This is a genomic window from Rhodopila sp. (assembly GCF_035548235.1).
In the GTDB taxonomy this organism is placed as follows: domain Bacteria; phylum Pseudomonadota; class Alphaproteobacteria; order Acetobacterales; family Acetobacteraceae; genus Rhodopila.
Map to the genome: position 1 here is coordinate 1 of NZ_DASZTJ010000288.1, position 98,517 is coordinate 98,517.

83 protein-coding genes and 5 pseudogenes are annotated in these 98,517 nt (G+C 64.0%); 39 read left to right on the forward strand and 49 right to left on the reverse strand.

The genetic code is table 11. The features are described 5' to 3' along the window. From zwf to VHB27_RS23240, 8 genes and pseudogenes are all read right to left on the reverse strand, one after another. Window positions 1-1,426: glucose-6-phosphate dehydrogenase (zwf, locus tag VHB27_RS23210; RefSeq protein ID WP_325605091.1), on the reverse strand; the 1,426-nt coding region annotated here is incomplete at its 3' end. A 124-nt stretch (window positions 1,427-1,550) separates the two neighbouring features. Continuing rightward, a complete protein-coding gene (locus VHB27_RS23215; RefSeq protein ID WP_325605093.1) occupies window positions 1,551-2,729 on the reverse strand; it encodes a vWA domain-containing protein in 1,179 nt (392 codons plus the stop codon). Beyond that, window positions 2,729-3,574: an AAA family ATPase gene (locus tag VHB27_RS23220; protein ID WP_325605095.1), complete on the reverse strand. Its 846-nt coding sequence runs from the start codon at window positions 3,572-3,574 to the stop codon at window positions 2,729-2,731. Before VHB27_RS23220 ends, VHB27_RS23215 begins: the two co-directional genes overlap by 1 nt. Before the next feature lie 101 nt (window positions 3,575-3,675). Continuing rightward, on the reverse strand, window positions 3,676-4,959 hold the full coding sequence (hisD, locus tag VHB27_RS23225; protein ID WP_325605097.1) for a histidinol dehydrogenase: 1,284 nt from the start codon (window positions 4,957-4,959) through the stop codon (window positions 3,676-3,678). Between the two features lie 147 nt (window positions 4,960-5,106). Continuing rightward, window positions 5,107-6,054 (reverse strand): DMT family transporter, encoded by a 948-nt coding sequence (locus tag VHB27_RS23230; protein WP_325605099.1) that lies wholly within the window; start codon window positions 6,052-6,054, stop codon window positions 5,107-5,109. A 155-nt stretch (window positions 6,055-6,209) separates the two neighbouring features. Then, on the reverse strand, window positions 6,210-6,368 hold the full coding sequence (locus VHB27_RS23235) for a GMC oxidoreductase (RefSeq protein ID WP_325605101.1): 159 nt from the start codon (window positions 6,366-6,368) through the stop codon (window positions 6,210-6,212). Between the two features lie 152 nt (window positions 6,369-6,520). Next, window positions 6,521-6,775 (reverse strand): annotated as a pseudogene (locus tag VHB27_RS24825) (GMC oxidoreductase); the annotation flags it as partial. Between the two features lie 111 nt (window positions 6,776-6,886). Beyond that, window positions 6,887-7,876 (reverse strand): GMC family oxidoreductase, encoded by a 990-nt coding sequence (locus tag VHB27_RS23240; RefSeq protein ID WP_325605103.1) that lies wholly within the window; start codon window positions 7,874-7,876, stop codon window positions 6,887-6,889. 24 nt (window positions 7,877-7,900) lie between these two features. Between VHB27_RS23240 and VHB27_RS23245 the strand changes: the two genes are divergently transcribed. The 5 genes from VHB27_RS23245 (at window position 7,901) to VHB27_RS23265 (ending at window position 12,387) form a co-directional block, all read left to right on the forward strand. After that, window positions 7,901-8,329 (forward strand): hypothetical protein, encoded by a 429-nt coding sequence (locus VHB27_RS23245; RefSeq protein WP_325605105.1) that lies wholly within the window; start codon window positions 7,901-7,903, stop codon window positions 8,327-8,329. 29 nt (window positions 8,330-8,358) lie between these two features. Beyond that, entirely contained in the window at window positions 8,359-8,880 is a 522-nt protein-coding gene (locus VHB27_RS23250) for a hypothetical protein (RefSeq protein ID WP_325605107.1), read from the forward strand. 209 nt (window positions 8,881-9,089) lie between these two features. Continuing rightward, entirely contained in the window at window positions 9,090-10,367 is a 1,278-nt protein-coding gene (locus tag VHB27_RS23255; protein ID WP_325605109.1) for an FHA domain-containing protein, read from the forward strand. 95 nt (window positions 10,368-10,462) lie between these two features. Continuing rightward, window positions 10,463-11,470: an aldo/keto reductase gene (locus VHB27_RS23260; RefSeq protein WP_325605111.1), complete on the forward strand. Its 1,008-nt coding sequence runs from the start codon at window positions 10,463-10,465 to the stop codon at window positions 11,468-11,470. Further along, window positions 11,470-12,387: a hypothetical protein gene (locus tag VHB27_RS23265; RefSeq protein ID WP_325605113.1), complete on the forward strand. Its 918-nt coding sequence runs from the start codon at window positions 11,470-11,472 to the stop codon at window positions 12,385-12,387. The genes VHB27_RS23260 and VHB27_RS23265 overlap by 1 nt, the downstream gene beginning before the upstream one ends. Window positions 12,388-12,395: 8 nt before the next feature. Here VHB27_RS23265 and VHB27_RS23270 read toward each other — a convergent pair whose 3' ends face one another. Continuing rightward, window positions 12,396-13,058 (reverse strand): protein tyrosine phosphatase, encoded by a 663-nt coding sequence (locus VHB27_RS23270; RefSeq protein WP_325605249.1) that lies wholly within the window; start codon window positions 13,056-13,058, stop codon window positions 12,396-12,398. Window positions 13,059-13,209: 151 nt separating this feature from the next. On the opposite strand from VHB27_RS23270, the gene VHB27_RS23275 reads away from it, so the two are divergent. Next, on the forward strand, window positions 13,210-13,686 hold the full coding sequence (locus VHB27_RS23275) for a TauD/TfdA dioxygenase family protein (RefSeq protein ID WP_325605115.1): 477 nt from the start codon (window positions 13,210-13,212) through the stop codon (window positions 13,684-13,686). A 350-nt stretch (window positions 13,687-14,036) separates the two neighbouring features. Here VHB27_RS23275 and VHB27_RS23280 read toward each other — a convergent pair whose 3' ends face one another. Next, a complete protein-coding gene (locus VHB27_RS23280) occupies window positions 14,037-14,978 on the reverse strand; it encodes a serine/threonine dehydratase (RefSeq protein ID WP_325605117.1) in 942 nt (313 codons plus the stop codon). Window positions 14,979-15,070: 92 nt separating this feature from the next. Here VHB27_RS23280 and VHB27_RS23285 point away from each other — a divergent pair, with 92 nt between their 5' ends. The 5 genes and pseudogenes from VHB27_RS23285 (at window position 15,071) to ptsP (ending at window position 19,245) form a co-directional block, all read left to right on the forward strand. After that, window positions 15,071-15,508, forward strand: a complete 438-nt coding sequence (locus tag VHB27_RS23285; protein ID WP_325605119.1) for an HPr kinase/phosphorylase — start codon at window positions 15,071-15,073, stop codon at window positions 15,506-15,508. Then, window positions 15,505-16,503: an RNase adapter RapZ gene (rapZ, locus tag VHB27_RS23290; RefSeq protein ID WP_325605121.1), complete on the forward strand. Its 999-nt coding sequence runs from the start codon at window positions 15,505-15,507 to the stop codon at window positions 16,501-16,503. Before VHB27_RS23285 ends, rapZ begins: the two co-directional genes overlap by 4 nt. Before the next feature lie 82 nt (window positions 16,504-16,585). Further along, window positions 16,586-16,975 (forward strand): annotated as a pseudogene (locus tag VHB27_RS23295) (PTS sugar transporter subunit IIA); the annotation flags it as partial. 124 nt (window positions 16,976-17,099) lie between these two features. Further along, window positions 17,100-17,396 (forward strand): HPr family phosphocarrier protein, encoded by a 297-nt coding sequence (locus VHB27_RS23300; protein ID WP_325605123.1) that lies wholly within the window; start codon window positions 17,100-17,102, stop codon window positions 17,394-17,396. Continuing rightward, window positions 17,383-19,245: a phosphoenolpyruvate--protein phosphotransferase gene (gene ptsP / locus VHB27_RS23305; RefSeq protein ID WP_325605125.1), complete on the forward strand. Its 1,863-nt coding sequence runs from the start codon at window positions 17,383-17,385 to the stop codon at window positions 19,243-19,245. The genes VHB27_RS23300 and ptsP overlap by 14 nt, the downstream gene beginning before the upstream one ends. A 7-nt stretch (window positions 19,246-19,252) precedes the next feature. Here ptsP and mtnA read toward each other — a convergent pair whose 3' ends face one another. Genes mtnA through VHB27_RS23320 form a run of 3 tightly spaced genes read right to left on the reverse strand, consistent with a single transcriptional unit; the run spans window position 19,253 to window position 21,248 of the window. Further along, window positions 19,253-20,341 carry an S-methyl-5-thioribose-1-phosphate isomerase gene (mtnA, locus tag VHB27_RS23310; RefSeq protein WP_325605127.1) on the reverse strand — a complete coding sequence of 363 codons (1,089 nt, stop codon included), beginning with the start codon at window positions 20,339-20,341 and terminating at the stop codon, window positions 19,253-19,255. Then, on the reverse strand, window positions 20,338-20,832 hold the full coding sequence (locus tag VHB27_RS23315; protein WP_325605130.1) for a UPF0262 family protein: 495 nt from the start codon (window positions 20,830-20,832) through the stop codon (window positions 20,338-20,340). Before VHB27_RS23315 ends, mtnA begins: the two co-directional genes overlap by 4 nt. Further along, window positions 20,829-21,248: a DUF983 domain-containing protein gene (locus tag VHB27_RS23320; protein WP_325605132.1), complete on the reverse strand. Its 420-nt coding sequence runs from the start codon at window positions 21,246-21,248 to the stop codon at window positions 20,829-20,831. Before VHB27_RS23320 ends, VHB27_RS23315 begins: the two co-directional genes overlap by 4 nt. A gap of 273 nt (window positions 21,249-21,521) precedes the next feature. Between VHB27_RS23320 and VHB27_RS23325 the strand changes: the two genes are divergently transcribed. Together VHB27_RS23325 and VHB27_RS24830 are read left to right on the forward strand one after the other, a co-directional pair. Next, window positions 21,522-21,671: a hypothetical protein gene (locus tag VHB27_RS23325; RefSeq protein WP_325605134.1), complete on the forward strand. Its 150-nt coding sequence runs from the start codon at window positions 21,522-21,524 to the stop codon at window positions 21,669-21,671. A 101-nt stretch (window positions 21,672-21,772) separates the two neighbouring features. Beyond that, window positions 21,773-22,111: pseudogene (locus VHB27_RS24830) on the forward strand (aspartate/glutamate racemase family protein); the annotation flags it as partial. A gap of 68 nt (window positions 22,112-22,179) precedes the next feature. Here VHB27_RS24830 and typA read toward each other — a convergent pair. The 5 genes from typA to VHB27_RS23350 form a co-directional block, all read right to left on the reverse strand. Then, a complete protein-coding gene (gene typA, locus VHB27_RS23330; RefSeq protein WP_325605136.1) occupies window positions 22,180-24,012 on the reverse strand; it encodes a translational GTPase TypA in 1,833 nt (610 codons plus the stop codon). Between the two features lie 153 nt (window positions 24,013-24,165). Then, window positions 24,166-24,876, reverse strand: a complete 711-nt coding sequence (locus VHB27_RS23335) for a pirin family protein (RefSeq protein WP_325605138.1) — start codon at window positions 24,874-24,876, stop codon at window positions 24,166-24,168. Then, a complete protein-coding gene (locus VHB27_RS23340) occupies window positions 24,833-25,078 on the reverse strand; it encodes a pirin family protein (protein ID WP_325605140.1) in 246 nt (81 codons plus the stop codon). The genes VHB27_RS23335 and VHB27_RS23340 overlap by 44 nt, the downstream gene beginning before the upstream one ends. Window positions 25,079-25,292: 214 nt before the next feature. Then, on the reverse strand, window positions 25,293-26,276 hold the full coding sequence (locus VHB27_RS23345; RefSeq protein ID WP_325605142.1) for an N-carbamoyl-D-amino-acid hydrolase: 984 nt from the start codon (window positions 26,274-26,276) through the stop codon (window positions 25,293-25,295). A gap of 24 nt (window positions 26,277-26,300) precedes the next feature. Next, window positions 26,301-26,474 carry a hypothetical protein gene (locus tag VHB27_RS23350; protein WP_325605144.1) on the reverse strand — a complete coding sequence of 58 codons (174 nt, stop codon included), beginning with the start codon at window positions 26,472-26,474 and terminating at the stop codon, window positions 26,301-26,303. A 193-nt stretch (window positions 26,475-26,667) separates the two neighbouring features. On the opposite strand from VHB27_RS23350, the gene VHB27_RS23355 reads away from it, so the two are divergent. The 3 genes from VHB27_RS23355 (at window position 26,668) to VHB27_RS23365 (ending at window position 30,296) form a co-directional block, all read left to right on the forward strand. Beyond that, window positions 26,668-28,170 carry an MmgE/PrpD family protein gene (locus VHB27_RS23355; RefSeq protein ID WP_325605146.1) on the forward strand — a complete coding sequence of 501 codons (1,503 nt, stop codon included), beginning with the start codon at window positions 26,668-26,670 and terminating at the stop codon, window positions 28,168-28,170. A gap of 13 nt (window positions 28,171-28,183) precedes the next feature. After that, complete coding sequence (gene prpC / locus VHB27_RS23360; RefSeq protein ID WP_325605148.1) at window positions 28,184-29,338, forward strand: bifunctional 2-methylcitrate synthase/citrate synthase; 1,155 nt, start codon at window positions 28,184-28,186, stop codon at window positions 29,336-29,338. A gap of 526 nt (window positions 29,339-29,864) precedes the next feature. Then, complete coding sequence (locus tag VHB27_RS23365) at window positions 29,865-30,296, forward strand: histone H1-like repetitive region-containing protein (protein WP_325605150.1); 432 nt, start codon at window positions 29,865-29,867, stop codon at window positions 30,294-30,296. Between the two features lie 292 nt (window positions 30,297-30,588). On the opposite strand, the gene VHB27_RS23370 is transcribed toward VHB27_RS23365, so the two are convergent. Continuing rightward, complete coding sequence (locus VHB27_RS23370; protein WP_325605152.1) at window positions 30,589-31,653, reverse strand: ketopantoate reductase family protein; 1,065 nt, start codon at window positions 31,651-31,653, stop codon at window positions 30,589-30,591. A gap of 102 nt (window positions 31,654-31,755) precedes the next feature. Here VHB27_RS23370 and VHB27_RS23375 point away from each other — a divergent pair, with 102 nt between their 5' ends. Continuing rightward, window positions 31,756-35,295, forward strand: a complete 3,540-nt coding sequence (locus VHB27_RS23375; protein WP_325605155.1) for an ABC transporter ATP-binding protein — start codon at window positions 31,756-31,758, stop codon at window positions 35,293-35,295. A gap of 81 nt (window positions 35,296-35,376) precedes the next feature. Here the strand turns inward: VHB27_RS23375 and VHB27_RS23380 are convergent, their stop codons facing one another. The 5 genes from VHB27_RS23380 to VHB27_RS23400 all read right to left on the reverse strand — a co-directional run bounded on the left by VHB27_RS23380 (window position 35,377) and on the right by VHB27_RS23400 (window position 39,434). Next, window positions 35,377-36,231 carry a cytochrome c oxidase subunit 3 gene (locus tag VHB27_RS23380; protein WP_325605250.1) on the reverse strand — a complete coding sequence of 285 codons (855 nt, stop codon included), beginning with the start codon at window positions 36,229-36,231 and terminating at the stop codon, window positions 35,377-35,379. A 122-nt stretch (window positions 36,232-36,353) separates the two neighbouring features. Next, a complete protein-coding gene (gene dksA, locus VHB27_RS23385) occupies window positions 36,354-36,767 on the reverse strand; it encodes an RNA polymerase-binding protein DksA (RefSeq protein WP_325605251.1) in 414 nt (137 codons plus the stop codon). 235 nt (window positions 36,768-37,002) lie between these two features. After that, window positions 37,003-38,097 carry a redox-regulated ATPase YchF gene (gene ychF / locus VHB27_RS23390; protein WP_325605157.1) on the reverse strand — a complete coding sequence of 365 codons (1,095 nt, stop codon included), beginning with the start codon at window positions 38,095-38,097 and terminating at the stop codon, window positions 37,003-37,005. Window positions 38,098-38,178: 81 nt separating this feature from the next. Further along, the gene (gene pth, locus VHB27_RS23395; protein ID WP_325605159.1) at window positions 38,179-38,778 is read right to left on the reverse strand and encodes an aminoacyl-tRNA hydrolase; all 600 of its coding nucleotides are present in this window, start codon (window positions 38,776-38,778) and stop codon (window positions 38,179-38,181) included. Window positions 38,779-38,792: 14 nt separating this feature from the next. Next, on the reverse strand, window positions 38,793-39,434 hold the full coding sequence (locus tag VHB27_RS23400; RefSeq protein ID WP_325605161.1) for a 50S ribosomal protein L25/general stress protein Ctc: 642 nt from the start codon (window positions 39,432-39,434) through the stop codon (window positions 38,793-38,795). A 233-nt stretch (window positions 39,435-39,667) separates the two neighbouring features. On the opposite strand from VHB27_RS23400, the gene VHB27_RS23405 reads away from it, so the two are divergent. Next, window positions 39,668-40,225 (forward strand): hypothetical protein, encoded by a 558-nt coding sequence (locus VHB27_RS23405; RefSeq protein ID WP_325605163.1) that lies wholly within the window; start codon window positions 39,668-39,670, stop codon window positions 40,223-40,225. Window positions 40,226-40,234: 9 nt separating this feature from the next. On the opposite strand, the gene VHB27_RS23410 is transcribed toward VHB27_RS23405, so the two are convergent. The 3 genes from VHB27_RS23410 to VHB27_RS23420 are packed head-to-tail and all read right to left on the reverse strand — an operon-like array spanning window position 40,235 to window position 43,882. Next, entirely contained in the window at window positions 40,235-40,795 is a 561-nt protein-coding gene (locus VHB27_RS23410; RefSeq protein ID WP_325605165.1) for a PqiC family protein, read from the reverse strand. Between the two features lies 1 nt (window position 40,796). Next, the gene (locus VHB27_RS23415) at window positions 40,797-42,539 is read right to left on the reverse strand and encodes an intermembrane transport protein PqiB (protein ID WP_325605167.1); all 1,743 of its coding nucleotides are present in this window, start codon (window positions 42,537-42,539) and stop codon (window positions 40,797-40,799) included. Next, window positions 42,536-43,882: a paraquat-inducible protein A gene (locus tag VHB27_RS23420; RefSeq protein WP_325605169.1), complete on the reverse strand. Its 1,347-nt coding sequence runs from the start codon at window positions 43,880-43,882 to the stop codon at window positions 42,536-42,538. Before VHB27_RS23420 ends, VHB27_RS23415 begins: the two co-directional genes overlap by 4 nt. 132 nt (window positions 43,883-44,014) lie before the next feature. Here VHB27_RS23420 and VHB27_RS23425 point away from each other — a divergent pair, with 132 nt between their 5' ends. Then, window positions 44,015-45,268, forward strand: coding sequence for an ABC transporter substrate-binding protein (locus VHB27_RS23425; RefSeq protein WP_325605171.1), 1,254 nt, complete (start codon window positions 44,015-44,017; stop codon window positions 45,266-45,268). Window positions 45,269-45,415: 147 nt separating this feature from the next. On the opposite strand, the pseudogene hemC reads toward VHB27_RS23425, so the two are convergent. From hemC to VHB27_RS23440, 3 genes and pseudogenes are all read right to left on the reverse strand, one after another. After that, a pseudogene (gene hemC / locus VHB27_RS23430) lies at window positions 45,416-46,315 on the reverse strand (hydroxymethylbilane synthase); the annotation flags it as partial. A gap of 42 nt (window positions 46,316-46,357) precedes the next feature. After that, on the reverse strand, window positions 46,358-46,909 hold the full coding sequence (locus tag VHB27_RS23435; RefSeq protein ID WP_325605173.1) for a cob(I)yrinic acid a,c-diamide adenosyltransferase: 552 nt from the start codon (window positions 46,907-46,909) through the stop codon (window positions 46,358-46,360). Window positions 46,910-46,927: 18 nt separating this feature from the next. Beyond that, window positions 46,928-49,561, reverse strand: coding sequence for a M16 family metallopeptidase (locus VHB27_RS23440; protein WP_325605254.1), 2,634 nt, complete (start codon window positions 49,559-49,561; stop codon window positions 46,928-46,930). Between the two features lie 128 nt (window positions 49,562-49,689). Here VHB27_RS23440 and VHB27_RS23445 point away from each other — a divergent pair, with 128 nt between their 5' ends. The 5 genes from VHB27_RS23445 to rutD all read left to right on the forward strand — a co-directional run bounded on the left by VHB27_RS23445 (window position 49,690) and on the right by rutD (window position 53,531). Further along, complete coding sequence (locus VHB27_RS23445; RefSeq protein WP_325605175.1) at window positions 49,690-50,469, forward strand: transporter substrate-binding domain-containing protein; 780 nt, start codon at window positions 49,690-49,692, stop codon at window positions 50,467-50,469. A 74-nt stretch (window positions 50,470-50,543) separates the two neighbouring features. Then, window positions 50,544-51,623, forward strand: coding sequence for a pyrimidine utilization protein A (gene rutA, locus VHB27_RS23450; protein ID WP_325605177.1), 1,080 nt, complete (start codon window positions 50,544-50,546; stop codon window positions 51,621-51,623). Then, window positions 51,620-52,369: a pyrimidine utilization protein B gene (gene rutB, locus VHB27_RS23455; RefSeq protein WP_325605179.1), complete on the forward strand. Its 750-nt coding sequence runs from the start codon at window positions 51,620-51,622 to the stop codon at window positions 52,367-52,369. Before rutA ends, rutB begins: the two co-directional genes overlap by 4 nt. Window positions 52,370-52,372: 3 nt before the next feature. Then, window positions 52,373-52,762 carry a pyrimidine utilization protein C gene (rutC, locus tag VHB27_RS23460; protein ID WP_325605181.1) on the forward strand — a complete coding sequence of 130 codons (390 nt, stop codon included), beginning with the start codon at window positions 52,373-52,375 and terminating at the stop codon, window positions 52,760-52,762. A gap of 1 nt (window position 52,763) precedes the next feature. Beyond that, window positions 52,764-53,531, forward strand: coding sequence for a pyrimidine utilization protein D (rutD, locus tag VHB27_RS23465; protein WP_325605183.1), 768 nt, complete (start codon window positions 52,764-52,766; stop codon window positions 53,529-53,531). Window positions 53,532-53,586: 55 nt separating this feature from the next. Here the strand turns inward: rutD and VHB27_RS23470 are convergent, their stop codons facing one another. The 4 genes from VHB27_RS23470 to VHB27_RS23485 form a co-directional block, all read right to left on the reverse strand. Next, window positions 53,587-55,176: a SpoVR family protein gene (locus VHB27_RS23470; protein ID WP_325605185.1), complete on the reverse strand. Its 1,590-nt coding sequence runs from the start codon at window positions 55,174-55,176 to the stop codon at window positions 53,587-53,589. Next, window positions 55,173-56,477 (reverse strand): YeaH/YhbH family protein, encoded by a 1,305-nt coding sequence (locus VHB27_RS23475; RefSeq protein WP_325605187.1) that lies wholly within the window; start codon window positions 56,475-56,477, stop codon window positions 55,173-55,175. Before VHB27_RS23475 ends, VHB27_RS23470 begins: the two co-directional genes overlap by 4 nt. A gap of 81 nt (window positions 56,478-56,558) precedes the next feature. Continuing rightward, window positions 56,559-58,505, reverse strand: coding sequence for a PrkA family serine protein kinase (locus tag VHB27_RS23480; protein ID WP_325605189.1), 1,947 nt, complete (start codon window positions 58,503-58,505; stop codon window positions 56,559-56,561). Beyond that, entirely contained in the window at window positions 58,505-59,086 is a 582-nt protein-coding gene (locus tag VHB27_RS23485; RefSeq protein ID WP_325605191.1) for a hypothetical protein, read from the reverse strand. Before VHB27_RS23485 ends, VHB27_RS23480 begins: the two co-directional genes overlap by 1 nt. Window positions 59,087-59,333: 247 nt before the next feature. On the opposite strand from VHB27_RS23485, the gene folP reads away from it, so the two are divergent. The 3 genes from folP to thiD all read left to right on the forward strand — a co-directional run bounded on the left by folP (window position 59,334) and on the right by thiD (window position 62,513). Beyond that, on the forward strand, window positions 59,334-60,221 hold the full coding sequence (folP, locus tag VHB27_RS23490; protein WP_325605193.1) for a dihydropteroate synthase: 888 nt from the start codon (window positions 59,334-59,336) through the stop codon (window positions 60,219-60,221). A 70-nt stretch (window positions 60,222-60,291) separates the two neighbouring features. After that, on the forward strand, window positions 60,292-61,689 hold the full coding sequence (glmM, locus tag VHB27_RS23495) for a phosphoglucosamine mutase (protein ID WP_325605195.1): 1,398 nt from the start codon (window positions 60,292-60,294) through the stop codon (window positions 61,687-61,689). After that, window positions 61,686-62,513: a bifunctional hydroxymethylpyrimidine kinase/phosphomethylpyrimidine kinase gene (gene thiD / locus VHB27_RS23500; RefSeq protein WP_325605198.1), complete on the forward strand. Its 828-nt coding sequence runs from the start codon at window positions 61,686-61,688 to the stop codon at window positions 62,511-62,513. Before glmM ends, thiD begins: the two co-directional genes overlap by 4 nt. Before the next feature lie 99 nt (window positions 62,514-62,612). On the opposite strand, the gene ligA is transcribed toward thiD, so the two are convergent. The 5 genes from ligA to VHB27_RS23525 form a co-directional block, all read right to left on the reverse strand. After that, window positions 62,613-64,682: an NAD-dependent DNA ligase LigA gene (ligA, locus tag VHB27_RS23505; RefSeq protein ID WP_325605200.1), complete on the reverse strand. Its 2,070-nt coding sequence runs from the start codon at window positions 64,680-64,682 to the stop codon at window positions 62,613-62,615. Window positions 64,683-64,748: 66 nt separating this feature from the next. After that, on the reverse strand, window positions 64,749-66,461 hold the full coding sequence (recN, locus tag VHB27_RS23510) for a DNA repair protein RecN (protein ID WP_325605202.1): 1,713 nt from the start codon (window positions 66,459-66,461) through the stop codon (window positions 64,749-64,751). A 57-nt stretch (window positions 66,462-66,518) separates the two neighbouring features. Next, entirely contained in the window at window positions 66,519-67,355 is an 837-nt protein-coding gene (locus tag VHB27_RS23515) for an outer membrane protein assembly factor BamD (RefSeq protein WP_325605204.1), read from the reverse strand. A 66-nt stretch (window positions 67,356-67,421) separates the two neighbouring features. Beyond that, window positions 67,422-68,402 (reverse strand): UDP-3-O-acyl-N-acetylglucosamine deacetylase, encoded by a 981-nt coding sequence (lpxC, locus tag VHB27_RS23520; protein ID WP_325605255.1) that lies wholly within the window; start codon window positions 68,400-68,402, stop codon window positions 67,422-67,424. Window positions 68,403-68,563: 161 nt separating this feature from the next. Continuing rightward, window positions 68,564-69,595, reverse strand: a complete 1,032-nt coding sequence (locus VHB27_RS23525; protein WP_325605206.1) for an LLM class flavin-dependent oxidoreductase — start codon at window positions 69,593-69,595, stop codon at window positions 68,564-68,566. A gap of 243 nt (window positions 69,596-69,838) precedes the next feature. On the opposite strand from VHB27_RS23525, the gene VHB27_RS23530 reads away from it, so the two are divergent. Both VHB27_RS23530 and VHB27_RS23535 read left to right on the forward strand, forming a co-directional pair. Next, complete coding sequence (locus tag VHB27_RS23530) at window positions 69,839-70,942, forward strand: efflux RND transporter periplasmic adaptor subunit (protein WP_325605208.1); 1,104 nt, start codon at window positions 69,839-69,841, stop codon at window positions 70,940-70,942. 19 nt (window positions 70,943-70,961) lie between these two features. Then, window positions 70,962-74,090: an efflux RND transporter permease subunit gene (locus tag VHB27_RS23535; protein ID WP_325605210.1), complete on the forward strand. Its 3,129-nt coding sequence runs from the start codon at window positions 70,962-70,964 to the stop codon at window positions 74,088-74,090. A gap of 31 nt (window positions 74,091-74,121) precedes the next feature. Here VHB27_RS23535 and VHB27_RS23540 read toward each other — a convergent pair whose 3' ends face one another. Both VHB27_RS23540 and VHB27_RS23545 read right to left on the reverse strand, forming a co-directional pair. Beyond that, entirely contained in the window at window positions 74,122-74,835 is a 714-nt protein-coding gene (locus VHB27_RS23540) for a 2OG-Fe dioxygenase family protein (protein WP_325605212.1), read from the reverse strand. Further along, window positions 74,810-77,281, reverse strand: a complete 2,472-nt coding sequence (locus VHB27_RS23545) for a mechanosensitive ion channel domain-containing protein (RefSeq protein ID WP_325605214.1) — start codon at window positions 77,279-77,281, stop codon at window positions 74,810-74,812. Before VHB27_RS23545 ends, VHB27_RS23540 begins: the two co-directional genes overlap by 26 nt. 111 nt (window positions 77,282-77,392) lie before the next feature. On the opposite strand from VHB27_RS23545, the gene VHB27_RS23550 reads away from it, so the two are divergent. From VHB27_RS23550 to VHB27_RS23565, 4 genes are all read left to right on the forward strand, one after another. Beyond that, window positions 77,393-77,584 (forward strand): twin transmembrane helix small protein, encoded by a 192-nt coding sequence (locus VHB27_RS23550; RefSeq protein WP_325605217.1) that lies wholly within the window; start codon window positions 77,393-77,395, stop codon window positions 77,582-77,584. A gap of 156 nt (window positions 77,585-77,740) precedes the next feature. After that, the gene (locus VHB27_RS23555; RefSeq protein WP_325605218.1) at window positions 77,741-78,490 is read left to right on the forward strand and encodes an electron transfer flavoprotein subunit beta/FixA family protein; all 750 of its coding nucleotides are present in this window, start codon (window positions 77,741-77,743) and stop codon (window positions 78,488-78,490) included. Between the two features lie 2 nt (window positions 78,491-78,492). Then, window positions 78,493-79,428, forward strand: coding sequence for an FAD-binding protein (locus VHB27_RS23560; protein WP_325605220.1), 936 nt, complete (start codon window positions 78,493-78,495; stop codon window positions 79,426-79,428). 2 nt (window positions 79,429-79,430) lie between these two features. Further along, window positions 79,431-80,348: a 3-hydroxybutyryl-CoA dehydrogenase gene (locus tag VHB27_RS23565; RefSeq protein WP_325605222.1), complete on the forward strand. Its 918-nt coding sequence runs from the start codon at window positions 79,431-79,433 to the stop codon at window positions 80,346-80,348. A 58-nt stretch (window positions 80,349-80,406) separates the two neighbouring features. Here the strand turns inward: VHB27_RS23565 and VHB27_RS23570 are convergent, their stop codons facing one another. The 3 genes from VHB27_RS23570 to VHB27_RS23580 form a co-directional block, all read right to left on the reverse strand. After that, window positions 80,407-81,672: an ABC transporter substrate-binding protein gene (locus VHB27_RS23570; protein WP_325605223.1), complete on the reverse strand. Its 1,266-nt coding sequence runs from the start codon at window positions 81,670-81,672 to the stop codon at window positions 80,407-80,409. Between the two features lie 68 nt (window positions 81,673-81,740). After that, window positions 81,741-82,838, reverse strand: a complete 1,098-nt coding sequence (locus tag VHB27_RS23575; RefSeq protein ID WP_325605225.1) for a TauD/TfdA family dioxygenase — start codon at window positions 82,836-82,838, stop codon at window positions 81,741-81,743. A 134-nt stretch (window positions 82,839-82,972) separates the two neighbouring features. Further along, entirely contained in the window at window positions 82,973-83,470 is a 498-nt protein-coding gene (locus VHB27_RS23580; protein ID WP_325605227.1) for a cupin domain-containing protein, read from the reverse strand. A gap of 236 nt (window positions 83,471-83,706) precedes the next feature. Here VHB27_RS23580 and VHB27_RS23585 point away from each other — a divergent pair, with 236 nt between their 5' ends. Continuing rightward, entirely contained in the window at window positions 83,707-84,507 is an 801-nt protein-coding gene (locus tag VHB27_RS23585) for a crotonase/enoyl-CoA hydratase family protein (RefSeq protein ID WP_325605229.1), read from the forward strand. Window positions 84,508-84,557: 50 nt separating this feature from the next. Here VHB27_RS23585 and VHB27_RS23590 read toward each other — a convergent pair whose 3' ends face one another. Both VHB27_RS23590 and VHB27_RS23595 read right to left on the reverse strand, forming a co-directional pair. Beyond that, window positions 84,558-85,526: an aldo/keto reductase gene (locus VHB27_RS23590; RefSeq protein ID WP_325605231.1), complete on the reverse strand. Its 969-nt coding sequence runs from the start codon at window positions 85,524-85,526 to the stop codon at window positions 84,558-84,560. A 45-nt stretch (window positions 85,527-85,571) separates the two neighbouring features. Next, window positions 85,572-86,549, reverse strand: coding sequence for a ketopantoate reductase family protein (locus VHB27_RS23595; RefSeq protein ID WP_325605233.1), 978 nt, complete (start codon window positions 86,547-86,549; stop codon window positions 85,572-85,574). Window positions 86,550-86,650: 101 nt separating this feature from the next. Between VHB27_RS23595 and VHB27_RS23600 the strand changes: the two genes are divergently transcribed. Further along, window positions 86,651-87,001 (forward strand): RidA family protein, encoded by a 351-nt coding sequence (locus VHB27_RS23600; RefSeq protein WP_325605235.1) that lies wholly within the window; start codon window positions 86,651-86,653, stop codon window positions 86,999-87,001. 41 nt (window positions 87,002-87,042) lie between these two features. Here the strand turns inward: VHB27_RS23600 and treS are convergent, their stop codons facing one another. From treS to thiE, 3 genes are all read right to left on the reverse strand, one after another. Continuing rightward, complete coding sequence (treS, locus tag VHB27_RS23605; protein ID WP_325605238.1) at window positions 87,043-90,342, reverse strand: maltose alpha-D-glucosyltransferase; 3,300 nt, start codon at window positions 90,340-90,342, stop codon at window positions 87,043-87,045. Continuing rightward, the gene (locus VHB27_RS23610) at window positions 90,339-93,185 is read right to left on the reverse strand and encodes an alpha-1,4-glucan--maltose-1-phosphate maltosyltransferase (RefSeq protein ID WP_325605240.1); all 2,847 of its coding nucleotides are present in this window, start codon (window positions 93,183-93,185) and stop codon (window positions 90,339-90,341) included. The genes treS and VHB27_RS23610 overlap by 4 nt, the downstream gene beginning before the upstream one ends. A 134-nt stretch (window positions 93,186-93,319) precedes the next feature. Then, complete coding sequence (gene thiE, locus VHB27_RS23615; protein ID WP_325605242.1) at window positions 93,320-93,973, reverse strand: thiamine phosphate synthase; 654 nt, start codon at window positions 93,971-93,973, stop codon at window positions 93,320-93,322. A 210-nt stretch (window positions 93,974-94,183) separates the two neighbouring features. On the opposite strand from thiE, the gene VHB27_RS23620 reads away from it, so the two are divergent. The 4 genes and pseudogenes from VHB27_RS23620 to VHB27_RS23635 all read left to right on the forward strand — a co-directional run. Continuing rightward, the gene (locus tag VHB27_RS23620) at window positions 94,184-94,669 is read left to right on the forward strand and encodes a methylated-DNA--[protein]-cysteine S-methyltransferase (protein ID WP_325605244.1); all 486 of its coding nucleotides are present in this window, start codon (window positions 94,184-94,186) and stop codon (window positions 94,667-94,669) included. Next, window positions 94,666-95,637 carry a quinone oxidoreductase family protein gene (locus tag VHB27_RS23625; protein ID WP_325605245.1) on the forward strand — a complete coding sequence of 324 codons (972 nt, stop codon included), beginning with the start codon at window positions 94,666-94,668 and terminating at the stop codon, window positions 95,635-95,637. The genes VHB27_RS23620 and VHB27_RS23625 overlap by 4 nt, the downstream gene beginning before the upstream one ends. 192 nt (window positions 95,638-95,829) lie before the next feature. Further along, the gene (locus VHB27_RS23630; protein WP_325605247.1) at window positions 95,830-97,212 is read left to right on the forward strand and encodes a S41 family peptidase; all 1,383 of its coding nucleotides are present in this window, start codon (window positions 95,830-95,832) and stop codon (window positions 97,210-97,212) included. 661 nt (window positions 97,213-97,873) lie between these two features. Further along, a pseudogene (locus VHB27_RS23635) lies at window positions 97,874-98,517 on the forward strand (hypothetical protein); the annotation flags it as partial.

Genomic DNA, 98,517 nt, shown 5'->3' on the forward strand with positions numbered 1-98,517 from the left:
TCGCCGCTGTCGGTCCCCAACTGCCTGCGGGGTAGGATTTTGGTCGGTCCGGATGCGTTGACCATGCCTCTAATATCGGCTCAATCCAGGTCCAGGCCGCCTCGACTTCATCCCGTCTCATGAACAGCGTGGGGTTTCCGCGCACCGTATCCATTAACAGACGTTCGTACGCGTCGGGAAACCGTTTACCGAATGTCGTCTCAAATCGGATGTCCAAGCCTGTCGGCGATAGCCGTAACCCTCCAGGGCCGGGGTCCTTAGTCATCATCTCCAGTCGCATTCCCTCTTCGGGCTGCAGACGGATAATCAGGGAATTGGGACGCCACTCCGCCGCCTCAGCCGGGAAGATCGAAAACGGCGGTGCTCGGAACTGGATCACGATTTCCGACACCTTAGAGGGCAATCGCTTGCCGGTGCGCAGATAGAAGGGCACGCCGGACCAGCGCCAAGTCCGCACCTCGGCCTTCAGTGCGACGAAGCTTTCCGTATGCGACGACTCGTCCGCGCCAAGATCCGTCAGGTAACCGGGTACCGGCTTCCCGTCGATCGCGCCCTGGATGTATTGCCCGCGGACCGTATGGGTGGCGACCTCGTGCGGCTCCAGCGGTCTCAACGCCCGCAGCACCTTCAGTTTCTCATCGCGTACCCGATCGGCGTCCAGCGACACGGGCGGATCCATGGCAATCAGGCATAGTAGCTGCAACATGTGGTTCTGCACCATGTCGCGCAACGCGCCGGAGCGGTCGTAGTAGCCCCCGCGCCCTTCTAAACCGACCGTCTCCGCCACCGTGATCTGCACATGGTCGATTACGTCGGCGGTCCACAGCCGCTCAAAGATCGTGTTGGCGAAACGGAGGGCCATCAGGTTCTGCACCGTCTCCTTGCCGAGGTAATGATCGATGCGGAATGTCTGCGCCTCGGTGAATACGAGTCCGACGCCCTCGACGATGGCATGCGCCGAGGCGAGGTCGTGGCCGATCGGCTTTTCCAGCACTACCCGGGAGTCCTCAGTAACAAACCCGTTCTTCGCCAGTGCAGCGCAGATCGGCCCATACAGGTCCGGCGAGGTCGCCAGATAGAACACGCGCACTCGTGTGGGGTCGAGCATCTCACGGAATCGACTCCAATCGGCATCCACGGCGGTCGCGTCGATCGTCACATAGTGGAGCAGTCTGAGGAATCGGGATACCATGTCCTGCTCCCAGTCCTCGGCGGGTACGTGCTTTTCCAAGGCCTCCGACGCCTTGTGGCGGAAAACATCGTCGGAGAGATGGGACCGTGCCGCCCCGATCACCCGGGATTCCGCCGGCATCTGGCCGTCACGAAACCGATAATAGAGCGCGGGTAGGAGCTTTCGCAGCGTCAAATCGCCTGTGGCGCCGAAAACGATGCAATCGAAGACGGCAACGGGAATGATCTTCGGCATGCGGTCTCCTAATTGGCCACTCATCTGCGCGTATAGCAAAGCCGACACCTCGACTGCGCGCAACAGGGGAGTCGCTGAAGATGTCCCTACCGGACGCCCTGAAAGAGGCCTGCCTAACCTAAACCTATCGGCTCAGTTGCCGCGTCATATCGTCGATTCCGTTCATCGTCAGCGGGAACATCCGCCCTCCCATGAGGTCGTTAATCATACTGATCGAGCGGACATGTCCCCAACTGTTCTTTGGCGTCGGATTCAGCCAGGCAGCGCTGCGGTATTGGGCCAGCATCCGGTCCAGCCACACGACACCTGCCTCGTCGTTGAAATGTTCGACCGAACCGCCCTGCATGGTGATTTCATACGGACTCACGGCCCCGTCGCCGACAATGATCAGCTTGTAGTCGGGGCCATAGGTCCGCAGTACCTGCCAGGTTGGGATCACTTCCTCATGCCGGCGGCGATTGTTCTTCCACACCCGCTCGTAGGGAAAGTTGTGAAAGTAATAGTATTCCAGATGCTTGAACTCGCTGCGCGCAGCGGAAAACAATTCCTCGATCAGCTTGACGTGATCGTCCATCGAGCCGCCGATATCCAGAAACAGCAGCACCTTCACTGTGTTATGCCGTTCTGCCACCATCTTGAGGTCCAGCGTCCCGGCATTTCGCGCGGTCGAAAAGATCGTATCGGGAAGATCGAGCTCTGTCGCGGCACCCTGGCGTGCGAAACGGCGCAAGCGGCGCAGTGCGAGCTTCATCCCGCGTGTGCCCAATTCGACGGTATCGTCGAGATCCTTGTAGTCGCGCCGATCCCATACCTTCACCGCACGCCGGTGACGTGATTCATCCTGGTCGATCCGGACGCCTTCCGGATTGTAGCCATAGGCGCCGAACGGCGACGTGCCGGCTGTGCCAATCCATTTCGGACCACCCTGGTGACGTCTCTTCTGTTCGGCCAGCAACTCTTTCAGTCGCTGCATGATGGCGTCGAAGCCGTCCAGCGCTTCAATTTTCGCCCTTTCCTCCGGCGTTAGCGTCTTTTCCGCCAACCTGCGTAACCATTCCTCCGGCAAGTCGTCGACCTCCACCCCATCCGGCGATTCCAGTCCCTTGAAGCATTGGGCGAATACGCGATCGAATCGGTCCAGATGCCGCTCATCCTTCACCAGGGTCGCGCGCGCGAGATAGTAGAAGTCGTCGATGCTGTATTCCACCACCCCGGACTTCATCGCCGCGGCTAGGGTTAGCCACTCGGTGATGGAGGTCGGCAGACCTGCGCTGCGCAGCGAGAGGATCAGGTGCGAAAACATTATCCGCTCCGTCGTGCCAGGAAGGCGAGGCGTTCGAATAGATGCACGTCCTGCTCGTTCTTCAGTAGCGCGCCGTGCAGCGGCGGTATCACCACCTGTTTTTCGTTGCTGCGCAGGACGTCCGGCGACAGCTCCTCCACCATCAGCAGCTTCAGCCAGTCCAGCAGTTCCGATGTCGCGGGCTTCTTTTTCAGGCCAGGAACGTCCCGGACCTGGAAAAAGACATTCAGCGCTTCCCGCGCCAGATCCTTGCGGATGTCCGGGTAATGCGCCTGGACGATCCGCTCCATCGTCTTCCAGTCGGGAAAGCGAATGTAATGAAAGAAGCAGCGACGCAGGAAGGCGTCGGGCAGTTCCTTTTCGTTGTTGGAGGTGATGATCACCACCGGACGGTGCTTCGCCTGAATTGTCTTGCGAGTCTCGTAGACGTAGAACTGCATGCGATCGAGCTCGAGCAGCAAATCGTTCGGGAACTCGATATCCGCCTTGTCGATCTCGTCGATCAGCACCACCACGGGCTGGTCGGCCTCGAACGCCTCCCATAGCTTGCCGCGGACGATGTAGTTGCCGATGTCATGCACCCTGGGATCGCCGAGCTGACCGTCGCGCAGGCGGGAGACAGCATCATATTCATAAAGGCCCTGCTGCGCCTTGGTGGTGGACTTGATGTGCCACTCGATTAGCGGACGGCCCAGCGATGCCGCAACCTCTTGCGCCAGGACGGTCTTCCCAGTGCCCGGCTCGCCTTTCACTAGCAGCGGACGCTGCAGGGTAACGGCGGCATTGACGGCCACTTCCAAGTCACGGGACGCAATGTAGTTCTCGGTGCTCTTGAAGTCGGCCACGGTCCGGGGTGTCCCTTTGTGTATCGGGCGCGAGTTTCGAGGGATTAGACCCATTCGGCAAGCAGGGTTGTGCGTTGCGGTATCCGGGAGCATCCCACCGGCTAAGCATTCTTGCTGCCGTAGCGGCGCACCCGCAGATCGGCCTGTTCCTTGTGACCGGCGAAATTCTCGATCGCGCACAGGCGCGAACAATATTCGCCGATCGTCGCGGTCGCTTCCGGGCTGACCTCCTGATACGTGCAGGTTTTCAGGAACTTGCCGACCCAGAGGCCGCCGGTATACCGCGCCGCCTTCTTGGTCGGCAGGGTGTGGTTGGTGCCGATAACCTTGTCGCCATAAGCGACGTTGGTTTCCTTCCCCAGGAAAAGCGCACCATAATTGCGCATCCGTTCCAGGAACCACCGTGGTTGCCGGGTCAGCACCTGGACATGTTCGCTGGCGATCCGGTCTGCTTCCGACAGCAGCTCGTCATCCGTGTCGCACAGGATCACCTGGCCATGATCCTGCCATGCGATGCTGGCGATATCGGCGGTCGGCAGGACCGCAAGCTGTCGCTCGATCTCCTCTTGGATACCCTCGGCGATCTTTCGGGATGTGGTCAGGAGCACGGCCGGCGAAGTCGGTCCATGCTCCGCCTGTCCCACGAGGTCGGTCGCACACATCTCCACGTCAGCGGTGTCGTCGGCGATGATCAGGGTCTCCGTCGGGCCCGCCAGCAGATCGATGCCGACCCGGCCGAAGAGTTGCTGCTTGGCTTCCGCGACGAAGGCATTGCCCGGACCGACCAGCATGTCGACGGCCGGGATCGTTGCCGTCCCCAGCCCCATCGCCGCGACCGCCTGGACCCCGCCGAGGACATAAATTTCGTCCGCCCCGCCCAGCGCCATGGCGGCAATGGTAGCCGCGGGCGGCACGCCGTTCAGTGGCGGCGTGCATGCCGCGACCCGCGGCACGCCGGCAACCTTCGCCGTCAACACGGACATGTGCGCGCTGGCCACCATCGGGTACCGACCACCGGGCACATAGCAGCCGACGCTCGCGACGGGAATGTTCTTGTGCCCGAGGCGGATTCCAGGAAGCGTCTCGACCTCGATATCCTTCAGGGCAGCTTTCTGCGCCTCGGCGAAGCGGCGGATCTGTGTCTGGGCGAACTTAATATCCTCGATCACCTGAGCAGGCAGCGTGGCCATCAGCGACTGGATCTCCTGCGGCCGCAGCCGGAAGGAGGGCGGCTCCCATTTGTCGAATTTGGCGGATAGTTCGCGAACAGCCACGTCGCCGCGCGCTCCGACATCGCTCAGGATGGTCTCGACGGTCTGGCGCACCTTGCGGTCGGCCTCGGTCTTCTCGGCTTCGGTCGCACCGTGTTTCAGAATGCAGATCATGCTCATCCCCTGTTTGATCAGGCCGATAGGCGGCGCTCTGGATTTTCGCAAGCGCCCGTTAGGTCCGCTGCGTTTGCGCTCCCCGTAACGCTAGCGCGATCGCCCCTAGCTGCAATCAGAGTCGCGATTACGGGGGTGGCAAGGTGCTCAGGCCGGTTTCGCCGCCGACGTTGCGACCGCGCTACGTTGGATCGGACCCGTCGTCCGCAGGACGACGAACGCCGCGCCCAGCATCAGGGTCATGCCCAGGGCATTGCCCCAATGGAGCTTCTCCTCGAACCATAGGCAGCCGACGATCACCGCAATCACCGGCGACACGAATGCGTAGGTACCCGGCCTGCTGGGACCCCAGTCACGCACCAGCATGAAATACATCGTCGTGGACAGCAACGCGCCCGGACCCAGCAGGTAGAGCCAGGCGAGGAAGGCCGGCCATCCCCAGGCGAAATGCAGTGACCGCACCGCGCCCGGTTCGACGGCCACCGGCGCCACCAGCAGGATCAGCCCGCCGATCAGGTCCGTCAGCCCGGCAAGCTGTACCGGGTCCAGCGTCCTCATGATCGGTCGGGTCATCACCGAACCGGAGCAATAGCACAGGCATCCGATCGTGACTCCAGCCGCGCCGATGACCTCCCACAGATTCAGCGTGCCGGCGATGGTGGCCGGACCGAACAGGATCAGCACCCCCGCTACGCCCATGCCCAGGGCGCCGAGTTGGCGGCGATTGAAACGCTCCTGACCCGTCGCGACCGAGAATCCCAGCAAGGCGATCGGCGTAAGTGCCGAACTGATCACCGCGGCTAACCCCGCCGTAATGGTTTTAAGCCCGTAAAGCTGGATAACCTGGTTCAGCGTGATCAGTAGGACGGAGATAAAGGTGACGCGCGGCCACAGTCTCGATGGTGGGACCACACGTTCGCCCAGGGCGCGACGAATCAGCAGGATGATCGCACCGGCGAGGCTCCAGCGCAGGCCAGCGAAGATGCCGGGCGACACCGTAGCGATGCCGATCTTCATCGCTAGCCATGTGGTGCCCCAGACGAAGCAGATGAAGACGAACATCACACGCTGCGCAACGGTCTTGTTGATGGGCATGAATGCTACCGACGCGCCTCTCGAATCGGTACGGACCGTAACCCGTGCGAAGCGATTTTAGCTAAGTCGATCCATCATGGCGCATATGCAGCGAATCCAGGCGAATGGCGCCCGTTCCGCCGCCCCTCGCATCGCACCCGCATCCATCGTTGTCCTCAGGCAGGGATGCCCGCGGCCGGTTCCAGCGTCGGACGGCCCTGAATCATGTCCGACGCCTTCTCGGCGATCATCATTGTCGAGCTGTAGGTATTCGCCGACGGCATGGTCGGTATGAGGGAAACGTCGACCACCTGCAGCCCATGCAGCCCATGCACGCGCAACTGATCGTCAACGACGGACGTCTTGTCGCTTTCCGGACCCCATCCGCACCATGCCGGTCAGGTGATAGGCAGTGGAGCCGTATTGGCGGGCATAGGCCAGCCATTCGTCGTCTTTCTTCACGTCGGGCCCCCGGCAATCTGTCGCCATCGAAATAAGGTGCCAGCGCGTGCGTATGCAGCAGTTTGCGCGCAAGATGCATCCCCTTAACCAGCACGTGTTGGTCGAACGGATCCTTCAGGTAGTTCGGCTGAATGATTGGATGCTCGAACGGATCGGTCGAGCGCGCTCGGGCCGGGGTAGTCGTCGAGCAGTCCGACGAAGCCCTGCTTGTAGCTGGCCGGGCTGAACACGCCTTACAGGTCCGGCTAGCGCATCGTGTCCTCGGTCTTCCAGAACCAATGCACGATACTGGGGCTGACCGACATGATGTTGGGTTTGCGCCTCACCCAGAGCACCATTTGGGCAGCTAGTCTCACACCCTTCGACATTTCGTTGATCGTCCTGACGTTCTTCACTCGCGCGACGATTCGGGTCGAGCAGTGGTCGCGGAAGTTCTCGCCCACACCGGCAGATCGGCGATCGTCTCCACATCTAGCTGTTGCAGCGGGACCGTTGGACCGATATCGGACATTTGCAGCAGCTTCGCTGTGTTGGCCGAACCGCAGGAGACGATGACCTCTTTCCGTGCGAAGACGTCCCGCACTGTGGCGCGGTCGCTCACATAACGTACGCCCCTCGCGCGCTTGCCCTCGAACAGGTTGCGGGCGGCGCGGGCGTCGGCGAGAATGTTCGGCCGGCCGGAGGCCTGGGCGGGATGCAGGAACACCCGTGCAGCGGAGTGGCGGTAGCCGCCGTTGATTGCGCGCTGCGAATAACCGACGTCCGCCTGATCGTCGCCGCTGTTGTAGTCGGGGTTGCGCGGGATACCCAACTCCTGCAGGCCCGCAATGAACACTTCGTTCACCGGATGGATCCAATCGTTGCTAGTCACCGGCAGGCTGCCGCCATGGCCACGGATACGCTTGTCCGCGACGCCGATCCGCCGCTCCCCGCGCTTGAAATAGGGCAGGATGTCGACATAGCCCCAGCCGCGGTTACCTCGCTGCGCCCAACTGTCGAAATTCTCCCGCTGGCCGTGATTGTAGATCATGCCGTTGATAGAGTTCGATCCGCCCAATGTACGGTCTTGCGCGGTAGGGATGCGGTGGCTGTTGATGCCTTCGCCCGGTTCAGTCTGAAACTGCCAGGTGCAGGCGGGATTGAAGAGCATCCTAATGACGCTGGTCGGAACGTTGATGAACGGATGCCGGTCCGGCGGCCCGCATTCCACGACGCAGGCAGTCACGTCCGGATCCTCGGTCAGGCAGGCGCACAGCACCGAACCGGCCGCGCCACTACCCACGATCACGAAATCGAACGTATCCCCGTCCGTTGCCGTCACTTTCCCAACCGGCTGTTTACCCGCCGGACACTTCCATTTTATGTTGACGTGACGACGCAATCCAAGCCACCGAAAGGACTGTGCATGGAGTATGTTTGTGACGCACCGCACAATCGCACTTGGTTCCGCCTCGTAACCGAAGGCGAGGCGGCAACGGAATCGCTGGAGATGCGCCACGCGGTCGAAAAACACTACCGGCGAGAGCGGGAGCGGGCTGCCGACAGCTTCCATCCCGCAACGACGGTATTCATTGAACAGGACATCGGCAAGGAAGACCACATCAAGCGGGCGATGCCCCTGTTCCTGACATTGCGGGACGAGGAAGGAAACGCTCTCGCCACCGCCATGCTGCCGCCGCGGGGCCGGAGCAGCCAGGATCTCGGCGGGGGTTGCATCATCGTCGGACCCGGCAATGCCGATCCTTATCCAGAGCATGCCGACGCCATCGCCGCCCTGGCGGATCATTTCGGCATGCCGCTGGATCGCGCCAACTGCTATCCGTATCGTCGCTAATTTCCGTCTTGTTCGAAGGAGGCTACATCATGGCCATCACATTGGAAAAATTCGCTGCCGACTGCCACAACGCATTGAAGTCGCATCCTGGCACGCCAGGCCGCGAGAAGGTCCGGGACCTTGTGCAGCAGGTCCTGGCCGACCCGGACTTCGTCGCGACCTACATCCCGGAAGGCACGCCCGAGCGCCACATCCTGTATGAGGATTCCGAGCTTGGCTTCACCATCCTCGCGCACGGTTATGTGGGACCGAAAGGCAGCAACCCGCATGACCACGGTCCATCCTGGGCGATCTACGGTCAGGCCTCGGGCGAGACAATCATGACAGATTGGGAATGCCTCGCGCGCCCCACCGAGAGCGCCCCCGGCAAGGCCGGTTTCATTCGTAATTACGTGATGAAGCCGGGCGATGCTTATCTGTATGATGTCGGCATCCTGCATTCCCCTGAACGAAAGGACGATACGCGCCTGTTGCGGATCGAGGGGATCAACATGGCCAAGATTCGGCGGTTCCCCTATGAAGCCGTGCAGCCGCAGCAGGCGGCGGAATAGTCTGCCCGACAGGTGCCGACCGTTGGTCCCGCGGTCGGCGGCCGCGATGCCGCACCGGGTGGGCGGGAGCGGAACGCGTGCTTTGGCCTGCTCCGCAAGCTGGCGCTGGGCATGGGATATAGCACGGACCTCGGGCGAAGCACCCAGCCATCTGCCAGATACTGTTCAAATGCGGCCCAACAGCACAGACACAGGACGCTGTCTGAGCGATGCATAAGCTCGATGTCCTGCGCCTGATCCTGGGCTATCAGGACGCTTGGTTCGTGCAATTTCCTCAGCTATCGCGTCGTGCCGAGTGGCACATGCTCAACCATCTCGCCACCAAGGGACGGAACGGCGCACCGGCGGGGGAGCTCTATGGGCTTGTGAAGCAGGTTTTCTTGCTCGACGATGCAACGGTGAAGGAGCGGCTGACCTCGATCAGTCAGATGGCCCTCTGCCATCTCGATCCGCCCGGCCAAGTGTTTGCCCGTACCGTCGTCACACCCACACAGGAATTCCTCGGCCGGTTCGATGCGCATCTGGCCGATTTCGCTCAAAGGCTGGCGGATATCGCCGGCGTTCCCTCGATTGCCAGGGTCGGCGAACCATCGGCACAGTGGCGCAGCCAGGTGCTTCGTCCGCTGGAAATCTACAACGACTGCTGGCTGTCCGCGACCGACGCCATCTTTAATCAAACGGGCCTCTCTCCCGCTCGGCGCAGCGATGCCCGGCGACACCTGATTTCATCCTCGCATTGGAACCTGATCCACACGGCGTTCCGCTGGCATCATGAGGCTGCGCCGGAGCCGACGCCCATCCTCGCCGATCGTCTGGCCGCGCGGTTGTTGGAGCTGACCGGTCAGACGGTGCAAACAACCAAGGACCATATCGGCTACCTGATCGAACTGGGGCTGTTCCAGCGCGTACGCGGGCGCGCTCTGCACGTGATGCCGTCCGAACTGGCTCTGCACTATATCGGATGGGCGCTTCAGCAGACAGGCGCGGCGCTGCCGCCGTTGCTGGCCACGCTCGCTGTGGGAGCGACGACGCTCGGACCGGCAGTCATGGGGTCGAACGAATTCCCGTTCGCTGACGGTGTCGAGGACGAAACCGAGCGGACATTAAACCTCAAGCAGGAGGGGTTGCGGCACGTGCTCGAGATCGTTTCGCCCCCGTCTCTCGCTCAGCGTTTTGAAATCCACCCGCCCGCGACGGTTGGCCGCATGCCACCCAGCGAAGTCCTGTTGAGCCGGTCGGACGTATCCCGCGCGCATTGCCGCATCGAACAGGCGGGCCCCTGGTTGTTGCTGTCGGACCTGAATTCGACCAATGGCACCTTCGTCAACGATCGACGGATTGATGCCCCCATGCGCCTCAACCCCGGCGATCGTCTTCGCATCGGGTCGTTCATTCTAAGATATGATATGGAAACGTTTTCCGAGGACCAGACGCAGCGCGGTTCGGTGAACGACAAGACGGCGATCCGACCATCCGCTTGTGAATAAGAGCGGAAGCTCGGCGATTTAATCCGTGGTCTCGGACCAGAAGTGGTTGCCCTTCGGGCGACTGCCGGCCACTCTCACCTGCGGAGGAGACAACCATGCCCGACTTCGCAAAGCGTTTGCTCGGCCGCACCAAGCTGCAGGTGACAACGCTCGGCCTGGGCACCGCCACCATGGGTGGCAGCCGGATTCCGATCACCCAGCAATCGGGTCAGGCGATCGTAACAGCAGCATGGGAGGCGGGAGTCCGCTACGTCGACACCGCCCCGTTCTATGGCTTCGGCGCAGCTGAACGGCGTGTGGGCGACGCGCTGCGCGACAAGGACCGCGACGCTTGGGTTCTGTCCACAAAGGTCGGGCGCCTGCTGCGTCCCAGGACGGACAATGCGCCATCGCCCGACGGGCGCCTGTCGCCGCTGCCGTTCAAAGTGGTCTACGACTACACCTATGACGGCCTCATGCGTTCGATCGAAGATAGCTACCAGCGCCTTGGCCTTGCCCGTATCGACATATTGTATGTGCATGATATCGGCGTCTATCAGCACGGCAAGGAACTCAACGCGCACTATTTCGCGCAATTGAGGGACAGCGGCTACAAGGCGCTCGATGAATTGCGGCGTACCGGCGTCGTCAGCGCCATCGGCCTGGGTGTGAACGAGACAGCGATCCTGATGGACGCGCTGAAGATCGGCGACTGGGACGCGTTCCTTCTTGCTGGCCGCTACACGCTGCTGGAACAGGCGCCGCTGGACGACCTGATCCCGGAGTGCCAGCGGCGGCAGACGTCGCTGGTGGTTGGTGGCCCGCTCAATTCGGGAATCCTCGCCGGCCGGGACACCTGGAATTATGCGAAGGCGCCGCCCAAGATCGTCGATCGGGTGCGCAAGCTGCAAACGGTATGCGACGCCCACAAAGTGCCGCTCGCGGCGGCGGCGCTGCAGTTCCCGCTGGCCCATTCGGTCGTCGCCTGCGTCATACCCGGCCCGAGATCCGCCGAGGAGTTCAACGCCAACCTGCCTCTATTCACGATGAAGATACCGCCATCCCTCTGGTCGGACCTGCGCGCGCAGAACCTGCTGCATCCTGCGGCACCGGTGCCCACCTGATGCCAATCCTGCAGACCGATCCATGGCGGGTGCAGTTCTTCAAGGACGTCCTTTGTCCGGGTGACGTGACCATCCCGACCAAAGATTGGGAGGCGTGGACTCTGTTGCCGCGCCATCGTTGGATTTACGACAAGCTGGCCGTTGCTCTGTCGCAAGGACTGGATGCCGCCCCGCATGGCGTGCCGCCACCGCGCTATCCGGTTTTCTCTAAGCCGATGATCAATCTGCGCAGCATGGGCGCCGGCAGCATGCCGATCCCGGATGAGGCGACCTATCGCGCCAATCTGCAGCCCGGATACTTCTGGGCGACACTGCTGACTGGCGCGCATGTCAGCACCGATGCCGCGGTGGTGAACGGCGAGGTCCGGTGGTGGCGGCATGCGACAGGCGCCACCGCGCCGGGGGGGACGTTCGATTACTGGCACGTCCACGCGGAACCCAGGCCAGAGATCGAGGCATGGTGCGGCGCCTGGTCGCGCAAGCATCTCAACGGCTATAGCGGAATGGCGAATTTCGAAACCATCGGCGGTCGCATCATCGAGGCGCATCTACGCTTCGCCGACCAATGGCCGGATCTATATGGCGAAGGATGGGTCCACGCCCTCGTCCGACTCTATACGGAAGGGCAATGGGTCTTCGACGACGCGCAGCGGGCGGATGGCTACAGCGTCGTACTGTTCGCGCCGCACGGCCCCGCCTATCGCCATCCGCCAGCCGAAACCATCGCGCAAGCCCTGGCGGTTCCAGGCGTCAGCAGCGTCCAGATCTCGTTTCATGAGGATCGGGATCCGTCACACCATTCCATGCCGCCCGGCGGGTTCCGGTTGGCAATCGTGAATGCGGCGTCGCTGGACGGGGGATGCGCGGCGCGCGAGATCTTATACCGGCAGATGGTCCCTGCGGCCCGATTCCGCTAGGCATGACGCTACTCATGCGCCAGCACCCAATCGTTGACGAAGCTCGCCAGGCCGTTGGCACGGAAATTGCGTCCTAGCGCGGCTTCGTCATAGTCCTCTCGTACCCAGTCCAGGAAGGATTTCCGCCCCTCACCCTCGCGCTGGTAGTGCAGGAAGAACGCATCCAGGATGCCGGTACGGGCGTGGCGGATATGGCCAAAGCGCCAGGAAAGTTGCCGCAACGCGTCGGCCGCGGAACCACCCTCGAACAGCACCATCAGGCCGGATGCCAGGCCGGCGCGGTCGGCGCCCGATTTGCAGTGCATCATCGCCGGGGCGCGCATGCCGGTGTAGATTTCGTGCAGGCGCAAGATTCGGTCCCGTTGCGGCGCGCCTCGGCTTTCGAATGCCATGTCGTAGAAGTCGAGGCCAAGGTCATGCGCCGTCTCCCGCGACAGCGAGTCGGAGCCATTCAGCGTACGGCCACGTAGGTTGATCAGCGTGCGTAGCCCGAGCGAGCGGGTCATTCGCCGCAGCCGTCCCGGGGTCGGATGGTTACAACGGTAGATCTTGCCCGGTACGACGGGCGACAGGTTGCTCCACACGAGGCGGAACACCGCGTGATCAATGAAGAGCGAGTCGATCCAGGCGACAAACCGGCCGCGTGGGGTCGTCAGGTCGCCGTCAAAAATTGAATCCATGCCGTGGTCGAACAAATCCCAGACTGGCGGCATATGGTCACGACGCGATGCACGATGCAAATCCTTCCCTACGCATGGGAAGACTGGTGTGGAATTTGCTGGCCGGTCCGCCGATCGAAATCGCATCGCCGGGGAACGTCGCATGACCGCCAGCACCTCTGCCCAGATGACATGCATTCCGCTGGATGGCCCATTCGAGGCGGAAATCCGCGCCATCGACCTAGCGGTGCCGATGGAGGCGGAAACCTTCGACGCGATCCGCCACGCCTTCCATCAGCATGCCGTCCTGCTGTTCCGCGACCAGGACCTAACTCCCGCCCAGCATATCGCCTTCAGCCGCCGGTTCGGTGCGCTGGAGGAGCACGTCCAGATCCAGTTCCCACTGCCGGGCCATCCGGAGGTCTTCATCGTCAGCAATAAATCCGCCGACAACAAACCGGTCGGCGCGACCAATTGCGAGCTATGCTGGCGCTCGGACCATTCCTATCACGCGCTACCGAACCTCGGGTCACTGTTTCATGCGCGGGAGGTGCCGGAGGTCGGGGGCGAAACGCTGTTGCCGACATGTACACGGCCTATGAAATCCTGCTCGCCGTGCATGATTTTCGCCGCCTGGTGACGGTGCAGTTTCCCCACCGGCTGCCATTCATCAGCGACGATTCCTTTGCACGCGTCCCGGCGGTCGCGCATCCATCCGGTGACGCACCGACGGTCGCTGTTCCTGGGCGACGAGGTGATCACGCACACAGTGCGGAACGGCTAGGTGGGAAGCCGCGAGGAGATCGTCGAACTACTTGGACTGGGCAACGAAGGATTACTTCGTCTACCGCCACAGACAGCGGGTCGGCGATCTGGTGTTCTGGGACAATCTGCACGGCACACCGCGTGGACAATTATGACGAGGGCGTTCTTCCGCGCCTGATGCATCGGACTACATTGTTGGGCGGAGTCCCCCTTCTGATGGATCGTTCAGGCCGCGATTTTCGCCGGATCGGCGTTGGCGCCACACAAGACGATTCCGATCCGCGCGCCCTCCGGTGGCAACCAGGCGCCGGAGAGCAGGGCGGCGATGGCCGTCGCGCCGCCCGGTTCCGCGATCAGGCGGAAACGATCCCATAGGAAGGTTTGCGCCTCCCGGATTGCCTCGTCCTTCACCAGTATTGCCTCGGAAACGAACCGGCGGGCGATCTCGAACATCAGCGATCCGCAGCGGCGCGCGCCCAGGCTGTCGGCCGCCACGCCAGCGACCGCAACATCCACCGGCTCGCCGGCGCGCAGGGCAGCGTGAAGGGTCGGGCAGGTTTCCGGCTCGACGCTGACAATCGCCGCGGCGCCGGCATACCAGGCCGCGACGCCGCCGATCAGACCGCCACCGCCGGTGGCAACCAGGATATGCGTGAGATCGGGCGCCTGGCTTTCCAGTTCGCGCCCCAGCGAACCTTGGCCCGACAGCACCTCGGCTTGGTCATAAGCGTGGACGTTCAATGCGCCCGTCTGGCGTTGACGCTCCTCGCAGGCCAGCACCGCCTCAGCATAGGTTTCGCCGACCCGAACCACGCGTGCGCCATAACCCGCGATGCGATCCACTTTGGCTGGCGGCGTCGTGGTAGGGACGAAAATCTCCGCCGCGACACCCAACGCCCGAGCGGCGTATGCCACGGCCGCGCCATGATTGCCACCCGAGGCTGCAGCGACACCGGCGGCCGGGATGCGCGCCGATAGCAAACGGTTGAAGGCGCCGCGGGGCTTAAAGCTGCCGGCGCACTGCAGCAACTCCAGCTTCAGCGCCACGGGATGAGGGGTTGGAAACTCGCTTTCAGAGGCGAAAAGCACCGGCGTTCGCCGCACATATGGATGTATGCGAGCTGCGGCGGCGGCAATGCTTTGGCGATCCATGATTTCAGTTGTCATAGTGGTACGCTCTCACGACTGACGCTTCGTCACAAGCCGCTCCGCTTTTTGCCGCTTTCCTTTTTCTGCCGGTCGGCTCAAATTGCGAACCCATGCACAGCCCCCGGCGCCTGCATGGAAGCTGCGTTGCAAGGAATGGTAATGCCGTTCTCCTCATTGGTCCGCCGGGCTCTGGCAAATCCGATCTCGCGCTGCGCTTACTGGCGCGCGGATTTGACCTCATTGCCGACGATCAGGTCGATATCGCCGAGGACGGCACGGCCTCATGCCCCGCGCCTATCGCTGGCCTCTTGGAGGTTCGCGGTCTCGGCATCCTTCGCCTGCCGCATCATCCCCGAGCACCGCTTGTCTTGATCATCGATCTTGCCCAACGCCCCGACCGGTTGCCAACGCCACGGCGCGACCTAGAACTGGACCTGCCGGTAGTCGACCTAGACGCCTTCGCCGCGTCTGCTGTGGACAAAGTGCTGCTGGCCCTGGACTGCACCCTAGGTCGAGTCACGCAGGTTGCCGGAGCCTTCGCGGCATGAGCGAGGCCCCACGCCTGTCGGTAGTGATCGTCACCGGCTTGTCGGGCGCCGGCAAAGCCTCGGTCTTGCGAGCGCTGGAGGACGTCGGGTACGAGGCCGTGGACAACCTGCCTCTGCCGATGCTCGAGGAGACGGTGGCACGGGGCGACCGTCGCCTGGCCGTTGGAATCGACGCCCGCACGCGCGGCTTTGTCGCGGAGGAGGCGCTGGCAACGATCACCCGCCTGCGTGAGAACCCGACGCTGAACGTCCATTTGGTCTATGTCTGGGCCGACGAGACCACGCTGCTGCGCCGCTACACGGAATCCCGCCGCCGGCATCCACTGGCGCCACAGGGACGGGTGGCGGACGGCGTCACGGCCGAAATCGCGCTGACCAGCGGATTGCGAGGCCAGGCGGACCTGCTGATCGACACGTCCCAATTGCCAGTCGCCCAACTCCGCCGACTGGTCGAACGGCATTTCGGCAATGGCACCGAAAACGCAGAAGGGCGGATGATCGTGTCGCTGATGTCTTTCGCCTTTCCGAAGGGCCTTCCCCAGGAAGCGGATCTGGTATTCGATGCTCGCTTTTTGCGGAACCCGTACTACGATCCCATATTAAGGCCTTTGACAGGGATGCAGCCAGAGGTTGGGGCATATGTGGAGGCCGACCCCGACTTCCAAAAATTTTTCACGAGACTCGCAGATTTGGTTGACTTTGTCTTGCCTCGTTTCGTGCAAGAGGGCAAAAAATACGCCACAATCACGATTGGTTGTACCGGTGGTCAGCATCGATCAGTTTTTTTGATTGAAAAACTCGCGACTTATCTCCTAGTACGGACATCTGCCGAGCAGGCAGGGTCCGTACAGCAATCTCCTTGGCGGGTCTACGTCACCCATCGGGAGTTGGCGCGAGATGGCAAGGCGGAGACATTTCTGATGGATCGCCCGGTTGCGCGTCGCGACGATTCAGATTTAGACAAAGGCGCGCAAGCCTTCTCGGTTCGGGCGTAGGAGGCCTGATACAACAGATGGTCATATCGCGTATGCGCGAACTCAAATGTTCGCGGTCCTGCTGGGAAAACTCGGTAAACGCATGATCGGCATGGTCCTGGTCACGCATGGTCGTCTGGCCGAAGAGCTTCGGTCGGCGATGGAACACGTGGTTGGCGCGCAACGGAACGTCGGGACGGTTTGCATCGGACCGGAGGACGACGTTGACGGCTGTCGTGCCGAGATCGAGGAATGCATTAGACGATGCGACACAGGCGACGGCGTCGTCCTGTTGACCGACATGTTCGGCGGCACCCCGTGCAACCTAGCAATCTCGATGATGGAGCGTAAGGGCGTCGAGGTAATCGCCGGCGTCAACTTGCCCATGCTGGTGAAACTGGCCAAGGTCCGATCCAAACAGCCCCTGGCTGATGCTGTCAGTTGTGCCGAGGACGCCGGTCGGAAATATATAGCCGCTGCGTCCCACGTTTTGCACGGCTGCAAACCCAACGGTGGGTGCACGGTAACTGAGGCTGAGTCCGCCGAAACCCACTCCTTCGCAAGCGGCGCCAAGAATGGTTCGTGCGCGTCAGCGGCAAACGGCACGGAGTTGGGCCATGAGCAGCGCAGCGGGTGAACAGCCCATCCTGACGCGCACCGTGACGATCTGTAACAAGCGGGGCCTCCACGCCCGCGCTGCGGCGCGCTTCGTCACCCTAGCCGAACGATTCGGCGCCTCGGTCGATGTGCTTAAAGATGGACAGATCATCTCCGCCCGCTCCATCATGGGTCTCATGATGCTAGGCGCCGGCCGCGGTTCAGAAATAGAATTGCGGGCCGAAGGCTGGGACGCCAAGGAGGCGCTAGACGCCCTGGCAGCCCTGGTCGAGGCCGGCTTCGATGAACAAGAATAACCCGCCGCCACCTCAGCACAAGCGACTGGCCCGCACCGCCCTCACTGCCCCTAACGTACGTGCCGAACGTCTGTTCAGCGGCATCGCTGTTTCTGCCGGGATCGCTATCGGCCCGGTGTTTGGCACGACCGAACCGGACGCCGTTATCACACGCCACAAAATCCTCGCCTCCGACATCTCCGCCGAGGGAGCGCGGCTTGAAGCCGCGATCATCCAATCCCGCAAGCAACTCGGCAAACTGCGTGCTCGGTTGACGGTATTGCCAGAAGAAAGCCAGGCGGAAATCGCCCCGTTGATCGACGCCTATACCCAGATGCTGAGATCCTCCCGACTGGTGCGCGGGGCCCGCCGTCGGATCGAGGAAACGCTGCTGTCCGCTGAGTCCGCCGTGATTACCGAATCCGAGACAATCGCCAATGCTGTACTGGCGCAGGTGGGACCGGACCTGCCCGCTGAGGACCGAGCCGGTCTGCGACGACGTGCCGATGAGGTGACGGAGATCGCGCGGCGTCTTGTGCGGAACCTGACGCGAGCTCCGTTCCGTAGCTTCGCTGACCTGCCAGAAGGTGCCATTCTGGTAGCCGAAAGTCTCCGCCCGGCGGACGCGGCGCTGTTGGACCCCGCGCGGCTCGCCGGTGTTGTGACCGAGGAGGGCGGCGCCGACGGCCACACTGCGGTGATGCTGCGCGCGCTGGGCGTGCCCGCCGTGCTAGGCGCCGTCGGGCTGGCGCACGCGATGAAGCCGGGCGACACGGCGGTAGTCGATGGCGGAACTGGACGCGTCGTGCTGAACCCGAGTCCCACCGCGTTGGCTGAAGCCAAGCGTGCGGTGGCCGCTTTCGCCCGGGAACGCCAGCGCTACGCACGACTGCGCCGCCTGCCCGCGCAAACGGCGGATGGGGAGGCGATCGAGTTGCAGGCCAATCTGGAGCTACCTGTCGAACTGCCGCTGATCGTCCAGTCAGGTGCTATTGGGATTGGTCTGCTACGAACTGAATTCCTGTTCATGAACCGTGAAACCATTCCGGATGAAGCGGTCCAGACGGAGACTTATCGCGCGATCGTCGAGACGATGCACGGCGATCCGGTGACTATCCGTGTCCTGGATTGGGGTGGAGAAAAAGAGATCGAGGCGCTGACAATCGCCGGCGTGGTCCCGGAACTCGTCGATACCAATCCGGCGCTCGGTCTGCGCGGAATCCGGCTATTGCTTCGACGATCGGAACTTTTAGAGACCCAGTTTGCCGCTATCCTACACGCTTCAGCCTTTGGGCCGGTGCGCGTCCTTCTGCCCATGGTCACTACGGTCGCCGAGGTCCGGTCCGCGCGAGAAATTTACGAGCGGGTTGCCCGCCGGTTGCGACGCCGTGGCGACCGGCTACCGGAAAAGTTGCCACCGCTGGGCATCATGATCGAAACCCCAGGCGCTGCCCTTTCAGCCGATGCGTTGGCGCTGGAGACGGATTTCTTCGCCATCGGCACCAATGACCTGACCTCCTATACTTTGGCGGTCGACCGGTCGGAAACAGATGTCGCCGAGCTTTATGACCCGGTTCATCCGGCCGTTTTGCGCCTTGTGCAATTCGCCACCGAAGCAGCGTTGCGGCTGCGCATGCCAGTGTCGATCTGCGGCGAACTGGCCGCTGAACCGCGCCTGACGCCGCTGCTGCTTGGGCTCGGCGTCCGCTCCCTCAGCATGAATGCCTCGGCGGTCCCTAAGGTGAAGCAGGCGATCCGATCGGCCAAGATTGACGACTGCATTCGTTTCGCACGCCGGATCATGGAACAGGGCCAGGCGGAGCGCATTCGCGAGTTACTACTGGATGGGATCGACTCGGAAGACCGGTAAAGTACGTCTATTCCCGCTCTGGAAACAGTTTCAGCAACCCGGTTTCTGTCGCCGGGCAGCGGCCGCGTTCGGTGATCAGACCTGTCAGTAGTCGGGCTGGTGTGACGTCGAAAGCGGGGTTGGCGGCTGCGCTGCCCTCGGCGGCGATCCGCATCGTGGCGATTGAACCGTCCGCCAAGCGACCCGTCATTTCTGTCACTTCGGTTTCGGACCTTTCCTCGATCGGGATTTCTGCGACACCGTCCGCCACGTTCCAATCGATGGTCGAGGACGGGGCGGCGATCCAGAACGGCACGTTGTTGTCCTGCGCCGCTAGGGCCTTCAAGTATGTGCCGATCTTATTGGCGGCGTCACCGCTCCGAGTCACGCGGTCGGCGCCGACAATGGCCAAGTCTACCCGCCCATGCTGCATCAGGTGTCCGCCCGCGTTGTCAACCACCACGGTGTGCGGCACGCCGTGCTTGCCTAGTTCCCACGCCGTCAACGCAGCGCCCTGGTTGCGTGGCCGCGTCTCATCCACCCAGACATGTAGGTCGATTCCGGCATTGTAGGCCGTGTAGATCGGCGCCAGTGCAGTACCCCAGTCGACGGTCGCCAGCCATCCCGCGTTGCAGTGCGTCAGCACATTGACAGTCCGCCCGGGCTTGGCAAACGCTTCGATCAGTGGCAGGCCATGGCGACCAATTGCCTCATTCTGCTTGACGTCTTCCTCGGCGATCAGCATCGCTTCGGTGTACGCGACGGCGACCCGTTCCGGCTTCGGCGTGTTGCGTAGCCGGGTCAACATACGGTCCAATGCCCATTTCAGGTTCACCGCCGTCGGTCGCGTGGCGTTCAGCAACGCGACATCACGCTCCATTGCTTCGGTCGAGACATCGGCCCGTAGCGCCAGGCACAGGCCGTAGGCGGCGACCGCACCGATCAGCGGCGCACCTCGCGCCTGCATGGCCTTGATTGCGTATGCCGCCTCGTCGCGAGTGGTCATACGGAGAACCTGCAACGACCAGGGAAGCTTCGTCTGATCTATGATATGGACCGACCACCCGTCGTCCGGGTTCAGCCAGACGCTGCGATATGCGACGCCATCTATTTTCATCGTGCGGAAACTCGTTGCGCCAATACGCAAACCAGAGTGAACAAGCGGCGGGCCGTGTCGAAATCGATGTCGATTTTTCCAGCCAACCGTTGCGCCATTAGTTCGGCGCCTTCGTTATGCAGACCTCGGCGGCCCATGTCGATTGCCTGAATTTTCGCTTCACGCCCCTCCTGCACAGCCAGGATGTGGCTGTCCACCAGCATATGGTAGTCCTTTACCAGTCGCCTGAATGGTCCCAGTGCCAGGCCGATCGCCGTTACCCGTGTTCCCCCGGCATCGCGGATGTCGAAAATCAGCCGCCCTTCCACGATGGAAAGATGCAGCGCATATGGGCCGGCCTTCGCCATGCCGATCAGAGGGACGAAATGATTCGTCGCGGCGAGGTCGGCGACCGCCTGCTCCCGATCCGCCTCGATGTACGGGGACAAAGTCGGCAGGTCGCCTTCGAGTACGACACGGTCCAGACGAGCGGTCAGGACGGCAGTTGTCATCGCTCGTTTGGATCGCTCTTGAGCATGTTCAGTGTCAGCATCAACCCAACGGTGCCGCCTTTGATCGGCTGGATCAGACCCAAAGCGAGGATCACTGTCAGCGGCAGGAAGATGAGCGACATCAGCCAGAGAGGCGGCTCACCCATCCGATCAACGATGATCATCGGCGGCACGATGATGTGGCCGACGATGAAGATGGTGAAATAGGGCGGCGCATCGTCGGCCCGCGCCAGACCGAGCGGCGCGGTGCAGTTCGGACATTTGTCGATGACCTTGAGGAAGCGCCGGAACATGCGGGTTTGGCCACAGCCAGGGCAGCGCCCCTTCAGGCCACGGCCGATTGCGGTCAGCATCGGCGGATTAGACCAGGTATCCGTTATGGCCGTCCGATCCGGCGGCCAGCGCATGGTGGGCATAATTAATCCTTCCGGCCGCGCAGCACGTCCAAGCGCGAAGACGCGCCACTCCGAATAGCAAGGCACATTACGCTTCGCGGCGGTGCAATACCATATCGGCCATATGGAATAGACAGAGGCCTGCCATGCATCCCCCCAAGGCAAAGTCCTTCAAGCATGATAAGGGCGCTTCCGCCCATCATTCTTTGGATGCTTGCTTGGCAGGCTGATTCAGATCTGCAGCGTTTCCGCCTACGGTCATCACGCTCTACAATCGAGGAGGCAGAGAACGCCATGTCACGCATCATGATGGTCAACCCCAATTCATCGCAGGCCTGTTCCGATGGAAGCTCGACAGCGCTAGAGCCGCTGCGGTTCCCCGGTAGTCCGGCGCTGGACGTGGTGACGCTACAGGAAGGCCCACCGGTCGCCGTCGTTACCTGATACGACTGGTATCGAGTCGTCGAACCGATATGCCGCCTCGTCGAGCGTACTGAGGCCGCTGCCTATGTCTTTGCCTGCGCCCCGGACCCCGGCATCTAGGTATACCTACCGCCACCGAGAAACCCGTCTTCAGCACCTTCCGCTGCGCTGTCGCCTCCGCCATCGTTCACACCGAGCGCTTCGGGGTCATCGCAATGGTGGACTCGTCGATCGCGCGGCACTGGCAGGCGTTGCGGGCCGTAGGCCTAGAAGGACGCTGGCGGCCGGGTTCCGTTGAACCTGCCGATGGAGACGCTCCTCGACCCCGACGCCGCGCGCTGATCGCGGCGGGGCGGGAGTTGAAGGCGCGCCGCGCGGAACGTCTGATCCTGGGATGCACAGGCATGGCCCACTACCTGGCCATTGTGCGTCAGGAGCTCGGGGTTTTGGCGATCAAACCAACCCTTGCCACCGGTAGCGTCGCTGTTGGGGTAGTCATCAACGGCAGGTCGCAGGATGAAGCAGCGGCTCAGGTCACCGCTTCAGCGCCTACCCGACGCTCGAATCGCCTACGCTCGTGCGGATCGAGGTACCGCTTGCGCAGCCGCACAGCCGTCGGGGTTACCTCCACCAGTTCGTCATCCTCGACATAGGCGATCGCCTGTTCCAACGACATCTTGCGTGGCGGGATCAGCAGCATCGCATCGTCCTTGCCAGCAGCACGGATGTTGGTCAGCTTCTTTTCCTTGATCGGGTTCACTTCCAGATCCGACTCCCGCGAATGCTCGCCCAGGATCATACCCTGATAGACCTTTTCGCCGGGGCTGACGAACATCGTGCCACGCTCCTGAATATAATATAGTGCGTAATGCACTGTCTCGCCCGGCTCGGTGGAGATTAAGGAGCCGTTGCGCCGCCCTTCGATCGCGCCTTTCCAGGGGCCATAACCGGCGAACAGCCGATTCATGATCCCGGTGCCGCGCGTGTCAGTTAGGAATTCGCCATGGTACCCGATCAGGCCCCGCGACGGGATCATGAAGGTCAACCGCACCTTGCCGCCGCCTGACGGACGCATGTCCTGCATTTCGCCCTTGCGGCGGCTGAGCTTTTCAACCACTACGCCAGAATAAGGCTCGTCGACGTCGATCAACACCTCTTCCATCGGCTCTTCGCGCTCGTTCGTTGTCTCGTTCCGGCGTGTCAGCACGCGGGGGCGGCCGATCGACAGCTCGAACCCTTCGCGGCGCATCGTCTCGATCAGCACGCCGAGTTGAAGTTCGCCGCGGCCGGCGACCTCGAAGGCATCAGTTTCGTTGGAATCGGAGACGCGGATCGCTATATTACCCTCAGCCTCCCGGAATAGGCGCTCTCGGATCTGGCGGGAGGTGACCTTCTTACCTTCGCGGCCGGCGAGGGGCGAATCGTTGACCCGGAAGGTCATCGCCAACGTCGGCGGATCGACCGGGATGGCAGTCAGAGGGGCGGTGAGTTCCGGCGCGCCGATCGTGTCCGGTATGGTGCCGTCCGATAAGCCGGCGACGGCGATAATGTCACCGGCTACGACTTCTTCGACCGGCACACGCTCCAACCCACGGAACGACAGTAGCTTGGTTAGGCGGCCAGTTTCAACTGGCGTACCATCGGTGCGAATCACCTTTACCGGCATGTTGAGCCGCGCCACGCCCTGTTCAACGCGTCCAGTCAGGACACGACCCAGGAAATTATCATATTCCAGTATACTAGCGACCATCGCAAACGGTGCGTCAGCCTTCACGTTTGGGGCAGGCACGTGCTTCAGGATCAGGTCGAACAGCGGCGATAGATCCTTGCGAGGCCCGTCTAGCGAGTCGTCTGCCCAGCCGTTGCGACCCGAAGCGAACAGCATCGGGAAATCGAGCTGCGAGTCGTCCGCGCCCAACGCCGCGAATAGATCGAAGACTTCCTCATGCACCTCGTTCGGACGGGCATCCTGACGGTCGACCTTGTTGACCACGACGATTGGACGCAGCCCGCGCGCTAAGGCCTTGCCGACCACGAACTTGGTCTGCGGCAACGGTCCCTCGGCGGCATCGACCAGCACGATCGCGCCGTCCACCATGTTCAGGATACGCTCCACCTCGCCGCCGAAATCGGCGTGGCCAGGGGTATCGACGATGTTGATACGGGTGTCGTCCCACACGACCGAAGTGCATTTGGCTAGGATCGTGATCCCACGCTCCTTTTCCAGGTCGTTGCGGTCCAACGCACGTTCGGCCACCTGCTGGTGTTCCCGGAATGCGCCGGATTGCGACAACAACTTGTCCACGAGTGTGGTTTTGCCGTGGTCGACATGGGCAATGATGGCGACGTTGCGAATCTGCATGACAGCCTAATGTTGAGCGATCGAGCGATGATGCGGCGCACACATAGGCGGGAGACGTCCGGACTGCGAGGGAAAATGTGCTTCAGACGCACGGTTCTGCCATGCTTTGCCAAAGATTCACGGCTTTTCCTAGGCCAATCCGACCCGCTCAACCTATTTGGGCAGTGGGATGAACTCGGTTTCGTCTACGACCTGGCCGAACCGGTTAGCTTTCCAGTCCGCCTTAGCCGCCTCGATCCGGTCCAGCCGTGATGACACAAAATTCCACCAGATATGCCGCGGCCCCTCCAACGGATCGCCGCCCAGGACGATTAGATGGCTGCGGGCCAGCGCACGGACGGTGATCCGGTCGTCTGGCCGGAACAGCAACAGGCGGGCGGGATCGAAAACGTCGCCCGCGATGTCGATGCGCCCATCCAGCACGTAGATGGCCCGTTCGGCGACCTCATGCGGCAGCGGGATCGATTGGCCAGTCTCAAGCCTAATATCGAGGTATAGGGTCTCCGACTGCGCCTGCACCGGGGAGCGGGCGCCAAACGCCACGCCGACCAGGACGCGCGCCTCCACGCCGACATCGGTTACCGTCGGCAGCGTGTCGGCCGGATAGTGGATGAAGGCGGGGTCGGCCTCCTCCTTGTCCAACGGCAGTGCGACCCAGTTCTGCAACGCCAGCATTCGCCGTTCGATGTTCCGAGTGTCGGCCTCGCTGCGTTCCGAATGCGCGATGCCTTTGCCTGCGGTCATCCAGTTGATAGCGCCCGGCAGGATTGGCTGACGGGATCCGAGCGTGTCGCGATGGAAGATCGCGCCCTCCAGCATATTAGGTAACGGTGGCCAGTCCGATATGCGGGTGCGGCCGGACATCCAACCCCTTGCCTGGCGCGAGAACGGCGGGACCCATCTGATCGAGAAAGATGAACGGTCCCACCATCCGTCGCCGTGCCGATGGTAGTGCCCGGCGTACCTGGAAGCCACCCAGGTCTTTGACGGCAGGCTCGACGACGAGGTCGACATAGGCGGATGGATGCGATCCGCCATCGGGATAGACGTCAGAGAGGATACTCATGCGCTGCTCCAATGCCGGGCACACTATACAGCAGGTTCAGGCCGAGCGGATAATCCCCCGGCAGGAGCGGGAGTTCGGATCGATCACGTCCGCAGATGCGCGCGGCCAATCCCGTCGAATCAGGCGAAAGCACTTCATGAGGGTGAGAGGGTCCGTGCTCCTGTTTCGGCGCCTATGCGCTTTTGCCGACCGCGGAGCGCTGGGGCTAGCCTCCCTACGCCCCCCACACCCTCGGCGTCACAGCGCCGATTTGTCCGGTGATTCGTTGATACGCCTCCGGCCGGCGGTGTCTCTCAAACGCGAAGATCGTCGTGCGACCAAGCTCGCACATGCTTAGATTGCACTCTGCGGTGATCAGTTCGTCCTCCCAGCTTGCCGCCATCGCGATGATCTCCCCCTGCGGGTTGACGATGATGGAATGACCGAACAACTCGTTGCCGTCTTCTTTGCCAGCCTTCGCCGCCGCCACCGCGAAGGTCGCGTTCTGATAGCACCCCGCCTGAATCGAAAGATGCGAGTGGAAGACGCGCAGGTGATGCGCCTCGAACCCCGTCGCCTCCATGTTCAGGCTCGGCGTGTTGTAGCCCAGCGCGACAAGCTCGACAGATTGCAGCCCCAGGACGCGCCAGGCCTCGGGCCAGCGGCGATCGTTGCAGATCATCATACCCACGTTAACCCCATCCAGCCCACCCATCGGCGCGCGGATCACCGGGAAGCCGAGATTGCCAACCTCGAAGTAGCGCTTCTCCAGGTGCTGGACCTTCCGGCCTGGCGCGTATTCGGCATGGCCGGGCAGATGAACTTTCCGATACCTGAGGACGATGTCGCCTGATGGTCCGACCAGAATTGCGGTGTTGAACCGGCGTTTGCGAACCCGGCCCGTCTCGTCGGCTTCGTGCGTGATCTCGGCGTAGCCTAGATGGAAGCCGATACCGTAACGCTTCGCCGCGTCGAACAGTGGCGCGGTTTCGTTCGAGGGCATCTCCGTCTCGAACCAGATATCCGCTTCGGTGATGTCGTCATGGTAGTGACGGGGGAAGAACGTGGTCAGGGCCAACTCGGGGAACACCACGAACTCGACCCCGCGTCGATGTGCTCGCTCGATCAGCCGCACCATGCGGTCCACCGCAACCGATCGAGGCTCCGCCTTCTGGATCGGCCCGAGTTGGGCGGCGGCGACGGTGATGATGCGGGTCATTCGGATGCTCCTGAAGCTGTGGGGTCACAGCATCGCATAGTCGCCTGCGCGATTCACCCCGTGACGACGCATGGATGCCGGTGCCGCGCCGGCCGCCGGCTCCGGGCGCATTCCCAAGCTGTCGATTTCATTTGAAAGTAGGAAGAGGCATGCCCCGGGGCGGCCCATTTGACGATCCACCACCTGGATAGCGGCCATGGCGTCCTCTCCATGGTTCCCTCCTCGTGACGATTTCGCTATGCAGCACAAGCATCGCACGATTGCGAGCTGCCACAAAAAGTGGGTCCTAGGTTCGAGATGCTGCGCATGTGCTTGCCGTTCTGTCCGCACGACCTTACGAAGCTGCGCCAGAGCCGGGGCGCGCGGCTGTACCTGATTGGAGGGAATCCCAATGATTCTACACGACGTCAAAGTCAGTCCGTCGAAGGCAAACTTGAAACGAGAGGACCAACTTGCCTGGAAGATCGCCGGTGTCGCGGCCGACAAAGTCGCGGTCCCCAGGGACGTGCAAGCGATGATCATCAATCGCGTCATCGACAACGCCTCGGTGGCGATCGCGGCGATCAACCGCCGACCGGTGACCTCGGCGCGCGACATGGCCCTGGCGCGCCCGCACAAGGGCGGCGCGACTGTGTTCGGCGCGCCGCCCAGCAAGCGCGTTACGCCGGAATGGGCCGCCTGGGCGAACGGGACGGCGGTGCGAGAACTGGACATGCACGACACGTTCCTCGCCGCCGACTACTCGCATCCCGGCGACAACATTCCACCGATCCTCGCGGTCGCGCAGACGACCGGGAAGTCTGGACGCGATCTGATCCGCGGCCTGGCGACGGGCTATGAGATCCAGATCAACCTGGTGCGCGCGATCTGCCTGCACCAGTGGAAGATCGACCATATCGCGCATCTATGCCCCGCACAGGCCGCCGGCATCGGCACACTGCTGGGGCTGAAGCAGGACGTCATCTATCAGGCAGTGCAGCAGGCGGTACACGTCAGCTTCACCACCCGCCAGTCGCGCAAGGGCGAGATCAGCTCCTGGAAAGCCTATGCGCCGGCGCATAGCGGCAAGCTCGCGGTTGAAGCGGTCGATCGCGTCATGCGCGGCGAAGGTGCGCCGAGCCCGATCTATGAAGGTGAGGACAGCGTGATCGCGTGGATGCTGCATGGCGGTCCAGAGGGCCACTACCAGGTGCCGCTGCCCGCACCCGGCGAAGCAAAGCGGGCGATCATGGACAGCTACACCAAGGAACACAGTGCCGAATACCAGTCGCAGGCACTGATCGACCTGGCGTTCAAGATGCGTGAAAAGATCGACGACTTCGATGCGATCGAGAAAATCGTGATTCACACCAGCCATCACACGCACTACGTGATCGGCACGGGCGCCAATGATCCGCAGAAGATGGACCCGAAGGCTAGCCGCGAAACGCTGGACCACTCGATCATGTACATCTTCGCCGTCGCGCTGCAGGATGGCACCTGGCATCACGTCGACAGCTACACACCGAAGCGCGCCGCGCGCGCGGACACTGTACGGCTGTGGCACAAGATCGAAACAGTAGAAGACCCCGAGTGGACGCGCCGCTATCGCGCAACTGACCCGAACGAACTGTCCTTCGGCGGGCACGTCGAGATCTTCCTGCGTGACGGCACCAAGCTGGAGGATGAACTCGCCGTCGCCAATGCCCACCCGCTGGGGGCGAGGCCGTTCGGACGGGACGATTACATTCGGAAGTTCCAAATTCTGACCGACGGCATCATCAGCGCGCGCGAATCGAACCGTTTCCTGGAAGCAGCACAGAATTTGGCGAAGCTGCCGGCAGGCGAGTTACACCAGCTCAACGTGACATTGCCGAACGGCACGCTGGAAGTCGGGAAGCCAGGTATTCTTTAAGGAGAATCCGATCATGAGCGAGAGCACGACCCTACCCAACCGCGCCAAAAAGGGCGTAGGCCTTTCGGGAGTCACCGCCGGCAACACCGCGCTTTGCACGGTCGGCCGCTCCGGCAACGATCTTCACTATCGTGGCTACGACATCCTCGATGTCGCCGATACCTGTGAGTTCGAGGAAATTGCGTATCTGCTGGTCCATGGCACGTTACCGACCCGCGCAGAGCTAAACGGCTATAAAGCGAAGCTGAAGGCGCTGCGGGGCCTCCCGGCTTCCGTGAAGGCAGCGCTGGAGGCCTTGCCGGCCGCCTCGCATCCGATGGATGTGATGCGCACCGGCGTTTCCGCGCTGGGCTGTGTGCTACCCGAGAAGGAGGACCAGAATCCGCCTGGCGCCAGGGACATCGCCGATAGGTTGATGGCTTGCCTCGGCTCCATGCTACTCTACTGGTTCCACTACGCGCATAATGGCAAGCGGATCGACGTAGAGACCGATGACGACTCCATCGGCGGCCACTTCCTGCATCTGCTGCAGGGCAAACCGCCATCCGAGATGTTCGTGCGCGCCATGCACACCTCCTTGATCCTCTATGCAGAGCATGAATTCAACGCGTCCACTTTCACCTGCCGCGTCGTTGCGGGTACCGGGGCGGACATGTATTCCGCGCTGACCGCCGGCATTGGCGCCCTGCGCGGGCCGAAGCACGGCGGCGCCAATGAGGTTTCATTCGAAATCCAGAATCGCTACGCCTCGCCTGACGAGGCGGAGGCCGATATCCGCCGCCGTGTCGACGCCAGGCAGGTCGTCATCGGCTTTGGCCATGCCGTCTATACGATCGCCGACCCTCGCAACAAGGTAATCAAGGAAGTTGCCCGGCGTCTCTCGCAGCATGCAGGTTCGATGAAGCTGTTCGACATTGCTGACCGGATCGAGGCGACGATGTGGGACGCAAAGAAGATGTTTGCTAACCTCGATTGGTTCAGCGCCATCAGCTACCACATGATGGGTGTTCCGACGTCGATGTTCACGCCGCTGTTTGTGATTGCTCGGACCAGTGGCTGGGCGGCACATGTCATGGAACAGCGCGTCGACAACAAGCTGATCCGGCCAACGGCGAACTATACGGGGCCTGAGAACCTGAAATTCGTGCCGATCGAACAGCGGGGATAAAATCAGGCAAATTTCGGTTTCGACCGGCTGGATCCAGAAGACGAGAAGCCCTCTCCGGCTAGTCGGTTGGAGGGCTTTCTCATTTCTGCCAGGCCGCGCTGAGTGGTTCCAAACCATTCAGTTGTGCAGGGCAGATGTCACTATCAGATCACGTAGAGGTAAATTTTTTGAAAAAAAATTGGTCGGGTTGGTTGCTTTTCGTTGACATGAATCCTTCCGAAGCGGAATAGCGCATACTGTGTTCGCGAATCGATTCGCTGTTTGGGTTTGGCATCGATGCGCGGGGACGTTTAACAGAGGACGGTCAGAGGACCGCGACCTTGGATAGCCGAAGACGAATCGATTCAGCGCCAAGACCCGGGCAGCGATCCCGCGCCGACGAGCCGAGGAGAGGTGATCGCTCGTTCCCTCCTGCGTTCGGCTCTCGATACCGATATCGAAATGACCGACAGATGGTCTGTCTCGTTATTCCGGCTTCGTCCAAAGCGCATGACAACCAGGCTAAGACTGACAAGGAGTTCTACAAGTGAGCACAGACGATTCCGTGATGGAGCCCTCGCGCTCCGCAATACCGATGGCGATGAAGGCCGCGGTCAAGAAGGCGCCAGCTAAGAAGGTTGCCGCGAAAAAAGCGGCGCCGAAGAAAGCCCCTGTTAAAGCGGTGGCGAAGAAGAGCCCCGCGAAAAAGGCAGCTCCTAAAAAAGCGGCTTCAAAGAAGGCAGCTCCCAAGAAGGCAATGCCGAAGAAGGCGGCTCCCAAGAAGGCTGCCGCCAAGAAGGCGGCCGTAAAGAAAGCCGCACCGAAGAAGGTGGCAACCAAGAAGGCAGCTCCCAAGAAGGCGATGCCGAAGAAGGCAGCTCCCAAGAAGGCGCCGTCGAAAAAGAGCGCGCCGCGCAAGGCGAAAGTCTCGACCGCACCGGTCATGAGCGAAGCGCCACCCATGGGCGGTGAAGAGTAGTTCTGTCCGGTACGACCGTGTCAGGGCCCGGAAGGGTTCAGGCACGGTCCGCGAAAGCCGCAACCTTCTCTAGGTCGCAAGGCCAGGTATCTGACTTCGCGTTCCGCTCGCGTCGCAGTCGACCCTGTGTCGGCCATCCACGGTTATTGAGCGGTCAACATCACCGGAGGCCTGGACGGCCGGGCAACGCCCGGCCACGATCAGGTAAGGATTAAAGGCTACACCGGCTCGGCGCAAGTTGATCAAGCCACGCGGGCCAGACCGTAGGAAAAGACGCTTCCACCGTTCAAGGTCAGTTCAGCCGCATATCGATCAAGTGTTTCGGATCGGGCTTCAGCTCGCCCTTCTCTACCCGCTTGACGATATCCGTCAGCGCCGCGTTTACCGGTGTCGGAAGACCGATCTCCTCGCCCTTGCGCACGATCAGGCCATTAAGGAACTCGATCTCCGTGCGGCGACCTTTGACCATATCCTGACCCATCGATGGCCGGTGCTCACCCCCACCGGCCCTGTTGACCTCGGCCAGCCGGTGCTCGTCATAGTCCCGGCAAGCTGCCAAATCGCCCTCACCGGCCTTGGCGATCACCTCGGGGTCGAGGTGATGAATCTCCTCGAGTTCATAGCCTAGTGCCTGGCCTACGCGTATCGCTTCCGAACCCAGGCGCGCACCGAAGCGGCGCAGCGTGTCGTTGCGCAGGATATCCTTGCTGATCAGCCCGGTGCAGGCGGACATACCGTTTGCCATCGCGTTGGTCACCAGCTTCGACCAGCGCTCGCCCCAAAGATTAGAGGTCACCAGCGCGGTATCCGCCAGCGACACCAAACGGCGAATCTCCTCCACCCGTTCGGTGATACGACCGTGGACCTCGCCCGTCCGAAATACCGTATGCTTGTCACCGCTCTTACCGGCCGCGCGGCGAACATGGCCAGGCTCGCACAGATCGACGGTGATGGAGCTGGCGATGCAGCCGACCACTTTGCCCCAACCAACCACGCCAGCAATCGTCTCTTCGTTCATGCAGTTCTGCAATGAGACCACGAACCCGTTCGGAGCGAGGTATTGGGAGATCATGGCCGTCGCCCACTCGGTGTCATAGGACTTCATGCAGACGAATGCGACGTCGAACGGCTTTTCCTTGGCCACTGACTGCAGCTCCGTCAGGTGTAGCGCCCGTACCGGCGTCGACCATTCCGGCACATCGCGGATATGGGAGACCTTCAGGCCCTTGGCTTTCATCGTCTCCACATTCTCCGGCCACGGATCGACGAAGGTGACGTCCTCACCGGCGTGCACCATGTGCGCGCCGGCATAGGCGCCCACTGCACCGGTGCCCATGACTGCGATCTTATAACCCATCGTCGGTTTCCCCCATTGCTGTCGCAGCCAGAATGCGCCGGTGCGTGGGAAACGCAACCTTGAGGCATCGACGTCGCAAGCGCATTCAGGCACGATCGCAACATGTTCTTCGATCCCAAGCTATGGCGCTTGACGGTGGAATACCGCGGCCGCGTCCTGCTGTCCGCATTCCTTGGACTTCTGGCCCTCGCGGCGGGGATCGCGCGCTTTGCTTTCCTCGGTCGTTTCCTAGCCGGTGTGTTCCAGCAGCAGCTGACCTTCATGCCCCTAATCGCCGCCGCCGCCGCAATCCTGCTGCGGATGATCCTGGATCATGAACGGACGATGATCGCACATCGCACTGCCACCATGGTTCAGGAGACCCTGCGTGGCCGGCTATTTGATAAGATCATCGCGCTGGGTCCAGCCTGGTTCGGCGCCGAACGCACCGGCGGTGTCATGCTGTCAATGGTGGACGGTGTCGAGCAGCTGCAATCCTTCTTCGGTCAGTATCTGCCGCAGGTCACCATCGCCGCCTGCGCGCCGATCGCCATCTTCATCTTCATCGCGTTCTGGGATGTCCCTGTCGCCCTGGTCATGCTGGCCGCGGCGTTGTTCACGCTGTTCCTGCCGAGCCTCGTGCACGAACGGACCGGCGAGGCATCACGCGCGCGCCAGTCTGCGTTCAAGTCCTTTGGCGCCGAGTTTCTCGACGCAGTGCAGGGTCTGCCTACCTTAAAAGCTTTCGGCCAGAGCGCCGCCTATGGCTGCGTGCTTGCTGATAAGGCCCGCGCGCTGTCGGACGGCACGTTCTGGGTGCTGGCGCTCAACGTCATGACGCGCGGCTTCACGGACCTGGGCACCGCGCTGGGATCGGCGGCGGCCTTGGCGCTTGGCGCCTGGCGTGTCCGCCACGGCGATATGAGTTTGGAGGCCCTGCTGATCGTGCTAATGGCCGGCACCGAGATTTTCCGCCCGTTGCGGGACCTGCGCGCCGTGCTGCATCAGGGCTTACACGGCCAGGCTGCCGCCGCCGGCATCAACGCGCTGTTGGACGTGCCGATCCCGCACGAGACCGGAGCGTCGGTTGCCGGATTGAAGCCCGAGATCGAGTTCGACTCCGTCACCTTCGCCTATCCCGGCGGTCGCCGCCCCGCGCATACTGGCCTGTCCTTCCGTATCGCGGCCGGTGAACGCGTTGGCATCGTCGGCCCCAGCGGATCAGGTAAGTCGACCATCATTCGTCTACTCGCACGGTTGCATCAGCCGCAATCCGGCGTAATCCGCATCGGCGGCCTCGACCTGAGGAGACTCGATCCTGTCCGAGTGCGCAGGATGATCGCCGTGGTGGCGCAGGACGCCTATCTGTTCCACGGCACCGTCGCTGAGAACCTACGTCTCGGTCGGCCCGACGCGACGCAGGCGCAGTTGGTCGAGGCCGCCAGAGCTGCCAATGCCCATGGTTTTATCGCCTCCCTGCCACAGGGCTACGACACGGTGATCGGGGAGCGTGGCACCCAACTCTCCGGCGGCCAGCGGCAGCGCTTGGCGATCGCTCGAGCATTGCTGCGCGACGCTCCGATCCTGATCCTGGATGAGGCGCTGTCGTCAGTGGACACCGAAAACGAGGCGATTATCCAGCAGGCGCTCGACCGCTTGATGGTCGGCCGAACGACGCTGATCCTGGCGCACCGGCTGTCGAGTGTGATCGGTGCGGATCGCATCCTGGTGCTGAAAGATGGACAGGTGGCGCAGGCGGGCATCCATCGCGACCTGATCGCCGAACCTGGTCCGTATCGCGACCTGATGGCGCCGCAGCTAACCGAGGCCGCCTCGGCCGCCCCCAACGCGGTGATCGAAGATGTGCCGACATCCGATGCGACAGCCACGGGCACGGTCATCACTGGTCTATCAGAGGAAGCGGCCAACATCACCTGGCCGCAAACGATCCGAACGCTACTGCGCTTCGTGCAGCCATATCGCGGGCAGATGGGGATCACCTTAGCCACCGGCATCGGCCGGGTGGCGGCGTTCATCGGCGTCAGCGTCCTCGGCGCACTGATCCTGGCTGCCGTGCGGCATGGTGACGCAACCGGGTTGCTGGTCACTGCCCTACTAATCTGCGCGCCCATGGCCGGTCTGCTGCACTGGCTGGAGTCATGGATAGCCCACGCCATGGCCTATGCGCTATTGGCCGAGATGCGGATCGACCTGTACCGCAAGCTCGATGCCCTGGCCCCGGCTTATTTGCTGCGCCGCCGCTCCGGTGACCTAGTCGCGCTGGCGACGCAGGACGTCGAGACGGTGGAGTATTTCTTCGCCCACACCATCACGCCGGCCATCGTCGCGGTACTGGTACCGGCGGCAGTGATAATCTCGCTGGCGTGGTTCGCTTGGCCGCTGGCGATCGCGCTGGCGCCGTTCCTAACCTATGCCGGGCTGTCCCCCGTCCTGGGCCGCAGGCGCATCGACGCCATGGGTTCGGCGGCGCGTAGCGCACTGGGCGCAATCGGCGCCTATGCTACCGAGACCATCCAGGGCCTGTCCGAACTGGTGATGTTCGACGCCGCCGCACACCGCCGCGCAGCATTTATGACCGCCGTCCGGGACTACCAAGCACTACGGCTGAAACTGCTTGCCGACCTCTCTTTCCAGGCCGGTGCACTGGAGGTCGCGACTGGCCTGGGTGGATTGGCGGTCGCCGCCGTCGGCGCGCTGCTGATCCCTAGCGGCGGACTGGAAGCAACGCGACTGCCGTTGATGGTCCTGATCTCGGTCGCAGCGTTTCTTCCGGTCTCCGAGATCGCGCAGGTTGGGCGACAGCTTGCCGATACGATCGCCTCGACGCGCCGGCTTCATGTAGTCCATTCCGAACAGGTGACGATCTCTGACGGGCCATTGGAGCCTCGGGCAGTTGTGGGCGGATCGTCCGTTGCCTTCAAGCACGTCGATTTCACCTACCCCGGCCGCTTGGTGCCAGCGCTACGGACGGTGTCGTTTTCGATCCCCGCCGGGGCGACAGTGGCGCTGGTCGGGCCGTCGGGTGCGGGCAAGAGCACCTTGGCCAACCTGATCCTGCGCTTCTGGGACCCGACGAACGGGACAATCCGCCTGGATGGGATCGACCTGCGGGAACTGACGCTGGACGGTCTCCGTGGGCGGATCGCCCTGGTCGCGCAGGATACCTACCTGTTCAACAACACTCTGGAAGCCAACGTTCGCCTCGCCCGTCCCGACGCGACTCCGGTCGAAATCCGACAAGCGCTGGACCGAGCGGCATTAACTGATTTTGTGGCTGGGTTGCCGGAAGGGTTAGGAACGCTGGTGGGGGAGCGCGGGGTCGCACTGTCCGGCGGTCAGCGACAGCGCATTGCCATCGCTCGGGCCTTCCTGAAGGACGCGCCGTTGCTGATCCTGGACGAGGCGACGTCACACCTGGATACGGTGAACGAGGCAGCGATTCGGCGGGCCCTGGACGACCTGATGGTGGATCGGACCACAATCATCGTGGCCCATCGTCTGTCGACCATACGCACTGCGGATATGATCCTGGTGATGCAGGCAGGTTCGCTCGTTGAGTCCGGGACACACGAGGCTTTACTGGCGCGGCGTGGGTTGTACGCTCGGCTGGTTGAACATCAAATGGCCAGCGTCGCAGCGTGATCGGCAATGGATCTGGCGGCGATGTCGAAGTGGGGCCGGGACAAGCCCGGCCGTTCGAAATCGAATCTGTATCGGCTGCGTCTACTCGGCCGCGATATGGCCAGCACCGTACCAGTAGATGCAAATGAACAGGAACAGCCAGACCACGTCGACGAAGTGCCAGTACCAGGCCGCCGCCTCGAACCCAAAATGTCGCTCCGGCGTCAGGCCACCTGCACGGGCGCGGAACCAGCAAACGGCCAGGAAGCAGGTGCCGACGATGACGTGGAACCCATGGAAGCCGGTCGCCAGGAAAAAGACTGACGGATAGATGCCACCACCTGAGAACTTGAAAGGTGCATGGGAATATTCGATCGCCTGACAAAGGGTGAAGGTCAGCCCCAACAGGATCGTAATACCTAGCCCACGGATCAGGTTCTTCCGGTCACCCTCCAGCAGCGCATGGTGCGCCCAGGTCACCGTCGTACCCGAAAGCAACAGAATCATTGTGTTCAGGAAGGGCAGGTGAAACGGGTCAAAGGTGCTGATATTCGAGGGCGGCCAAACCGTCTGACCGTTGCCCTGGGTGTCCGGAAATATCAGGAAATTGAAATAGGCCCAAAAGAACCCGACGAAGAACATCACCTCACTAGCGATGAACAGGGTCATGCCATAACGCAGGCCCAGCCGGACGATGGCACTGTGCGCGCCGGGAATCGCCCCCTCTTTCAGCACGTCGCGCCACCAAAAGAACATGGTCGCCAGAACGGTCAACACGCCCAGGACCAGCACGACATAGTTGCCGTAGTGCGCTGCCAGGATGATACCGAAAACCGTCAGGAACCCCCCCAGGGAGCCGGTGATTGGCCAGGGGCTGGGATCGGGCAGGTGGTATGGCTGCTTCAGACCGGAGGACTGCCCCGAGGGCTGCAACGCACTCTCACCATGGACGCTCATGTCAAATCCCATACCGAAACGTTCAGGGTCGATCCAACCCGCCGCCCGGATAATCACCAAATTATCAGTCAGTTCAAGTGGCCAGTCGGAAGGATCCTGGTCGCACCGCCGCTAGCAGGCAGTCAATCGTCCCGGTGAACACGTTCCATGCGTTCGTGGCGCTCCTGCGCCTCGATCGACATCGTGGCAATAGGCCGCGCCTCCAAGCGCTTGATGCCAATTGGTTCGTCGGTCTCTTCGCAATAACCGTAGGTTCCAAGCTCGATCCGATGCAGCGCCTGGTCGATCTTCGTGATCAGTTTGCGGGCACGGTCGCGGGTACGAAGTTCCAGGGCCCGGTCCGTCTCTACGCTGGCCCGATCGGTGATATCGGCTTCGAGAATGCCCCCTTCGGACAGGCTGGCCAGGGTTCCGTCAGCCTCCCGGAGGAGATCTGCCCGCCATCTCAGCAGCTTTTGGCGAAAATATTCAAGTTGGACGGGATTCATGAACTCCTCGTCCTCGGACGGGCGGTAATCGGGCGGCAGAGTAACCATCATGCGCGGCGGTCCTACTCATCCAGGCGTCCCGACCCCTCGCGGGCCGGATCGGTGGCCTCGCCCCGTTCCGGGAAGGGAACGCGCGGCCTTATAGCGACACGCAAAGACCGCGCCAAGAGCGTCAGCGAGGTTGTATGAACGGCTGTCGACTCAACCATGCTGATCTCTGAAACCGGTCGGTGAACCTGACGCACGGCAGCTCTAACTCCCCTGCGCTTACCTGCCTCGGACTTCAGACATTGAAGCGGAACAGGAGGACGTCCCCGTCCTTCACCACGTAGTTCTTGCCTTCAACACGCAACTTGCCTGCTTCCTTGGCACCCTGCTCGCCTTTGCATGCAACGTAATCTTCATAGGCAATCGTTTCGCAGGCGATGAAGCCGCGCTCGAAGTCCTTGTGAATCACCGCCGCCGCCTGCGGCGCACGGGTGCCGGCTGTGATCGTCCAGGCCCGAGTCTCCTTCGGACCACAGGTGAAGTACGTCAGCAATTGCAGCAGGTCGTAGCCGGCACGGATCACCTGATCCAGCCCGCTTTGCGAAAGACCAAGCGTTTCCAGGTATTCAGTGCGATCGGATTCCGGAAGCTGGGAGACCTCGGCCTCGATCGCCGCGGACACCACGATCGAGGGTGAGCCCTGGCGCGCCGCCCAGTCGCGCACGCGATCCGAATGCGCGTTGCCAGCGGCGGCCGACGACTCCTCGACATTGCAGACATACAGGACAGGCTTCGAGGTCAATAGCTGTAGCCGGCGCACCGCTTCTTCCTCGCCTGGCGGAATGGCCGTGCGGGCGGATTTGCCGTCCTGCAAGGCTGCGACGATCGGCTCCATGACGGCGACAGCGATGGCGCTTTCCTTGTCGCCGCCACGTGCCCGCTTCTGCGCCGTCTGCAGCCGTCGCTCCAGGCTTTCCAGATCCGCCAGCATCAGTTCAGTTTCCACCACTTCGATATCGCGCAGCGGGTCGATGGAGCCTTCGACGTGAGTGATGTCGGAGTCCTCGAAACAGCGCAGGACGTGGATGATGGCGTCGACCTCGCGAATATTCGCCAGGAACTGGTTGCCTAGGCCCTCGCCTTTAGACGCACCACGCACCAGTCCGGCGATGTCGACAAATTCCAGGCTGGTCGGGACGATTTTCACCGACTTGCCGATCTCGGCCAGGACGTCCAGACGTTTGTCCGGCACAGCGACGCGCCCGACATTCGGCTCGATCGTGCAGAAGGGATAATTCGCGGCCTGCGCGGCGGCAGTCGCCGTCAGCGCGTTGAACAGCGTGGACTTGCCGACATTGGGCAGCCCGACGATGCCGCAATTGAAACCCATCAGCGTGACTCCTGTGCTGGAGTTCACCCTTCCCGTCACGACCGGGTTTGTCCGGCCCTGACGGTGGGGGTGGGTCCCCGACTAAATCGGCCTCGCTTCGCGCTTGTCCTCCGCGCGCCGCAACGCCACCTTGGTCATGAAATCCTCCGGCTTTCCCAGTGCCAGCAGGTCCGCCGCATCCGCGACCGCCCCCAGCAGCGTGGTCAGCCAGTCTTGATCGTCTCTGGCGAAATTCCCCAGGACATAGCTCAGGACGCGGTCCTTCGACCCCGGATGGCCGATCCCCAACCGTACTCGCCAATAGTCCGGGGAACCCAGCATCCGATCCATGCTGCGCAGTCCGTTGTGTCCGGCCGCACCGCCGCCCTTTTTCACCCGCATCTTGCCGGGCATGAGGTCCAACTCATCATGGAATGCGGTGATCGCGTCCACCGGCAGCTTGTAGAACGCGGCTGCCTCCTGCACTGACTCGCCGGACGCGTTCATGTAGGTCAACGGCTTCAGCGCCAGGATCTTCTCCCCAGCGATCGCGCCCTCGGCGATCAAGCCCCTGAAGCGCTTCCGCCACGGCTGGAAACCGTGGCGGCTAACGATCGCATCGACGGCCATGAAGCCGATGTTGTGGCGGTTCAGCGCCATCCCGGGCTCCGGGTTGCCGAGGCCGACCCAGAGTTTGGTCATGGCCGTACCGTCCCCTACTTCTTGGCGGCGGCCTTGGCCGGAGCCTTCGCTGTCGCAGCGGCTGCAGCAGCGGGTTCGGGCGCAGCCTCGATCTTCGTCGGCGGCACTACGGTCGCCACGACGAAGTCGCGATCGATCACCGGCTTGACGTTCTCGGCGCCTTTCAGGTCGTGCCAACGGACGTTGTCGTTGAAATCCAATGGTCCCAGGTCGGCGGTGAACTGTTCTGGGATGTGATCCGGGTCGCAATAGACCTCGACCGCGTGGCGCACGACGTTCAGCACGGCGCCGCGCTTCAGGCCGGGGCTGATGCCGTCATTCTCGAAATGCACCGGCACGAACACCTTGATCCGTTCGCCGGACACCAAGCGCTGGAAATCGACGTGTTCGGGCGCGTCGCTCACGGGGTGGAACTGAATACCACGGATCAGCGCGCGGATCGGGGCTGCACCCGTGTTGATCTCGTAAAGGCGGGATTGCCACCCGGCCCGATGCAACTCCCGGATCACGATCCGAGGGTCGAGCGCAATCAGGCTGGGCTCCTGCTTGCCGCCATAAATTACCGCGGGCACCTTGCCCGCCCGCCGAGTCGCTCGCGCCGCCCCCTTACCGGCTCGCTCGCGGACCTCGGCCTCAATAGAGGTTACGTTGGTCATCGATCGCTCCTGAATGACAAACGCCGGCCTCCAGGGGTGCCGGCGCGGGGCGGGGGTGTAGCGTAAGGGACGCGGCAGAGCAAGAGGAATGCACCATGGATCTGCATCTCGGGGGAATCCAGCCGTCCCATCGGGTACCACTTCACATCATGGTCGATCACGGCCTCGCGCGTTGACGGGTCCGATCGGCTGCCGCAATCGTCCTCGGCCAGGAACGGTCGGAGGGTGGCGGAATGCGTCTCCTGATCCTGTGTCTGGTCCTGTCGGGTGTCACGCCGGCATTCGCGCAGGAAAACGCCGTACTACCGCGGGTCGCGTTCTCGGCGACGGCGGTCCAGCAAACCGGCCCAATGCTCGTGCGCCAGCACATCCACTATGCGGACGGCCGCTTGCGGATCGATGGGGCCAACGGGTTCGTGACCACCATCCTGGACCTGCACACGGGCACCGAGTGCCTGCTGATGGCGAACCATACCTATCTGGTGCTGCCGATGGATAACGAGCTGTTCCGGCAATTCTTCGCACCGCCGATGGCCGCCACCGGCGCAGACCTGGGCCGCCAGCCTATGGCGGGGGTAGAGACAACCAAATACCACTTTGAGGGAGAAGGCGCGTTAGACGCCGGCGGCTTCTATTGGCTGACTAACACCGGCATAATGGTCCGCAGGGACTATGAGGACGGTGTGTACGGGGAGAGCCGGCGACACTTGGATTACCTGTCCGATTTGTCGGTAGGGCCTCAGGATTCGCGGCTATTCCAGATTCCGGCCGGATATCGGCTGGCTCGATGACCCCGGCGTCTACCGTTCAGTCAACAGTACCGCGATCGCATCCGCAAGCTGCCCGACGGCAACGCTCATCGCCGCCACCAGTGCGCGGGTGGTCCCATCCTCCGGCCGCACCGTCAGCGCCACCATCTGGCTGCGAACCGAGCGAGCGTCCGTGGCGATCTGCGCCGTGAGTTGCAGGAGGCCGTCGGTGTTTAGATCCATGCGCTGAAGGTTGATCTCGACGGCGACATCCAGTTTCGGGACGATCGCGCCGTTGTCGGCGAACACGGCACTACCGGGCAACCGCTGGTCCAGCTCTTCGACCAAGACCCGCAAGATCATGGCGCCCAGCGGTTCGCCCCACCAGTCATTATGCAGCGTCACCACCCGGTAGTCGTCGGACGATCGGACGATTTCCGGTCGCTCCAGGTAGCGGGCCAGCGCGATCTGCCGGACGACGATGGTTTTCGGTGCGCCCTGCCGAATGACGCCAGGCCTGACCGCCAGCACATAGAGATCCGGGTTGGGCGAGGCGCAGGACGCCACCAGGCCGCCTAGGCCCAGAATCAGCATTCGGCGGGATGCAGGCATCTCAGGGCGACTCCCGGTCGGTCCGACCACGGATCAATGCCTCCGGATGCCGGGTCAGCAGGTCGGCGAGGACACGCAGCGACTGCGCCGCATCGGACAGTTGCGACATCAGCCGCCTGACGTCGCGGCTGAACCGCGAGTCGCCGCCGTAGCCGTTGTCTAGCGAAGCCACGAGCTTGTTGGTGCGATTGACCGCGTCCTGCAGCCCCTCGGCGATGGCCGGCAGCCGTTGGGTCGCCGGCGTGACCCCTTTGTTGAGGTTCGCCACCAACGCCTGGACGCTCGCGAGCGTCGTGCGCAGACTGGTGATCGCCTCGGGGATCTGCTTGTCGTTGACGACCGAGCTCGCACCGGCCAACAGGTGGTTGAGGTTCTGGCCGATCGCCTCGAACGGCAATGAATTCAGCCGTCCCAGTAGCGCGCTGGCTTCCGTCATCACGTCGCCGCCACCGCCGTCATCGATCACCGGCATGACGTAATCGTTTCCTTCCTTCTCCAGCCTCGCGGGCGGAGCATCCGGAAAGATATCCATGGCGAGTTGCTTGGAGCCGGTCAGGATATTGCCGCTCTCCAGCTTGACCCGCAGGCCGCGCTGGACAAGTTGGCTCATTTTCTCATCCAGCGCGCCGTCGGTCGGCAGGTGCAGCATGGCGATCCGCTCCGGCTCCAGCTTGAAATGCACGGGCACGATCACGTTGTCGGTCTTCGGGTCGTATACCAAGCCCAGGTTTTCGACTTCCCCGATCTTAAGGCCGTGCAGCGTCACCGGCGCGCCGGCATCCAGGCCAGCGACCGACCCCATGAAGTTGCTGACGAACGGGACCGACTGCTTGTACACCGAGGCATCCGCGGCATCGCGGTTCGGATACAGGACGAACTGGTGATTGGGGGCGCTTTCGGGCTTGTTGCTGTCGGCAGGCGTATCGAAGGCGACACCGCCGAACAGGATGGCGCGCAGCGATTCGACCTGGAACTGCAATCCATTGCCGGTCAGCTTCAGGCTCGCCCCCGAGACGTTGAAGAATCGCGAGTCATCGTGGACATATTGATCGAAGGGCGCCCGGATGAAGGCATGGATGGTCAGTTCCCGTGCCATCTTGCCGATGTCCCAGCCCAGGATCTCACCCACCACGAAATCCCGGTACATGATTGGCGACCCGAGGTTCAGCGAACCGATCCGCTGCGCGGAAAACAGGAACGTCCGACCCGGAACGTCCGACTGAAGTACCGGAGGCTCTTCCAAACCGGTGAAGGATCGCCGCGGTTCCCCCCCCTCACCCGACGGCAGCAAGTCGATATACGATCCGGAGAACAAGGTGGTTAAGCCGCTGATGTTCCCGGCGAAAAAGCGCGGGCGCACCACCCAGAACTGCGCCTTGTCGGTCAACAGCGGTTCAGCTTCCTTGTTCATCCGGACGGTGACGACGACGTGCTTCAGGTCCTTGGCCAGCTCGATCTTGGTAACGATGCCCATGTCCACCTCCTTGTGGCGGACATGTGACTGATTGACGGTCAGTCCCTCGGCGCTTTGGAACGTGATGGTGATCAGCGGGCCACGGTCGCTGAGGGTCTTCCAGGCCAGCCAGCCGCCGATGATCAGCGTCACCACAGGGATCGCCCAAATCCAGGAAATGCGTCGCTTATGCTCGATATGGGAGCGGATCACAGCCTGCGGCGGCGTCCCCGGCGGCGAGGAGCTTGGCTGCGAGGGGCCCGGAGCGTTCGGTCCGGCCTGACCGCTCATGCGCCCGCCTCAATCGGCGTCGCGGCCTGCTCGACGGCTGCATGGTCGGTGGTCTCGTGCGGCAGGGCGTCCCACATCAACCGCGGATCGAAGCTCCGCGCGGCGAGCATGGTAAGGATCACGACGGCGGAAAAGGCGATTGCGCCAGGTCCCGGATAGACGGTGACAATCTTGCCGAACTGGACCAGCCCCACAAGGATCGACTCCATGAAGATGTCGATCATCGACCAGCGACCGATTGCGTCGACGATGCGATAGAGGACCGTGCGGTCGTGCAGCCGCCAGATGGAGCCCGTGCGGGTCGAGATCAGCAGGATCGCCAGTCCGATCAGCTTCAGGACCGGGACTGCGATGCTTGCGAAGAAGACTAGCAGCGCCAATGGCCACTCCCCCGCCGCCACCAGCTCCTGCACCCCGCCCAGAATCGTGCTTGGCTGGCCGACCCCTAGTTGGACGATCGTAAGCACCGGGTAGGTGTTCGCGGGAATGTAGAGGGCCGCGGCCGCCAGGGAAAAGGCCAGAGTGTGCTCCAGCGAGCGGTTCTTCCGCACCCGCAGTCGATAGCCACAACCCGGACAATGCATTCCCGGCGCCGAACGGCTCACCAGGCCACAGGTGTCGCAGCCGATGCGGAAACGGTGGGCTGTTTCAGACATGCGGGCGATCGCCGCTGTCCGCGCTTGAATACGATCGCGGCGGTTGGGGGGCTCCATCGCCTCCCAGATCGCCTGGTCATCCAACGCGACGTCGGCGGCGATCAGGATCACCATCAGGCCGATCAAGGCGAAGACGGCCGGTCCCAATTCAATCCGCGCCATATCGCTCAGGCGGACATACGCGACGAACAGGCCCAACATGTAGATCTCGATCATCGACCAGGGGCGCAGGTGCTCCACCCAACTGAAGGCCAGCCGCAGCACCGGCCGTGGGCGGTGCATATGCAGGCCCAGCAGCACGAACAGCATGCACAACGTCCTGGCCAGTGGCGCGGCGAAAGTCGTGACCAACACGACCACGGACAATTCCCAGATGCCGTACTGCTCAAGCTGCTCTGGGCCAGTGATCAGGCTTGCCGTTCGCATCTGCCCGGCGGTGCTGACAGACATCATCGTCAGCGTGCCGGCAATAGCGAACAACACCACGGCTGCAAGGTTGAGTGCGGTGCAGACGCCGATCGAGTCCCGACGCGTATGGCGCAGCACCTTGTCGCATCGCAGGCACACCGCTCGGGACCGCGGCGCCATGGCGGGGAGAATCTGCATCTGCCCGCAATCGGGGCATTCGAACAGCTTCGGCGCCGTCATGGACGTCGGCGCCTCAGCCTCCTGACGATCCGTGGCCATCAGGCGGACCGTTGGCTGCGTGGCGGTTGCATCCTCCTCAGGTAGCACGACAGGGAGCGAAGGCGAGGGGGCTTCGCCGCACCGCGGCAAAAAATCTCATGTGTAACACAGCTTCCGTTCGGTCTGCGGATCGTGCCAGATAGCGATCAGACAAAAAACAAGGGAGGAAACGAGATGGCTTCAAGGCTGCTGCATGGTGCAGTGCTGGCTGGCCTGGTCGCGTTGGGTGTCGGCACTGCCATGGCGGAGGATTTGCCGGGCGTGACGGCAACCGAGATCAAAATCGGCAACACCGACGCATATAGCGGTCCAGCCTCGGCTTACGGCGTGATCGCGAAGACGGAAGCAGCATTCTTCAAGATGGTCAACGACCAGGGTGGCGTGGCCGGTCATAAGATCAATTTCATTTCCTACGACGATGGTTACAGCCCGCCGAAGACGGTAGAGATGGTCCGCAAGTTGATCGAAGAGGATCACGTCGCCCTGCTGTTCAACACACTGGGCACACCAACCAATTCGGCCATTCAGAAATACGTGAACCTGAAAAAGGTACCACATTTGTTCATTTCCACCGGCGCCGACAAATGGGGCGATTACAAGCATTTCCCCTATACGATGGGCTATCAGCCGTCCTACCGCACCGAGGCGCAGATTTATACGAAATACATGCTGCAGCAGAAGCCGGACGCCAAGATGGCGATCTTGTATCAGAACGATGATTTCGGGAAAGACTATCCGGCTGGCGTCAAGGATGTGCTGAAGGACAAATATGGCAAGATCGTTGTCGCCGAAGCCAGCTACGAAACCACCGACCCGACGGTGGACAGCCAGCTCGCGACGTTGAAGGCCTCGGGCGCTAACGTGCTGCTGGTGGCGGCTACGCCGAAATTCGCCGCGCAGGCCATCAAGCGCGTTCATGATCTCGACTGGCATCCGATGTTCTTCCTGACGAATGTTTCGATTTCCGTCGGCTCTGTCATCGCGCCGGCAGGGGCCGAGAACAGCGTCGGGATCATCACCACCGGCTATATGAAGGATCCGACAGACCCGGCATTCAAGGACGACAAAGGAATGAACGAGTGGCGCGCCTTCATGACCAAATACATGCCGGGCGCCGATACGACGGACGCGAACTATGCCTTCGCATATGGCGTCAGCATGGTGATGCTGCACACGTTGAAGGCCTGCGATGGGGATTTTTCACGCGAGAACATCATGAAGCAGGCAACGCACCTGCATGATGTGTACGACCCGATCCTGTTGCCTGGCATCACCGTCAGCACGTCACCCACGAATTACCATCCGATCCGCGCGATGCAGTTGCAGAAATGGGATGGCAAGACATGGGTCCGGTTCGGAGACGTGATCGAGGGGACCAGTTCTTAGCGGATTGGCCGACGAGGCATCGGTCGTGATCCTTACCTGTCCATGGTCGGCCCCGGGGCCGACCATCCACGACCTCAGCCTGTAGACATCGCCGAAATCGTGGATGGCCGGGACAGGTTCTGACGAGAACGTTTGTGTCCCTTGCCTTCAGCCGAACAGGTCGGCCGGGGAGTCTGCCCGCAGGCTCCGGCCCAGTTCCTCGCCGAGCCGGGCGGCGTCGGCCGGGGCGCCCGTCACCGTCCGTCGTAGCAGGAAGCTGCCGTCCACCCGAGCGACGAGGCCGGTCAGGCTCATCTCCCTATCCGCCTCCAGCCGGGCATAAGCGCCAATCGGCGTGCGGCAGGATCCGTCCAGCATGGCCAGCACCGCACGCTCCGCCGTTGCGGCGATGCGGGCCGCACGATCCTCGATCTTGGCCATCGCGGCGAGCAGGTCGGCGTCCCCACTTCGCGCCGTGATACCGATGATGCCCTGCGCCGCGGCCGGTAGCATGATCTCCGGCTCCAACGTCATCGCTTCCGGCAGATGCATCTCCAGCCGGTCCAGCCCGGCCAGCGCCAACAGCGTTGCGTCGCATGCACCCTCCCGCAGCTTGCGCAACCGCGTCTGCACGTTGCCGCGGATCGAAGTCACCGTCAGGTCCGGCCGCCGGTGCAGCAACTGCGCCTGCCGCCGCACCGATGACGTGCCGACGACCGCGCCGCGCGGCAGCACCGCCAGCGGGTCGTTCCCAACATCGACAGGCTTGGGCAGGATCAGCACGTCACGCGGATCGGCGCGTCGCAGCACGCAGCCAAGGACGATCCCCGGCGGCAGTTCCGTTTCCAGGTCCTTAAGGCTGTGCACGGCACAGTCGATCCGACCGTCCAACAGCGCCTCGTGGATTTCCTTCGCGAACAACCCTTTGCCACCGATCGCGGCGAGCGGGCGGTCTTGCACGGCATCACCCGTGGTGGAGATGATCACCGTCTCTCCATGGCCGAGTTGGCTGAGGAAGTCCTTAGTCTGGATCATCGCAAGCGGGGAACCACGCGTGCCGGCGCGAACAGTGTTCATGACGAGGGATGTAGCATGTCCGTACCGCGGACGTCAGGAACCTTGATGGGCGCCCGGTACCCACAGGACCTCATCGCCGTCGGCATTCAGCCGCCGCGCCAGCACGAACAGGTGGTCCGATAGCCGATTGAGGTACCGCTGCACGGCGGACCCTGCGCCGTCGGCTTTCACCACCGCCCGCTCTGCCTTCCGCACAACGGTCCGCGCGAGGTGTGCATAAGCTCCGGCCGCACCGCCGCCAGGCAACACGAAGCTGGTCAGTGGCGGCAGTTCGGCGTTCATCGACGCGACTTCGTGCTCCAGTCGCGCGATCGCGGCATCGGTGACACGCAGCCGCGCCTTGCCCTTGGGCATGCAAAGATCGGCGCCGACATCGAACAGGTCGTTCTGGATGCGCGCCAGCGTCGCATCGGCCTCGTTATCGTGGCGCGTGTGCAAGCGCAAAACGCCAATACAGGCATTCGCTTCGTCAACCGCCCCCAGCGCCTCGATCCGATCGTCGTCTTTCGACAGGCGGGAGCCGTCGCCCAGGGCGGTGGTGCCGGTGTCGCCGGTCTTTGTCGTCACGCGGTTGATACGAACCATCCTTACCTCCGGCCGTCGCTACGGTCCCTTGACCACCGTCGCCAGGTCATCGGGGCGGACCCATTTCGCGAAGGCCTGTCGCACCGCGTCCGCCGTCATCTCGGCATACGCCTTCGCCGCCCGGTCCGCCGCGTCCATCGGCAAATCCAAGTCGGTGATCCGCAGGTATTGCGCCGCGATTGCGCGCACGCTCGCCCGCGACATCGTCAGCTGCCGCAGCAGCTCCGCCTTCGCGCGGGCCAATTCGGAGTCGCTGACGGCCTCGGTCTGCATCCGCTTGAGGTTACTCAGCACCAACGCCCGGGCCTTGTCGATGTTCTGGGGATCGGCGCCGAACGATACCGAATAATCGCCACGCGTGCGCGACCAGTCGAAGCTGCTGTCGATGGAGTAGACATAGCCGGTGCGGATACGCAGGTCGCGATACAGACGTGACGAGAACCCGCTGCTCAGGATCGTGTTGCCCAGCAGCAGATCGTAGCGTTCCGGGTTGGTGATGGGCAGGGACGTCGTCTCGGCCAATGTCACGCTGTCCTGCTGGTCGCTCGGGTCCTGGACCCGCAATTCGGACGGCCTGCTTGGCCCTATCGGCGGCAGGTCGATCGTCGGCTTCGGATCCCTGGCCGTCCAACTACCGAAATTCGCCTGGATGACCCGCTTGGCCGCATCGGGCGTGATGTCGCCGATCACCACGATCGTGGTCCGGTCCGGCCGCATCGTGTCCGTGAAATATTTGCGCACATCCGGCAGGGTGACCGCGTTTACGCTGGTCGGAGTCACTTGCCGCAGCGCCGGATCGCCGGCCGGCAGGATCGCTTTCTCGATCGCCAGGCGGTACTGGTAGTCGGGCGAGCGAAGCTGGCCGGCGACGCTGTCGGCCAATTGCTTGCGTACGACATCAAACGCCGATTGCGGGAACGCCGGGTGCAATACGTTCTCGGCCAGCAGCGCGACACCCCTCTCGAATTCAGGCGTCAGCACTTGCAGTGAGAAGTTCGGGCCAGCATCAAGGAACGCCGCGATGTCATCGGTCGCCGCCTGGAACGCCAGGCGATCGTGTTTCGTGGTACCGTAACTGAAGAGCTGCCGCATCAGCGCCGAGACGCCGTCCTTTCCGGCGGGTTGCTGCATGTCCGGCACCATCCGGACACGGCCGAACAGCGATACGGTGTTGCTGACATGCTCCGGCTGGACGATCAGCCTGATCCCATTCGGGAGCGTCTGAACTGACGGCGGTTGACCCGAATTTGGAATATGCGGCGTGGCCAACGCCGTCTCGACCCAAGGCGGCAGGATTACCGGATGGTCCGGTGCGCTGGCAAAGGACTCAGCGCCGCCGAAGCCTGACTTGCTGGGCATCGTCCCGGATTGGCGGGGGGTCAGGATCGCGGTCACGACGTGGTCTGGATCGAGCAGTTGCCGAGCAAGGCGGTTCACGTCGGCGACGGTGACGGATTGATAGGCTTTGATGACGTCTTCGGGTGACGCCATGTTCCGGAACGCCAGCGTATCGGACCAATTCGTGGCGAGGCCCGAGATACTGTTCGCCTGGAAGCCGATCTGCGCCACCTCCAACCGCTTGGCGGCCTCCACCAGTTCGGGGGGCACGCCGTCGTGCACGATACCGGCGATGACCCCCCGCACGCGTGCCAGCAGTGGGGCCGGATCCTGGCCGGCCGGGAACGCGGCGATCGCCAAGCCATAGCCGACATCCGGCTTGGCCTGATAGGAGAACTGCGCCGCCAACGCCTTCCCCGCCGGCACCAGCGCATAAAGCGATCCCCGCTCGCTGCCCAGGACATCGCCCAGGAGGTCCGCGGCGGCGTAATCGGCACTCCTGAGCCCCGGCATGCGGTAGGCGAGCGCAATCAGCCCGACGGGAAAATCGGTCGGCAGGTTCAGCGTCCGCGCCTGCACCGGCTGTACGAAGATCGCGGCGTGCCCAGGCAATTCGTGCGCAGGAATCGCATCGAAATCGCCACGCACCTGGGCCAGCACCGCCTGAGGATCGACATCGCCGGTGATCACCAGGATCGCGTTATTGGGATAGTACCAAGTGTCGTAGAATCGCCTCAGCCGCGCCGCATCTGTCTTGTCGAAGGATTCCCGCGTGCCCAGGGCGTCGTGCTGATAGGGGGTTCCCTGGAACAGGATCGACTGGGCCTGGGTCAGGAAGAGGTAGAACGGGTTGGACAGATCGCGGGCCACTTCCTGCTCGATCGCGCCACGTTCCTGCTCCCAATCCGCCTGGCTTAACCTCAGGCCGTGCATGCGGAGTGCCTCGATCTTCAGCGGCACGTTCAGATCGGCGGCGGGCACAGTGTAGGTGTATTGCGTGACCGCCTCAGTGGTGTCGGCATTGTAGTCGCCGCCCAGCAACGCGCCGGTCAGGGCAAGCTGATCTCGGTCCAGACCCTCGCTGCCGCGGAACATCATGTGCTCCAGCGCGTGGGCGGTACCAGGAAAGCCAGGCGGAGCGTCGTTGGAGCCAACAAGGTAGTTCATCTCGGTCGTCACGACCGGCGCGAGATGATCGGGGACAATCACGACCTTCATCCCGTTGGCCAAAATGGCACGCAGCACACTGTCGGCTCGACAGGGCGCCATGGCCGCCAGCAGCAGGATGAACGCCGTTCCAACCCATCGATGCACGTTCAAGCCACTGCCCCCGCGTTTCGGCGGCTGATGTAGGAGCAGACGCCGGTCCGTGCAACGACGCCGCATGGCATCGGTCGAGACGATGACATAGTCTGGGGGAGATGTGGGAGGCTCGAAACCGAATGCGTTGGCTCGTCCTTTTGCTGTCGCTGCTGCCGGCGCTGATGGGCGCGGGGCTGGCTGATCCGGCGGCGTCCCAAACCCGCCTGGACGAGATCGTGAAAACCGGCGTCCTGCGGGTTGGCCTGACCGGCGACTATCGTCCGTTCTCCCAGCGGGACGCGTCCGGGTCCTATAGCGGCCTGGATGTGGACATGGCGAAGAACCTGGCTGACTCGCTGGGGGCGAAGCTGGAGATCGTGCCGACCACCTGGGGTACGCTGCTACCGGACCTTCAGGCCGGGAAGTTCGACGTGGGGATGGGCGGCATCTCCATCACCCTGGCACGGCAGCGGGTCGCGTTCTTCTCAGACCCCGTGATGCGGGTGGGGAAGGCGCCGATCGCCCGCTGTACCGACAAAGACCATTTCGCCACGCTGGCCGAGATCGACAGACCCGGCGTCAAGGTCATCGTCAATCCGGGCGGCACCAACGAACGCTTCGACAGGGAGCATCTGAAACAGGCTCAGATCGTCGTGTTCCCGGACAACAGCCATATCTTCGATGAGCTGGCGGCAGGGCATGCCGACGTGATGATCACCGACGCGGTGGAGACCAAGCTGCAGCAGAAGCTGCATCCCGAACTGTGTGCGATCCATCCCGACCAGCCGTTCGATTTCGGGGAACTGGGCTATTTGCTGCCGCGGGATACCGCCTGGAAGCTGTATGTCGATCAGTGGCTCCATACCAGCGTCGGGAATGGAACATGGGGGCGGTTGCTGGCGACTTATCTTGGGAACTGACGATCAGCCCCTGCTCGCTCGGCACCCGGCCCCGATCTTGCTTCACCCTGATGGGTGACAGCAGGCGAGGTCGCATGAAAATCGGTGTCTTCATCCCGATCGGCAACAACGGATGGCTGATTTCCACCAATTCTCCGCAATACCACCCGAGCTTCGCCCTCAATAAGGAGGTGACGCTGATCGCCGAGGAATACGGGCTGGATTTCGTCCTCTCGATGATCAAGCTGCGCGGTTTCGGGGGCGAGACGGAGTTCTGGGACCATAACCTGGAATCGTTCACGCTGATGGCAGGCCTCGCGGCGGTGACGAAGCGGATCAAGATCTTCGCCACCTGCGCCACGCTGGTCATTCCACCGGCGATCGCGGCGCGGATGGCCTCCACGATCGACTCCATCTCCGGCGGGCGCTTCGGTCTCAACCTCATCACCGGCTGGCAGAAGCCGGAATATTCCCAGATGGGGCTCTGGCCCGGCGACGAATACTTCGCCCACCGCTACGAATACGTCGCCGAATACATCCAGATCCTGCGGGAGCTATGGGAGACGGGGAAATCCGACTTCAAAGGCCGGTTCTTCACCATGAACGATTGCCGCCTGAGCCCCCGTCCGCAGGCCGAGATGAAAATCATCTGTGCTGGCCAATCCGATGCCGGCATGGCGTTCTCGGCCCAATATGCCGACTTCAATTTCTGCTTCGGCAAGGGAGTCAACACCCCGACCGCCTTCGCGCCGACTGTGGCAAAGCTGCAGCAGGCGACGGCCAGGGCCGGCCGCGACGTACGTGCCTATGCGCTGTTCATGGTGATCGCTGACGAAACCGACGAAGCCGCCCGCACGAAGTGGGAGTACTACAAGGCCGGCACGGACCAGGAAGCCGTGGCCTGGCTGGTCGAGCAATCCGCCGCAGACAACAAATCGGGTGACGACACGAATGTCCGGCAGATGGTCGACCCGGTTTCGGTCGTGAACATCAACATGGGCACCATCGTCGGCTCCTACGCCACCGTCGCGCGCCTGCTGGACGAGATCGACACCATCCCCGGCTGCGACGGCGTGCTGCTGACTTTCGATGACTTCGTCAAAGGCACACGGGACTTCGGCGCCCGCATCCAGCCGTTGATGAAATCCCGCCAACACGCTCTGGAGACCGTATGACGACCGTCCATACCGGCTATATCGCCATCGACAGCGACGCCGTCACCCTGCCCGCCCGGCCGGAACCCATCCGCCTGAAGCCGTCCGAGACTGCGGTGATCGTCGTCGACATGCAGAATGCCTATGCCTCGAAGGGCGGGTATATCGACATCGCGGGCTTCGACGTCTCGGGCGCGCCATTGGCGATCTCTCGCACCAAGACGGTGCTGGAAGCAGCACGCGCAGCCGGGCTGACCGTGATCTTCTTCCAGAACGGATGGGACAAGGATTACAGAGAGGCTGGTACCCCGGGCTCCCCAAACTATCATAAATCCAATGCGCTGAAGACGATGCGCGCCCGGCCGGAGCTGGCGGGGACGCTGCTGGCCAAGGGGACCTGGGATTACGCGATCGTCGACGAGCTGACGCCCCAGGACGGCGACATCGTCGTGCCGAAGCCGCGCTATTCCGGTTTCTTCAACACCAATATCGACAGCCTGCTGCGCGCCCGTGGCATCCGCAACCTGATCTTCACCGGTGTCGCGACGAATGTCTGCGTCGAGAGCAGCCTGCGCGACGCTTTCCACCTGGAGTATTTCTGCGTGATGCTGGAGGACGCGGTGCACCACGCCGGTCCCGACTTCGTGAAGCAGGCGGCGCTGTTCAACATCGAAAAGTTCTTCGGCTGGGTGTCCACGACGGCTGATTTCTGCGGCGCCATCGGTCAGATGCCAGCCGGTCACGCGCCCCGCGGCGAGAAGGAGTAGCTCATGCCCAAGACCATCGTCCTGCCACCCGGCACCACGACGCCGATCGCCCCGTTCTCGCCCGGCACGCTGGCGGACGGGATCGTCTATGTCTCCGGCACGCTGGCGTTCGACAAGGACAACAATGTCATCCATGTCGGCGACGCTTCCGCTCAGACCCGGTCCGTGCTGGAGACGATCAAATCGGTGATCGAGACGGCAGGCGGCACGATGGAGGACGTGACCTTCAACCACATCTTCCTGACCGATTGGGCCAACTACGCTGCCATCAACAAGGTCTACGCCGAGTATTTCCCCGGCGACAAACCGGCGCGCTATTGCATCCAATGCGGTCTGGTGAAGCCCGACGCGCTGGTTGAGATCGCAACCATCGCGCATGTCGGCAAGAAATAGCGTGCATTATGAGATCCACGGCGCAGATAACCGCCCGACGGTCCTGCTGTCGTCGGGCCTGGGAGGCGCAGCCCAGTACTGGATCCCCAACCTTCCAACCCTCGCCGCCAGGTTTCGCGTCATCACCTATGACCAATCCGGCACCGGCCGCAGCCCCGCCGAATTGCCGGACGGGTACGCGATGGCCGATATGGCGGCGGATGTCGCGTCGCTGCTGGATAACCTGGGTATCGAGCGCTGCCATTTCGTCGGCCACGCCCTGGGCGGGCTGATCGGGCTTCAGCTCGCAGTGATGCGCCCGACGCTGCTGGACCGGATGGTGCTGGTCAACGCCTGGGCCAAGACCCATCCTCACACGCTGCGCTGCTTCGCCGCCCGCAAGAACCTGCTGCTGAACTCCGGCACCACCGCTTATGTCGCCGCCCAGCCACTTTTCCTGTATCCGCCCGATTGGATGGCGTCGCGCACAGCATGGCTGGCGGAGCAGGACGCCGCCGGCGTCACCCATTTTCCTGGCGCCGAAAGCGTATTGCGCCGAATCGGCGCAATCGAGGCGTTCGATCTGTCAGATCAGGTGGGGCAGATCCCGCATCCCACCTGCGTCATCGCCGCGCGGGACGACATGCTGGTGCCAAGCGGATGCTCGGTCGCGCTGGCAGAGGCGCTGCCGAACGGGGAACTGGTATTGTTCGAACGAGGTGGCCATGCCTGCAACGTGACGGACGCGGACGGTTTCGACGCGGCGTTGCTGGCGTTTTTGGGAAGGTAGCCGGCAAGATCGTGGACGACCGGCAAACCAGTCACCCACGATGAGAACCTGCCCCTTACTGCGGCTCGACCTGCACGATCCCCGGACGCGGCGACGCGCTGTGTTCCTTCAGCACGGAGTCCGTCCCCGGATCGACCTCTTTCATCAGCACGTCGTAGCCCCAGAGATCGGCCAGGTGCTGCAACACCATCCGGGCATCTTTCTCGTCCAGCAGGATGCGGTTCAGGGCATGGTGATGCAGGATCAGCCGCCGGTCACCGGCGAGGTTGACGTCGACCACCTGGATGTCTGGTGCCGTCCATGACACATCGTAGTGCCGCGCGAGTGCCTGCTTGATCTTGCGATAGCCCCGCTCGTCGTGGATGGCCTCGACCCGCAGGTTCGGTTCGTTCGAGTCGTCCATGACGTGGAACAACCCGAAATGCCGCACCAGCTTAGGGCTGAGGAACTGCAGGATGAAGCTCTCGTCGCGGTAGTTCGCCCAGACATCGCGCAGCGTGCCCATCGGGTCGCCGTTGCCGGCAATGTGCGGGAACCATTGCTGGTCCTCGGCGGTGGGTTCGGTGCAGATCCGCTCGATGTCCTGCATCATCGCAAACCCCAGCGCATAGGGGTTGATGCCGGAGTAGCGGCGGTCATCGAAATGCGGCTGGAACACGACGTTGGTATGGGACGTCAGGAACTCGACCATAGAACCGTCGGTCAGCAGCCCCTTTTCGTGCAGCCTGTTCATGATCTTGTAGTGGCAATATGTCGCGCAGCCCTCGTTCATCACTTTGGTCTGCGACTGAGGATAGAAATACTGCGCGATGATCCGCACGATGCGCAGCACCTCGCGCTGCCAGGGGGCGAGGCGCGGAGCGGTCTTCTCCATGAAATACAGGATGTTTTCCTGCGGAAGCTGCAAGAGGGCGCGGCGGCGCTCTTCGGCGGTCGGGTCGTGACGGACGTTTTCCTTGCCGGGGACGGTGCGCCACAGGTCGTTGAACACCTTCTCGTCATGCTCGCGCCGTTCGCGTTCCCGCTTCTCCTCCGATCGCAGGTCGGTGGCGCGGCGGCGGGGATAGCGGTGTACTGCCTGGTTCATCAACGCGTGCGCGGCGTCCAGCAGGCGCTCGACATTCGCCTCGCCGTAGCGTTCCTCGCACTGCATGATGTAATCGCGCGCGAACTCCAGGTAGTCCAGAATGCCGTTCGCATCGGTCCACTGCTGGAACAGATAGTTGTTCTTGAAGAAATGATTATGCCCGAACGCCGCGTGCGCGATCACCAGCGTCTGCATCGTGGCGGTATTTTCCTCCATGATGTAGCTGATGCACGGGTTGGAGTTGATGACGATCTCGTACGCTAGCCCCTGCATGCCGGCGCGATACATCGCCTCGTTGCGGGCAAAATGTTTGCCGAAGGACCAGTGCTTATAGAACAACGGCATGCCGATCGAGGAGTACGCGTCCAGCATCTGTTCGGTGCCGATGACCTCGATCTGGTTGGGGTAGACGTCTAGGCCCATTTCGTCATGCGCGATCCTGGCGATCTCGTCATGGCAGCGCTGGATGGTGCCGAACTCCCAGTCGGCCCCTTCGAACAAGGGGCGTTCGGCGCGCACCAGGGGTGCGCCCATATCGGGAATCAGGGAACTGTTCATGCGGCAGCCTCGGAACCCACTTTTTTGGCGAACAGCTCACGGAACACGGGGTAGATGTCCCGGCGGTGGCCGACCTTGCGCATCGCCATCGGCGCGCCCGCACGGATGATGCTGGAATAGGTCTGCCACAGGTCGCTGTCGCGGCGGATGAAGCCTGGCGGGAAATGCTCGGAATCCCGGCCGACTTCCAGATAGGCGTAGTACTGGCAAGCCGGCAGGATGATCTTGGTCAGCAGGCTGGCCGTCTTGTCGTTGTCGCTGGCGGTGTTGTCCCCGTCCGACGCCTGGGCAGCATAGATGTTCCAGTTGTCGGGGCTGTAGCGTTCGTCCATCACGCGCTGCATCTCCTCCAGCGCAGTGGACACGACGGTGCCGCCGGTCTCCGGGCTGTTAAAGAACGTGTCCTCATCCACCTCGGACGCCTGGTGCGTGTGGCGGATGAACACCACGTCAACGTTCTTGTACCGGCGCTTCAGGAAGATGTACAGCAACACATAGAACCGCTTCGCCAGGTCCTTCATGTGTTCGGTCATCGAACCTGAGACGTCCATCAAGCAGAACATCACCGCTTGCGCGACCGGCTTAGGCTGGGGATCGAAGCGCTTGTAGCGGACGTCCAACGGGTCGATGTACGGGATCAGCCCGGTGCGCCGCTTCTTGCGCGCGTATTCCTCCTCCAGCGCGACGACACGGGCTTCGTCCGTCCCGTCCGCCTTCAGTCGCTCGATCTCTTCCAGCAGCGCCTCAAGCTCCTCGGCCTTCGGCCGGCGCAGCGCGATCCGGCGCGACAGGGAGTTCCGGACCGTCCGGTTCAGCGCCAGGTTGGCCGGCGACCCCGTCACCGAGTAGCCCGCTCGGTGGTAGACCATGGCCTCCGCGTTCACCACGCGGCGCTTTGCCAGGTCCGGCAGCTCCAGGTCTTCCAGGAAGAGGTCGACGAACTCGTCCCGCGACAGGGCGAAGCGGAAATCATCCTCGCCTTCCCCGTCCGGGCTGCCTTCCGACCCCGATCCGCCGCCGCCCTGGGGCGGGCGCGGGATCGTGTCCCCGGCGACATATTCCTTGTTGCCCGGCAAGAGATGGTCGCGGATGCCGCCCGATCCACTGCGGTGGAAGGACGGTTCGTGAACGCCCTGGGCCGGCAGGACGACTTCACCGCCCTCATCTGCGTCCTTGATGCTGCGGTTGCCGGCCGACTCATGCACCGCTTTGCGGATCTGCGCCTTCGCGCGGCGCATGAACCGCTGGCGGTTCGCGAGGTTCTTCCCGCTCGGGTTCAGGCGGCGATCGACTATGTGCATAGCGTGCCTGGTTACCTTTCAGGTCGGCGTCCGGCCGCCTGAAGGCGCGACTCGGACACCCTGGTCATTTCCAGGCGGATGTTAACCCGCCTGCTTCACACGCATATACCACTCAACAAGCCGCCGGACCTGACGTTCCGTGTAGCCACGAGCCTCCATGCGATCAACGAACTCCGTGTGTTTCTTTTCGGTCTCACTGTCCTTCTTCGAACCGAAGCTGATGACGGGCAGCAATTCCTCCACCTGGCTGAACATCCGGCGTTCGATGACGTCGCGGATCTTCTCGTAGCTGGTCCAGGACGGGTTCTTGCCGTTGTTGTTGGCGCGCGCCCGCAGACAGAACTTCACCACCTCGTTCCGGAAATCCTTGGGGTTGGCGATACCGGCCGGCTTCTCGACCTTGGTCAGCTCCTGGTTCAGCAGCTCCCGGTTCATCAATTGCCCGGTATCGGCGTCCTTGAAGTCGATGTCTTCGATCCAGGCATCGGCATAGGAGACGTAGCGGTCGAACAGGTTCTGGCCGTAGTCGTGGTAGGACTCCAGATAGGCCTTTTGGATTTCGTTGCCGATAAACTCCGCGTAACGCGGGGCCAACTCACCTTTGATGAACTCCAGGTAGCGCTTCTCGGTATCCTGCGGCATCTGCTCGCGACGGATCGCTTGTTCCAGCACATACATCAGGTGGACCGGATCGGCCGCGATCTCGGTCGTGTCGTGGTTGAACGTCGCCGCCAGCACCTTGAAGGCGAAGCGAGTGGACGCGCCGTCCATGCCTTCCTCGACACCCGCGGTGTCCTTGTATTCCTGCAGGGACCGAGCACGCGGATCGGTCTCTTTCAGGCTTTCGCCGTCATAGACGCGCATCTTGGCGAACAGCGTCGAGTTCTCATGCCGCTTCAGCCGCGTCAGGACGCTGAACCGGGCCAGCATCTCCAGCGTCGCCGGCGCGCACGGGGCGGACCCCAGCTCCGATCTCGCGACGAGCTTTTCGTAGATCTTCTGCTCCTCGGTGACGCGCAGGCAGTACGGGACCTTGATCACGTAGATGCGATCGATGAAGGCCTCGTTGTTCTTGTTGTTCTTGAAGGACTGCCACTCCGATTCGTTGGAGTGCGCCATGATGATGCCGTTGAACGGGATCGCACCGATGTTTTCGGTGCCGATGTAATTGCCCTCCCGCGTCGCGGTCAGCAACGGGTGCAGCATCTTGATCGGCGCCTTGAACATCTCGACGAACTCGAGCATGCCCTGGTTCGCGCGATTCAGCCCGCCGGAATAGCTGTAGGCGTCCGGATCGTTCTGCGCATGCAGTTCCAGCTTGCGGATGTCAACCTTGCCGACCAGCGAGGAGATGTCTTGGTTGTTCTCATCGCCCGGTTCGGTCTTCGCCACTGCGATCTGCCGCAGCCGCGACGGCATCAGCTTCTGCACGCGGAATTGGGAGATGTCGCCGCTGAACTCATCCAGGCGTTTGATGCACCAGGGCGACATCAGCCCGGTCAAGCGACGGCGGGGGATGCCGTAACGATCCTCCAGCATGTCGCCCATGCGATCGGGATCGAACAGCCCCAACGGCGACTCGAACACTGGCGACAGTTCGCGTCCGGCCTTCAGCACATAGATGGGATAGGTCTCCATCAACGCCTTCAGCCGCTCCGCCAGCGACGACTTGCCGCCGCCGACCGGTCCGAGCAGGTACATGATCTGCTTGCGTTCCTCGAGCCCCTGGGCCGCGTGGCGCAGGAAACCGACGATCCGCTCGATCGTCTCTTCCATGCCGTAGAATTCGTTGAATGCCGGATAGACCCGAATGGTGCGGTTCATGAAGATGCGGCCCAAGCGCGCATCTTTCGACGTGTCCACCATCTCCGGCTCGCCGATCGCGGCCAGCAGGCGTTCGGTCGCGGTCGCATAGGCCATCGGGTCCTTGCGGCACGCTTCCAGGTATTCCGCCAGGGACATCTCGGCTTCGCGGTTGGCTTCGAAGCCACGCGCATAGGCGGAAAAAATGTCTTCGACCGTATCCATTATCGGCCGCTCCGTTCGTTGGGGGTGGTGCCGCGATCGTTTCGCTCGCCCCAGTCGCCATCAGGAATATGCAAGATGGGTGCTATCGCGGCAGATTGCTGGGATTTCGCGTGAATGTTTTCGCCGAAGCGCTGGTTCAGAGCGTTTTTGATTGAGGGTTTTCCTATCATCGCAAGTTCAATGAAGCCATCATCTTGGAAGATCGTCCGTGCGCCCGCGCGGCGATCCGCCTTGAGCGCAAGGGTCGCACCGCGACCGTCGTCACCGATTGTCGCACAGCGACGGGTGGTGCCGTCCACGGCAGAAAGGCACATGGACCGCTCGGAACGGATGTCGAGGCTGTTCCGTGATTTGCGATCAATGGTCGGTGGTCGGTTTCTTGCCGTCAAAACAGCATCGCCTGAACCCATCACAAGATAGTGAAAGCCGATGTTGGCCTTTTCAAGAAAATTCTGAAGCACGGCGAAGAAGTTCACAGGGCCGAATCCGCTGTCCGACAGCCGCGCCACTTGCGCGGGAAAGTCGGTATCAGCGCGCAACGCCGTCATCGCGGCGAGCGGTCTGGCTGCCAGGTGCGCCATGCAACCCTCCGAGCCGGGCGGGCGCCGATTTTCGGCCCCCGGAAGTCCACAGAATACGATGATGTTCTCTAAGATTTGGTTAACACCTCCGACTCTTCGACTCCCACCGTTGCAAACTTTACATCGCTCGACCCGCCTCATGGTCGAGAATCTTTGTATGATATAGGCATGAGCAATATTTGCCGAAACGGCAGGCACGTGCTTCGTCACGGCGCGGCAAGAAATTCGGCAGGGGAATCAAATGGTGATGACCGGTCTGCTCGACCCGGCCTCTGACCTGGAACTCAAGGATAGGGCGGACCGGCCGGCCAAGGAATCGGCGTTGTGGGCAGGCCTGACACTCGACCGGCCCCGCGTGATGGGGATTCTGAATCTGACGCCTGACAGCTTCAGCGACGGGGGTCGATTCGCCTCCCCCCAAGCCGCCATCGAGGCCGGCCTTCGCATGGCGGGAGACGGCGCCGACATCATTGACGTCGGCGGCGAAAGCACCCGTCCCGGGGCCGCCCCGGTGACCCCGGCCGAGGAGCAGCACCGCGTCCTGCCCGTCATAAAGGCCTTGGCGGCGCACGGCCTGGTCCTGTCCATCGACACCCGCAACGCCGCCACGATGCGTGCGGCGATCGACGCAGGCGCGCGCATCGTCAACGACGTCTCCGGTCTCGCGTATGATGCAGCCGCGGCCGAGGTCGTCGCGACCCTGGATTGCCCGGTCGTTCTGATGCACATGCGCGGCACGCCGGATACGATGAACGACCTTGCCGTGTATCGCGACGTCCCGGCCGAGGTACGCGACGAACTGGCGGCAACCTTGGAAGCCGCCGTCGCTGCCGGAATCCGGCCGGAGCAGATCGTGCTCGATCCGGGAATCGGATTCGCCAAGCTGGCGCCGCACTCTCTGGCGATGCTGCGCGGACTGCCGGCCCTGGCTGACCTGGGCCGACCGCTGCTGGTCGGCGTGTCGCGCAAGTCCTTCATCGGGCGCCTGTCGCGGCAGTCGGAACCGGGCCGGCGCCTGGGCGGATCGTTGGCCGCCGGTCTGTTCGCCATCGCTCGCGGTGCCGCCATCCTGCGCGTGCACGACGTGGCCGAGACCGTTCAAGCAATTCGTGTGTGGCAGACCCTGTGCGAATGAGGCACGGTCCCGGGTCCCCAACCGGTGGGAAAGATCGTAACTGTGCGCTCCGCACGAGATGGGATGACGGATGAGCAAGACGCGGCGGCTGTTCGGCACGGACGGGATCCGGGGCAAGGCGAATTCGGAGCCCATGACGGCGGGAACCGCGTTGCGCCTGGGTCAGGCCGCGGGCTTACTGTTCACGCGTGGCGCACATCGTCACAAGGTGGCGATCGGGAAGGATACACGCCTGTCCGGCTACATGATCGAGCCCGCTCTGACCGCCGGCTTTATCGGCGCCGGGATGGACGTCACTCTGTTGGGCCCGCTGCCGACCCCGGCCGTGGCGATGCTGACACGCTCTCTGCGAGCCGATCTGGGCGTGATGATCTCGGCGTCGCACAACCCATTCGAGGACAACGGAATCAAGCTGTTCGGCCCCGATGGCGCCAAGCTCTCCGATGAAATGGAACTCGAGATCGAGGCCCTGATGGCCAGTGATTTCGGGGAGCGCCTCGCCGAACCTCACGCACTGGGCCGAGCATCGCGGCTGGATGACGCGGCAGGGCGGTATATCGAGGCGGCAAAAGCCAGCTTCCCCCGCGGCCTGCGACTGGATGGGTTGCGAATCGTGCTCGATTGCGCCAACGGCGCGGCCTACAAGGTCGCCCCGACCGTCCTGTGGGAACTTGGCGCCACCGTCATCGCGGTCGGCACGGCGCCGGACGGGTTCAACATCAACAAGGGCTGCGGGTCGACCGAACCGGACTATCTTTGCGCCCGGGTCGCCGAACACGGCGCGCACCTGGGGATCGCGCTGGACGGTGACGCCGACCGGCTGATCCTGGCCGACGAGAACGGCGAGATCGTGGACGGTGACCAGATTCTCGCGCTGATCGCCAGCACCTGGCACAGGGCCGGCCAGCTTCGCGGAGGCGGCGTGGTGGCGACGGTGATGTCGAACCTGGGGCTGGAGCGCCACTTGGCCAGCATGGGGCTGACGCTGCACCGGACGAAGGTGGGCGACCGCTACGTCGCGGAGCACATGCGCGCCATCGGCATCAATGTCGGCGGCGAACAGTCCGGCCATGTGATCCTGTCGGATTTCGCCACCACCGGTGACGGCTTGCTGGCCGCTCTGCAGGTGCTGACCGTGCTGGTGCAGCGCAACCGCCCGGCCTCCGAGGTGCTGCAGGTCTTCCGCCGCCTTCCGCAGCGGCTGAAGAATGTCCGTTTCACCGGCGCATCGCCGTTGATGGCCTCATCGGTGCAGGCCGCCATCCGGGCTGCCGAGACCAGGCTGGGGGGTGCCGGACGCGTACTGATCCGCGAGAGCGGCACTGAACCCCTGGTCCGCGTCATGGCCGAGGGCGAGGATGCCGATCTGGTCGCCTCCGTGGTCGACACCCTGTGCGAGGTCATCGCCGAGGCGACCCGCGCCGAAACGGCAAAGGTTGATCGCACTTCGGCCGAGACCGTCTCATGACGAAGGGCAGGGTCCTGATCGTCGCCGGCTCCGATTCGGGCGGCGGCGCCGGAATCCAGGCCGACATCAAGACGGTGACCGCCCTGGGCGGCTTCGCGATGACCGCCATCACCGCCCTGACCGCACAGAACACGCTGGGCGTCCACGGCCTGCTGCCGATTCCACCGGATTTCATCCGCCGCCAGATCGAAGTCGTCATGGACGACCTGGGCGCCGACTGCATCAAGATCGGCATGCTGGGCGACGTTGCGACCATCGCCGCGGTTGCCGACGCGCTGCGTGACCTGGCGCCTGGCGTGCCCGTGGTGCTGGATCCGGTGATGGTGGCGAAAGGCGGCCATGCGCTGTTGGCGGAGTCGGCGGTTGAAGCCCTGACGCAGCGCCTGCTGCCGATGGCATCCGTGGTCACGCCCAACCTGCCGGAAGCAGCGGCGCTGACCGGGCTGCCGATGAAGTCCGTCGAAGACATGGAGTCGGCTGCCGCTGCCCTGCGGCACCTCGGGGCTCAAGCGGTGCTGTTGAAGGGTGGGCATCTGGAGTCGGATACCGTGACCGATGTCCTGGCTACGGCAACTTCGGTCGAGAGGTTCTCCGCCGATCGGATCGCGACACGCCATACCCACGGCACCGGCTGCACCACCGCTTCAGCGATCGCCGCCGGCCTTGCGCAGGGGCAGGACCTTCGCCGGTCGGTACTACGCGCCCGCGCCTATGTCCGCGCCGCCATCGCCGCCGCCCCCGGCTTCGGCGCGGGGCACGGGCCGCTCGGCCATGGGGTCACGGTGGATGTCGATCGGGCCGACCTAGGCGGGTTCGTTTCGTAATCGTCGAGATCGATGGAAACATGGCACCGGCGCCGGTTCGCCAATGACGAGATCGTTCCGTATCCCATTGCGGTAATGACTTACCGGGACCGCCCATGCCTACTCCCCGATCAGCGCCCGCCATTCCTGCTCCGTCATCGTCCGCACCCCTAGCTCCGCCGCCTTTCGGGCCTTGGACCCGGCATCTGCCCCGACGACAACGAAATCGGTTTTCTTCGACACCGAATCCGTCACCTTCGCCCCGAGTGCCTCAGCCCGAGCTTTGGCCTCGGGCCGGGTCATGGTTTCCAGGGTGCCGGTGAAGACGACGACTTTCCCGGCCACGGGACTGTCGCCCGTATCGGCCGGTGCCTCGTCCTCGATTGTCCTCAGTTCGTCGGCCAGTGCTTTCAGCGTGGCGACGTTCCGGGGTTCGGCGAAGAAATCGACCAGTTCCTCGGCGATCGTCGGGCCGATGCCGGTGATGCTGCCCAGCTCCAACCGTTCATCCGATCCGACGGTGACCGCTGCCAGCATCTGCTTGCGCCAATTGGCGAAACTGCCGTAGTGCCGGGCAAGCAGCCTGGCGTTGGTCGCGCCGATCCGCCTTATTCCCAACGCGTAGATGAAGCGCGCCAGCGGAATCGTCCGCCTGGCCTCGATCGCTCGGGTCAGGTTGTGGGCGGATTGCTTGCCCCAGCCCTCGCGCTCAGCGATCGCCGCTTCACGCTCCGGCAGCTTGAAGATGTCGGCAGGACCGTGCAGCCAGCCCTCCTCGTAGAATTCCTGGATCGTCTTCTCGCCCAAACCGTCGATGTCGAATGCGGGGCGGGAGACGAAATGGATCAGCCGCTCCACCAGTTGTGCGGTGCAGATCAAGCCGCCGGTGCACCGGCGCACGACTTCGCCCGGTGGGCGGACCGCGTGGCTGCCGCAGGCGGGGCAAATATCGGGGAACACGAACGGCTTGGCATCGGCAGGCCGGCGATCGAGGACGACCGAGACGATCTGTGGGATCACGTCCCCGGCCCGCTGCAGCACCACCGTGTCGCCGACGCGGATGTCCTTGCGGGCGATCTCGTCCTCATTATGGAGAGTCGCGCGGGAGACGAGAACGCCGCCAACATTCACCGGCTCCAGTTCCGCAACCGGGGTCAGGGCACCGGTACGGCCGACCTGAATGCGGATCTCCCGCAATGTCGTCGTCGCCCGCTCTGCCGGGAACTTCCAGGCAATCGCCCAACGTGGTGCTCGGCCGACGAACCCGAGGCGCCGCTGCAGGCCCAGGTCGTTGATCTTATAGACGACCCCGTCGATGTCGTATGGCAGGCCGGCGCGCTTGAGGCCGATATCCGCCTGGAACCCCTCGGCCGCGTCCTCGGAATCCAGCCGCGCGGATAGCGGATTGACCGTGAAGCCCCAATCGCGCAGCCGTTCCAGGTAACCCCAATGGGTCTCCGCCACCGGCTCGCTGCTCTCCCCCTGCGCATAGGCGAACAGCGACAACGGCCGGCCGGCGGTGATGCGGACGTCGAGCTGGCGCAAGCTACCGGCGGCTGCGTTCCGGGGATTGGCAAACACTTTGGCGCCGGCGGCGGCCTGGGATTCGTTCAGCGCGAGGAAGTCCGCCTTGGTCATGAAGACCTCACCACGGATTTCGATCAGCGCCGGGGCGTGGCCATGCAAGCGGTCGGGGATGGACTTCAACGTCCGGAGGTTGGCGGAAACGTCCTCGCCCTCGGTCCCGTCGCCGCGCGTGGCACCGCGGACGAAGCGGCCGTTCTCATAGGTCAGGCTGATCGACAGCCCGTCGATTTTCGGCTCTGCCACAAACGCCAGCGGTTCGGTGCGCCCGAGGAACCGTTTGGCCCGAGCGCAGAATTCCCCGAATTCGGCGGCATCGAAAGCGTTGTCGAGCGACAGCATCGGCACGCGATGACGCAGCTTGGCGAACCCCGATTCCGGTGCGCCGCCGACCCTGTTGGAGGGCGAGTCGGGGCGGATCAGGGCGGGAAATCGCGCCTCGATCGCGGAATTGCGCCGCCGCAGCGCATCATATTCGGCGTCGGAAATCTCCGGCGCGTCATGGGTGTGATAGGCGGCGTCGTGGTGCGCGATCTCCCGCGCCAGCCGGGCGAGCTCCGCCTCGGCTTCCGCCTCAGTCAGCTGATCAGGTGGGATATCGGTCATGCCAAGCCATTTCGGAGAGGGGCGAATGGGCTGTCAACCAGGACCTACCGGCCGGTCGAGGCCGCTCTACACCAGCAACCCCTGCGGCGGCCGCTGGCCGCGCAGCAGGTCGTCGGCAGCGGCGCGGGCAGCGTCGGAGACGGTTTCGCCGGCCAGCATCCGCGCGATCTCCTCTCGCCGGTCGCGCGCCTTCAGCGGCTGCACGGTCGTCGCCGTCCGGTCCCGCGCGGTCTGCTTGGCGACCCGCAGGTGGGCGCTGCCCCGTGCGGCGACCTGCGGGCTGTGGGTGACCACCAGCACCTGAAGCTGTTCGGCGACGCGCGCCAGCCGTTCTCCTACCGCAGCCGCGGTGGCACCGCCGATACCGGAATCGACCTCGTCGAACACCAGCGTCGGCACCGCGGAGCCGGCCGACAGCACGACCTTCATCGCCAGCATCAGCCGCGACAATTCGCCCCCCGAGGCGATACGTGCCAGCGGTCCCGGCTCCTGGCCCGGATTGGTGGCGATCAGGAAGCGCACCTGGTCGACGCCGTTCGGCGACCATGAGGCTTCCGGCAGGTCGGCGACATCGACGAAGAACCGCGCCTTGTCCAACCGCAGCGGCGGCAGTTCCGCCGTGACCGCGTCGCGCAGCCGCCCCGCGGCGTCCTGCCGCGCGGCGGACAATGCCCGAGCGGCGTCGACATAGGCCTGGCGGGTTTGCCGCGCGGCCTGTTCCAATGCCTCGATATGCGCCGCGCCGGTCTCCAGCTCCGCCAGCCGGGTCGTCAACGAGTCCAGCAGGCCAGACAATTCGGCAACCGCCACCCCGTGCTTTCGAGCGGCGGCGCGTAAAGCGAACAACCGCTCCTCGGCCTGTTCCAGCAAGCGAGGGTCGAGGTCGGAATCGGCGGCCAGCCGGGTCAGCAGGGTCTCGGCTTCGGCCAGCGCTTCCTCCGCCCGTTCCAAGGCGACCAACGCAGATTCGGCGGGATTCTGGGTCTCGGGCTGGTTGGCCGGCACCAGGCGCTGCAGTGAACGGACGGCCGCCCGCAGAGCCGCCGCCGGTCCCGCTGCCCGCCGGTCGCGCGGCGTCAACTCGGCCAGGGCCGCCGCGATCGCCTCACCGCGACGTTCGTGCTGCTGCAAGCGCTGGCGTTCGGCAGCCAGCGTGTCTTCCTCGTTCGGTTGGGGGGCCAGCTTGGCCAGTTCATCGACCGCGTGGCGCAGCCATTCCTCATCCCGCTCTGCTGCCGCGATCGCCTCCCGCGCGCCGTCCAGCTCCGTCACCGCCTCCTGCCAGGCTCGCCAGGCGGCGTTCACCCCGCCGCACTCCGGACCCAGGCCGCCGAACGCGTCCAGCAGGGCGCCGTGGCGAGTGGGATCAGCGAGGGACATCTGCTCGTGCTGCCCCTGCACCTCCACCAGTTGCTCGCCGATCCGGCGCAGCAGGGCGATACCGACCGGCTGATCGTTGACGAAGGCGCGGGACCGCCCGTCCTTGTTGACGATCCGGCGCAGGACGATCTCGTCCTCGATGGCCAGCCCCTGCTCCTGCAGGATGGTGTTGACGCCATGATCGTCCGGCGGGGTGAAGCAGGCGGTGACGCTGGCCTGGTCGGCGCCGGTGCGGACCAGGCCTGTCTCCGCCCGCGCGCCCAGGGCCAGACCGAGGCTGTCGAGCAGGATCGACTTTCCCGCGCCGGTTTCACCGGTCAGGACGGTCAGCCCAGGCTCGAACGAAAGGTCCAGCCGGTCGATCAGCACGACGTCGCGGATGGACAGGGTCGTCAGCATCGCGGCCGGAAACCCTGGAGCATCCGCTCCACGGTGTTGGCCGTGCCGCCGGTCAGGCTAGAACACCGCATGCCAGGCGCGGGAGAAGAATCCCTCGCGCTCCGAGGGCAGCTTGGTGTCGGCCGTGACGAGGCCGTCGCTGGCAAGCTGGTTGTAGGTATCTTCGTACCAGATGCTGCCGGGATAGTTGTACCCCAGGACTGCCGCGGTCCGACGCGCCTCATCCTTCAGGCCGAGCGACAAGTAGACCTCAACCAGGCGGGCAAGTGCCTCGGGGACGTGATTGGTGGTCTGGTAGTCGTCCACCACCCGCTGAAAGCGGCCGATCGCGGCGGTGTAGAGGTGCTGCTTCTGATAGAAGCGGCCGATCTCCATCTCCTTGCCCGCCAGGTGGTCGAAGCAAAGGTCGATCTTCAACTGGGCGTCACGAGCATACGCCGTGTCGGGGAAACGGTTTACGACTTCGCGCAACGCGTCCATCGCTTGCTGGGTACCGCGTTGGTCACGTTCGATATCGGCGATCTGCTCATAGTAGCACAGAGCACGCAGGTAATAGGCGTAAGCGATGTCGCGGTGCGCCGGATGAAGCTGGATGAAACGGTCCAGCGTGGTCAGCGCGTCGGTGTATTTATTCTGGAGGTAGAGCGTGTAGCCGGACATGAGCTGGGCGTTCACCGCCCAGGACGAGTACGGGTAATTCTGCTCCACCGCGTTGAACTGGTCTTCCGCCGTATCGTACCGGTGCGCGTTCAGGGCATCGAGGCCGTTGTTGTACAGCGTGTCCACCGGCGGGGTCGGCGCCGGCGCTTGGGCGGTATCGTCGGACTTGGACGACCCGCAGGCCGCGAGCAGCAGCGGGAGGGCGAGGAACGCATAGATACGGAATCTGGACATCGCCGCCCCTATATCATGCCGGCCGTTGGCGCGAATATCCCTCTCGCTGCCGGTTTGTGCTGCCTGTCAGGCCGCGGCGGTCAGGGGCTGTGCCGCGAGGGGCTGAACCACGAGCGGCGCGGTCTCGGTTTCCTGGACCGCGGCGGGATCGGCGAACAGCGTCCGCAGCAGGCGGTTGTTCAGGGCGTGGCCGGTGCGATGGGCGACGAATCGTCCGTGCAGGCGCCCACCGGCCAGCGCCAGGTCACCCACGGCATCCAACAGCTTATGGCAGGCGAACTCGTTGTCCATGCGCAGCCCGCCCGGATTCAGCACGGCGTCACCGTCCACCACGACCGCGTTGTCCAGGCTGCCGCCCAGCGCGAGCCCGGCGGCCTTCAACCGTTCCACGTCGCCGGCGAGGGCGAAGGTACGGGCCTGGGCAAGCTGATGGCGGAACGTTTCCGGCGCCAGGCGCAAGGAGCAGGCCTGGCGGCCGATGGCCTCAGCCGCGAAATCGATCGACAGGTCCATCTCCAGCGTCGCGCCGGTCGAGCGCGTCGCCATGCCAAGCGGACGGAGTTCTACCCAGGCGTCGCCCTCGGCGACGCGGACGGTGCGGCGGACCTGGACGATCTGGCGGCCGGCGTCCTGCTCGACCACGCCGGCACAGTCCAGCAGGAACAGGAACGGGGCGGCCGATCCGTCCAGGATCGGCACTTCCGGTCCATCCAAAGTGATGACCGCGTTATCGATGCCGGCGCCCGACAAGGCCGCCATGATGTGCTCCACCGTGCCGACCCGCGCGTCGGGGTCGGCCGGATCCGCCAGCACCGTGCACAGCCGGGTATCGACGACGCTGTCATATCGGGCCGCGATGCTGACGCCGAGGTCGGAGCGATGGAACACGATGCCGGCGCCAATGTCCGCCGGGCTGATCGTGAGGTGGACGCGACGGCCGCTATGGACGCCAACCCCCGCGCAGTCGATCGAGGACTTCAGCGTGCACTGCCGCCAGCCATAACTGCCAGCCTGTTCCGAAAATGTGAGGCGCGCCAGGCCTTCCATCGACACGATCCATCCGGCCCCGAACGGGATTGCTCAGGGCTCGACTGTGCATACCCTGGACCCGATGTCATGCCGAATCAATGATTGTTGCCCAGTGTTACCCAACAACGCATTGAATTTTCATCATTTGATGCATTGCGTTACACGAAGGCCACGTACCCTCATTCGGCCGCTGCGCGTGCCGTGGGTTCGCGGAAATGCGGCATCACCTCCCGCGCGAACCGGCGGAGGTTCTCTCGCGACGTGCCGCCGCCGTTCAGCAGGACGTACTCGACCCCGGCAGCCTGCAGCCGTTCCAGCTTGCGGCAGATCTCGTCCGGGCTGCCATAGAGCGTCGCTGCCTCATTGGCTTCCCGCGTGTCCGAGAACGCCATGATGCTGGCGGTATTCTTGCCGTCCGGGCGCTGGCTGATCGCGTTCATCCGGCGCGTGCCGGCCATGCGGCGATCCAGCGCGGCTTCCTTGTCGGCAGCGTCCGTGGCTACATAGAAAGCGCGCGCGACCCCAACCTGTTCGGGACGAAAGCCGAAGCCGTTTTCCACCATCGCGTCGCGGTAGATGCCGAAACGGGCGATCGAATCCTCGATCGACGCGAACTGGTCCAGCAGCAGGTTATGGCCGCGGGCGGCGACACGGCGGATGGAGTCGGGATGGCCGGCGCCCTGCCAGAATGGCGGATGGGGCTTCTGGATCGTCGGCGGCTCCACCACGATGTCTCGGTACTGCCAGAACCGGCCTTGAAAATCGAAACGGTCGTTCGACACCCAGGACCGGGTGATGATGTCGATCGCTTCTTCGAAACGCGGGCTGGCATCCTCCATCGGAACGCCGAAACTGGCGAACTCGTTGTGCCGGTAACCCTTGCCCACGCCGAAATCCAGCCGCCCGCCCGACAACAGGTCCACGGTCGCCGCCTGTTCGGCCAGCAGTACCGGATTGTGCCAGGGCAGCACGATGACCGCAGTGCCGAGACGGATGCTGGAGGTCTTGGCGCCGATCCAGGTCAGCAGGTTGAGCGTCGCGGAGACCTGGCCAAAGCCGGTGAAATGGTGCTCCACGATGAACGTGCTGTGGTAGCCCAGTGCTTCGGCTTCGATGACGTAGTCGATGTAGTCGCGAAACCCCGCGGCGCTGTCGACGTCGGGCCGGTCGCTACGCTGCGCCGTGGCGGCGCCGAAGAGTCCGAAGCGCATGGGACGTTCCTGAACTGCTTGTCCGCCGTAGGATAGGTTTTTGCCACGGATCGGCAAGATCGCCCACCTCGACGATCGGCGAAACCGCGGCTGTCACGTTCGCGCAAGGTACCGCCTTGCTTTGCCGGGACGCTGAAACTTTCGCATCAGTTCGATACATTTTTCCAGGCTCACGATCCCGAGACCCGGCTTGCCGCACTGCAGCATCCGTCCGAACTTTGCGCCAGCCAAGGAGATTTCGGGATGTCGAGATGGAGCCTGGGACTGGCCGCGGTATTGGCAGTCCCGGTATGGGCCGGTGCGGCCAGAGCGCAGCAAGCGGACCTGTCGCCCGCGGTGCCGGTCACGACACAGCAGGTCGCGGTGCAGGACGTGCCGGTTTATCTGTCTGGCCTTGGGACGGTCGAGGCGCTGAACACCGTCGAGATCAAGGCGCAGGTCACAGGCACCCTGACCGCCCTGCCGGTGGCGGAAGGCAAGGAAGTCCGTACCGGCGATATCGTCGCCGAGATCGATCCACGCCCTTTCCAGGCCGCACTGGACCAGGCGCTGGCGCAGCGGCAGGCGGACCTCGCGACGCTGCACGGTGCGCAGCTCGATCTGCAGCGGTACCAGAACCTGGCGAAGAGCAGCTTCGCCCCCCGCCAGCAGGTCGATGACCAAGAAGCGACCGTCGAGAAAACCCAGGCCGCCATCGCCGTCGACAGCGCCCAAATAGAAGCCGCTCGGATCAACCTCGGCTATTGCGTGATCCGCTCACCGATCAACGGGCGCGTCGGGCTGTACCAGCTCGATGTCGGCAATCTCGTGCAGGCCGGGGGGACAACGGGAATCCTGTCGATCACCCAGGACAAGCCGATCGCGATGGTGTTCACGCTGCCCGAGGCCGACCTGGCGCAGGTCCTTGCCGCGCACACCCGCGGCAAGGTTACGGTGCAGGTCGCCACCGGCGAACGCCCGGACGTGGTCAAGGCCGAGGGCGTGCTGCTGACGCCGGACAACAAGATCGACACCTCGACCGGCACGATCGCGCTGAAGGCGCAATTCGACAATGCGACCGACGCGCTGTGGCCCGGGGAATTCGTGAATGCGCGGATCCGGGTGGATACGCTGAAGGACGCGATCACCGTGCCGCTCAAGGCCGTGCAGCATGGGCCCGACGGCACCTTCGTCTACCGGGTCCAGCCCGATCAGACCGTGGCCCAGGTGCCGGTGAAAGTCGGTTATCAGGACGCGACGATCGCCACGATCGCACAGGGTCTCTCGGCCAAGGACACCGTCGTCGTCTCCGGCCAGTCCCGCCTCGCGCCCGGGCTGAAGATCAAGCCTGCGGCCGCGCAAAGCTGATGGAAAAGCAACGCTTCCGATGAGTATCTCAACGCCTTTCATCCGGCGACCGATCGCCACGTCGCTGATGACCGCGGCGATTTTCCTGGCCGGCCTTGTCGCCTTCCCGCTGCTGCCGGTCGCGCCGCTGCCCAATGTGCAGTTCCCGACGCTGACCGTCACCGCCCAGTATCCCGGCGCCAGCCCGCAGACCATGGCCTCGACCGTAGCGACGCCGCTGGAGACGGAGTTCGGGCAGATGCTGCCCGGCCTGTCGCAGATGACATCGGTCAGTGTCCTGGGCACCACGCAGATCACCCTGCAATTCGGCCTGGATGTCGACATCAACAACGCCGAGACCCTGGTGCTGGAAGCAATCAACGCCGCCCAGGGCTCCTTGCCAAAGAACATGCCGTCGCCGCCGACGTTCCGCGCGATCAACCCGGCCGACAGCCCGATCCTGATCCTGGCGATGCGGTCCGACCAGGCGCCGATCACCGAAGTCGACGCCTATGCCGAGAACCTGGTAGAGCAGCAATTGTCGCAGCTTCCCGGCGTCGGGCAGGTGCTTGTCGGCGGCCAGCAGACGCCGTCGATCCGCGTTCAGGTCGACCCCGCGCGCCTGGCCGCGATGGGCCTGACGATGGAGGACGTCCGGACCGTCCTGACCAACACCACCGTCGATAATCCCAAGGGCAGCATCGACGGCGCCGACCAGAGCTATACGATCTATGCCAACGATCAGTTGACGACAGCCCAACCTTACAACAACGTCATCATCGGCTATCGCAACGGCAGTCCGATCCGCATCCGCGACGTGGGCCGAGCGGTATCGGGACCGCAGAACCGGGAGCTGAGGGCCTGGACGAACGGAAAGCGGTCGATCCTGCTGCTGATCTTCAAGCAACCGGGCGCGAACGTCATCAAGACCGCCGACGGGGTCAAGGCAAAGCTGCCGCAGCTGCGCGCTGACATGCCGCCGAATATCCATCTCGATGTCGTATCGGACCGCACGCTGACGATCCGAGCGTCCGTCAACGACGTGGAATTCACCCTGATGCTATCCGTGGCGCTGGTGGTCGGCGTGATCTTCCTGTTCCTGCGCAACGCCTGGGCCACGATCATTCCCAGCGTCACCATCCCCGTGGCCCTGATCGGCACGCTCGGCGTGATGTACCTGTGCGGCTTCAGTTTGGATAACCTCTCGTTGATGGGTTTGACGATCGCGGTGGGATTCGTCGTCGACGACGCGATCGTGATGCTGGAAAACATCTTCCGCCATATCGAGGAGGGGATGGAACCGATCCAGGCCGCGATCACCGGTGCGGGTGAAATCGGTTTCACGATCGTTTCGATCAGCTTCTCCCTGATCGCGGTGTTCATCCCGCTGCTGCTGATGGGCGGCATCGTCGGACGCCTGTTCCGCGAATTCGCCATCTGCGTGTCCATCACCATCGTCGTATCCGCGCTGGTATCACTGACGCTGACGCCGATGATGGCGTCCCGCTTCCTGTCGCCGCAGGCACACGGGCATGGCCGCCTGTTCAACGCGATCGAAGCCGTCTTCGACGGAATCGCCCGGTTTTACGAACGCACGCTGGATATCGCGCTGCGGTTCCGCTTCGCCACGCTGCTGGTGTTCCTGGCGACGGTGTCGGTGACGGTGGTTCTATATGTCGCTATCCCGAAAGGGTTCTTCCCGACCCAGGACACCGGCATCATCATCGGCATCACCGACGCCGCGCAGGATGCGTCCTTCGCCCAGATGGAGGCGCTGCAGATGCAGGTGAACAACCTTGTGCAGCACGATCCTGCCGTGGCCTCGGTCGTGTCGGCGGTCGGTTCGGGGCTTGCGGGACAGACGGCGAACAACGGCCGCATGTACATCTCGCTGAAGCCATGGGACCAGCGGAAGGACAATGTCGAACAGGTCATCGCGCGGATCGAGCGCGGCATGCAGAACGTCAGCGGCATCCGCCTGTTCATGCAGCCGGCCCAGGACGTCAGCGTGGGCGCGCGGCTGGGACGGACGCAATACCAGTACACGCTGCAGGATTCGAACTCCACGGAACTGAACCAGTGGGCGCCGAAGATCCTGGCGCGGATGCAGAAGATCCCGTTGCTGACCAGCGTCACGTCGGATCAGGAAAATGCCGGCACCACCGAGACCCTGACCTATGACCGGGACACCGCCGCCAGGTTCGGCGTGCAGCCCGCGGCGATCGACGACATCCTGTACGACGCGTTCGGGCAGCGGGAGGTGGCGCAATATTTCACCGGCAACAAGGCCTATTACGTGATCCTGGAGGTGCTGCCGTCCCAATACGGCAAGCTCGCGACGCTGGACAGCCTATACGTCCATTCCAGCACCGGCGCGACCGTCCCGCTGTCGGCGATCGTGCACCAGACGACAGTGCCGGTACAGCCGCTGGCGGTGAACCATCAGAGCCAATTCCCGGCGGTGACGATCTCCTTCAACCTGAACGGCAACGCCTCGCTGGGCGACGCGGTGACGGCAGTGGAAAAAGCGCAGGCCGACCTGGGCGTGCCGGCGACGGTGCAGGGCAGCTTCCAGGGGACGGCGCAGGCCTTCCAGACATCGCTGTCGTCCGAACCTTACCTGATCGCGGCGGCGCTGGTGACGGTCTACATCATCCTGGGCATCCTGTATGAAAGCTACATCCTGCCGCTGACCATCCTGTCCACGCTGCCGTCCGCGGGCGTCGGTGCCTTGCTGATGCTGATGCTGTTTCATTACCAACTGACCGTCATCGCGCTGATCGGCATCATCCTGCTGATCGGCATCGTGAAGAAGAACGGCATCATGATGGTCGACTTCGCGATCTCGGCGGAGCGGAAGGATGGGGCGACGCCGCTGGAAGCGATCCGCCAGGCCTGCCTGCTGCGGTTCCGGCCGATCCTGATGACGACGATGGCGGCGCTGCTGAGCGGCTTGCCATTGATGCTGGAGAACGGCGCGGGGTCGGAGCTGCGCAAGCCGCTGGGCTTCGCGATGGTCGGCGGCCTGGCGCTGAGCCAGGTGCTGACGCTTTACACAACGCCGGTGATCTATCTGTACCTGGACAGGTTCCAGCACTGGCTGCTGCCGGACCGGGCTCGGACGCTGCCGCGGCTGGCGGCGAAGCTGGGGGAGGTTCCAGGGGATTGAGTTGAGGCGGTCGTGCCTGGCCGCCTCGTCTTCACCCCTTCCGGAACGTCACCACCAGCACGTCCCGATGTCCTGGCGCCGAAGCGTCCAGCGGCTGCACCGGAGTCACCCCGTGCATCACCCGCCGGTCGTCCACAAGCGCCGCATCGAGCGGATGGGTCAGCGTGAAAGACCCCAGTTCCCGTCCCGACAGGTCGTGCACGGAGGTCACGCCGCTGGCGATGTTCTCGCGGTTGACCAGCAGCACCAGCACGTAATCCACGCCGTCGCGATGCATACCCTCAGGCGTCGGCCGGCCGGCCTCTTCGCGGCGAGCTTCGATGCGGAATTGGTGGATTTCAACATGCCAGGCGCGGGGACAGCCGTCGACCATCTCGAACAGCGCCTGGCAGAAGCGCAGGATCGCCCGCATCGACGGGCCGGCGCCGACGGTATCGAGCACCGGCTCGAACCAGCGCTCGATACCGCCGTTCAAGGGATTGTAGTCTCGGCTCTGGTAGTGCGGCTGGGCCGGCTGGCGCAGGATCGCGTCGCCTTCCGCGCGATAGACGGCATGGCGGCGCTTCCTGTAGCGGCCGCCGTCGGCCATGTAGGTGTCCGGACCCAGGTCGTCCCAGCTCGCCGCGAACGCGGTCCAGTCGGTCAGCGCGCCGAACCCGTGCAAGACCGAGCGCATGTCCCGTGAATCGACGAAACTGTATCCTTCCGTCCGGATCGCCTCATTCAGCCGCGCGAGCCCGCTCATCGCCGTCACCCTGATCTTTCTGCTCCGCCGGGATCGGGTTGAACGGCATCGCGATCGTGCGCGACGGGTTGTAGATCCCGATCCCAATCTCCTGGAACCGCCGCTTCATGCGCCGATTGAACTCGCGCTGCACGGTCCAACGGCCGGAATCCGTGCAGACCACCTGCCCGGCAATGGTCACCGACGCGCCGTCCACCTTATCGACCCCCCAGAGCTGGAGGTCACTCAGCATCATCGCGGAGTAGTTCGGCTCTGCACGCATACCGGCGACGATCGCCTTCAGCTCCTCGCAGACACGATCGGTATCCTGGTTATAGTCAACGCTGACGGTGACCGATGCGTTGCCAAGCCCGCGATTGACGTTGGTGACGCTGGTCACCGCGCTGAACGGAATGATGTGCACCGATCCGTCGGCGGCGCGCAGCCGGATGGTGCGGACCGACAGCGCCTCCACATTGCCGGACAGGCCGGAGACGGTGACGTAGTCACCCACCTGCATCGCGTTTTCCAGCAACAGGAAGATGCCGGTGATCAGGTCCTGCACCAGCTTCTGCGAGCCGAAGCCGATCGCGACGCCCAGGATGCCGGCGCCGGCCAGCAGCGGGGCGATGTTGATGCCGATCTCGCTCAGGATCATCAGGCCGGCGACCACCGCGACCGTCACCAGCAGGGTGCTGCGCAGCAGCGGCAGCAGCGTGCGCAGGCGGGCCGACTTAGCCAGTTGCGCTTCCCGCTGAAGGCGCTCCAGATGCTGCTGGATGCCAAGGTTCACCGCCTCCCACACCCCGAATGCGAAGATCACGGTGACGATCAGCGTGCCGAAGGAGGACAGGATGCGAAGGCCCGCGTTGCTGGCCACCAGCCAGAGCATGGTGTTCAGGCCATAAAGCTGCAGCAGCCCCAGCACGCACAGCAGGTAGATCGCGAGCCGCAGCGAACCGCAGATCAGCGGCAGGTAGATGCGCAGCCGCACTTCTACCGCCGGCGACAGACCCAGCACCGTCCCGCCGGGACGTGTCGCCCGATCGATCGCGCCCAGCAGCACCAGCAAGGTCAGCCGCGCCCCGATCAGCAGCGCCGCGGTGATGATGAAGTAGTGCAGGATCGCGGTGTAGCCGTGCGGCAGTTCGATCGCCCACACCAGCCAGACCGCCACGATGAAGAACAGGGCGATCCAATGCCAGACCGCGGCCAGGCGGTTGCGCATGGAGGCGGCGGCCCCTTCGCTGCCGGGCGGGGCGCTCAGCCAGGCGCGCATCGCGGCGCGCTTCTGCAGCACGATGATCGCGAGGCAGATATGCAACAGCAGGCCGACCGCTTTCTGCAGCGATTCGTGCGCGACGGCCGACAGGCCCAGCAGCAGCCAAGCCTCTCCGATCGCGTAGCCGATGACGGCGATCAGCACGAGGCGGCGGGTCCACCGCATCATATAGGCGGCGGTGTCGTCACGCAGGTGGAACAGGCGCAGCCGGCTGGCGTCCGGCGACAGTAAGGAGCGTGCGACCGCCAACAGGGCGGCCGACAGCGCGTAGGCGTCGACCACGGCCAGCATGATCAGCCGCGCGACGGAATGCCCGCCTTGGCCGCCCAGGTTGGAACCTGCCAGCAGGTGCCCGACCACGGCGATGCCGACCACCGGCACCAAGTCCAGCAGCAATCGCGCCAGGACCAGCGGGACCCGGCGCAGGAAGGTCCAGGCCGTCGGCTTGTGTCGGGGGGGCGGCAGCGGCTCGATGTCGCCTTCCTCGGCCTTATCCAGACCGCCGTCCGGCGCATCCTCGGTGTCCGACACCGAAGGGGCAGGCGGCGCCGGCGCCCAGGATTGCACCCTGGCGATCGGCCGGCGCATCAGGCGGCTGAGTCCGAACTCGGCAACCATCGCGCAGGCCAGGACCACGGCCACGCGCCAACCCACGTCCACCAGCAGGTCGCGCGCCACCGGATTGGTGACCATGACCACGGTCCAGCCCCACAGCAGCGGCAGGCTTTGGACGGTGTCCAGTGCCGCCTTCGTCTCGTTGCCCAGGCGGCTGACCAGGGCGGACGCGGAAACAAGCACCTGCGCCCCCAGGCTGTCAGGGGCGAGCGGGATCGGCAGGGCGGCGTGGTTGTCGGCAGGGGCTGCCTGGTCCGGCTTGGCCGGTTCGGTTGCGGGGGCGGCGCCCGGCTTCGCCGGCGCGGCGGCGGGCTGCGCCTTGATGATGGCGGTCAGCGTCGCGGCGAAGGCCGCCCGCTTGGCGGGATCGTTCAACACGTCCAGCGCCTGCTTCGCCTGGTCGGGGGAAATGCCCGTCTGGCCTGCCGCCGGGTTCGGGGCGGCTTCAGCCCGAACCGGCTTCTCCGCGAAGGCCGGGGAGGCCAGCACCGGCGCCAGCGCCGGGGCCAGCACGGCGAGGGTGACGGTCGTGAGACATGCGATCAAAGCGGCGACAAAAGCACGTTTCATGGCGTCGAACGGACACGCATCGCGCCAGCCGGTCAACGAAATTCGATGGGAAGTTGCGGGTGGCCCGCCCTGGCACCTGCACAAAGCCCGCGCATAGCCTAATATCAGCCCATGCATGCGTTTCTGGCGATCCTGGTCGGAATTTTGTTGATGGCGACGCTGGGCGTCCTGCTGGCAGGGGCGATCGGCATGGCGCGCGGGATGGACCCGCGCCGCTCCAACAAGTTGATGCAATGGCGCGTTATGCTCCAGGCCTCGGCGCTGGTGCTGTTCATCCTGTTGATGAGCATGCTGCGTTCGTGACCGCTACTGAGCGGTAGGGCGGTTTGACACGGGGAAACCCGGTCAATATGGTCCGCCGCCTCTATTGCGGGTGCGAACAGGCGGTCCTTGCACCGAGGGCCGCTTTTCGTGCATCCGGGATCGCTTCAACGTCCGCAGGAAACGGCTTGGTTCGCCATGAAAATACTCGTCCCAGTCAAGCGCGTTGTTGATTACAACGTGAAGGTTCGCGTGAAGGCCGACGGCTCCGGCATCGAGACGTCCGGCGTGAAGATGTCGATGAACCCCTTCGACGAAATCGCCGTCGAGGAGGCCGTCCGCCTGAAGGAAAAGGGCGTGGCGACGGAGATCATCGCCGTTTCCCTGGGTGTGGCGCAATGCGCCGAGACCATCCGCACCGCGCTGGCGATGGGCGCCGACCGCGGCATCCTGGTGGAAACCAACGACGAGCTGCAACCGCTGGCGGTGGCCAAGCTGCTGAAGGCGATCGCGGACCAGGAGCAGCCGAAGCTGATCATCCTGGGCAAGCAGGCGATCGATGATGACATGTCCGCGACCGGGCAGATGCTGGCCGCGCTGCTGGGCTGGCCGCAGGCGACCTTCGCCAGCAAGGTGGAAGTGTCGGGCGAGACCATGACGGTGACGCGGGAGGTCGACGGCGGGCTGGAGACGGTCTCCCTGCCCTTGCCGGCGATCATCACCACCGACCTGCGCCTGAACGAGCCGCGCTATGCGTCGCTGCCGAACATCATGAAGGCGCGCAAGAAGCCGATCGACAACAAGAAGCCGGCCGACCTGGGCGTCGACACGACGCCGCGGCTGACGGTCCTGAAGGTGACCGAACCACCGAAGCGCAAGGCCGGCCAGAAAGTGGGCAGCGTGGCCGAGCTGGTGAGCAAACTCCGCACCGAAGCGAAGGTGATCTGACGATGACGAGCCTGGTTCTCCTGGAATTCGACGCCGCGGGCATCAAGCAGCCGTCGCGCAGCGCCATCGCCGCGGCCGCCGCCTTGGGCGAGGTCCACGTCCTGGTCGCCGGCAGCGGCGTGTCGGCGGCCGGCGAGGCCGCCGCGAAGCTGCCCGGCGTGGCCAAGGTGCTGGTCGCCGACGCCCCGGCCCTGGACCACCTGCTGGCGGAACCGACGGCGGCGCTGCTTGTGTCGCTGGCGCCGGCCTATTCCCACCTGCTGGCCGCGACCTCGGCCGTCGGCAAGAACATCATGCCGCGCGTCGCCGCCCTGCTGGACGTGCAGCCGATCAGCGACATCGCCGCCGTGGTGGATGCCGACACATTCGTCCGCCCGATCTACGCCGGCAACGGGATGGCGACGGTGAAGTCGTCGGACGCCAAGAAGGTGATCACCGTCCGCGCCGCCAGCTTCGATCCGGTGGCCGCCGAGGGCGGGAGCGCACCGATCGAAGCGGTGTCGGTCGGCGACCTGCCGACGCCGGGCAAATTCATCTCGGCCGAACTCTCCAAGAGCGAGCGGCCGGAGCTGACGGCGGCCCGGGTGGTGATTTCCGGCGGCCGTGGCATGCAGAACGGCGAAAACTTCAAGCTTATCGAGCCGATCGCTGATAAACTGGGGGCTGCGGTCGGCGCGTCTCGCGCGGCCGTGGACGCGGGCTACGTGCCCAACGAGTACCAGGTCGGACAAACCGGCAAGATCGTCGCGCCTGAGCTGTATATCGCTGTCGGGATTTCGGGGGCCATCCAGCACCTCGCCGGCATGAAGGACAGCAAGGTGATCGTGGCGATCAACAAGGATGAGGAAGCGCCCATCTTCCAGGTCGCCGATTACGGCCTGGTGGCTGATCTGTTCAACGCATTGCCTGAGTTGAAGGCAGAACTGGAGCGCACCTGATCATGGACACCGACGTCAAGCCCGCCTTACTGACGACCGACATCCCCGAGATCCGGTCCGTCGGCGTCGTCGGCGCGGGACAGATGGGCAATGGCATTGCCCATGTCTGCGCGCTGGCGGGCTTGCCGGTCACCATGGTCGACATCAAGCAGGAGGCGCTGACCAAAGCACTGGCGACGATGGCGCGGAACATGGACCGCCAGGTCAACCGCACCCTCATCACCGCCGACCAGCGCGATGAGGCCCTCGCCCGGGTCAAGACCTCCACCGATTACGCGGCCTTCGCGGACGCCGACTTCGTGATCGAGGCGGCGACCGAGAAGGAGGACATCAAGCGGGCGATCTACAAGGCGCTGATCCCCAGCCTCAGACCCTCCTGCCTGTTGGCGACGAACACCTCTTCGATCTCGGTCACACGGCTGGGCGCCTCCACCGACCGGCCCGAGAAATTCATCGGCATGCACTTTATGAACCCGGTGCCCGTCATGAAGCTCGTGGAGATCATCCGCGGCATCGCCACCGATGAGCCAACCTTCCAGGCGGTCAAGGCGCTGGCGCACAAGCTGGGCAAGGTCAGCGCGGTGGCGGAAGACTTTCCCGCCTTCATCGTCAATCGCATCCTGGTGCCGATGATCAACGAGGCGGTGTTCGCCCTCTATGAGGGCGTGGGTTCGGTCTCGGCGATCGACGATGCGATGAAGCTGGGGGCCAACCATCCGATGGGACCGCTGGAACTGGCGGATTTCATCGGGCTGGATACCTGCTTGTCGATCATGCAGGTGCTGTATGACGGGCTGGCTGACAGTAAGTACCGGCCATGCCCGCTATTGGTGAAGTACGTCGAGGCCGGCTGGTATGGCCGCAAGACCGGCCGCGGGTTCTACGACTACACGCAGACGCCGCCGAAGCCGACGCGTTAGAGGATGAAACGGACCCCGGCTGGTCCGCCAGCCGGGGACACGGCCTTTCGTGGCGCTCCTACGCGGCGATGAACTCGTTCCATTTCTGGATCATGTAGCGATCCTGGTCCATCACCGAGTTCCAGCACGCGATGTGGCTCATGCGTTCCTTGAACGACCCGCCGTCGCGGACGGCGCCGGCCTTTTCCATGATCTTGCCTTCGGGCGACAGGATATCGGCCTTCGCGGGCTTGCCCTCGATCCAGTAGCCCCATTCGTCCGGAGTCATGTATTTCCGCGCAGTCTCCAGCACGGCGCTGTAATAGCCCTGCCGATTCAGGTAAGCGCCGGCCCAACCGGACAGGTACCAGTTGATGTACTCGTAGGCGGCCTCAAGCTCGATCCCCGACAGGTGCTTCGCCAGGCCCAGACCGCCGGCCCAGGCGCGATACCCCTCCGCCAGCGGCTGGTACTTGCAGGGAATCCCTTTCGAGCGCACCGCTGCGACCGCGGGCGACCACATCGACTGGATGATCACCTCGCCCGAGGCCATCAGGTTCACGCTCTCGTCGAAGCTTTTCCAAAAGGCCCTGAACTGGCCAGCCTTCTTGGTTTCGATCAGGAACGCGACCGTCTTGTCGATCTCCGGCTTCGTCATGTTGCCCTTGTCGGCGTATTTCATCATGCCCAGGGATTCGATGACCATGGCGGCATCCATGATGCCGATGGACGGGATCGACAGGATCGCGGCCTTTCCCTTGAACTTCGGGTCCACCAGGTCCCTCCAGTTGGTGATCGGACGGCCCACCAGATCCGGACGGATGCCCAGCGTGTCGGCGTTGTAGATGGTCGGGATCAGCGTCATCCACTCGGTCTGGCCCTTGGCGAAAGTCCTGCCGTTCGGGCCATCGACGAAGCCGACCGAGAACGGGGTCGTGCCCTGCGCGATGGGCGAGTCCGGCGTCAGCCGGCCCTTGGTGAAGATCGGCACGATCTTGTCGGCGTATTTGATCTTCTTCGCGTCCATCGGCTGCATCACGCCGGTGGGGAAGACTTTCTTGATGGCGAAATACTCGATATCGGCGATGTCATAGGATTTGGGCTGCGTGACCGCCTTCTGGGTCACCGCGTCGGTATCCAGCGCTGTCATCGACAGCGTGAACCCCAGGTCCGACTTCACCTTTTCGGCGATGGCGTTGAGGTTCGACACGCCGGTGCCGAACTGCCGCAGCGTGATGTTCTTGATATTCTGTGCCCAGATCGTGGGAAATCCGGTGACGGCGCCGCTGCCTAGGGCGGCTCCCGTGGCGGCGAGCAAGGCGCGGCGGGTCGGTTTCGCGGACATGGCGTTTCATCCTGGCTGGCTTTGGATCGCCAAGCAGGAGATGCATACAATATGCCAACGACGAGGCGTCAGCCTTCCGCCGGGACCCGGTAGGGTGTGTCGCGCATGCCCAGCGCCTGGGCTGCCCGCGCCTGGTAGGCGACAATTTCCGCGGTGATCCGGAGCCCCTGGAAGCCGCCACGCACGGTGTTGGTCTCCACCGCCTTGTAGGCGTCTCGCAGCCCCTCGCACAGCGGCCGGGCGTTGGGGACGGACAGCCAGAGGCGCAGCAGGTGCCGCTTGAGCTTGGGGTCGTCGTGATCCTCGAACTGGGTCCGGGAATGGATCAGCACGTGGTTGTTGACCCATTGCATGTCGCCGCGTTCCAGGACCATGTCGAAGCGGAAGCGATCGGTCTCGGCCAAGTCCTGGATGATATCCAGCGCGCGATGGCCTTCCGGTTCCAGACGCGGCACGTCGTCCCTGGTTTGTCCGGACCGGACATGGTTCCGGATGTAACGGGACGCGAATTGGCCTTCCGCCAGGCTGAAGACCGGCGCCCAATACCAGGGCGCCTCGTCCGCCGCTTCCTCATTCTGCCGGTTATACGGAAACGGCTGATAGAGGCGGTTCAGCAGCGCCGGTTCGCGCTTCAGGATCTCATTATGGATCGCGGCCGTGCTGGCCAGCCGGCTCAGTCCGCCGCTGCGCGCGACCTGCAGGCAATACAGGCCCACCCAATCGGTTCCGTCTGCGTGATAATCCAGCTCCGCGTTCGTATTATACCCGCGGCCCCCCACTGCTCGGTACGTCCCGCCGTCGGCGCGCACGTCCGACATCAACTGGCTGGCCTTGCCCTGCGGCCGCGCGACCCCGAGATGCGTGGCCAGCGCCCAGAACAGCAGCCGGTTGTCCTCGACCGAGAAGCGGTCGGACGGCACGCCGCGCAGGGTCATGAAGCCGATCCCGTCTTCCAACTGGTCGCGCAGTTCGCGGATAACGGGGGCAAAGGCGCCCAGCGGGACGTCATGGCGGGTCAGCGCCAACATCGGCTTGCCGGAGGCCTTCACCACATCGAGCATGGCGGCGAGGGCGTCCTGTTCCTCGGCGGCCAGGATCCGCAGCCAACGGTCGCCGACCTCACGCGCCTCCCAGGCGGCGGTTGTTTTTATTGGGGCGTATTCCATGCCACCGAGCCTGCGCCGAAGTGCGTGAATAGGCAAGGTCCGGGACGTTGACCGGCGGGTTGGAATCCTGCGTGACCGGCCCGAGGCCGGTCATGTCAGGATTGCAATGAAATACCAGGACAGGCGGCCGGACATCACGCCTTCCAGGGTGCCGGCGCGGGAACGGGAACCGAGCTTTCCAGGTCAACCGTCTTGAAGTCGGCAGGACTGACGACTTCCAGGTATTCCATGTCGGGCGAGTAATCGAACAGGTAGTGGCAAATACCCGGCCGCTGGTGCACGCAGTCGCCGGCGGCGACCAGATGCTCCTTGTCTTCATACATGAACTTCGCCCAGCCCTTCAGCATCAGCACGATGTGGAAATCGGCCTCATGGCGGTGCCAACCGGTGCCTTTCTCCGGCGCTTCGTTCGCTTTCACCAGTTGCGCGATGACCCGCCCGCCGGTCGCCGCCGCAACGCCCAGGTCCCGGTAGAGGAAGAAATCCCGCAACCCATCGCTGACCCAGGGTGTGTCGCCGGGCTTCACATGGGCGAATTCGTTGACGATCGTCTTGTCGAGCATTGAGAAATCCCCCTGGTTCGTGGATGCAGCCGGGCGATAGACCCAGCCGCGATGGTTGAGCCTCGGCATCCAGGAAGTTTCCTCAGTCCGGCGCCGCCGTTCTGATCACGGGTGTCATGCACCGTTCCGCAATCAGCCTGACACATCGATGGCGGTCCACACAACGAGTTTCTTGCCGTCGGCCTGACAGGCGTGCTTACACGCGGCCGGACATCCGGTGCGTTTCGTCAGTGCACTGAAGGCCGGGCTGCTTGACCCTGCGGGGCCAGCGGGCTACCGCCGCGCTCGTGACCGGAGGAACATCCATGACAGACAAAGTGCTTTACGAGCAGGACGGCCCGATCGTCACGCTGACGCTCAACGATCCCGCGATGCGCAATCCGATCAGCGAGAAAGCGATGGTGGATGGGATCGTCGACGCGCTCGACCGCCTCAACCAGGACGGGTCGGTGCGTGTCGCCATCCTGACGGGCGCCGGCAGCGCGTTCAGCTCGGGCGGCGACCTGCGCAAGATGAAGCAGGCGGCGGAGGAGCGCGCGGTGAAGCCGGCGCTGACGCCGCGCTATTATAAATTCGGCATCCAACGCATCCCGCTGATGTTCGAGAAGCTGGATGTTCCCATCATCGCCGCCGTCAACGGTCCGGCGATCGGCGCGGGGCTGGACCTGGCGTGCATGTGCGACATCCGCATCGCGGGCCAGAGCGCGAAGTTCGCCGAAAGCTTCGTCAAGGTCGGCATCGTCCCCGGCGATGGCGGCGCGTTCCTGCTGCCGCGGGCCGTCGGTTATGCGAAGGCATGCGAGATGGCGTTCACCGGCGACATGCTGGACGCGCAGGAAGCGCTGGCCTGCGGCCTGGTATCACGCGTGGTGCCGGATGCGGAACTGCTGGACGCGGCAAAGGGGCTGGCCCAGCGTATTGCCGCCAACCCCCCGCACGCGGTGCGCATGGCCAAGCGCCTGCTGATCGAAGGGCGGCATGCGCGGCTGGACACGGTCCTGGAACTGTCGGCCAGCCTGCAGGCACTGACCCACGCGACCGCGGATCACCGGGAGGCGGTGGACGCGTTCCTGGAAAAGCGGAAGCCGGCGTTCAAGGGGGATTAGCCGCCGGCCTGAGGGCGCAACACCGGGGGCGTCACCGCCCCCATCCCTCCTTACCGCGTCTCCCCCGCGAACCCGGCCGCCAACTCCGCCACGCGCTTCAGCGCCGCGTCCGGCAGCGGGCCTTTCAGCACCGAGTCCAGGCTGTGCTGGAACTCCTCCACCGTCGCCATCCCGACCAGGATCGACCCCATGGCCGGATGGGAGATCGCAAAGCGGATCGCGGCTTCCGTCAGGCTGCCGGCGAACCCTTCCTGCACCAGCGGCAGCAACCGCTGTGCGCGCTGGAGGTCCGTTTCATAGCTATGGCCCGACCCGATCGGCTCCGGCGGCGGGCTGGCGGTCGGGTGGCGTTTCGCCGAAGCGCTCAATGCCCCGGCCGCCAGGACCCGGATACCGACGACGCCGACCCCGGCCTTCTGCGTATGGTCGAACATCCGCCCATAGTCCTGCGCCGGGTAGCCCCGCGGCAGGTCCTTCGCCGCCGACGGGTTCAGCATGTTGTAGCTGACCTGGGCGCTGTTGAATTCGCCGGAATCGATGACCTTGAGCACCGCCGGCGTATCGCCGACGGCGGTGATGCCCAGGAAGCGGGTCTTCCCCGCCTGGCGCAGCGCCTGGAACGCCGGCAGCACGTCGTGCATCACCTGATCGGCGCTCAATGTCTCGCCGCCGCCCGACACCGTGATCGGGTTGTGCAGGTGGAAGATGTCGACGCAATCCAGTCCCAGCCGTTTCAGGCTGGCATCGATCGACGCCGACACGGTGGCCGCGATCGCCCCGAACGACGCCGACGGAATCCGGACCTTCGTGCCCACATGCACGCGGGCGGATTTCCGCGCGGCGAGGATTCGGCCGAGATTGGTTTCAGATGCACCGTTTCCGTATTGCACGGCGGTATCGAAATAGTTGATGCCGGCATCCACCGCCATCCCGAACGCCCGGTCCTGATCGGCGGATGAGCCGCGCACCATCAAGCCGCCGACCGCTCCGCAGCCGAAGCCGAGGATCGACAGGTTCATGCCGGTTCGCCCGAAAGGCCTCGTCTCCATGCAACATCCTCCCGCTTATTGATACAGAGCCGAGGCCCGTGCGCGCAGTTTGCACAGGCTGACCAGAAGTTCCAGCGTCGGGGCCTCGACTCCCGCCAGCCGCGCCAGCGCCAGCGGTGCGTCGAACATGCCGTCGACCTCCATCGGCCGTCCGAGTTCAAGGTCCTGCAGGATGCTGGGCTTGTGTTCCATCGATTTGTGGTTGGCGACCCGCTGGGCGTGATTCACGGCCGGATCGGCGCCCAGCGCCTGCGCGATCGCGGCCGCTTCCTGCATCATCCGCAACGCGGCGGCTTCGGCAGCCGGTTCCGTATAGATGAACTTGGGCGCCGTGCCGGTCAGCACGGCCAGCGTCCCGCCGGCAAGATTGCTGATCAGCTTGTTCCAGATCTCGGTGCGGATGGCCGGCGTCGCCTCGCCGCTGATGCCGCCGGCGGTGATCAGGCCGGCCAGCGTCTTGACCCGGTCGGACAGCGTGCCATCCGGTTCGCCCAGGATGATGCGGCTCTTCGGCTGCTCCACCTCGACCACGCCCGGCGCGACCACGGCGCTGGCGGAGTAGACCACGCCGCCGATCGTCCGACCGGGCCCCAGCGCGGTACGCATGACGTCGCCGGGATCGACGCGGGGGAGCGACCGGCCATCCAGCGGACCGCCCAGGTGGTTGCAATACCACCAAGGAATGCCGTTCATCACGAAGGCGACGGACGTGTCGGCTTTCAGCAGCGGGGCGATCGATGCCGCCACCTGCGGCAGCGCCGGGGCCTTCACGGTGACGAACACAGCGTCCTGCGGCCCCAGTTCCGCAGGATTGGCGGTGGCCCTGACCGGGACCGTGAACGTGCCGTCCACGGCATGCACGGTCAGGCCCTTCGCCTGGATCGCCGTCAGATGCGGGCCGCGCGCGATGACCGACACGTCCGCACCACCCCGATGCAGGCGGACGGCCAGATGGCCGCCGATCGCGCCGGCGCCGTAGACACAGAGTTTCATCCTTCCCTCCCGTTGGGGACGGCCACCGCCGTCGGCGTGACTCGCGCTCGACCCGATCGGGCACTAGTCTCCGCCCGTCCGTTACGGAAGGAGCATACAGCATGAGCAAGATTATCCGAACCGAACCCGGGGCGATCCTGTCGAAGGCGGTCGAGTATCACGGTTTCGTCTATCTGCCTGGGATCACGGCGAAGGATACCAGCAAGGACATCAAAGGCCAGACGGCCGAGGTCCTGGCGCAGATCGACGCCATGCTCGAACACCACGGCACCGACAAGACGCGCCTGCTTCAGGCGGTGATCTGGGTGAAGAACATCAAGGATCGCGGCGCGATGAACGAGGTCTGGACACCGTGGCTGCCGAAGGACGGCGCGCCGGTCCGCGCCTGCGTGCAGGCCGAGATGGCGGCGCCGGACATCCTGGTGGAGATCATGGTCACCGCCTGCAAATAGCGGTTCGGACAGGGAAGGCGGGTTCGGACCCGCCTTTCCGCTTACGCCCCGCCGTCCAGACCCAGCATGAGGTCCACGATGCCAACCACGGCGGCCAGCGGGACAGAGACCCAGTCGGGACGGTTGGCGATCTCGTACATCACCTCGTAGGCGGCCTTGTCGACGACGAACAGGTCGACCGTGTTCGGCACGGCCTCGACCGAGGCGACCCGATCGGCATCCCTGTACGCCTGCCTGTATCCCATCAGGAACGACCCGGACGCATCGGCGCGGAAACTGGTGCCCAGCTTGGCGACATCCGCCTCCGTGATGACGGCACCGGCCTGGGACCGTTGCGTCGCCACGGCGCCCGCGTAGTCGAACGAGCGCAGCACCCCCGCCACGTCCCGCGCCGGATGGCTTTTCGCCCTGCGCTGCGCCAGCGGCGCCGCCGGCTCTCCCTCGAAATCCAGGATCGAGAGTTCGCCATTGGCGACCAGCACCTGGCCCAGATGCAGATCGCCATGGATCCGCGTCATGATCGCCCCCTTCAACTCGCCGGCGATCGTCCACACGCGAGAGGCGAAGGCCTCGCGGGCCGCGGTCAGATGGTCCAGCGCGTTCTGAAACGACTGGTGGGGCATGCCCGCCAGCGCCGCGATCATCGCGTCGTAGCGGCCGATGACGCGCTCTGCGACGGCCTCGGCCTGGGCGTCGGAGGTCAGTTCCGGCGCGAAGGCCGGCTGGTCCGTCGCATCGGCGAGCGCCAGGTGCATTTCCGCGACCCGGCGCCCGAGAAGCTGGGCGAAGGCTTCGTATTCCTCGAAGTCCTGCTCGTTGCCGCGTCGTTCGGTGGTGTCGGTCGCAAGGCTGGACAGGCGGCGATCGAGGAACTCCAGCGTCCAGGTCCAGGCATCGCCCTGGTTGCGCACGAATTCCTGCGCGATGGCAAAGGTCTGGTGCTGCCTGTCCGGCCTTGTGCGATACGCCTCTCCGTACAGCTTGGGCGTACCGACGAAGCCGTGGTCCGACAGGTAGCGCCCCATCTCGACTTCCGGGTTGATGCCCGTCGCCACCCTGCGAAGAAGTTTCAGGACGATCTGGTCGTCGACGATGGCGGTCGAATTGGACTGTTCCAGGGACGGCCACCGCACCGCCGGCGGCGCGCCCACCTGCACCGTGTCCAAGGCGGGCGTCGGGTCGAAATGGAGCGTGCCGGACTGGCCGTCGACGACCCGACGGGCGACCGTGCATTCCAGGAGCCATTGGATGAACTCGGGGATCAGGAACGCGTCCGTCAGCAACCCGACTTTCGCGCCGCGCCGCACGCGGGCAATCGCGGAGTCAAGCTGCAAGGCCGTCGCGTCGCCGGTGTCCCAGACGACACCCAGCGGCACTTGCCAGGAAGCGGACTCCCCGTTGGATTCGGCGACGGTTTCGATTTCCGTCAGCACGAAGTCGCCCGAACCGGCGATGTCCATCGCGGTGATCCGGACGCCTGACAGACGGGCCCCTTTCATCCCGAACCAGCGGCGGCCGTTGAGCCAGCCATGCAGCACCGCCTTCTCGAAATTGCGCTGCTCGCTTTGGATCGCCTCGACCAGGCTGCGTTTCATGACCAGCGTCAGCATCTCCGGCAGGACCGGTGCCGCCGGCGCCGCTGTCTCCTCCCCGCGGGCGAGGTTGAACCAGTAGAAGCCCCGGCCCGGCAGCGACAGGGCATAGGGAAAGCGGGTTATGGCCGGAAACCGCGTCGCCCCGTGAAGCTCGACCGGGACCGCGCCGGCGAACTCGGACAGGTCCAGCTCAACCGCCTGCGGCGTGCGGGAGAGATTGGCGATGCACAGGATGGCGGTTTCGTCGTCTTCGCGGAGATAGGTCAGGACCTTGCGGTTCTCGGGATACAGCAGGCGCAGCCGGCCGCGGCCGAAGACCGGATAGCGCTTGCGGATCGCGATCACCTGCCGCATCCACATCAGGACCGAATATTGGTCGGCCGCCTGGCTTTCCACGTTGACGGAGTGGTAGGCGTAAAGCGGGTCGACCACGAGCGGCAGGACCAGTTGCGACGGATCGGGGACGCGGGAGAACCCGCCGTTGCGGTCGGGCGACCATTGCATCGGGGTTCGGACACCGTTCCGGTCGCCGAGATGGATATAGTCGCCCATCCCGATCTCGTCGCCGTAATAGATGACCGGCGTGCCGATGACGGACAGCAACAGGTAGTTCATCAATTCGATACGGCGCCGGTCCCGTTCCATCAGCGGGGTCAGTCGCCGCCGGATTCCCAGGTTGATCCGCGCACGCTTGTCCGCGGCATAGGTTTCCCAGAGGAAATCGCGTTCCGATTCCGTGACCATTTCCAGCGTCAGCTCGTCATGGTTCCGCAGGAACGTCGCCCATTGGCAGTTTTCCGGGATGTCCGGGGTCTGGCGCAGGATATCGGTGATCGGAAAGCGGTCTTCCTGCGCGATCGCCATGTACATCCGTGGCATCAGGGGGAAATGGAACGCCATGTGGCATTCGTCGCCCTCTCCGAAATACTCCTTGGTGTCTTCCGGCCACTGGTTCGCCTCGGCCAGCAGCATCCGTCCCGGATAATGCTGGTCCAGCTCGCGACGGATGCGGCGCAGGATAGAGTGCGTCTCCGGCAGGTTCTCGTTGTTCGTGCCGTCGCGTTCGGCCAGGTAGGGGACGGCATCGAGGCGCAGCCCGTCGATGCCAAGCTCCAGCCAGTAGCGCAGGACCGAGGTCATTTCCTTGACGACGCGAGGATTGTCGAAGTTCAGGTCCGGTTGGTGACGATAGAAACGATGCCAGTAAAATGCCTTGGCCGTATCGTCCCAGGTCCAGTTTGATTTCTCGCTGTCAACGAAAATGATTCGCGTGTTCGCGTATTTCGTGTCGGTGTCCGACCAGACGTAGAAGTCCCGGTACAGCGATCCGGGCCTGGCCTCTCGCGCGCGCTGGAACCACGGGTGCTGGTCGGAGGTGTGGTTCAGCACCAGCTCCGTGATCACCCGGATGCCGCGCTTGTGCGCGGCGGCGATGAACTGCTTGACGTCGGCCAGCGTACCGTAATCGGGGTGGACGCCCCGATAATCGGCGATGTCGTACCCGTCATCCAGCCGCGGGGACGGATAGAACGGCAGCAGCCAGATCGCGCTGGCGCCCAGGTCCGCGATATAGTCCAGCTTGGACGTCAATCCGGGAAAATCCCCGATCCCGTCGTTGTTCGAATCGAAATAGGACTTGACGTGCACCTGGTAGATGACGGCGTCCTGGTACCAGCGTCCGTCGTCCGATGTCAGGATTTCCGCGTTGGGGGTCACCTGGCCTCGGGGATGCGACAAGATTTTCATGCTGACACCTGCCAGATCCTGAACGGGGCGCGTCCGGGTTCGAAATCCATGGCCTCGCTCATGCCCGACCAGGTCGTGCGCGCGCCGGTCCACAGGTCGTGCGCCGTGACCGTCTGGACATCGCCCGGCATCAATGGCCACAACGGCAACCGCAATCGAACCGCGGCACTGGCCCCCGGCCGCAGGTTCACCGCCATCAGCACCATGCCGGCACCCGACGGATCGCGTTTTCCATAGGCCAGGACATCGGGATGGGAGGTCTCGAAAAACGCCAAGCCGTTATAGGCTTGCAGTGCGGGATACAGGCGGCGCAGGCGGTTCAGTCGGGTGATTTCCGCGACGATGTTTCCATCCTGCGTGAAATCCCGGGGCCGAATCTCGTATTTCTCCGAATCCAGGTACTCTTCCCGCCCCGGCAGGGGGGCGGACTCGCAGATCTCGAACCCCGAATACATCCCCCAGCTTCCCGCCAGGGTCGTGGCCAGGAACGCACGGACCAGGAAGCCCTGGCGGCCGTTCTGCTGCAGGTAATAGGGGTTGATATCCGGCGTGTTGACGAAGAAATTCGGCCGGTATGCCATTTCCTTGGCAACCAGTTCCTGCATGAACGCGGTCAACTCGTCCTTGGTGTTCCGCCAGGTGAAATACGTATAGGACTGGGAGAAGCCAACTTCCGCCAGGCTGTACATGACCTTCGGACGCGTGAACGCCTCGGCCAGGAAGATCGTCTCGGGATATGGGCCTTGCAGCGACTCGATCAGCCATTTCCAGAAGGGGATCGGCTTGGTGTGCGGATTGTCGACCCGGAAGATCCGCACGCCATGTTCGATCCAGAACAGGAACACGTCCCGGATCGCCTGCCAGACGGCAGGGAACGCGGCCTCGCCGTAGAATTCCGGATTGACGATATCCTGGTATTTCTTGGGCGGGTTCTCGGCATAGCGGATCGACCCGTCCGGTCTCTTTTGAAACCACTCGACCCGCTGCCGGACCCACGGATGGTCCGGCGCGCACTGCGCCGCGAAGTCCAGCGCGATCTCCAACCCGTTATGCCGAGCGGCCGCGACGAGATCGTCGAATTCGTCGATGGTGCCGAGGTCGGGGTGGATCGCATCGTGCCCTCCCTCCTCGCCGCCGATCGCATAGGGACTCCCCAAATCGCCCGGTTCGGCCGTCAAGCTGTTGTTTCGCCCCTTACGATTGACCCGCCCGATCGGATGGATGGGCGGAAAATACAGGACGTCGAATCCCATGTCGCGGATGGCAGGCAGTTGCTCGATAACCGACCGGAACGTCCCCGAACGGTTCGGGTCTTGGGTGATCGAGCGCGGGAACAGCTCATACCAGCTCCCGAACTCCGCTCGGACACGCTCCACGCGGACCAGGGTGACGTGGGTGCGGACGGCGAAAGGGCGCCGGCCGTGCGAGCGGATCACCTGGGACAGGTCGTGGGACAGCAGGTCGGGCAGCGCCGGGGATCGCCATGCCTCCAGGCGCCCGTTGGTGTCCCGGTCCGCCTCCTCGATCGCCAGGCGGCCTTCGACCAGCTCCAGCGAGACATCAAGGCCTGCCTCGTGCTTGGCCTCGACGCCGTGCGCGAAGCTGGCCCAGCTATCCGGCCAGGCTTCGATCGCGAACTGGAACAGGCCGACGCGGTCGGGGCGGAACCGAGCGACCCAGCGGTCGTTCTCGATCAGTGCCATCGGTTCGCGCTGCCACGATGCTTCGTCTTCAGCTCGCCACAGCAGGTCGGCGGCGATCCTGCCGTGCCCTTCCGCGAAGATGTCCGCCGTGACCTCCACGGGCCGGCCGACAATGGCCTTCACCGCGCAAGTCCGGTTCGCCGCTGCGGGCTGGACGGCCTCGATCACAATCCGAGGGCTTGGCACCCCGTCGAACTGCGCAACAGGCGCCCTCCGTACGACGGGCGCCTTCGCCTGACGGCAGCGGACGACCCGGACATCGCCGGGCTGGACGACCGGATCATCGTCCTCGATGACCAGTGACGCGTCCGCGATCGTTGAAAGGTCAAGCCGACGCGGCGCCTCGTCCGTATTCGCCGCGACCAGGACGATCTCGTCGGCCTCGCGGATGATCCGCCGGTCCGATCGCAGGAGCGTCAGCAACCGGTCATCCGGGCTGCCAACCATGCGGGTAAAGCCCGGCGACGGCAGCATCCTGCCAAGCGCCGTGGCCTCTCGGATAGGATGGGCCAGGCCCTGCCCCAGGACTATCCCGTCCCCGTTGCGCTCCGCCGCCAGCGTCACGAATAGCCCCGCGCCCACCGCTGCCGCGAACCGGGAGGACATGAGGGCCCGGGGCATGACCAGGACCTCGCCCATCCCCGCCAGCGCGGCCAGTTCCAGGAACCACGCCGCGCGCCCGCGCGGGGCTTCGTCGCTGATGCAGGCGAAGTCGAATCCGACCGGCGCGAAGGCGCCGGCTGCCGATGGCGGCAACCGTGGCGTCCAGGCCAGCAGCGTGCTGTCCGGCAGCGCCTCCCGCACCCCTTGCCAGAACGCCGCCGACCCGGCGGCCAGGTCGAGGCATCGAAAGCCCTGCGCCCCGGACGCGGCCAACGCCGATAGCTGGACGTCCCACGCCGCGCCGCTTCGGCCCCGGACCGCCATCCGCCGGGGATCACGTCCCGTCGGCCGGACTTCCGGGGAAAAATCCACCAGAACCGAGACGTTCGCCCGTCCGGCGGCCTCGGCGACTTCGGCGACCGCCGCGCCGGCGCCTACGCAGACATGGCTGAACCCCAGGTCCCTCACCTGCCGAAGGACCTGGTCCCATTCCCACGACGCCCACCCGACATCCGGCTGAACACGGCAGATGTTCACACGTTGTTTCGCCGGCCAGCTCCGAAACCCGGACTTCTCGGCCGTCACTACGCTCGGTCGGTTCATGACCAAAAAACAGCGGCGGCCTGTCTCGGTTCCCTCGCGTACCGAAGAACAGTCCGGTGAGCCTGCGGCTATTGGGCGCAAGCGGCCTCAATCGCCGAATTCAGCGCCTTCACGCCCGCGGCCGGGCCGTCGGGATGGTTCCAGACACAACCGACCACGGCCAGGAAATCAGCGCCGGCGCGGACCAGCGGCGCGCAGTTCTCCGGCGTGATCCCGCCGATCGCACAACACGGCAGCTCCATCATCTCCGACCACCAGGCCAGGATGTCCGGATCCAGCAGGGCCGTCACCTGCTTGGTGGTGGAGGGATAGAACGCCCCGAACGCGACATAGTCCGCCCCGTCCTCCCCGGCGCGCAGCGCCAGGTCCCGGCTGCCCTTGCAGGTCACGCCCAGCGTCAGGTCCGGACCCAGCAGCGTGCGGGCGGCGGCGGCCGGCATGTCGTCCTGCCCCACATGCACGCCGTCGCAACCGGTGCCGACGACCAGGTCCGCCCGGTCGTTCAGCAGGAACGCCACGCCGCGCGACTGGGCGACAGGCCGCAGCACGTCGATCGCCCGCCGCCACGTCGCATCGTCCACGTCCTTGAGCCGAAGCTGCACCGCCGCGACGTCGTCGCCGTCCAGCGCCGCGGCCAGCCTGTCGGCGAACGGCACCGGGTCCAGCGCCGGCGGCGTGATCAGGTAGACCCGGCAACCCGGGCTGTCGGGACCGTCCACCATCAGACGTCGATGTTGGAGACACGCATGGCTGGCCGTCCCGTCCCTCAAGCTGCGCGAAATGCCTTGCGTCGCTGTTACCGCAGGTCGGCGGCCCTTGTCACCCGCAGGGTCATCCAGGATTTCCGCACACCCGGGCGCAATCGGGGCGGCTGGACTTGACAGCCGCGAGGCGGCGGTCTGGCATCCGTGTTACGAAGGGAGATTTCGTCCGTGCCCCTTTTATCCATGCATTCCCCCATCGGGGACCTCACGCTGTTCGAGGAGTCGGGAACGATCGTCGCCCTCGACTGGGGCTGGGTGCCGGATCAGTCGGCGACGCCCCTGCTGCGTCGGGCGGGCGAACAACTCGACGCCTATTTCGACGGCAGGCTAAGGCAGTTCGACCTGCCCCTGGCGCCGCGTGGAACGCCCTATCAGACCGCCGTCTGGCGGGCACTGTGCGAGATCCCGTTCGGGGAGATCTGTTCCTATCGCACGATCGCCGCCAAGGCCGGCGGAAGTCCCCGGTCCGTCGGTCAGGCAAACGGGCGCAATCCGATCCCGATCATCATTCCCTGCCATCGCGTCGTTGCCGAAGGCCATCTTGGCGGCTATTCCGGCGGCGACGGACTTTCGACCAAGAGATGGCTGCTGGCATTGGAAAACCCCCAGCGGCCCCTCTTCGAACCAGACAACGAGACCGGAGAAGCGGCATGACGAAGGCCATTCGCATCCATTCCACTGGTGGCCCGGAGGTCATGGTGTGGGAAGACATCCCGACCCCCGAACCCGGCCCGACCGAGGCACTGATCAAGCACGAAGCGATCGGCCTTAATTTCATAGACATCTATTTTCGGACCGGTCTCTACAAAGCGCCGGGCATGCCGCTGATCATCGGCCAGGAAGGCGCGGGCACCGTCGTCGCCTGCGGCGCGGCGGTGACCAATGTGAAGCCGGGCGACCGGGTCGCCTATGCCGGGCCCCTGGGCGGCTATACGACGGAGCGGGTGATCGCCGCCGACCGACTGGTGAAACTGCCGGACACGATCGACTTCAAGACCGGCGCGGCAATGATGCTGCAAGGCATGACCGCACAATACCTGCTGCGCCGCACCCACAGGGTCCAGGCAGGCGAAACGATCGTCGTTCACGCCGCCGCCGGCGGGGTCGGGCTGATCATGTGCCAGTGGGCCAAGCATCTGGGCTGCACGGTGATCGGCGTCGTTTCCAACGAAGAGAAAGCCGCCTTGGCGAAGGCGAACGGCGCCGCGCATACCGTCATCGGGCACACCAACCTGGCCGCCGAGGTCAAGCGCATCACCGGCGGCGCCATGGTTCCCGTCGTCTACGACAGCGTCGGCAAGGATTCGTTCGATGCCAGCATCGATTCGCTCGCCCCGCTGGGACTGATGGTCAGCTACGGCAACGCGTCCGGACCGGTGCCGCCGCTGGAACTCAGCCTGCTGGCGGCCAAGGGGAGCCTGTTCATCACCCGCCCGACCCTGGCCACCTACACCGCGAAGCGGGACGACCTGGTGAATGTCGCCGATGACCTGTTCAACGTCGTCTCCAGCGGCGCGGTCAAGATACGGGTCAACCAGACCTTCGCTCTGAAGGACGCCGGCGCCGCGCACACCGCGCTGGAAAGCCGGCAGACCACGGGCAGCACGGTCCTGCTGCCCTGACGATATCCCCTGCGGGAATGCCGCCGCGGGCGGCGGGTCGGTCCGGGAAACACCTCTCACAACGGTAATGAGGGCCGATCAATCCCTTGTGGACGGAGCGCCGCTTCCTGAGGCAGCATAGTGACTGGCAACGTGTGAACACGGCTTACATCGCGATGGTCCAGGAACCGTCGCGCCAAGGGTGATAGAAATATGAAAGTCCGTCTCGGACAGTGGCGTTACACTTTGTTGATCGCTACGGCGTTCGCGTCCGGCCTGGTGATCGGGGGAACCGGTCACTGGCCCCTGCATCAAGCGTTCGCTGACGACAGCGGTAACACCGACATCTATCAGGAACTGAAGATTTTTGGCGACGTGCTGCAGCGGGTGCGCGCCGAATATGTCGATCCCGTCAACGACAAGGAGCTGATCGAGAACGCGATCAACGGTATGCTGACCGGCCTGGATGCGCACAGCTCCTTCATGAACGCCAAGGCGTTCAAGGACATGCAGATCCAGACCCGAGGCGAATTCGGCGGCCTGGGGATCGAAGTCAACGAGGACAAAGGGCTGATCAAGGTCGTCTCGCCGATCGACGACACGCCGGCGGCTCGGGCCGGCATCAAGCCGGGCGACATCATCACGGCCCTGGACGGCAAGAGCGTCATCGGCATGTCGCTGAACGACGCGGTCGACCGGATGCGCGGTCCGCCGAACTCCAAGATCGCCCTGACCATCAAGCGCCAGGGCGTCGACAAGCCGATCGACGTCACGCTGACCCGCGAAGTCATCCATATCCAGGTCGTCAAGTCGCGAATGGAGCCTGATGGCATCGGCTATGTCCGCCTGACCCAGTTCACCGAACAATCTGACGCCGGCATCAAGGCAGCGGTGAAGAAGCTGGAGCAGGCGAATGGCGGCAAGCTGACCGGGCTGATCCTGGACCTGCGCAACAACCCGGGCGGATTGCTGGACCAGGCGGTCGCCGTCTCCTCGGACTTCATTCCCGAAGGGGAGATCGTGTCCACCCGCGCTCGGCATCCCGAGGACAGCCAGCGCTGGGATGCCCGCGGGCACGATATCCTGGACGGGGCGCCGCTGGTGGTGTTGATCAATGCCGGTTCCGCCTCGGCTTCTGAGATCGTGTCAGGCGCGCTGCAGGACCATCACCGCGCGGTGCTGCTGGGGACGAGGAGCTTCGGCAAGGGGTCGGTGCAGACCGTCATCCCGCTGCCGGGCAATACCGCGATGCGGCTGACGACGGCCCGCTATTACACGCCGTCCGGACGGTCGATCCAGGGCCTGGGGATCACGCCGGACGTGCTGGTGCGCGAAACCCGTGACGCCCCCGCCAATTTCGGCGGGGAGCGGGAAGCGGATTACAGCAACGCGCTGGCCAATGAGGGCGGAACCAACCCAACACATATCCCACCGCGTACCGACCTGCCCCCCGCGCTGAAGCAGTTGCCCGACAAACCGCCCGAAGGCTTCCCGGCATTCGATCTGACGAAGCCGGATACCACCGACTTCCAACTGATCGAGGCCAGGGAGGCGATCAAAATCCTGGCGTCGAAGAAGACTGTGTCCCAGGAGTAGGGCTGGGCATAGCGCCTGTACCATCACGGCGGTGCATGCCTCATGAGCTTTGAGTAAGGGGCAGCACCAGCGTCGATCCCCCGTCCTGGCGGGCGAAAACCCGGCATCCACCCCGTCCGCCGTCGGCAGGCCGTGGACAAGCGGCCCCCTGGCACTCGGACAGATGGACGCTGGCGGCTCCCGATCATCCGCCCTGCGTCAGGGGCCGGCCGTCGGGGCGGTCGATGGCAAGGTCATTCAACGCAGATCCCGGACGATGCATGCAGATTCGCCCTGATCCGACCGCGTGCGCGCAGGTTCGACAGGAAAAAGCCAACCGAGCGTGCCCAGTCTTCCGTCTCAGCCTCGGGGGCAGCGCATCCCCGTTCTCCTCTCAGAACAGTGTGGCTAGTTTCCGTGTCTCATTCCAGGGGGGCACTCCAAGGGCCTTCCCCCCGGCATCTGTGTTCATCTGTGTTCATCTGTGCCCATCTGTGTCAAAAACCTTCCTCTCCACCAGCACGACAGCCAGGCCGGAGACCCCAACAACCAACCCGGAACAACCCGCACCCGGCCCAACGCCGCTTGCCAACGCCGCTTGATGGCGAACTTCCCCAAAGGAATATCTTGCTAAGATAGCAAAAATACCTATAATGCCCGGAACACCTCCGGACCCACCCCCATGCGCATCACCGAACTCCCCGCCGCCCTCCTGCGGACCGTCCTCCGCCACCTCGCCGTCCTCCTGCTGGAAGGCGCCAACGGCAATCACCAGGAAGCGTGGGAAGCCGCCGAGGCGCTGATCCTCGGCCATTGTCCCCGGACCGAGGCCGAACTTCACCTCATCTACCGGATCCTCGCCTTCAACCTCCAGGCCGGCGAAGCGCTCGCCCAGGCCGTCCAGCCGGACATGCCGCTGAACCGTGTGCTGCGCCTGCGCAGCGGCGCCGTCGCCCTGGCGCGCGAGGTCGCCAAGGCCGAGCGGCGGCTGGAACAACTGCGGGCGGCAGCCGAACCGGGCCAACTGACGCAACGCCAGCCGGAACACCGCCAGCCGGAACACCGCCAGCCGGCGCAGCGTCAGCCGGAGCAGCCCCAGCCGGAGCAGCGTCAGCCCCAGCCCCAGTCCCAGCCGGAGCCGATGCCCGAACCCGCGCCCTCGGTCGAAAAAGTCGGTGCCCTGATCGAAGAAAACCGCACCGTCTCGGCCTATGCCAAGGCGTTTGGGATCAGCTTCACCGAAGCGCTGCGCCGCCGGGCCCGCGACAAGCGCGTCGCAGAGCGGGAGCGCAAGAAGGTCGCCCAGGCCATCGCAGCCAGCGGCAC

Coding starts and splice junctions, on each gene's coding strand:
- VHB27_RS23370 (WP_325605152.1), bottom strand. CDS start 31,653: ATGGGTTATAAGATCGCAGTCATGGGCACCGGTGCAGTGGGCGCCTAT.
- VHB27_RS23585 (WP_325605229.1), top strand. CDS start 83,707: ATGACAGACAAAGTGCTTTACGAGCAGGACGGCCCGATCGTCACGCTG.
- recN (WP_325605202.1), bottom strand. CDS start 66,461: ATGCTGACGACCCTGTCCATCCGCGACGTCGTGCTGATCGACCGGCTG.
- ychF (WP_325605157.1), bottom strand. CDS start 38,097: ATGGGTTTCAATTGCGGCATCGTCGGGCTGCCCAATGTCGGCAAGTCC.
- ptsP (WP_325605125.1), top strand. CDS start 17,383: ATGAACAAGAATAACCCGCCGCCACCTCAGCACAAGCGACTGGCCCGC.
- VHB27_RS23355 (WP_325605146.1), top strand. CDS start 26,668: ATGATTCTACACGACGTCAAAGTCAGTCCGTCGAAGGCAAACTTGAAA.
- VHB27_RS23255 (WP_325605109.1), top strand. CDS start 9,090: ATGCATAAGCTCGATGTCCTGCGCCTGATCCTGGGCTATCAGGACGCT.
- VHB27_RS23515 (WP_325605204.1), bottom strand. CDS start 67,355: ATGTCCAGATTCCGTATCTATGCGTTCCTCGCCCTCCCGCTGCTGCTC.
- VHB27_RS23590 (WP_325605231.1), bottom strand. CDS start 85,526: ATGAACCTGTCGATCCTCGGCTTCGGCTGCGGAGCGGTCGGCGGCTTG.
- VHB27_RS23475 (WP_325605187.1), bottom strand. CDS start 56,477: ATGCACATAGTCGATCGCCGCCTGAACCCGAGCGGGAAGAACCTCGCG.
- VHB27_RS23560 (WP_325605220.1), top strand. CDS start 78,493: ATGACGAGCCTGGTTCTCCTGGAATTCGACGCCGCGGGCATCAAGCAG.
- VHB27_RS23415 (WP_325605167.1), bottom strand. CDS start 42,539: ATGAGCGGTCAGGCCGGACCGAACGCTCCGGGCCCCTCGCAGCCAAGC.
- VHB27_RS23315 (WP_325605130.1), bottom strand. CDS start 20,832: ATGACAACTGCCGTCCTGACCGCTCGTCTGGACCGTGTCGTACTCGAA.
- VHB27_RS23280 (WP_325605117.1), bottom strand. CDS start 14,978: ATGACAACTGAAATCATGGATCGCCAAAGCATTGCCGCCGCCGCAGCT.
- VHB27_RS23445 (WP_325605175.1), top strand. CDS start 49,690: ATGCGTTGGCTCGTCCTTTTGCTGTCGCTGCTGCCGGCGCTGATGGGC.
- VHB27_RS23230 (WP_325605099.1), bottom strand. CDS start 6,054: ATGCCCATCAACAAGACCGTTGCGCAGCGTGTGATGTTCGTCTTCATC.
- VHB27_RS23260 (WP_325605111.1), top strand. CDS start 10,463: ATGCCCGACTTCGCAAAGCGTTTGCTCGGCCGCACCAAGCTGCAGGTG.
- VHB27_RS23325 (WP_325605134.1), top strand. CDS start 21,522: ATGTCACGCATCATGATGGTCAACCCCAATTCATCGCAGGCCTGTTCC.
- VHB27_RS23530 (WP_325605208.1), top strand. CDS start 69,839: ATGTCGAGATGGAGCCTGGGACTGGCCGCGGTATTGGCAGTCCCGGTA.
- VHB27_RS23215 (WP_325605093.1), bottom strand. CDS start 2,729: ATGTTTTCGCACCTGATCCTCTCGCTGCGCAGCGCAGGTCTGCCGACC.
- VHB27_RS23630 (WP_325605247.1), top strand. CDS start 95,830: ATGAAAGTCCGTCTCGGACAGTGGCGTTACACTTTGTTGATCGCTACG.
- thiE (WP_325605242.1), bottom strand. CDS start 93,973: ATGGTGGACGGTCCCGACAGCCCGGGTTGCCGGGTCTACCTGATCACG.
- thiD (WP_325605198.1), top strand. CDS start 61,686: ATGACGAAGGGCAGGGTCCTGATCGTCGCCGGCTCCGATTCGGGCGGC.
- folP (WP_325605193.1), top strand. CDS start 59,334: ATGACCGGTCTGCTCGACCCGGCCTCTGACCTGGAACTCAAGGATAGG.
- VHB27_RS23480 (WP_325605189.1), bottom strand. CDS start 58,505: ATGGATACGGTCGAAGACATTTTTTCCGCCTATGCGCGTGGCTTCGAA.
- lpxC (WP_325605255.1), bottom strand. CDS start 68,402: ATGGAAGGCCTGGCGCGCCTCACATTTTCGGAACAGGCTGGCAGTTAT.
- VHB27_RS23410 (WP_325605165.1), bottom strand. CDS start 40,795: ATGCCTGCATCCCGCCGAATGCTGATTCTGGGCCTAGGCGGCCTGGTG.
- treS (WP_325605238.1), bottom strand. CDS start 90,342: ATGAAAATCTTGTCGCATCCCCGAGGCCAGGTGACCCCCAACGCGGAA.
- VHB27_RS23400 (WP_325605161.1), bottom strand. CDS start 39,434: ATGACCAACGTAACCTCTATTGAGGCCGAGGTCCGCGAGCGAGCCGGT.
- rutB (WP_325605179.1), top strand. CDS start 51,620: ATGACGACCGTCCATACCGGCTATATCGCCATCGACAGCGACGCCGTC.
- VHB27_RS23625 (WP_325605245.1), top strand. CDS start 94,666: ATGACGAAGGCCATTCGCATCCATTCCACTGGTGGCCCGGAGGTCATG.
- pth (WP_325605159.1), bottom strand. CDS start 38,778: ATGACCAAACTCTGGGTCGGCCTCGGCAACCCGGAGCCCGGGATGGCG.
- VHB27_RS23375 (WP_325605155.1), top strand. CDS start 31,756: ATGTTCTTCGATCCCAAGCTATGGCGCTTGACGGTGGAATACCGCGGC.
- hisD (WP_325605097.1), bottom strand. CDS start 4,959: ATGATCTGCATTCTGAAACACGGTGCGACCGAAGCCGAGAAGACCGAG.
- mtnA (WP_325605127.1), bottom strand. CDS start 20,341: ATGAAAATAGATGGCGTCGCATATCGCAGCGTCTGGCTGAACCCGGAC.
- VHB27_RS23435 (WP_325605173.1), bottom strand. CDS start 46,909: ATGGTTCGTATCAACCGCGTGACGACAAAGACCGGCGACACCGGCACC.
- VHB27_RS23470 (WP_325605185.1), bottom strand. CDS start 55,176: ATGAACAGTTCCCTGATTCCCGATATGGGCGCACCCCTGGTGCGCGCC.
- rutA (WP_325605177.1), top strand. CDS start 50,544: ATGAAAATCGGTGTCTTCATCCCGATCGGCAACAACGGATGGCTGATT.
- VHB27_RS23420 (WP_325605169.1), bottom strand. CDS start 43,882: ATGGCCACGGATCGTCAGGAGGCTGAGGCGCCGACGTCCATGACGGCG.
- VHB27_RS23350 (WP_325605144.1), bottom strand. CDS start 26,474: ATGGCCGCTATCCAGGTGGTGGATCGTCAAATGGGCCGCCCCGGGGCA.
- VHB27_RS23300 (WP_325605123.1), top strand. CDS start 17,100: ATGAGCAGCGCAGCGGGTGAACAGCCCATCCTGACGCGCACCGTGACG.
- VHB27_RS23575 (WP_325605225.1), bottom strand. CDS start 82,838: ATGGAATACGCCCCAATAAAAACAACCGCCGCCTGGGAGGCGCGTGAG.
- VHB27_RS23340 (WP_325605140.1), bottom strand. CDS start 25,078: ATGAGTATCCTCTCTGACGTCTATCCCGATGGCGGATCGCATCCATCC.
- VHB27_RS23405 (WP_325605163.1), top strand. CDS start 39,668: ATGCGTCTCCTGATCCTGTGTCTGGTCCTGTCGGGTGTCACGCCGGCA.
- VHB27_RS23380 (WP_325605250.1), bottom strand. CDS start 36,231: ATGAGCGTCCATGGTGAGAGTGCGTTGCAGCCCTCGGGGCAGTCCTCC.
- rapZ (WP_325605121.1), top strand. CDS start 15,505: ATGAGCGAGGCCCCACGCCTGTCGGTAGTGATCGTCACCGGCTTGTCG.
- VHB27_RS23535 (WP_325605210.1), top strand. CDS start 70,962: ATGAGTATCTCAACGCCTTTCATCCGGCGACCGATCGCCACGTCGCTG.
- VHB27_RS23485 (WP_325605191.1), bottom strand. CDS start 59,086: ATGGCGCACCTGGCAGCCAGACCGCTCGCCGCGATGACGGCGTTGCGC.
- VHB27_RS23570 (WP_325605223.1), bottom strand. CDS start 81,672: ATGTCCGCGAAACCGACCCGCCGCGCCTTGCTCGCCGCCACGGGAGCC.
- VHB27_RS23595 (WP_325605233.1), bottom strand. CDS start 86,549: ATGAAACTCTGTGTCTACGGCGCCGGCGCGATCGGCGGCCATCTGGCC.
- VHB27_RS23555 (WP_325605218.1), top strand. CDS start 77,741: ATGAAAATACTCGTCCCAGTCAAGCGCGTTGTTGATTACAACGTGAAG.
- VHB27_RS23540 (WP_325605212.1), bottom strand. CDS start 74,835: ATGAGCGGGCTCGCGCGGCTGAATGAGGCGATCCGGACGGAAGGATAC.
- VHB27_RS23550 (WP_325605217.1), top strand. CDS start 77,393: ATGCATGCGTTTCTGGCGATCCTGGTCGGAATTTTGTTGATGGCGACG.
- typA (WP_325605136.1), bottom strand. CDS start 24,012: ATGCAGATTCGCAACGTCGCCATCATTGCCCATGTCGACCACGGCAAA.
- glmM (WP_325605195.1), top strand. CDS start 60,292: ATGAGCAAGACGCGGCGGCTGTTCGGCACGGACGGGATCCGGGGCAAG.
- VHB27_RS23245 (WP_325605105.1), top strand. CDS start 7,901: ATGGAGTATGTTTGTGACGCACCGCACAATCGCACTTGGTTCCGCCTC.
- prpC (WP_325605148.1), top strand. CDS start 28,184: ATGAGCGAGAGCACGACCCTACCCAACCGCGCCAAAAAGGGCGTAGGC.
- dksA (WP_325605251.1), bottom strand. CDS start 36,767: ATGGTTACTCTGCCGCCCGATTACCGCCCGTCCGAGGACGAGGAGTTC.
- VHB27_RS23600 (WP_325605235.1), top strand. CDS start 86,651: ATGAGCAAGATTATCCGAACCGAACCCGGGGCGATCCTGTCGAAGGCG.
- rutC (WP_325605181.1), top strand. CDS start 52,373: ATGCCCAAGACCATCGTCCTGCCACCCGGCACCACGACGCCGATCGCC.
- VHB27_RS23285 (WP_325605119.1), top strand. CDS start 15,071: ATGCACAGCCCCCGGCGCCTGCATGGAAGCTGCGTTGCAAGGAATGGT.
- VHB27_RS23335 (WP_325605138.1), bottom strand. CDS start 24,876: ATGTCCGGCCGCACCCGCATATCGGACTGGCCACCGTTACCTAATATG.
- VHB27_RS23565 (WP_325605222.1), top strand. CDS start 79,431: ATGGACACCGACGTCAAGCCCGCCTTACTGACGACCGACATCCCCGAG.
- VHB27_RS23525 (WP_325605206.1), bottom strand. CDS start 69,595: ATGCGCTTCGGACTCTTCGGCGCCGCCACGGCGCAGCGTAGCGACCGG.
- ligA (WP_325605200.1), bottom strand. CDS start 64,682: ATGACCGATATCCCACCTGATCAGCTGACTGAGGCGGAAGCCGAGGCG.
- VHB27_RS23545 (WP_325605214.1), bottom strand. CDS start 77,281: ATGAAACGTGCTTTTGTCGCCGCTTTGATCGCATGTCTCACGACCGTC.
- VHB27_RS23320 (WP_325605132.1), bottom strand. CDS start 21,248: ATGCCCACCATGCGCTGGCCGCCGGATCGGACGGCCATAACGGATACC.
- VHB27_RS23265 (WP_325605113.1), top strand. CDS start 11,470: ATGCCAATCCTGCAGACCGATCCATGGCGGGTGCAGTTCTTCAAGGAC.
- VHB27_RS23250 (WP_325605107.1), top strand. CDS start 8,359: ATGGCCATCACATTGGAAAAATTCGCTGCCGACTGCCACAACGCATTG.
- VHB27_RS23345 (WP_325605142.1), bottom strand. CDS start 26,276: ATGACCCGCATCATCACCGTCGCCGCCGCCCAACTCGGGCCGATCCAG.
- VHB27_RS23275 (WP_325605115.1), top strand. CDS start 13,210: ATGACCGCCAGCACCTCTGCCCAGATGACATGCATTCCGCTGGATGGC.
- VHB27_RS23580 (WP_325605227.1), bottom strand. CDS start 83,470: ATGCCGAGGCTCAACCATCGCGGCTGGGTCTATCGCCCGGCTGCATCC.